The organism is Streptosporangium sp. NPDC001559, assembly GCF_042893955.1.
Taxonomy (GTDB): Bacteria; Actinomycetota; Actinomycetes; order Streptosporangiales; family Streptosporangiaceae; genus Streptosporangium.
Window position 1 is genome coordinate 1 of the sequence record NZ_JBIAVG010000004.1, and the last position, 83,330, is coordinate 83,330.

An 83,330-nucleotide genomic window follows, 5' to 3' on the forward strand; every position below is an offset into this window, starting at 1 on the left:
TTGTCCGTCGCCGCCCCCAACCCGGGGGGGGCCCCCCTCTCCGTGTGGGGGGGCTACCCCCGGTGGTTGGGGTAGGTCATGAACCCGCGGGCGGGGGGGGGGGGGGGGGCGCCCCGGGCCCCCCGCGCCTACTCCACCATCCAGTGCAGCGCGTAGTAGGACAGCGCCGCGACCAGTGCCGCCGCCGGGATCGTGAGAACCCAGGCGGTCACGATGTTGCCCGCCACCCCCCAGCGCACGGCCGACAGGCGCTTGGTCGCGCCCACGCCCATGATCGCGCTGGTGATCGTGTGGGTGGTCGAGACGGGAGCACCGAAGCCCAGGGCCGCGACGTAGAGCACCGCGGCCGCCGCCGACTCGGCGGCGAACCCCTGCGGCGGGGTGAGGGCGATGATCCGGCGGCCGAGCGTCCGCATGATCCGCCAGCCACCGGCGTAGGTGCCCAGCGAGATGGCCGTGGCGGCCGAGAGGATCACCCACTGCGGGATCGGGTCCCCGTCGTGCTGGAACCCGCCGACCACCAGGGCCAGGAAGATCACACCCATGGTCTTCTGCGCGTCCTGCAGGCCGTGACCGAGGGCCATGGCCGCTGCCGAGAGCGTCTGCGCGTGCCGGAAGCCCCGGTTCGTCTTGGCGGGCTGGGAACGCCGGAAACCCCATAGGATGGCGATCATGATGATCGCCGCGAGGAAGAACCCGAGCACCGGCGACAGGATCATCGGAATGACGACCTTGTCCACGACGCCGTCCCAGTGGACGACGCTCGACGAGGCTATCGCCGAGCCGACCAGACCCCCGATGAGGGCGTGGCTGCTCGACGACGGAAGACCGAAGTACCACGTGATGAGGTTCCAGGCGATCGCGCCGATCAGGCCGGAACCCACGATCACCAGACCGTGGCTTCCTTTCGGGGCGTCGATGATGCCCTTGCCGACGGTCGCCGCCACCTGTGTGCCGAGATGGGCGCCCAGGAAGTTCATCGCGGCGGCCATGAAGAGGGCCGCCCTCGGCGTCAGCGCACGCGTCGAGACCGAGGTCGCGATCGCGTTCGCCGCGTCGTGGAAACCGTTGGTGTAGTCGAACGCCAACGCCACGACCACCACGCCGATGACGAGTGCGAGCGTGAGGTCCACTTAGCTTTCCTTGACCGCGATCGACTCGATCGTGTTGGCCACGTGCTCGAAGGCGTCGGCGGCCATCTCAAGCTGATCGATGACCTCCTTCATCTTCAGGACGGTCAACGCGTCGTACTCGCCGCCGAAGAGTTTGGCGAGCAGGCGGCGGTAGACCTGGTCTCCCTGGTTCTCCAGCCGGTTGATCTCGATCCAGTACTCGTTCAGGTTTCGCATCGAGCGCAACCGGGGCATGGCTTCCGCCGTGAGCTCCGCGGCACGTTCCAGAACCTCGACCTGACGGACGACCTCCTTGGGGAGGTGGTCGATCTGGTAGAGGACGATGAGGTCGGCCGCGGCCTCCATGTAGTCCATCACGTCGTCGAGGTTCGAGGCGAGGCGGTAGATGTCCTCACGGTCGAAGGGAGTGATGAAGCTCTCGTTGAGCCGGTTCATGATCGCGTGAGTACGCTCGTCACCGGCGTGCTCACAAGCGCGCATTTTCTCGGCCAGGGCTTCCCTGTCCGACCCGTCGCTGATGATCTCTACCAGCAGTCGGGACGCTGTGACGAGGTTGTTCGCCGAGTCGGCGAACAAGTCGTAGTAGCTGTCCTCACTAGGCGTGAGACGCAGGCGCACGTCGTTCTCCAGATGTGCGGGGATGGTCCGCAGAGAAGGGTACGGGTTACCAGCGGAAATGCGAACTTCACCCGCTAGACGCCTACTCTTCCAGCTGTCGCTACCCGGCGTATACCTGGCAACACGCGGGTTGAGTGAGCCTTGGGTGCATCTTTCCGATGACCGTTATGCTGGTTTTGACCCATATTACGTGGAAACTGGTCATCTATGGAGCCGCCCGGGGAGACGGTGATCAGCGTGTTACCGCCCCGACGCCCCAGGTATCGGCCTTGTAGCCGTCAGGTGATTTCCATCACCCCTGAGATGGGGGCTGTCTTCGGACGACAGCTCGCCTTCAGGCGAAAGCTCGTCCTCGAACGAGGGCTCACCTTCGGACGTCCCTCAGGCAGCGGGCCCGTCTTCGGACGTCTTCGGGCGGCGGGTCCGCCTTCGGGCAGGAGGTTCGCCCTCAGACGGGGGTTCGGTGGAAGTTCAGATACGAACGGCTTGGCGTCGGCCCCCGCTGCCCCTGGTAGCGCGAGCCGTACTTCTCCGAGCCGTAGGGGTGCTCGGCCGGCGAGCTGAGCCGGAACATGCACAGCTGGCCGATCTTCATGCCGGGCCAGAGCTTGATCGGCAACGTGGCGACGTTGGAGAGCTCCAGCGTGACATGCCCGCTGAACCCGGGGTCGATGAACCCCGCGGTCGAGTGAGTGAGCAGCCCCAGCCTGCCCAGCGAGCTCTTGCCCTCAAGGCGGGAGGCGATGTCGTCCGGCAGGGTGACGACCTCGTAGGTGCTCGCCAGCACGAACTCCCCCGGATGGAGGATGAAGGGCTCGTCCCCCTCGGGCTCGACCGTCCGCGTCAGGTCGGGCTGCTCGACCGCCGGGTCGATGTGCGGATACTTGTGGTTCTCGAAGACCCTGAAGTAACGGTCCAGCCGTACGTCGATGCTCGACGGCTGGACCATCTCCGGCTGGAAGGGGTCAAGTCTGACCCTGCCGGAGTCGATCTCGGTGAGGATGTCACGATCGGAAAGCAGCACGTGAGGCAACCTACCAACCACACGCCCGCCGAAAGCAGGCCCACGGGTGAGCGGACACCCTGAAGTTTCCGCTACAGTAGGGGACGCGGTTCGCCGCTTGCGGGTGTAGTTCAATGGCAGAACATCAGCTTCCCAAGCTGACAGCGCGGGTTCGATTCCCGTCACCCGCTCCACTTATGAAGGCCCAGGTCACGGTTGGTTCCCGGACCCGGGCCTTGTTTGTTTCCTGAGACGTTTCTCACTCGCGTGCCAGATCAGTTGATCTTGCCCTCGGCGGACGGCTTGTCTTCCTTGAGTTTGAGCCCTTCCTTAACGATCTCTCCGAGGGCGTCGGCGATGGCCCGGTCCCTGTCCTTGGCCGCGTGTAGATAGACCATCGCCGCCTTGGTGCTGGAGTGGCCCATCCGCGCCATCAACTCCTTGAGCGATGCTCCGGTCATCGCCGCCAGCGTGTTGCCCGTGTGCCGCAGGTCGTGAATGTGGATCCTCGGAATCCCTGCCTCCGTGACGACCTTGGCCCAGACCCTCGTGAAGTTGCTCCGCCGGAGCTGGGCATCCTTCTCCCCCACGAAGACCAGGCCGTCAGGTGCCGGCTCGCTGAACCGCTGGAGGTGCCAGGTCAGGTCACCGATGATGATCTCTGGCAGAGTGACCATCCGAGCGCCCGCATCCGACTTCGGACGACCGGTGACCAGCTCCCCCGTCCTCATCTCCGCCACCAACGCCTCGATCCTGACCGTCCGCGCGCCGAGGTCGAGGTGACAACCCTTCACCGGCAGCAACCGCAGGCGGCGCAATATAAGGAGCGCGGCGGGACAGGGGTAACGCTCCCCGGACCCCTCCAAGACCAGGGGACCCCGTCCCGCCACGCCGTTCTACCGGGCCTGACCGCTGAGCAACGCCTTCCACACGTCGTCACCCTTGCGGATCGGCCACCGGTAGGTCTCGTGCACCATCCGGGCACCGTTGAAATGGTGCGTCCGGCGAACGAACGCCTGTCCACCGGCATGGCACAGCTCGTACACCACCGGGCCGCAGTCGCAGCTCCACGCGATCACCCGCAGCCGCTCGGCCTGGCAGGGCTTGCGCCACACCAGCCTCATGTGGTCCGCAAGCGGCCGGGCCGGGTGCGGGCTCAGGCACCCGCCCTTCACCGTCACAGCGGAACCCCGCTACTCGGCGCGGTCTCGGTGGACGCGGTCAGGCGGCGAAGCTCGGCATACCGGGCCGCCACCCGCTGCGCCGTACCCGCCAGGTCCTCAACCCGCCCGTAGGCGTCCCAACCCGGCCCGTTCCGCACCACCCGGCCGATGACGTCGCGGCCGGAACGCCACCGGAAGGTCCGGCCGTCGGTCCACACCACCAGCCCCGACCAGACCGACACCAGGGCCAGGCAGTGCCCGGCGTGCACGTCACAGGCGATTCCCAGCCCGGCCAGCTCCCGCCGCAGCTCCTGAGCCGCCTCCATCGCACCGACCACCGGCCCCGGCCCGGCGACAGGGCGGTCATGGCGGCCCATCACGCCGCCTCACTCGCCGACAGGCAGTCCGGGCACGCGACCCGGACCAGCGTCACGGCCTGCCCGTCCAACAGCAGCGCCATCTCAGCACGGGTACGGCGAACCCACCGCCAGCCCCGCCCGCGACAGGCCGGGCACCTCTCCTCCGCCGCCCTCGTCGGCGCATCCTCGCCAATCATGGATTAAGGGTCTTCACCTGGGGTGACGTAACCCATCCCGGGCCGGAATCCTCCATCCGAATGGCCTGTATCCCTTGACGGGATAACCCCCGAACGGGAAGCGTTGTATATCTAGAATCCCAGGTCACAAAGGGGGCATCCATATGCCTGCAGATGCGACTGAACCGGTCGCTATCCTGCCGGAACTATGGCAGCGCCCTGAAATGCTGGCGGCTCTCAGAAAACGTGACATCGGCCATCTCTTTCGCCTTATCCGCCAATACGCCGGAGCCAGCCAGACCCGCATCGGCATCGCGGTCAATCTCAGCCAGGGCAAGATCAGCGAGATCATGAAAGGGACCGTGCAGGTCACCTCGTTCGAGGTGATCGAACGCATCGCTGACGGCCTGAACATGCCCGACCCCGCCCGCATGGCCCTCGGCTTGGCCCCCAAAGGCCCGGTCTCGACGCCAGGTGCCGCGCCATCCGGCCAGGTCCCGCTGCCGGAACCAGACGTGCCGACGAAATACCTCACCACCTTGACCGGCACCTCCAGCCGCCCCGTCATCTCCGGCCTGCGGCACGTTCTCACCGGTCACATCCAGGCCGAGGCCATCATGGGGCCGCCCCTGCTCGTCAACGCGGTCACCAGCCAGATCCCCTTGATCGGGCACGTCTGCCGGGTGACGCGAGGCGCCGACCGTGCCGAAGCGCTCAATTTCGCCAGCGAACTGCTGGAATTCTGCGGTTGGCTTCACCAGGACCTTGGCGATTTCTCTCAGGCCACGATGTGGACCAACAAAGCCCTGGACTACGCGATGGAGCTGGGAGACCAGCGCGTCATCTCCTACGTCCTCATGCGCAAAAGCGCCATCGCCATCGAATCCGGCGACCACGGTCACGGTCTCGGCCTGGCCAATGCCGCCCTGACCACCCCCGAGGCCCTCACCTCTCGTTTACGGGCCGTCATCCTGCGCACCCGGGCCATCGCCAACGCCCACCTGGGCGAAGCCACCGACTCCGCCCGCGACTCAGAGACCGCCCTCATCGAAGCCACCGCAGGACTGAGCCAGACCGACAGCGACCGCGCGCCATACTGCACACCCGCCTACATCGCCATGGAAACCGGAGCCACCCGGCTCCTGCTCGGCCAGGCCAGCACCGCGATCCCGATCTTCGAGGCCAGCCGCTCCCAGTGGACACCCGCCAGCCAGGCCCGCGACCACGCCCTGTTCCTGACCCGCATGGCCACCGCCTACGCCATGGCAGGCGACCGCGACCAAGCCCGCGCCGTGACCGAGGAGGCCATCCCGCGGATCCAAGCGTTGCGTTCCAGCCGGGTGGCCGGCCAGCTCACCACACTCCGGATTCAGTTGTCCCGGTGGTCGACGGATCGGCCCGTGGCAGACTTGCTCACCAGACTCGACCTCCTCGCCGAGTCCTTCTTCCTGCCCGCACCCCGGCCACCAGAAGGAGAACGGTGATCAACGCGCTGCCCACCGCGACCACCACCGAGGAACGCCACCGCAACGCCCCCATCGCGATCCTGCCCGTCGGCAGCTTCGAACAACACGGCGACCACCTGCCCCTTAGCACTGACACGATCATCGCCACCCTCATCTGCCGAAAGATCGCCGACGCCTACCCCGTCCTGCTGCTGCCCCCGATCACGATCTCCTGCTCCCACGAGCACAGCGCCTGGCCCGGCACCGTCAGCATCTCCGCCCGCACCCTGCACACCGTCATCACCGACGTCTACGACTCCGTCACCCGCACCGGCCCCCGGGCTCTGGTGGTGGTCAACGCGCACGGCGGCAACTACGTGCTGAGCAACGTCGTCCAGGAGGCCAGCGCCGAAGGCCGCGCGATGGCGCTGTTTCCCAATCGGGAGGACTGGCAGGAGGCGAGGGCCGCTGCTGAGCTGGTCAGTTCCATGCACGAGGACATGCACGCCGGAGAGATCGAGACCTCCGTCTTGCTGTACGCCTGTCCTGAAGTGATCCGCCCTGGCTACGAGGACGCTGACCACATCGCCGACGACCGCCGTCATCTACTGACTGAGGGCATGCGGGCTTACACCAAAACCGGGGTCATCGGGCGTCCGTCTCTGGCGACTGCCGAAAAAGGCAGGGCCGTTCTCGACTCCCTGACCAGCAGTTTCGCTGACGTGGTAGCTCTGTTGGTCAAGCTCTGAGTACTGGGCGCGGAGCGATCGCGATCACGTAGCGCGGACACTGCCGAATTGTTCTTATGGGTATCAAGCGGCGGCGCGCCGCGCCGCCGCACGGCCCGCCGCCCGAGCGTGCGGCGTGGGCGCCGGTCTCGGCTGGCGGCGGGACCACGGGCCGCCCGCCGTACCACCCGCCCGCCGCACCTGCCCATCGGCCGCCGCACCGCCTACCAGGTCGCTCCGGTTACCTACCTTGACCCCCACAGCATCAGGTGGCCGGGGCAACCAAATCAATGCTCATGCACTAGCAGCATCAAAAACCAAGGCGTGCAAGGATGTAATTTGTGAACTGTTGATTCTTTGCAGCTTTCTCTAGGGTCGTATTTCCTGAGCCAAGGAAGGCTTGAGTGTACTCTTTGAGCACATCAAGACGTCGCTCCAGGAATTCCGCATCCAGCGGATGGTTAAGCTTCGCTACTTGCTCCAATTGCTGCGGCCTGTTAATGCGAGCATTTGCCAGCTCAACTGCAACGAGCATGGACAAGTGGAACTTCAAGTTATTGCGCTGCGCTTGCGTAGCATTTGCATGCTCCGAATGCAGAAATACATCCACCGTACGCTGCGTCTTGGCGGCCCACAAGAATACGCTGAGATTCACGTTGGAGTTAAAAACCATCAGGTAGTCGTCATCGTTTTTCAACAAAGAGGACGGCTTGCCGCGCGCTTTATCTGGTCGACATAGCCCCATCGCTGTAAGGGCCTGCCCAAGAAGAGGGATACCGATGATCTTTGCCGGATCTTTTCCTTCATTTTTGTAGAAGTTCTTTCTCCTGTCATAATACCATCCGTTGACAAGAAAATAGTCTTCTATATTCCGCTGAATCTCATCAGTGGCACGCAGAGAGGCATCATTAACTGGGGTCTGTCGATTGGTGGCGCGAATTACTTGATCTCGAGTCTTACGATCCGTCGTAGAGATGATTCGGACTAGAATCATCCGACTCCCAATCTCTATGTCCGGGTTATCTCTGAGGGACTCATAAATCGTGTGGCTTGTCTGTAACCCATTGACGATCTGAATGTCGGTCAGGGAATATGTTTTCCCGCCCGTTATTGCCTCGCTACAAATAATGGTAACACCATTATTTAGCCACCAAAATTCCGGGCTCTCTGGGTTTTCGAGAGTTCGCCTAATCTCTTGATTTACGGTTACCGCACCCTGATAGTCTCGAACGTTCCAATCGAAGAGATATCTGCGCAGTTTCTTATTCTCGTCCGTAATCAAGCTGAAGTAGTCCTTGAGGGTAACTAGGGCGACATGCGAGTCACCGCTGGTTGCGTTCTCCTGGAAACGCATCGGGAGCGAGTACGTCGGTTTTTCGTTGTACCGGGCGAGAAGCTCCCGATCCCCAAAAAGAAGGCAGTCGACTTCAGAGTCGGGTGGAAGAAGTTCGGAAACAGTTCTCTGGAACATCCCTAGCTTAATTAGAACTTGAGGGTTCACCCCCTGGCGGTCTCCTGGAGTTGCATATACAACGTTCACTGCGACTTTTGGCCTACGAACGAGCAACTTCTCCCAGGCCCGCCGAAACAGATCAACACGAGAAAGCAAGGTATCGTTGTAAAGCCCTTTTAGGACCTCGATATCTTGGCTTAAATCAAGAAGCCTTCGGAGCGTATTTTCCAACTTGTCCAAAGCCCCCTCTTCGAACGATGGGCTTCGTTTTGCTTGGATCACCCAGAGCTCGAGAAGGCGCTCTTGGGGGAATTCGCTCGGGCGTCTTGCTTCGGAAAATATCTCTGAGTCTTCATCTAAGAGATTATCGTCCCAGAAGCTGAAAACAGAATCGATGCCGCCATCTTGCCCAGCCCCGACGATTCCATCTTGAATATTTTCCAAACCAAGCCCATAGGGACGCAGTGAAAGCTCGGATGCGAAAATTTCAAATGCAGTGTCCGGAGACGAATGCGCCACGTTTTCTTCATGCCAGCTTTCAAAGATTCTCATGAGTAGCGTACGAGCATTTGTCTGCGGTGCTGGCACTGAAAATCTCCCTGAGCTGATTGGCGCCGATAGGACCAGCGGTTGACCGAGGAGGTACAAGGGTAGTCCAAGAAGTCCTTCCTGTCTCGGCTATGCGCTACTTCTCTTCCTTGACCTAGTGGACCTGTGCAGGTGAGGGGATGTGGGAAAGTGGCTGCCCACCTTCCTGGATCAGACGGCTTTGAGAGGGGTTCCAGACCCTCTATCCACTGCGCTACGTTCGACGGCTCTCCAGCGAAGCCCAGGGGTGCGGCAGGAAAACGGCCTTAAACGCGTAAGGAGTTCTCCATCTTATAGATAAGAAACTTTCTTAACAGAACCTCGCCTTCTGAATTTTCTCCACGGCACGCTGACCTGCTGAAGTCATCAGATGCACATCCCAAAGCACGATGCGCTCTTATGCTCTTCGGTACGGCCTCTCGCGTGTACGCCTCCTCTGTCGACTATGTCGACTACGGAACTATTCTCGGCACATCGAAGGCAGTTGATAGCTGTTACAGGATATGCGCAGATGATCTTTTGCACTTGAGGCCTAGGGAGAGGTCCGCGCTCCGGTCAGAGCTCCTGCCCTCGCTCGGAACATAGTCCTCATGAAAACCGCTACCGAAGCGGTACCACCCTTACGATCGCCTTGCGGTGGTTGATCGCCGTGCAGGGTTGGGGGCGATTGACGGTCCAGGACTTCGTTCCTCAGTCCTGGCCCACCGAGCAGCCGGGCACAACGCCGCAACAAGGAACATGGTCAGCGCTTTGATCGCGTGCCAGATCCGTGCCAGAACAGGCGGGGAACCGCAGTCACTCATGGGGACTCACGGACACTCGCCCCCCTTGACCCGCACCCCCGTTCTCCCAGCTCAGCCCGCCAACGCCAGTAGTCGATTCCCAAGCTGACAGCGCGGGTTCGATTCCCGTCGCCCGCTCCACTCACGAAGATCTGAGTTCGGGGCTGGATTCCCTGAACTAGCCGTGATTGTCGCCTGAGGCGTTCCTCACTTACGTGCGAATCAGTTGGTCTTGCCTTCCATGAGTGGTGGACCGTCGCCGTCGTTTCTCCGAGAAGCAGCGTCAGCCAGGATCTTCCCAACAGCCTTCACCTGCGGCCCCTGGATCACGGTATGGACCGTAGAGACGGGTGCTGCGTCGTTATCCCCGGCGGCTGAAGTAGGGGAAGGGGTTCGGGGCCAGGATCATCGGCAAGGACGACGCCGGCGGCCGCGTGGTCGAAGCCGACGGGCCAGCGAGTGTGCTCGCTGGCCACCGCACCGGTCAGACGTGCCTGGAGAAGGTCGGCCGTACTCAGATCGGTCCCACGCAGGTCCGCTAGGCGCAGGTCGGCGCGGCGGAAGACAGCGCCGCCCGCGTCGGCCTTGCGCAGGTTCGCCTCGCGGAGATCGGCCTCGGTGAAGTCCGCGTCGCGCACGTTGGTTTCGACCAACCGGGCGCCTCGCAGGTCGGCCAGAGCGAAGCGGGCACGGCGCAGGATCGCGGTCTTGAGGTCGGCGTGCCGCAGGTTGACCGAGACGAGGGAGGCCTGCGTCAGGTTGGCATGGTAGAGGCCCGCCGCCTCCATGCAGGAGCGATCCAGGTTGACCCCGGGCAGCCAGAGCCCGTCGCAGTCGGCCCGGCGCAGGTCGGTAACGCTGAGGTTGACCCAGGGCTGCTCTCGATGCTGGCACAACATGCCGAGGCCGGTCAGCGCCACCTGGGCGTCGGCTGCGCGGACCTCCAGCGGTACGACGTCGTTGATGGGCGTGTCCGCCGTCGGTGCTTCCGGCTCGGTGGGCGGCCACGGCAGGTGCGTGCGCAGGTAAGCAGCTTTGATGGAGATGACGGCCTCACGGTCGCGAGCGGAGTGCTCCGCGATCCGCCACAGCGCGTGCAATCCGCCGATGCGTGTCTCCAATTTGTCGCTGCCGAGCTGGTCGACGGCCCGGCTGAACCTGTCGGTGATGTAGCCCTCCTGGGTGGCGCGCAAGCCGTCCTGGCTGACTCGCAGTTGCCGCCAGGTGGCATACGCACCGAACAGCAGGACCATGCCGCCGACAGCCTGCACAAGTGTCGTGCGGACGTCGTTCACGGCTTTCAGCCGGTCCTGCGCGGCGACAGTCTCCCCGGCGAGGTCGTGGGCGACCAACCCACCCGGCAGGACGACGAGCACCGTACCCAAAACGGCCAGCCCCGTGGCCCCCAGCAGGAGGACTGTGATCACACGACGCCTGACCAGGCGGTCGCGCCACGGTCGGCGGCTGCGGTTCGGCCTTCCCATCTCCATGGCACGAGAGCCTAGGCGTCGCCCAAAAGACGATCAAGGTGCACGGTTTGGAGCAAAGACGCTCCACTTGCACGGGTTTGAATGGGCCTCGACTTTCGTCGGCGTCGAAAGCTGCTCGACATTGAGACCTCGTGCCAGATCCGTGCCAGAACAGACGGGGAACCGCGGTCACTCGACCCACCCTGACCTGCGCCCCCGTTTTCCCAGCTCAGCCCACCCACACCGGCAGCCGATTCCCAAGCTGACAGCGCGGGTTCGATTCCCGTCACCTGCTCCACTTATGAAGGCCCAGCTCAGGGATGGATTCCCGATCTGGGCCTTCGTTGTTTCCTGAGACGTTTCTCACTCGCGTGCCAGATCAGTTGTTCTTGGCACGGAGGGCCGCCGGTCATCATGTCCACCGCTCACGGCGACCCTCCATTTCGCGACCTCGGTCCATGATCTGGTGCGGCAAGCCGATCGCCGCGAGCCAGACGGGCACTCCGACCATGGGGTTGGTCAGGAACCCCGCAGCGACGGCGATCGCAGACGAGACAGCCAGGATGGTCACCCACCTCTGAGGCAGACGCCCGCCGCCCCTTTGTCTGGCGGAGGCTCCCTCCGTACGCTCATCAACGACGTCCTCTCCTATTACGACTGCCGAGGGACGTAAGCGCCAACAGAGTGCCGTTCGCTATTTGGCGACCGAAGACGGTCTCCCTGCCCGTCCCTCGATACCTGGCGGCCGGGAGCATCGCCTCGAAGCCGGGCCGGTCGGCGATCTGGGCGATCCGCCGGGTGTGCCGCCGGCTCAGCTCGTACGGCGTCTCGGCGTGGGTCGCCATCAGCCTGTGGCTGCGGTTCGCGCCGAAGACGCCCGGTTTCATGACGTTGTCGTTGAACGTGGCGACGCCGCCGGCCCGGTGGGCTTCCAGCGGTTCCTCGTACGGCGGCACGGGGCGATGGTGTTCACGGTGGTCTCCTGGGTGATCGGCAAGGGCACCGTCCAAGGCGGCCTCGCAACGGGGTGTCGCGGCGGTTCAGGCACGCGCCCGGAGCGGCGACCATGCGCGAAACGCACGTTCGCGGGCCGCCGAACGAAAGCCGTGCCGACGGGGCGGCGGAACGTCGTGATCACGTCTCGCCTGATCACGGCCTATCCGTTTCCGAGGCGGGCGCCGATGCCGCGGGACCCGTACGATCAAGTTTCGATCGTTGTGCTTACGATCGTATCTGTTACGATCGTTTCATGAGTGCAAGAAAGTGGGTCAAACCGCTCTGGATCGCCCTCGCCTGCGTGCTTGTCCTGGTTGTCGGGGTCGGTGGGTGGATCGTCGTGCAGAACGATTTCGCCGTGCGCGAGGTGCAGGTGACCATCCCCGGACCGAAACAGCCGCTGAAGGCGGTGCTCGCGCTGCCGACGGAGGGGAAGGGGCCGCGGGGACTGGTCGTCTTCGCTCACGGGGACGGCGAGGCGGACGCCTCCAGGGATGGGGCCTACCGGCCGATCTGGGAGGCGTTCGCACGTGCCGGATACGCCTCGCTGTCCTGGAACAAGCCCGGCGTCGACGGCGCGCCGGGGAACTGGCTCCACCAGAGCATGAGCGATCGCAGTGCGGAGGTCGACGCCGCGCTGGACTGGGCGAAGAGGCAACCGGAGATCGACCCGAATCGGCTGGGCGTGTGGGGGATCAGCCAGGGTGGCTGGGTGCTGCCCAAGGTGGCGGGAGACCGTACCGATCTGCGCTTCATGATCCTGGTCGGGGCGGCGGTGAACTGGTTGCGGCAGGGCGAGTACAACCTGCGGGCGGAACTCCGGAATCAGGGTGCGCCGGACGGCGAGCTCGACGCCGAACTCCGCCGGCGTGCCGCCCAGATCCGGCTTCTGAAGGAAGGTGCCGGGTACGACAAGTACCTCGCGTCCGGGCTGGACAACCCGCCGATGAGCAAGGACCGGTGGGGGTTCGTTCTCCAGAACTTCCGCGCCGATGTGACGGACCAGCTTCCGAAGGTACGCACCCCGACTCTTCTCCTGCTCGGGGACCACGACCGCAACGTCGACGTCAAGGAGACCGAGGCCGCCTATCGTGCGGGCATCCCCCGGGACCTGCTCACGGTCGAGAAGCTCCGGGACGGCTCCCACAACGCGGTCAAATACGAACTGGACACCCCTGACAGCGTCTGGGGTGTGATCGTGTACGTCGCCGCACCCCGCTCGCTCTACGTGCCCGGCTACCTCGACTCGCTCACCGAATATGTGAAGAGGCACGGACGCTGACCACCTGGGCAGAAAGCACAGCGGTTGTTCTCCTCCACGATCACCGATCTCTGGTTCTCCCCGCTCTCGAAGGGAGATCTCTTGCACCGTGACGACAGGCTCACCGTCGTCGACCCCGGGCCGGCCCCGTTCGGCACGTGGGACATCGTCTCGCCGGACTCGACGCCATGACGCGGCATGTCGACGTACTGATCATCGGAGCCGGTCTCTCCGGCGTCGGCGCGGCCTGGCACATCCAGCGGCGGCCAGGAAGGACGTACGCGGTCCTGGAGGCCAGGGACCGCCCCGGCGGCACCTGGGATCTGTTCCGTTATCCGGGGGTCCGGTCGGACTCGGACATCTTCACCCTCAGCTACGCCTTCCAGCCGTGGCGGGGGAAGAAATCGCTGGCCGACGGCGACAGCATCCGCCGCTACATCGAGGACACCGTCCGCGACCACGGCATCGACCGGCACATCCACTACCGGGCCAAGGTGCTCTCCGCCGACTGGTCCCGGGAGGACAGCCGGTGGACGGTGAAGACCGAAGGCGAGACGTGGACGTGCTCGTTCCTGTACGTCTGCGCCGGCTACTACGACTACGACCACGGCCATCAGCCGGAGTTCGAGGGCATCGCGGATTTCGGCGGCCGGTTCGTGCATCCGCAGTTCTGGCCGGACGACCTCGACGTCGCCGGCGAGAAGGTCGTGGTGATCGGCAGCGGGGCCACCGCGGTCACGCTCGTGCCGGCGCTGGCCAGGCAGGCGGGCCACGTCACGATGCTGCAGCGCTCGCCGACGTACCTGGCCTCCCTGCCCGACGTGGATCCGGCGGCCGACCTGCTGCGCCGCTTGCTGCCCGCGCCGCGGGCCCACACGCTGATTCGCGCCAAGAACGTGCTGAGCGGCCAGCTGGCCTACTGGCTGAGCAGGCGCTACCCGGAGCAGACCAAGCGGTACCTGCGCAAGGGCATCCTCCGGTTCCTGCCCGATCCCGCCTACCTCGACCGGCATTTCACGCCTCGGTACCAGCCGTGGGACCAGCGGCTGTGCGTCGTCCCCAACGGCGACCTCTTCCTGGACGTGGCCGCCGGGCGGGTGTCGGTGGTCACCGACCGGATCGCCCGCTTCACCGGACACGGGATCGAGCTGGAGTCGGGGCGGACGCTGGAGGCGGACGTGGTCGTCTCCGCGACGGGTCTGTCGCTGGTCCCCCTCGGCGGGATCGCGGTGTCGGTGGACGGTCTCGCGGTCGACCTGGCCGAGACCACCGCCTACCGCGGGCTGATGCTGAGCGGCGTACCCAACCTGGCCTTCTGCGTCGGGTACGCCAACGCGTCGTGGACGCTGCGGGCGGACCTGTCCTCCCGCTACGTCGTCCGGCTGCTGGACCACATGAGGCGGCGCGGCCTGACCACCGCGATGCCCGTCTTCCCTCGCGACGGCGCCCGCCGCCCGCTGCTCGGCCTGACCTCCACCTACATCCTGCGCGCCGCCGACCTGTTCCCCCGGCAGGGCGATCGCGAGCCGTGGACGGCCGGTCAGAACTACCTGATCGACCGGCTGAGGTCGGCGTTCCTCGACGTCCATAAGGGGATGGTCTTCGATGGGTGAGAAATACCGTGTGGTCGCGCTGGGCGGGGCCGGAGCGATGGGCAGACCCGTCGTCGAGGCGCTCGCCGGGCGCGCGGACATCACGGAACTGGTGATCGCCGACCGCGACACCGCCGCCGCCGAACGCCTGGCCGCCCGGCTCCCGGGTGTCTCGGTCGCGCAGGCCGACGCCTCGGATCCGGTACGGCTCCGAGAGCTCTTCCACGATGCCGACCTGGTTCTCAACACCACCGGTCCCTTCTTCCGGCTCGGCGTGCCGATCCTGCGGGCGGCGATCGAGAGCCGTACCCATTACGCCGACATCTGCGACGACTGGGAGCCGACGCTGGACATGCTCGCCATGGACGCCGAGGCACGGAAGGCGGGTGTGATCGCCGTGATCGGAGCCGGGGCCAGCCCGGGCACCAGCAACATGCTGGCCGCACTGGCGAGCCGCGAACTGGACACCGTCGAAGACGTCTTCACCGCCTGGCCGGTGGACGTCCCGTTCGTCGGAGACGACTCCGCTGACAGCTCGACCGGCGGAGCCTCGGCCGCTCTCGTCCACTGGATGCAACAGTTGTCCGGAAAAATCAGGATCTGGGCGAACGGCGAACCCGCCGAGCGCCCGCCGCTCGAACCCGTCCGGCTCGACTACCCCGGGCTGGGCACCGGCACCGTCTACACCGTCGGCCATCCCGAACCGCTGACTCTCCCGGCGACCTGCTCGATCACCCGCGACTCCGCCTGCGTCATGGTGGTCAAGCCGGAGACGGCCGCCTACCTGATGGTCCTGCGCGAGGAGGTCGACCGGGGAAAGCTCTCCCTGGAAGAGGCCGCCGTCGCGATCGAGACCCCGACCGCCGCCCGTTCCGTTCGCTCGATCATGCACCGGCTCTCGCTACGCGGCCCCGGCTCGCTTCCCCCCTTCTTCGCGCTGGCCACCGGGTTCCGGTACGGCCGGCCGTACCGGATCGGCGCGAGGCTGATCGCCTCACCGCGCGGGATGGCCAGGATGACCGGGATCCCGCTGTTCCTCACGGCGGCACAGATCCTCGACGGCACGGTGCGCGCCTTCGGCGTCCACCCGCCGGACGCCGTACTCGACCCGGAAAGATACTTCGACGAGCTGGCCGCCTGCTGCGACCCGCCCCGCACCGGCCGCGACGAGGTCGTCAGGGTGGACCGCGCCCCATGACCGGCATCGATCAGGTCATTCGCGGCGAGGTCGCCTCCGGGTGGGAGCCGCTCCGCCAGGCTTCGCCGCGATCATGAGCGGACCGGGCGAACGCGGCGACACGGGTCATCGGCGCCCGACGCGTCCTCTTCCATACATTCGACTATCGAAATCAATACGATAGTTCCCTTGGAGGCCCACAGCATGGACGTCCACGTCCCCACCCGGATGCTCGTCGAAGCGCTCGTCCGCACCGACCTCACGGTCGACGCCGGCGACCTCTACGCGACCGCGAACCTGCTGGACATGAACGACCAGCAGGTTCGCCTGTGCGTCAAACGCCTGGTCGCCGAGGGACGCTTCGTCCAGGAGGGACGAGGGCGCAAGGCGATCCTGCGCGCCACCGGCAGCGCCGAACGCGCGCTGGGTCTCGACGTCGAGTTCGTCACCCACGCCTTCCGCCAGGACGCCGGGCTCGCCCCCTGGGACGGCGCTTGGCACCTCGTCGGCTTCGCCGTACCGGAAAGCGCGCGGCCCGCCCGCGACGCGTTGCGCGCCGCCCTCACCTTCCTCGGTGGCGCCGCCGTCCACGGGGGCCTCTACCTCAGCGCCAATCCGTGGGAGCCGTACGTCGAGGAGCACGCCCGCCGCCTGGACATCCTCGATCACGTCACCTTCCTGACCACCCGGGATCTCCGCCGCGGCGAGGAGACCGATCCCGCCACGCTCACCCGCGCCATGTGGCCGCTGGACGAGATCGCCGAACGTTACGACCGGCTCGCCGCGGTGGCGGAGCCCCGGCTCGCGCTCATCGAGGGTCCCGCCGGCCTGTCCGGGGCGCAGCGGCTGACCATCGCGGTGGAACTGGCCGCGGAGTTCACCCGGGCGATGGAGGCGGACCCGCTCCTGCCTCCCGAACTTCTCCCCCGGTCCTGGCCCGGCGCCCGGGCCCGTGCCCTGACCGCGCGCTGCTGGTCACTGCTGGAGGAGCAGAGCGGCCAGGACGACAGCGGCATCCGCCTGTTCAGGCTCTACGGCGACGTAAGCCGTCATGACACCTCCACGACGACCTCCGCCGAGATCCATCGGGGGTTGTCTGCGCCCTGCCCTCCCGGCGTGCCTGGCTGACCGGCCTGACGAAAATGGTGGCGGTTCACAGCGGCCCTATGACCAGGCTCCCCGACCTCACTGTCCGACGGTCGGCCGAGCGTCTTCCCTGATGAATTCCGCCATGTCGTCGAGCTCGGGCAGGCCGCCGACAGGAGCGCGAACAACAGCGGTCTGAGCCGGTTTGGGCGCCGTTACGGTCGTGGCCGCGTCCCAGGACTGGATATCGATGGCGGCACCGCCGTCGCTGTACGGTTTTTTCTTTTCCTGAGTGCTCCAGTCCGAGGTGACCTTGAAGGGAAGACCTCGCCTGTCGAAGACGATGCGCCACCCCAGGACCAGGTTCGCATAACTCGGATCGGGTGTTCTTCCAGCCACTTCGCGGAATGTGGGTGAGAGTTTGTAAAGTTCGGCGAACGTGATGGTGCCCGCGTAGAACCCGGTCACCTTGAGGTCGGGGGTTTTGCCGGAGGGGTCCGGCAGGTTGTACTTCCGCTCGTCGGCGTCGGCGATCAGCGCCTTGAGCGTCGCGGTCTCGAAGACGTTGATGATCTGATCGCTGAAGGCCGTGGCTCCGGCGGTGTACTTGCCACGCTCCGCCCATGTCCTTCCCTTGGGCAGGCCGGCGGTCCACAGACGCCCCGTGCTGTAGAACCGGCCGTTCGTGTTGACCCAGCGGTGCGGCCGGGTCTGTGCGATCAGGCTTCGCGAGACCAGATCGCCTTCGGCGGCATGTTCCTCGGCGAGCGGGAGCAGATGGCGGTTGAACTCCACCCGGCGCGTAATGCCCGCCGCGACGACTCCACGCCTGCCCAGAAGCAACGTCCCGTTCTTTATCAGTTGGAAGCGGAACACGCGGGCCTGGTGATTGTCGTATTTGTTTCTGGCACCGAAGTAGACTTGTCCGTACTGCGTGAACTTCACACTTGCGCCCTTGGCGAGCTGGTTCTGCACGGCTCGAACCACATCGGGAACGGCGGCTTCAGCCGCGGCCGGGACGGTGAGCGTCGCCGCCGGGCCGATAAGTACGACGGATAAGAGAGCCGGTAAACGGCGCATCGGTTTATTCCTTCGGTACGGATCGGAACTTCGACATCCGATCGAATGATCTTCAAGAATCTCCGCAGCGTACCAGTTTCGCAAACGAGAACGACTGAGGCATCGATTTTCTCCTTTTACTGCGGTGGGGGCACCGACGCGCCGCGCTTTAGCGGGCTCATTGAGGGGTGATTCGCACGTGAGCGCTGTCGCCGCCGGAGAGGAACGCGGCCGGCGCGCCCCTCCTCGGCCACCGCCGTACGGCCGGCACGGGAGAAGCCGCTCAGCGGGACGACGACCACGGTGCCGGCTCGTCCTGGGATCAGGGTCGTGGACCGGCCCGGCCTCCGCCATGGGCAGGGCGACCGTACGCGTCCCGGCGGCGGACCTGGGCGGCCCGATGCGTCTTTGGGCTCGGTGGTGGAGGCACTTCTCTAGGCGACCGTGGCCGTGACCGGCCACGCCCCGCGGCCCAACAGATCGAGAACGAGTGCCGCGATGTTCCACGCGTCGTCCTCGCCGCGGTGGTGGCGTCCTTCGAGCGGCAGCCCGGCGATCTGTAGAGCGTGGTCCATGCCGGGCTTCTTGCGCAGCCCGTACGCCGCGGCGAACACGGCCTTGGCGTTCGTGTGGGTGCGTTCCGTTGGATGGCCGAACGGGTAGGCCACCCCATCGGCCCGGCTCTGCCGAGCGAACTGCCGACGGTCGTACTCGCCCCAGCTCGCCCAGGGACGCCTCCCGGCCTCGTACTCCTCGACGAGGATCCGGCATGCCTCGGCGAAGGTGACGCCCCGTTCCACCTCGGCCTGCGTCAGGCCGGTCAGTTCGGTGCAGAAGTCACTCACCGCCGACCGGACAGGACGGACCAGGACACGATGCCGGGACACGCGGCGCCGTGCCGACACGTCCACGACGGTGAGACCGATCTCGATGATCTCGTTCACAGAACCGGGCGGCGGCTGTCCGTCCCAGCAGGTGGCTTCCACATCGATGACGTTCAGCAGGACGGATTCGTGGCGCATGGGACCGAAGTTAAGGGTGTGTGCCCGGTTCTGGCACCTCAGTTTCCACCGCGGTTCAGGCGGTAGGAGTGGTCGGGCGCCGGACGGCGGAACTTGTCGATGTCGAGGGCCAGCGCGGCAAGGTGAGCGCAGGAGTGAGCGCCCGGCCCGGGTCGCGCGGTTCGCCCGCAACGGCACCGGCCATGCCGGCCGTTGCAAGCGGCGGCCGCTTGGGCAGAAGTTTGCCGCTGACCTGGGATTACTTGGGGATTTGTGGCGATTTGCTCGGTATGCTGGCGATTTAATCTTGGAGAGGTGTGCCAGGAACGACGTCGGCTGCAGGTTTCGGGGGATCAGCATGGCCGCACGCACCGAGCGGATCTTTGAGCGGATCTACGAGGGGCAGTCGCTAGAGGGGAACGTTCGGCCTGCCATCTTGAAGTCGTGGCGCAGATGTCAGGAGCTCGGGCTCGTCCCTGAGCGACTCGAATTCGCCGATCCGGTCGAGGTCGACGTGGACTGTGCCCTGGCCCGGGTGGCCCGACCGGTGTTCGAGCGGTTCCGGGTCGCGATCGCGGACACGGGCACGGCTCTGCTCCTCACCGACGAACGGGCCAGAATGCTGCAGCGCTACGAGAGTGATCTGCAGCTGAAAAGAGCGCTCGACCCCAGGTGTCACTTCCCGGGCGTGGAGTACACCGAAGCACTCCTCGGGACCAACGCCGCAGGCACTCCCCTGCGTGAGAAACGGTTGGTGCAGGTGGTGGGCTTCGAACATCTGGCCGGATGCATGCAGCCGTTCACCGCCACCGGTGTCCCGATCCTCGACCCGCTCACCGGGCACGCGCGCGGTGTGGTGACGATCTCGTGCCTGAACAAATACGCGCATCCGGCGATGAGCGTGTTCGCCCGTCAGGTGGCCGAGGCCATCGAACAACGGCTCCTGGAGCAGAGCACCGCACAGGAGCGCGCCCTGCTCGACGCGTACCTGCGAACCGCGGACCTGCCCGACCTCCTGCCCGCCCAGGAGGCTGACTCGCTGCTCCGCGATCTCCCCCTCGGCGATCGTCTCGCGCTGGAGGAGAAGGCCGCCGAGCTGATCGCGTACGGGCAACGGGCGGCCGTCGAGGTCTCCCTGTCCCACGGCCGTAACGCCACGCTGCGCTCCCTACCCGGGCCGGAACCCACCGGTATGGTCGGCGTCGTGGCGCAGGTCCGGATCCAGGGCGGCCGGTGGCAGTCCCTCGGCGACGACCCCGTTACGTCGACATACGATCGGCTGGGCCGGTCGACGGCCCCGTCGGCGACCGTCGCGCACCACCAGAACATCGCGAACGTGGGTCTTGTCGTCAACGACAGCGCCGCAGGCGGTGGTGATCCTGTGAGTGGCGCACCCATCGCGGATCGCCTTCCGGTGGTGGGCGACGCGGGACTCGGCACGGGCGAGCAGGGCGAGACGCGGCTGCCGTCCGACTCCCCGCAGGAGGCGTTCACCCCCATCGCCCCGTGGCTGTTCCTCTTCGGCGAACCGGAGGTCGGCAGGCTCGCCACCGCGGCGCGCAAGCGCCTGAGGTTGCTGTGCGAGGCCGCCATGAACATCGGTCAGACCCTCGACGTGGTGCGGACGGCCGAGGAACTCACCGGGGTGACCGTCTCACGGTTCGCCGACCTGGTGACCGTCGATCTCAGCGAGGACATCGTGCTCGGTGAGGAGCCCGCGGCGCTCACCGGCGGCCTGCGCCGGGTCGCCGTACGGAGCGCCCAGGAGAACGTGAGCCCGGTCACCGCGGGCGAGCCGGTGCACTACCTCCCCTCCTCCCAGCAGGCGCGCTGCTTGGCGAGAGGGGAGACGGTGCTCTGGCCGGATCCGGGCGGCGCTCAGCCGGCGCGGGTGACCGGAGAGCCGGCCTCCTCGGTCATCGCGGTGCCGTTGCTGGCCCAGGACAGGGTTCTGGGGGCGGTGACGTTCACGCGGTGGCAGACGTCCGATCCGTTCGAGGCCGACGATGTCTCCCTGGCCGAGGCACTGGTCAGCCGTACAGCGGTGTGCATCGACAACGCCCGCCGCTACACCCACGAGCGAGCCATCTCCCTGGAACTGGAACGTGCCACCGCGTCGCTGCAACGGTCACTCGAACTCCAGCGGCGATTCACCACCGATGCCTCCCATGAGCTGCGCACCCCGCTTGCCGGACTGCGTGCGCAGTTGGAGGAGGCGCAGTTGCATCCCGACCAGACCCACCTGGGCGAGCTGATCGACTACGCGCTGCGCGATGTGAACCGGCTCCAGGCCATCATTGACGACCTGATGCTGCTGGCCCGGCTCGGCGCCGTCCCGCCTACCGCCTTCGAGCGCGTCGACCTGGCCGAACTCGCCGAAGCCGAAATCCGCAGCCGTACCGGCGATCGCCACGAGGTGCGCCTGGACGCGCGCCCCGGTGTGATGGTCGATGTCGTCCCCTCGCAGATCTGTCGGATTCTGCGCAATCTGCTCGACAACGCCCAGCGCCACGCCGCGCACACCATCGTGGTGCGGGTACGCCGCACCATCGGTAAGGCGGAGCTCAGCGTCACCGACGATGGCCCGGGAGTCCCTGAAGCCGAGTATGACCACATCTTCCAGAGCTTCACCCGCCTGGACACCGCCCGCAGCCGTGATCACGGCGGCACCGGACTTGGACTGGCCATCGCCCGCGGCATCGCGCACGCCCACCACGGCACCCTCCACGTCCGGAACGCCCCCTCTCACGGGGCGCGCTTCGTCCTTCACCTGCCACTCATCAGCCCGTCCTCTGCGGGGCAGGGCGCATGAGGACCCGGCGAGGCGGTCCCAGACCGGCAGCTCAACAAATCGCCGCCCCGCCCCGACCGGCAGGCTGACCGCCCCAACGGCCTCGAATCAGGTCGTCCGGAAAGGCGACGGCCACGGTTCCGGCGCGGGTGCGGTAGCCGTTGCGGCGGTTGGTGCGCTCCTCGGTCCGCTCGCCGTACAGACCGTCGGCCTCGGCCGGCCTCAACGTCTCGGCCAGGGGCGCGGCTTGTTCAGGGGTGTGGCGGCGGCATCGGACCGGCCGACGGCGCGGTTGGCGGGTCAGGGCTGGGTGTTCTGTGCGTTGAGGTGGGCCTGCAGGTCCTCGGCGTTGAAGATGTTGTCGGCCATGAGGTCGGCGGCGCGTCCGTCGAGTTCGGTCTGCATCTGGTGGGAGCGGGGGATCATGGTCTTCTCGTACGCGCGCAGGGCGTCGTCGATGACGGGGTTGTGGGTGAGGGCGAGGGCGAGTTCGAGGGCGTCGAGCATGGCGAGGTTGACGCCGAGTCCGAGCGGGGGCATGAGGTGGGCGGCGTCGCCCAGCAGGGTGATGGTGGGGTTGGGCTCCCATGCGTGCGGGACGGGTAGGGCGTTGATGGGGCGCTGGAGATAGGGGCCGTCGTTGTCGGTGATGACGCGGCGCAGGCCGGGCGCCCAGTCGCGATAGGCGTCCAGGAGGAGGGCGCGGACGCCCTCGGTGTCGTCGTGGGTGAGGCCGGCCTGGGCGAGCCAGTCGAGGGCGAGGCTCTGGATGAGGTAGACGCGGATGTGGCCGCCGCCGTTGTGCTGCGCGAACATGCCGCGCTCGCCGTCGCCGGCGACGGCGCTGCCGTTGCCGACGAACTCGGCGACGTCGGGGTGCCGGGTGTCGGCGTCGTGGAACCAGGCCTCGACGAAGGTGATGCCGGTGTACTGCGGGAGGGCGGCCGAGATCGCGGCGCGGACCGGGGACCAGGCGCCGTCGGCGCCGATGACGAGGTCGGCTTCGGTGGTGGTGCCGTCAGTGAAGCGCAGCAGGCGCGGACCGTCGGAGGGACCTTCGACAGTCCGCAGGGCGTGGCCCCACCGGACGCTGCCGGGGGTGAGGGAGGCCAGCAGCATGTCGCGCAGCACGCCGCGCTCGATCTCGGGGCGGTGGGCCTCGTCTTCGTCGGGGACGTGGTGGAAGCCGAGCTCTCCCGAGGCCGCGTCGTACTGACGCATTTCCTGGCCTTCGGGGCGGCTGAGGGCGAAGAAGTTCTCCAGCAGGCCGGCCTCCTTGAGGGCGAGCTGGCCGCTGTCGGCGTGCAGGTCCAGGCTGCCGCCCTGGTTGCGGACGCCTGCGGCGGCATCGGCTTCGTAGACGGTCACGGCGATGCCGTGCTTTTGCAGGATGGTCGCGCAGGTCAGGCCGCCGGGGCCGGCGCCGATGATGGCGATGCGGGGTGCGTTCACAGTGATGCTCCGTTTCGTGGTCCGGCCTGGCAGCCGGTGGCGACGGGAGAAGAAGGGGTCCAGGCCCGTGCGAGGGCGGGGACGTTGTCGGAGGCCGGCGGCGGGACGGCCTTGCCGAGCGGCACTTCGACGATGAACAGCGCGGCCACCACGGCGACGGCGCACAGGACGGCGCCGACGAGGAAACGGGCGGCATCAGCAGCCCGGAGTTGACCGCCGAGGCGCCCTGCATCCTCTGCTGAAACAGCGGCAGGTGCAGGCCGGTGCCGAGCATGACGCCGAGTCACCCACCGCACGTTTCGACACCGCGGCGGGCCCCGAAGCGGGCTCGGGGACGGTTTCGGGCACGGCGGATCACTCCCTGTTCTCAAAGGCTTTGGTGGAGGGGCAAGGGCCGCAGGCACTCCTGCCGACCGCCACACCGAGACAACCACACCAGATTCAAAAGTGCAACAGGACAACTTTTGGACCTGAGCAATAAGTGGTGTAGGTTGCTTTCATGCTTGATGACAGCCCTGCTCCCATCGGGCGCCGTGAGCGCAAGAAGGCCGCCACCCGCCAGGCCATCGCCGACGCCGCCCTGCGGCTGTTCCTGGAACGCGGCTACGACGACGTGGGCATCCGCGAGATCGCCGACGCCGCCGACGTGTCGACCACCACGCTGTTCAAGCACTTCCCCGTCAAAGAGGCCCTTGTCTTCGACGAGGCCGAGGACGTCGAGAAGAGCCTGCTGACGGCCGTACGCGACCGCCCTTCCGGCCAGTCGATCCCGGCCGCGCTACGCGAGCACGCCCTGCGCTTCCGGCGGGCAGGCGCCAACAGCACCCCCGAGTTCCGGGCCTTCCTCGACCTGATCAACAGCACCCCGGCGCTGAGCGACTACCAGCGGGCCGTCTGGCTGCGCTACACCACCTCCCTCGCCCGAGCCATCGCCGAGGACAGCGGCCTGCCCGCCGACGACCCGGCCTGCACCGCCCTGGCTCACTTCGCCCTCGAAGCACCCAACTCCGTACACGGCCACCACGACGCCGGCGAAGCCATCACCAGCGCCTTCGACCTCCTCGACCGCGGCTGGCAGAACATCGCCCCCCGGCCGTAGCCGACGGGCTCGCCCCTCCGGCCTGTTCGGTGGAGTGTCGGGATCGGAAGGTTTACCGGCACCCTCTGCCGCGCCCCGCGGGTGCGGTCACCACCGCGTTCGTCCGAGCCGCCCTTCGCGGTTCGACGGCTTCTCCGGTGGTGACGACGCTTCCGGGGGTCATGTACGGCCTCCGCGAGGATCGGTCAGCCGAACCGTAGGACGAACCGCCCGCGAACGCCGCGCCGTTCGAGCGAGCGATGCGCGTCACCGACTCGGGAGGCCGGCAGTTCGTCGGCCACGCGGACGGTGAGCCGTCCTTCACCGGCGAGTTCGGCAAGCCGGTCGAGCTCGGCAGCGGCCATCGGGAAGCCCGTGATGCTCTTCGACTCTGTCCACAGGCATGGCCACATCCGCAGCCAGGAACATCTAAGGGTGGACCTTCCATCGCAGCGCTACACCGTCTGTGCGGCCTATGCTCAAACCGAGACCGCCTACCTAGTGATCGTTCAGCTTGGCAGGCACATCTGATCCCGCGGGATATGTGCGGGATGATCTTCGAGTCTTCATGCGGAGCGCATGTGTCGCCGCAGCTCAAGGCTGTTGCCAACGCAAGGAACGCGGCCTCCTTGAAAACCACTACCTGTGGGGAGCCGTCGCTCAGGGGGCTTCGGCACAGAGCAATCCCGGGGAAGGGCGTTCTGTCAGCGGGGTTTGGGAGAGTCTGCTTCATGGTCTTCTTCATCTACCGCAGTGTCTATGAAGGTCCCGCCGGCAGGCTGGTGCGCCATTTCCCCGATGAAACGGTGCTCGACTGGTTCCGGCGGGCATGGGAGGAGACGAAAAGGAGCGACGCGGACGAGTGGCTCGAACGCGAGCTCGGGGCGGACGTCTACGGGCTCTCCAGCGTCTTCAAGGCCGGGCTGCCTACACCCACGAGTACGGCGGGACTCCACCGCCTGCTGAAGAAGCACCTCTATGTCGAGGGGGAGCTGCGGGTCGACGAGCACAGCGTACGGGTGCTCACCGATGACGACGAGGTCATGCTGGCCTACTTCTTCGTCGAGGACACCCTTGTGGCGGCCGAGCCAGACCGCTGGGCCTACCTGTCGCACGACGAGTGGGCACTCCCCGACGTCCCTCCCGGCTTCTCCGGTGGCCGACCGTTCGTCTCTCCGGTGCAGACCGGAACCACGACATCCGCACCACCCGGTGGTGAGGGGGCAACTTATGTGGTCATGATGACCGTCTACTCCACCTTCAACAGCATGGGCTGGGATACGCCGGACTGTTTTCCCGGCATCCGGTTGCCGCAGCTCGCGGCGACCATCCGAGAGACCGACGCGCCTGTCGACAAGTGGTCTGCGGAACTGGCCATCGTGCGTGCCCTCGTGGCGCCCGGCGAGGACGAGATCGGCTCTGCTCTGGAGCGCTGCAACCAGTGGCCCGCCTTCGAACAGGACCTCTCAGAGACCTTCGGGCGGAACGTCTCGGAGATGTACGGCGCGCACCGGCAGGCGCACGAGTTCGCACTGCGTCTGCTCGAAGGTTCCGAGCCTCTCCACGGCCGTGACCCAGGCCGCACGTTTATCAGGCGGAGTGAGCACATAGTTCAGATGACCATTCACACCGATGACCGCTTCGGCTACCGGCAGTGGTTCTTCTTCGACGACGTCTGGGCCGCCGCCCATCCCGATCTGGCCGCCTCGCTACTGCACTACGGCCTTCATTGGGATCCTCGTTGTCCCCGTGGCCACAGGATCGGGAAATGCGTTCCTTGAGCGGCGGCGTCGAACCGCAGGCGTACCGGATGATCGGATCAAGATCCGGAACATGTGTGGAACGTCGCCGCCTCTTCGCCTCTCGGGCTTCTCGGTCGAACGGCGGCCGTGCAGCATACGTGTGATCCTCATGAGGATCGCGGCGACGCGATACGGTTGCGCCACAGGTGGGAGGTCGTCTCTCGGCCGGAACGGTCACGAGGACCGCCCTGCTGGTTGGCTCCATTCATTGATCACGAGAACTCTCGCGGCACACGTCAGAATGTGTCCATGGCTGATCCAGTAGACGACCCGGCGGCCGAGGTCGTTGAGCGCTACGCGGTCGCCGCGCCGGAGCATGAAACCGCCCGTTACCTCGATCTTCTTCATGGCAACTTCGTCAACCTGGCCGGCTGGGAGCGAACCAGGTTCCTCCGCTCGTTGGGCCACGACGCTCAGCAGGTCACCGACGCCGACCTCGAACGCATGCTTCAACGGGGAGAGTTCTCCGGCTGGCGGGAAAGGCTCGCCGCGGCGTGGCTCATCGGCCTTGACCGGCGCACCCGGTTCCGCGAAGTTCTGGCCGACCTCCTCCTGGAGAGCGACCTCGTCTACGCCGGTCAGGGGTACAGCTTCGCCATCACCCGATTCGGGCAGCCGGAAGACGCCGACATTCTCATCGCCTACCTAGAGCGGTACCTGCCGCAGCGCGACTGCCATTACGACCAGGATTGGGTCCTCGGCGGGCTCCTCCACCTCGACGAGACGCTGGGCACGGACCACGCCCAGGGATTTCTCACTCCCGACGGACTTTGGAGCGGCTCCTCGTTCTCCCGCCAAGATCCAGCCGACTGCCGCCTCCGGATCGCCGAACTCCTTCGTTTCGCCGACCAGGCGATGGAAGCCGACGCCTGAGGCCGCTGAAACACCGAAAGTCTGCTCCAGCATCCACAGCCCGGCTGGGCCGCCGTATCCCATGCGCTTCGTGCCGGACAACACGATCCGCAAGGCCAAAAAGCACACCGGCAAGCCGACGTACCCGCGCGTTCGCACCTGAGCGTCTGCTCACCACGACTTTTCACCTTCTTCCGGCGGGCGCGACCAGATGCGCATCAGCGACCCCGCGGAGCGACGGTGAGCCGGGTGATGTTCGGGAAGATCAGGTCCGGGAACCGGGGCGGGTTCTCCTCCAGTACCTCAAGGTTCGGGAGGCGCTTCGGAAGCTCGCGCAGGAGAATGTCGCCTTCGAGCCGAGAGAGCGGTGCTCCGATGCAGTAGTGGCTTCCGGCCGTGAACGAGAGGTGGCGGTTGTCGGGGCGTGAAAGGTCGAAGACGTCGGGGTTCTCGAAGCGGCGCGGGTCACGGTTCGCTGCGGCCAGGCTGAGCAGCAGGTGCGACCCCTGCGGGATAGGCGTGCCGTCGAGCTCCAGTCCTTCGCCTGCGTAACGCCAGAGAAAGTGGATAGGCGTGTCGAACCGCAGGTTCTCCTCCCAGGCCGCGGCGGCCAGGGTCGGGTCACCGGCAAGGAGCCGGTACTGGTCGGGGAAGCGGGCGGTGGAGTCGACCACGTTGGTCATCGCCACCATCGTCGTGTGGTAGCTGGCGATGAAGAAGCCGACCAGGGTGACCACGAGCTCGTTTCGAGAGAGGCGGTTCCCGGCCGCTTCCGCGTTGATGAGAGCGCCTACGGCGTCGTCGTCGCCGACCTTGCCGCGAAGCGTGTCGACGATGTCGCCGATGTAGTCGAAGTAGAACTGTGCGACCTCATCGGCCTCGGCGAGTTGCTCCGGGGTGAGGTCGCCTTGACTGAAGATGGCGTTCAGGGCCGGCACCCGCTGCAGGACGGTTTCCGCGTCTTCCATGGGAGCGTGCAGTAGCCGACAGGCGATCCGCGCCGGGACCTTCATCGCGAAGTCGTGCACGAAGTCGACCTCGCCGTCGTGCTGGGAAAGCTCGTCGAGGCCGGCGATGATGAGCTCCTCCACCCAGGATCGCATTCGGGTCACAGCCCGCGGTTGGAACGCCGGAGCCACGAGCTTGCGCAGGCGGGTGTGTGCGGGGGCGTCGGTGGACGGCATCGACAGCCGGTAGAACTCGGACGCGGGACCCTCGCCGATGTGTGCCGGGTGCTCTCCGGGGCGTGGCTGCACGGTGTTCGTCGGGAACTTGAGCGTCTTCTCGACCTCGGCGAAGCCGGTCACCAGCCAGGAGTCCTGCCCGTTCACGACAGTGCGCGTGACCGATGAGATGTCTCGGATGTTCCGATAGGCCGCGTAGCGGTCTGCGGCGAAGGCGGGGTCCGCAGGGTCGAGGTGAACGAGGTCGGATGTGTTGGTCACGGGTGCACCCTCTTCTGTGCGGGCTCTCCGACAGGGCTTGTGATGGGAACCAGGCGGAAGCCGGGGCGACGACCTATGTCGGTCGCTCCTCGTGGGCCCTCATGACACCGCCGCCCCCTGCTTCCCCGGAACCGCGAAGCGATGCCGGGGTCGGCTGGGCGTCCACCGAGCGCGCCGTATGCGTGCTCGACCGGGACGGTCGCAAGGCCGCCGCGTTCACCGTCGTCCGCATCGCCGCCTCGGCGGCCTCGCTGACCGAGAAGCGGCCGGCCGGGTTCTGCGCCAAGCAAGGCTGCTCCGGTGAGAGGCTCGCCGCGATACTGCTCCGGCGCGGCGGACAGAACGGCACATCCTACGGTCCGGCCTTGCGCAGCGGTGCCCGTCAGGGAGCTGAACAGCAGGTCGCAGCCTGACTTTGATTTTGAGATCGGCACAAGGGATGTCATGACACATTCCTCTGGCAACCGTGGCGAGCCAGCCGGGATTACCTCCGGTTTCATCGAAAACAGACGTGGGGCACGTCACAAGTGCGGTTTCCACGACGGCTTGGGAGGCGAGCGGTAGAAGGAAACGACAGGAAACGCAGCGCGGCGGCCGACGTCAGCTGACCGCTGCAACGAGGCAACGAAGTCCGAAATATCCTACTGAAGCTTAGCGAACCAGTCGGCCTAGAGCGGCTTGCCACGAAGCCAGGCATCCATGGCCGGCTCGCCGTTGATGTTCTGGATCTCGACGCGCAAGCCGCCCGAGTTGCGGAAGCGGGCAAAGCCGAGAACACCCTCGCCGTCGTGGTACGGCGTCAGGTCGAGAGTGAGCCCCCGCTCTTCAAGGCCGCGAGCGGCCGTGGTCAGGTCGTCGACTGCGTACGCGACGGGAAAGACCCTGCCGAGGACCGATGAAGCAACCCAGCCGGACCCGCTGGGGGACATGACCGGCTCCCTAGGCGGCATTTCAGGCCGCGGTCGCAGTTCGTGCAGGGACCGTAGGCTCCGGAGCAGGCCCTCGTCATCGGTAATCTCCAGAAACGCCTCGGCTGGCGTGGTGATTCACACAACGATGCCGGTTCGCGACCGGTAACCGAGGCTGAGATCGTGATGAGAGCCGATGGCAGGCCCGCTCTACTGTTCGACAGCCTTGATTCAGCTTCGCGAACCTGACCGGCCGCAGAAAGACCACCGGTGTGCCCACGCGGGCGCACCGGGCCGGAAGGAGTCGGCAGAACCCGCTCCGACCCCATCGCCGCGAGCGGCGCAAACAGTAAACCGGCAGGTGAGAACCCTCTTGCCTGTCCGGTTCGATTCCCGTAACCCGCTCCGCTTACAAAGGCCCAGGTCACAGACCTGGGCCTTGATTGTTTCCTCAGGCGTTTCTCTCCCACTCGCTCTCAGCGGAAGCCCGCGGACCGGGGTATTGATGATGCGATGCAAATCATGGGGCGCCCCGCCTTCGTGACCTCGTCCTCTTCTCTATGAGACTGTGAGTTTCTATGAGGCTGTGAGTTTTGGCGCCGTCTCCGGACGGCGGCGGACCTGGGCGACCACTCGATGATGAGGCGCCCTTCCCGCCGGTGGGCGTCCTGTGCCACTCGCGCGGACGGGGGTGGCTCGGCTTTCTCGCTTCACCGCGAATCGGCTGGGGCCTCGCCGGTGGATCAGCACCAGTCTCCCGGCCTGGCCCAGGTGAGGAAGCCCTCCTGGGCCCCGGCGGGTGACGCCGGAGGCTCGGTGACGGTGTATCCGCCCCGGTAGAACAGCAGGGGCCGCTCGCTCGGACCGGCGCCCAGCTCGTGCACCCGGCCCACGGCGATGTAGTGGTCTCCTGCCTCGTACACGGCCTCCAGTGAGCAGTCCACCCAGGCCAGCGCCCCTTCCAGCAGTGGCGAGCCGCTGGGCGAGCGCCGCCAGGGGGTGCTTGAGAAGCGGTCCGCACCGCCCCGTCCGAACAGCGTGCTGGTCTCGCGCTGGTCGTGGGCCAGCACGCTGACGGCGAAGCGGCCTGACCGCTCGACGTCCGGCCAGGTTCCGGACGACCTGGCCGGGCAGAACAGCACGAGCGGCGGGTCGAGCGAGAGCGCGGCGAAGGACTGGCAGGCGAAGCCGACCGGCCGCTCGTCCCGCATGGTCGCGACGACCGTCACGCCCGTGCAGAAGTGGCCCAGGACCTGCCGGAAGAGCGAGGGGTTCACAACATGCCCACCGTGACGTCCTCGCCGAACTCCCCGTCACCGAAGAGCTTGAGCGCCGCCTCCGGGTCGTTGGCGACGTGTACCCGTGCCGCGTGCGCGTCGCGCCAGAACCGCTGGATCGGGGTGCCCTCGGCGAGCGCGCCCGCTCCGGAGTTCTCGAAGAGCTGGTCCACGGCCGCGATGCACCGTTCGGAGGCCCGTACCTGGTCGCGGCGCAGCCGCAGCCGCAGCGCGGTGGGGATCGGCTCGCCGCGCCGGGCGGTGTCGTAGATCTCGGTGATGTTGCGGGTGAGCTGCAGCCATGCGGCGTCCACCTCGCTGGCCGCGCGGGCGACGCGGACCTTCGCGAACGGGTCGTCCTTCGCCTTCTCCCCCGCGAACACCCGCACGCGCTGCCGCTGGTGCGCCACGTGCGCCTCGTAGGCGCCGGTGGCCATGCCGACCAGCGGGGTGGCGATCGTGGTGGTCATCAGCGAGTAGAGCGGGATGCGGTACAGCGGGCTCGGGTTCACCTCCTGCCCCGGACAGACGCAGCGGAAGGAGTCGGCGAAGCTGAGCACGCGGTGTGCGGGAACGAAGACGTCCTCGGCCACCACGTCGTTGCTGCCCGTGCCGCGCAGCCCCACGGTGCGCCAGGCGTCGCGGACGGTGTAGTCCTCGCGCGGCACCAGGAAGGCCACCCAGTCGGTGGGCCTGCCGTCCTCACCCATGATCAGGGCCCCGAGGATGGCGGCGGTGGCGTGGTCCACCCCCGAGGAGAAGTTCCACGTGCCCGACAGGCGGTAGCCGCCCTCGACGGCGGTGGCCCGGCCGACGGGCGCGTACGCGGAGGAGACCAGGGCGGCGGGGTCGCGTCCCCAGATCTCCTCCTGCGCCGCGGCCGGGAAGGTGGCGACGTGCCACGCGTGGGCGCCGAGCACCGAGGCGACCCAGCCGGTGGAGCCGCAGGCGCCGGCGATCAGGCGCACCGCGGTGTAGAAGGTCACCGGGTCGGCCTCGTGGCCGCCGAAGCGCACGGGCTGCAGTAGACGGAAGAAGCCCGCCTCGCGCAGCTCCTTGATCGATTCCGCGGGAACCACGCGGGCGTCCTCGGCCGCCTGCGCGCGTTCTCTGAGGACGGGCAACAGGTCGCGGATCGCGGTCAGCACGTGCTCGCTCATCTGGCTGGGCTCCTGTGTCGGAGGGACGGTGGCCAGAATCTTCCAGCCGGCCGGACAGGGCCGCTAATACCGGTTCGCTCGTGGCATATGCCCAGAGTGCGATGGTCGGGCAGGGTATACCGGCGGCTCGAAACGGTATTGGCGGCGAGAGCGGGCCACGCAGGACGCTGGGAGCCGTGAACACCCTGACTCTGCACGGACATGCCCTTGACCACGACGTCACCGGCTCCGCCGGCCCGACGCTGCTTCTGCTCAGCGGCTGGTGCCAGGACCATCGCCTGTTCGACCCGCTGGTGCCGCTGCTGGCCGACGCGCACCGGGTGATCAGGGCGGACTGGCGGGGCCACGGTGCCGACCGATCCCCCGTCACCGACTTCGGCTACGCCGAGCAGGCCGAGGATCTGGTCGCGCTGCTCGACGCGCTCGACGTGGATCGGGTGGTGCCGGTCTCCACCTCGCACGGCGGCTGGGCGGCGCTGGAACTCGCCGACCGGCTGGGGAGCGCCCGGGTGCCGCGGGTGGCGGTCGTCGACTGGCTGCAACTGGAGGCGCCCTCGGCCTTCCTCGCCGATCTGCGGGCCGGACAGGACCCCGAGCTGTGGGCCCAGGGGCGGCAGCGACTGTTCGACACGTGGCTGGACGGCGCCGACTGCCCGCCGGTGGCCGAGCACCTGAGCCGGGACATGGCCTCCTTCGGCTTCGAGATGTGGGCCCGCTCCTGCCGGGTGATCGAGGCGGCCTACGCGCGCTGGGGCTCGCCGCTGGCCCGGATGGCCGCGCTTGAGGAGCGGCGGCCGATCCTGCATCTGTACTCGCAGCCCGCCCAGGACGCCTACCACCTGGCCCAGCTGGCCTTCAGCGCCGAGCAGCCCTGGTATCGCGCCCAGTGGCTGGGCGGGCGCACCCATTTCCCGACCCTGGAGTCACCGGCGGTCCTCGCCCGGCATCTCGCGGAGTTCGCGCGGTGAGTCCTGACGCGGGGTACGACGTGCGAGCCGGGGTGGGCGAAGTGGAGTTCGCCCGGATGATGGAGCGCTACCGGGCCGAGTCCGCCGCCGCGGTCGCCGGGTTGCCCGGCCATCCCGGCCTGCCGTACGACGGCTCGGGGGAGGTGCTCGACGTCTGGGGCACCGGCGCGCGGCCGCGGCCGGTCTTCGTCTTCCTGCACGGCGGCTACTGGCGGATGCTCTCCCGGCACGAGTCAGCCTTCATGGCCCGCGTGCTGGCCTCCCAGGGCGTCGCCACGGTGGTCCCCGACTACACGCTCGCGCCCCGGGCGAGCCTGGAGGAGATCGTCCGCCAGGTGCGCGCGGCGATCGCCTGGATCCACCACCGCGGCCCCGGGTACGGGCTCGACCCGGCCCGGATCGTCGTGGGCGGCAGCTCGGCGGGCGGGCACCTGGCGGCCATGACCGCGGTCGGCGGCTGGCAGGAGCCGCTCGGTCTGCCGCCATCGGCCGTCCGCGCGGTGCTCCCGGTCAGTGGCCTGTTCGATCTGCGCCCGCTCGTCCGCACCTACGTCAACGGGTGGCTCGGCCTCGACGAGGCCCGCGCCGCCGCGCTCAGCCCGCTGCTGCGTCCGGTGGAGCCCGGCTGCCCGGCCCATGTCACGGTGGCCGAGCACGACGGCGCGGGCTTCCTGGAGCAGGCGGCGCGCTTCCACGCGCGATGGCCGTCCGAGCTGCTGACCGTGCCCGGACGACACCACTACGACGTCATCCTGGACCTCGCCGACGCGGATTCCACGCTCACCCGTGCCCTGCTGAACCTGTTCTGATCCCCGTCGGCCACCGGTTCCAGCGTGGAGGCGCGTTCGCGCAGGAAGCCGAGCAGCAGCCTGGCCGCCGGCGTCAACGACCTCTCCCGCGGGACGGTGACCCCCACTGCCCGCCGGATCCCCTCCAGCGGTACGGCGAGCGGCGCGAGGTCGCCGTCGGCGGCGGCGACCAGCTCCGGCAGTACGGCGATCATGTCGGTCTCCCGCACGAGAGCGCGCACGGTGAGGATCGAGGTGCACTCGACCACGTCCGCGGGCAGGTCGAGGTCCTCGGCGCCGAAGGCCTGCTCCACCTCCTGGCGCAGGGCGGTCTGCGCCAGCGGCAGGACCCACGGGTAGTCGAGCAGGTCCTTCAGGCCCAGTCCCGCCCGCCCGCGCACGGGGTGGTCACGCCGGGCGACCAGCCGCATCGCCTCGCTGTAGAGCCTGATCTGCCGCAGGCCGCCCAGGCCGTCGAGCGGAGTGAGCCTGCCCACGATCAGATCGAGCTCCCCGGCGAGTAGCCGTAGCACCTGTTTGTCGAAGGTCGCCTCCGACACCACCACGGTGACTCCCGGGTACGCCCGCTTGAGGTCGGCGATCGCCCGGGGCAGGAGCCGGCTGGAGCCGGCCAGCAAGGTGCCGACCCGGACGGTGCCCAGGCGCCCGTCGGCGAGGTCGGTGATCCGCTCCCCTGCTCGCCGCAGCTCGGCCAGCGCGGCCCGTGCGTGTTCCAGGAACGCCTCGCCGTAGAAGGTCGGGCTCACCCCGCGCGGCCCACGGACGAACAGCTCCACGTCCAGGATGCGTTCGAGCTCGCGCAGACAGCGGGTCACTGCGGGCTGGGCCAGGCGCAGGTGCTGGGCGGCCCGAACCACGCTGCCCTGCTCGGCGATGGCCACCACCACGATGAGGTGACGGAGCTTCAGCCGTCCGTTGAGTAGGTCGATCTCCGGCTCCTCACCGAATCGAAGATATGATCCAAAGGTGGATACATCTGACAGGTCGCGAGCGGGTGACGCGGTCGCACTGGTGTACGGGGAGCTCCGGGAGCTGATCCTCAGCGGGCGCATCCTGCCCGGTCAGCGGCTCACCCAGCGCGAGCTCGGCGAGCGGCTCGGCGTGGGCCGTACCCCACTGCGTGAGGCGCTGCGGATGCTGGAGGCTGAGGGGTTCGTAGTCTCCCGGGCCAACCACGGCGTCACCGTCGCCGGACTCGACCTTGACGAGGCCGAGGAGCTCTACGCCGCGCTGCTCATGTTGCAGGCGCCGATGGTGCCCCGGGCGGCCCGGGAGATCTCGGAGGAGTCGCTGACCCGGATGGCTGAGCTGTCGGCGCTGATGCGCGGCCGACCGCAGGAGCCACGCGACTTCCACCGCGACCACGCCGCCTTCCACGCCCTGCACGAGGCGACCTTCGGGCCCACTCTGTCCAAGATCGCCCATGACCTGTATCTGCGGCTGTCGCGGCTGCAGCGCTTCTATTACCGAAGCCGCCGTATCCCGGCCTTCGCCGTCGAGCTCGACCGGGCCTTCCTGGAGGCGATGCGGTGCCGGGACGGCGCGCGGGCGCGGCGGGTGCAGGAGTTGCACGTCCTCAGCTCCGCGATCGGGCTGATCACCGACGCCGACCCCTGGCACCGCTTCGGACCGCTGGTCGACGCCGCGGCGGGGCTGGGGATCACCGTGCCTCTCTCGGCGAACGGCACGCTCGCGCCGCCGGTCGAGGTCGTCTGGGCCGCGGATCTGCCGGGCTACGAGCCGGTGACCACGGACTATGTCGTGGACGTGACGTCCGCCCATGTCCACTCCCACCAGGGCCGGAAATTGGATCCACTTTAGGATACCTCTGCCGACATCCTGCGCCTCCCACCTGACGCTGTCCAATACGCTTTCCGTCGCGAGCCATAACCAGGACGAGATACCTCCGAATCGGCATACCTGGCCGCCCAAGCGGCATTGGCGCACCTCACTCCCCCGCCGCCACCATCGGACCGTCACCCGACCCGTTCGAGCCGCGGAGCCGTACACGATGAACCGCACACTGATCACCGGCGGACATGTGATCACCATGGACGACGCCCTGGGCGACCTGCCCGGCGGAGCCGTTCTGGTCGAGGGCGACCGGATCGCCGCGGTCGGCCGCACGGCCGAGGAATTCGCCCACGTCGACGCCGAGCGCATCGACGCCGCGGGGGGCTTCGTCCTGCCCGGCATGATCGACAGTCACCGGCACACCTGGATGTCGCTACTGCGCGGCCACTCAGCCGACCAGTCACTCCTGGAGTTCCTCGCCTCCACCTTCTACGGCGTCGGCTCGCTCGTCACCGCCGCCGACCTCGGCGCCGCCGCACAGGTGGGCGCCCTTGAGGCACTCGACGCCGGTGTCACAACCATCCTCGACTGCTGCGACTGCGTGAACAGCCCCGAGCACGCCGACGCGGCCGTGGAGTCGTTGAAGGCGTCCGGGATCCGGTTCGTCTACGCGTACGGCATGCAGGCCTTCGACTTCCAGCCTCCCGCCTTCGCCGGCCACGCCGACCGGTTGCGCGACGCCCGCCGCCTGCGCGCGGAGCACTTCGCCGCCGACGGCCTGGGACGGATGGGCCTGCTCTACAGCGACTTCGGCATCCTGCCCTTCGAGCAGACCGCCGAGGAGATCCGCACCGCCCGTGACCTGGGTGTCCTCGGCGCCTCCCACACCGGCGCCGCGACCGGCTCCATCCTGCTGCGTGGCCTGCGCGAACTGCACGACCACGACCTGCTGCTCCCCGGCCACCTGCACATCCACTGCCCGGCCCTGACCGATCAGGAATGGAGGCTCCTCGCCGAGACCGGAGGAAAGGTCACCATCGCCCCCGAGACCGAAATGCAGATGGGCATGGGCCGCCCGCCTTTCCGCGCCGCCCTCGATCACGGCCTCGCCCCGGCGATCAGCACCGACATCGTCTGCGTCGGCTCGGGCGACCTGTTCTCCCAGATGCGGCTCGGCCTGCAGTTCCAGCGCTGCCTCGACCACGACGTCGTGCACCGCACCGGCACCATGCCCGTCCGCGTCGGTCTCGGCGTGCGCGACGCGCTCAACTGGGCCACCCGCAACGGCGCGGACGCCCTCGGCATCGGCGCGCTCACCGGCTCCCTCACACCCGGCAAGCAGGCCGACCTCATCGTCGTGGCCCCTCGCATGGACCTCGTCCGCTCCAGCCACCCGATCGGCTCCGTCGTGCTCCAGTCCACCGCCGCGGACGTCTCCACCGTGCTCGTCGCCGGTCGAACCCGCAAACTGCACGGCAAGCTCACCGGAGTCGACCTCGCCGCCGTACGCCGCCGTGCCAACGCCGCGCTGGACAGGCTGCAGCAGGCCGCGCTGACACTCCCCTCACTGGCTCCGGAGGCCGTTCACGGGTGGTTCACCCAGGCCGAGCGGATGGCTTCGGCGAACTTCGCCCGCGCCTACGTTCAGCGGGCCTAGCGACCGTCCGGCAGACCTTGAGGGGTACCTGAGCACAGCGACCAGCGGACTCGTTCGTCCGCGAGGCCGCAGGCGGCCACCGGCGGGGCCTCGCCCGATCTGTCGCACGATGCGCCCGCGCCGGTACGGAACTCCGGATCGAAGCCGCGTCCGGTCTCTCCCATGCCCGTCCTCCCCTCAGGTCAGGTCTCCACGATGTGAGGGGAGAGTCAACCTGCCTGTGATGAAGCGGTCCTTCGCATCACAGGCAGGTGATGACGAAAATGCTTTCAGCCTTGCTTTCATTCAGTCGCCTGGTCGGCTCTTCGAGCTGTTCCCGCATACCCTGCCGCGATCGGATGGACTTTTGGCCGGCTCAGATTCTTTGGTGCCCGACCGATATCGGCCATGAACTGCTGTCGCATTTTGCATTTGATGTGACGGAGTTGGCGACCCAAGGGCCGTAAACCGTGGTGTAGCCACCGCCACTGTTCTGGCAGAAGAGCACGACCCGTGTCTGAGTCACTCCGGTACCGCTGCACGTCGCCCAGCCGGAGCCACCGGTGGTGCCGATCTGCGCGTTAGAGCTGCAGGTCGCCGCCTGGGCGGAGGCGGCCGGTGACATCAGAGTTGTCGCGGCGGCGATCGCGGCCACCGCGGCCGCGGAAACACCGAACTTCTTGACACGGCCCATTAGTCATCTCTTTCTTTTCGATGTTTGCTTTTTGATGGTAGACACAGCTTTGGTGGATATCCATAGGGGGCGGTATGCAATTTGAGTGAGCGTTTTACGGTCTAGCCCCAGGACCGCGGGCCGGAGTCCGAAACAGGAAAAGTCCGGCAGGGAGGGCTTACGCTCACAGATCCGGCAACAGATCTTCCCGGTGGCCGGGTCCAGGGCGCCGAGCGCTGTGGCGCGCGCCATCCGGTGTTGACGAGCTTGAGATCTGGGAGAGGCAGGTCCCGCCGCCCGGTCAGCCCGTGACGTCTCCGAAATACGGACGTCGCCGTTGCCGCCACCACGGCCAGTCAGGTGAGGCACGAGGGTCCGGCGTCGTCCTGGCGAGGAAGCTTCTGTCGATGGGGAGCACCAGGCTGTAGAGGCACGGCCAGGCCCAGCGCGGCAACGCGACGAGTACTCGTTCGAGTTCCCCACGTGGGTCGACCTCCCACGAACACCCAGAGCATGAGCACGTGGGCGGGAGCCGGGTGGCGGTGCCGGGGATGACGTCCTGTGTCCAGGCCAGCAGCCTCTCGGCCACCTCACCCGGCTCCAGGAGGGTGTGTTCCAGGGTGATCACCGCGGCCATGGGGCGGGACGTGAGACCCGGCACCTGATGAATCGAGGCTCTGTGGGTTCCGCACCTCAACCGGTGTGCGCGGACCTCGGAGGGGCGCCTACGCGGCATGGCCCTTTCTGATCAATGTCATGAGCCGATGGTCGCACGCCAGGAAGAGAACCTCCACCGCCCTCTCGATCGCCCTCCTGCGGTGGCTGATCTCCGTACAGGGCAGGGCGACCGAACGCCGGCCGGAGCCACTGGACCGACGCGGCGGCGGGTGAGGCGGGCGGACGGTTCCCCGTGGATTTCAGGAAGACCGCCGAGGTCGCTTCGCTGAGAACATCACCAGCCCTATTCCTGAAACGAGAAATCCACACGACAGTACGAGTAATGCCAGGTCCTGCCACGAGCCCGGCTCCATCGCGTCCAAACCCAGTGTCGAGGTGAACCCGAAGGCCGCTATCAGCAGAACTCCCCATCCGTAACGTCGAGGCGCATAACGAGCGGCGCGGAAGAAAGGCAAGCGCGGCAACCGGTTGGTCACCAGCGCGTAGACGCCGATCCCGGCGATCAGGCATGCCGCTCCCAGCGTGACCACCTGCACCGCTCCGAGATCCACCTGAGTCAGCCCCTTTGCCATAGAAAGGATTCACCCTTCCAGAAAAAGGTTGCCGAATCGTCCCTGTGAAAATCAAGCGACGGCACACCGCACCGCCGTACCCGACCTTCTGCCGCCCGCCGTCCGAGCGTGCGGCATGAGCGCTGATACCAGCCGTCACCGCGCCGCGCGCCCGCTGCATCTGACCAGCCTGGCGACCTCAGCGCCGAGCCGCCGCGCGGCACCGGCAACGAGCTGTAGCCGTCCCGTTCCCCTGTCGGTGACGCCGTCTACGCTCCCTCTCCATGGCCCTCACCACCCCCGGCTCGCCGGTCGACATCACCCAGGTGTTCCCCGAGTTGAGCGCCTACGCGCGCACGACGGTCCGCCTCCACCCCCGACCCGGCACACCGGGCATACGTGACAGCCACATCGGCGGCCCCCTCCTGTGGCCGTCCGACGAACCCTGACCCGCCTGCGGCCGTCCCTTCCGGGTGTGGTTCAACAGCGGACGCACGACCGGCCCTCGCTTCGATGATTTCGAGGAGCGCCCTCCGGACACCCCGGTGGCCATGGTCGCCGTCGCGCAGTTCTACGCCCGCGATCTCCCTGAGATCCCCTTCCCCCAGGGCAAGGACCTCCTGCAGGTGCTGTGGTGCCCCAACGACCACGACCAGCCCGACATCAACGGCCCCGCCGTCGAACTCATCTGGCGCCACACCGCCGACATCACCGACCCGCGACACGAGCCGCCGCCCCGGCCGCACACCACCGCCTCCACCAAGCACCTCAACGTCCACGAATGGGAGCGCGCCGTCGAGTACTACCTACCGCGGCCCTGTGTCCTGCACCCCGAACGGGTCACTGAATACCCGCATTTCGAGGAGCTCCCCGAACAGCTCCAAACGGCCCTCAACGCATGGGACGAGGAAGCCGGCCATCCCTACCCGTGCCTGTTGTCCATCGCGCCTGGCTGCAAGATCGGCGGATGGGAGTCCTGGCACCTCACCGACATGTACCCGCTGCCCTGCGACGTCTGCGGCACCGAGACCGAGCCGCTCCTCAAACTGGACAGCGACGAATGGGACGCGGGCAGCGAACCACGGTGGCGTCCTCTCGAAGAACGCCACCTTGCCCGGGAGAGCGTTGAGTGCCAGAACACCTGTGACCCCACCCAACTCGTCCTGGGCCGTTCCGGAGCCCTCACCGTCTTCCTCTGCCCGAACTCCACCGACCACGGCTACCGCATGACCATCCAGTAGCCAGGTCAGAGCACCGGGATGACCCCACGGACGCGTTCACCACCGCCGGCCTGTCGATGGCCGAGGCGGGGGTTGCCCATCCCGCCTGCGGGCGGGTCGACGGCAGGCGGGCGGAGGTGTGTGCGGTCACGCGGGAAGTTCGCCTGCGGCCACTCGTGTAGCCCACGAGCGCAGTTCACCTAACGCCCTTGTCAAGCGATCATCATCAGCCTCCCCGGCCGGTGCCCACGGCTGAGTCCTCAAGTCACACTCTCCGTCGAGATCGGCCCACAGCCACTGAAATGAGTCTCTGATCTCAAGCTCACGAGGGCCCGACGCCTCAAACAGCCCCCAAAGATCCTCAACCAGCTTTGGCAGCGATATCCGGTTCGAGGCGTACAGGTCGAGGTGTTCGACCATGCGGCCGATCAGCGCTCGTTGGTAATCCTCCACAGGGTCACATTATTGATCATCGCGCGATTGGGCAGAGTGACTCATGACCTGCCCGGAGCCCGGCCAGAATCCCCACAGGACGTTGTCCACGCGATTCCCGAGCTGGCAGCGCGGGTTCAATTCTCGTTGCCCGCTCTGGAGGGAAAGGCTCAGGTCATGGGCATGGGCATGGGTCTGTTCGGTCTGCGGTTGGCGGTATGGCTCGAAGCGGCCTTACGGGGCCGGAAACGCGTTGCGGGGGCGGACTGAGGCGCGGGAGGCTGTCGGCGTGAAGATGCACGCCAATCAGTTGACGGTGTCACCGGAGACGGCGCGCGCCTTGGTGGATGAGCGGTTCCCTGAGTGGCGGGGCCTTCCTGTCACGGGCATCTCCCATCATGGGACGGTCAACGCCATCTTCCGCATCGGCGACCACTTCGCAGCCCGGTTCCCTCTGCAGTCCGGAGATGTCGACTCCACGCGGCGCCAGCTGGAGTCCGAGGCGGAGGCGGCCCGCGAACTGGCGGGTCGCACGCGGTTCCCCACGCCCGAGCCGGTGGCGCTCGGCGAACCCGGCGCGGGATACCCGCTTCCATGGTCGGTGCAGACGTGGCTACCCGGCGTCGTGGCCACCGAGGAGGACCCGGGCGGATCGGTCGCGTTCGCCCACGATCTGGCTGATCTCATCAATGACCTGCGCGCGATCGACACGCGTGGCCGTACGTTTTCCGGCAAAGGCCGGGGAGGCGACCTTCGGTCCCACGACGCGTGGATGGAGACCTGTTTCAAGGAAAGCGAACGACTCCTGGACGTCCGCCGGCTTCGCCAGATGTGGGAAAGCCTTCGGAGTCTCCCCCGCGAAGCAGACGACGTGATGAACCACAGTGATCTCATTCCCGGCAACGTGCTTGTGTCCGCCGGCCGGCTGGCCGGGATTCTCGACGTCGGCGGTTTCGGACCGGCCGACCCCGCTCTGGATCTCGTGAGCGCCTGGCATCTGCTTGAGGCCGGACCGCGGCAGGCGCTCCGCCTGGGCCTCGGGTGTGACGACCTCGAATGGGAGCGAGGCAGAGCGTGGGCCTTCGCTCAGGCGATGGGACTCGTCTGGTACTACCTGGAAACCAACCCGGCCATGAGCCGGATGGGCCGACGCACCCTGGAACGCATCCTGGCGGACACCCCCTCGCGGCACCGATGCCGCTGAGACCGCCTCCTGTGCCTGGCTGAGGGCCGTCCGCCGTTGGACCGGCCGCAATACAGTGGCCGGCATGTCACACGTCAGGTCCGGAGGCCGCGTCGTCTTCCTCAACGGGACGTCGAGCGCCGGCAAGACCACTCTGGCCCGGGCCGTCCAGGACGAGAGCGACACCCCCTTCGTCTACTGGGGAATCGACACCCTGTTCAGCCTCGTCCCCCCGAACTGGGGCGGGGGACGCGACGGCCCGCTCAGCCGGTCCGGCTTCTGGTACGACCGCACCACCCAGGACGAGGACGGTCACCCCCAAGTGGTCATCCGCTGTGGCCCGGTCGGCCGCCGCATGCTCCATCTGTGTCATCCTCCGTCCCATGGCGATCAAGGCTGTGCTGTTCGATGTCGACGGGGTGCTCCTCGATTCCGCCGCGACGCATCGACGAATCTGGGACGCCTGGTCGCGCATGCGCGGGCTGGACAGAGACCTGGTGTGGAGCCTCACTCACGGCCGTCGGCCTGAGGACACCGTCCGCGATGTCGCCCCTGACCTCGATCCAACCGCTGAGCGCAGGGTGTTGAACCAGTTGATGGTCGAGGAGGGTGACGCCTTCCCGGCGGCACCCGGGGCTGTGGCCCTGCTGGGCGAGCTGGATCGGCGTCCTTGGGCGCTGGTCACCTCAGGCAGCCGAACCCCTGTTCGCCGGCGCTTCCGGCTCGCCTCGCTTCCGTTGCCCTCGGTGCAGATCTACGGCGAGGACGTCGAACGGTCAAAGCCTCATCCTGAGGGTTATCTCAAGGCCGCTGAACTTCTCCTGATCGATCCGGTCGACTGCGTCGTGATCGAGGACGCCCCGCACGGGGTGGCCGCCGGGAAGGCGGCGGGGTGCACGGTGATCGCTGTGGCCACCACTCACGCTTCTGGTGAGCTGACCAAGGCGGATGAGTGTTTCCCCTCACTTGAGGAGGCGGCACCGTACCTTCTGAGATTGGTCGACGATCGCTGAGTGCGGCGGCGCACGGCCACTGACATCGCATTCAACCGGCATCGCTCCGGTCCGGGTGCCGTCGCCTTTTTCAGGGGAGGTCTCGTAGCCAGGAGACAACGGCCTCCCCGATTTGATCGGGAGCGTCTTCCTGAACCATGTGGCCACCGGTGATCGTGATGTGTGCCTGATTCGGCCATGACCGGGCGACGGCCCGGTGTGTTTCGAACATCGTTCCTGGAACCGCCTCGATGAACAGCTTGGGAACCGAAGACGTGGCGAGCCACTCCGCATAACGCGTGATGACGTTGTGGACATCGCGTGGTTCGCCCGCGACGGGAACCTCGCGAGGCCAGGTCAGCGTCGGCCGGCGTGACTCGCCCGGTTCCGTGTAGGGACGACGGTAGACGGCCATCTCCGCCTCCGACAGTCCTCGCAGCACCTCCGCGGGCAGGACCTCGTCGACGAAGAAGTTCCGGTCGAGGACCATCTCCTCACCCGCGGAGGAGCGGATCGCCTGGAAGAACGCGATCGCAGGCTCCGGCCAGTCGCTCCACGAGGGGATCGGAGCCACGAACGCCTCCATGTAGGCGATACCCCGGAGTGCGGAAGGATGGCGGTACGCCCAATCGAAACCCAGGGCCGAACCCCAGTCCTGCAGCACCAGGACCACCCGCTCACGCACACCGAGGGCCTGAAGGAACGCGTCGAGATAGCGGCGATGCTCGATGAAGCGGTATGAGTCCGGCCCGCCGGCCGGAAGTTTCGCGGAATCGCCCATCCCGATCAGGTCCGGGGCTATGCAGCGCCCTTTGCCCGCCAGGTACGGGATTACGTTCCGCCATACGTACGACGAAGTCGGGTTGCCGTGAAGAAAAACGATCGGATCGCCTTCTCCCTCCTCGACGTATGCCATTTCAAGCCCGTCGACCTCGATACGACGCTTCCGGTACCGCTCCTCAGCCGAGATCATGACTCTCCTCATTTCCGTGGATTCTCGTCTCGGTCGGAGATTTTGCGGCACGCCCCGGGTCTTGCCACAAGCCCCCGGGTGCGTCATAGTGTGCGGCCGCTGTCGGCCGCGGTCTCACGAGGGACCCGGCGACGTGCGTCGCGAGGGAGTGCCGCCGGCTCGGGTCCGGGGAGGCGAGGGCGTCGGCGAACGGTGGACGGCCCGGTGGAGGAGGCGGCAGGCGCGGCCGTGACGATCGCCCTCGATGGACCTGGTTGTTGATGATGCAACACCGGCCCCTCGCCTACTACGATCTCCCCATGTCCGAGCGCGCGAACGTCAGGAATCTCGTCCCCATCGCCGAGCTGCTGTCTTATCGCCTGTCACGCACATCGGCGGCCCTCTCCCGCAGCGCGGCCCTGCGCTACCGCCGCGAGTTCGACGTCACCCTCGGCGAGTGGCGGGCGATCGCCCTGATCGCGTCCGATCCGACGCTCACCCTGAATCGGCTGGCGAGACGCGCCGGTCTGGACAAAGCGCAGATGAGCCGCATTGTGACCAAGCTGACGGAACGGGGCCTGGTCAACCGGACCGCGGGGTCGGGGCGGACCTCCCAGCTGGCGCTCACCGAGACGGGTGTGGAGGTCTACCGCGGCCTCATACACGCGGCGAACGAGCGCGACGCGACGTTCCTCGCCGTCCTGGCCCCGGAGGAGCAAAAGGTGCTGGTGCGCGCGCTCGACAAGCTCGCCGACCTCGCGCTGGACATGGAGCGTCAGGAACGCGACCACACAAACGATCCCTAGAGTGTTGACAACGTCAACAGATTTGCGTACTCCTAGAGCCAGCACGAGGAGGTGGCTCGATGACCGACGCGATCATGATCTGCGCGTACGTCGCCCCGGGCGGACCACAGGTCCGGCGCACCGGCTCCGGGACGGAGGAAGCTTGATGGACCTCAGAACGGCGTGTCCCGTCACCGCGCACGAAGCGCTGGACCGCGCCGCGTTGCTCGCTCCCGACGTCGAGGCGGTGGTCACCGCCGACGAACGGATCACCTACGCCGAGCTGGCCCGGGAGGTCGCCCGCATCCGCGCGGCCCTCACCGCCGCCGGCATCGGGCGCGGCGACCGGGTCGGCGTCTGCCTCGGCAACGAGCCACGCTGGGTCGCCCTGTTCGTCGCCCTCGGGAGCGTCGGAGCCGTCACCGTCCCGGTGAACACCCGGTTCACCGCCGGTGAGGTGGAGTACACGCTGCGCCACGCCCGCATCTCCACCCTGTTCGTCGCGGACCGGGTCCTGCGCGTGGACTTCATCACGATGCTGCGCGAGATCGGCATCGGTCACGCCGGGACCCCGACCTGCCCGGCTCTGCCCGAGCTCAGGTCGGTCGTCGTCCTCGGCGAGAACGTCCCCGAGTGGGGGACCGCGTGGTCGGACTTCGTCGAGGCGGGGAGCGAGGTGGGCACCGTACCGCCCGCCGCCGACCCGGACGACGTCCTGCTGGTCCAGTACACCTCTGGCACCACCTCGCGGCCCAAGGGCGTGCTGCTCACCCACCGCAGCATGTGCGCCGACGCCTTCTTCGCCGGGGTACGCCTCGGCCTGCGCCCTGGCGACCGCTACCACAGCGCGCGGCCGTTCTTCCACGTCGCGGGGAGCACGCTCTCGGTGCTCGCGTCGATCCAGCACGCCACCACCCTGGTGACCATGGCGCGCTTCGAGCCCGCCGAGGCGCTGCGCCTGTTCGAGGCGGAACGGTGCACGCACTTCTCCGGCAACGACACCATCGCGCTGATGCTGCTCAACCACCCCGACCGCGCCCGGCGGACGCTGCACCTGCGGGGAGCCTGGGTCGCGGCGTCCTCCACCGTGATCCGGCGCGTGATCGACGAACTCGGCGCCACCGAGTGCGTCGCCGCCTACGGCCTGTCCGAGGCCTCCCCCAACGTCGCACTGTCCGCCTGGTGGGAGGAGGAGGCCGTACGGGCCTCCGGCGCGATGCGCGTCCAGCCGGGTGTGGAGGTCCGCATCCGCGCCCTCGACGGCAGTCGAGACTGCGCCCCGGACGAGCCGGGTTCGATCCTCGTCCGCGGCTGGAACGTCATGCGGGGCTACCTCGACGACGCCGAACAGACCGCCGCGACCATCGACTCCGACGGGTGGCTGTTCACCGGCGACATCGGCGTCCTCGACGAGGCCGGGCGCCTGCACTTCGTCGGACGCACGAAGGACATCATCAGGGTCGGTGGGGAGAACGTCGCGCCCGCCGACATCGAGGATGCCCTGCACCGCCACCCCGGCGTCCACCAGGCCGCCGTGGTCGGGGTCCCCGACGAGCGGTTGATCGAGGTTCCCTTCGCGTTCGTCGTGCTCACCGAGTCCGGTGACGCCACCGAGGAGGAACTGCTCGGCTGGTCCCGCACGCACCTCGCCGGGTTCAAGGTCCCCCGTTATCTCCGCATCGTGGACGGGTTCGAGGACATCGGGATGACCGCGAGCTCGAAGGTGCAGAAGAACCAGCTCGCGGCCCACGCGCGCGGGCTGCTCGACCAGGAGCGCAGCGAGGTGGGGGCGTGATCTCCACCTCCGTCACCCGTCTGCTCGGAATCGACCTGCCGATCATTCAGGGCGGCATGTCCTGGGCCTCGTCCAACTCCGCCCTGCCGCTCGCCGTGAGCCGGGCCGGTGGACTCGGCGTCGTCGCCGCGGGCCCGATGCGGATCCCCGACCTCACCCGCACGCTCGACGAGATGGCCGCCGGGACCGACCGCCCGTGGGCCGTCAACCTTCCCCTCTACCGGCGGGGCGCCGACGAGGTGATCGACCTCCTCCTCCGGCGCAGGCCGCCGATCCTGATCGCGGCCCAGGGCGGGACGCAGCGCTACCTTGAGCGCTTCCGCGACATCGGCACCACGTGCCTGCACGTCGTCGCCGGCATCGAGCACGCCCACAAGGCCGCGGCGGCGGGCGTCGACGGGCTGATCGTCGTCGGCGCCGAGGCGGGCGGCCACCCGCCACCCGCCATGGTCACCACGCAGGTCCTCGTACGCGCCGTCGTCACCGCGGTCCCCGGCGTCCCCGTCATCGCCTCCGGCGGCGTCGCAGACGGCGCGGGCCTCGCCGCGATGCTCGCCCTCGGGGCCGACGCCGCGCAGTTCGGCACCCGGTTCCTCGCCAGCCACGAGGCGGGCGTCCACCCGAACTACAAGGCCGCCGTCCTCGCGGCGACCGTCGACGGCACCCGAGCCGTCGGACGCGGGCTCGGCGTCACCCGTGCGCTCGCGAACGAGTTCACGGCCCGCATGATCGAACTTGAGGAGTCCAACGCGGACATCGACGTGCGCGGCAAGGCGTTCCAGGCCTCGACGCTGCGGGACGCCGCGCTGTACGGCGACGTCACCTGGGGCAAGGCCGAGGCGGGTCAGTCCGCCGGACTCATCCACTCGGTGCTCCCGGCGGCCGAGATCGTCGAACGGATCGTCGCGGAGTACGCCGAGGCCTGTGAGAGGCTCCGTCCACCTCTGTAACGGCCGCCGACACGCTCCGGAGCACGCCGTCGGCACCGGACGTGCGGCGATCACCCGATCCGGTGCCCGCTCAAATCACCTTGACAGCACCGAACCTGGCGGGATGCCATATGGGATCGGCAAGCTTTGCCCTTGAGGCAAGGGAGGTAAGTCTTGAACGATCCTGTTCAAGAGGCGCGGATCGGCCACGTCGCCACGGCGTTCGCCCACGACTTCGCCGGGTTCCACCGCGCCGTCTCCATCCCGTTCATCCCGCTCCACATAACCAGCGTTACACCTGACGACCGGCGTACAGCCGCGCGCTTACTTACAGACCAGAGCCCGCCGTTTCGGGCGAAACCGAGCTCGATGAGCCGAGCGGGAGCCACAGGCGCTGCCCCATCCGCGCCCGTGGCCTCCTCGCTCACCCTCGCCTCCGTCTTCCTCCGGTGAGGAGAACCATGATCAGCGACCTTTCCGAAGCCTCGATCCGTCAACCCGTCCACGGACTCCTCGCGGCCGCGGACATCGGTCTCACCAGAACCGATCCGCCACCCGCCCTCGTCGGCCGCGTGGTCGTGCTCTACGACGACCACGGCACCCGCATCACGCACCGTTTCGGTGCGGAAACCGTCACGTGGACGCGTAGCCCGGGGCGCGGAGACGACGTCTCGGCCTCAGGAGAGGGCCGCTACGACGCGTTCCGGGTCGCGGACGATCTCTTCTACGTACAGTTCCGCCACACGCAGACGCCGACGGAGTCCGTGAGCCTCGCGCTCGACTTCACGAGCGGGCACGCGCTTTCGGTGCTCACCCTGGCCGGCGACCCCTCACCGGGCCGGCCCCGGGTCCTGCAGTGCTTCGCGACGGCGCGGATCGAGGGCGTGGAGTCGACCATGCTTCCGCCCGCGCCGTCCACCGCGCTCACCGGCCGCCGTGTGCTGTGGGAGTACGGCCACGACCGCGTGTACGAGCACATCTACCTCGGGCCGCGGCAGTACGCCTGGCAGTGCCTGGCCGGTTCCGAGGAGGGGCTCGCGGACACCGACGAGTGCACCGCCTACGAACTGCGCCCCGGCATCTTCCTGTTCGCCTGGCGGGAGAAGGCGCTCCCCTGCGCGGCGGTGACGGTCGCCGACCACCGTGACATCCGCAGCGTCCGTTCGCGGGGTGTGCTGTTCGGGCTCGACGAGTCCCGGCAGGTTCTCGACCATTTCACGCTTGACGGGTTCGGCAGGCTGATCGGCACGACGGTCTATCCCGCCGAGTTCGACCCGGCGCGTTAGACCCGGTTCCCGGGCCGGACGGCATATGCCTTCCGGCCCGGGCGCCCCATCACATAATAGATGGATTGATACATCACATCTAGTATGTGAGCTGTTTTCATCCTCGAAACGACGTCACGCGCCCGGCCGGGCGCGGAACCGGGCCCACGCAAGAGCGCCGAGCCTTCGGTGGCTCCCCTCGCGAGACCAGGCAGGACCCGGTTTCCCCCGGCACGAGGACGCGGCCGTTTCCCCGTCAGAGACCCGAAGGAGCCCCGATGACCGTGACGCCCGTCCCGTTCGACCCCGACCTTCTGCCCGCCTACGAGGCGCTCCACGTCGGCGAGGGCCCGCCGCTCGGCCCGGAGACCGTACGCGCGGGGCGCGACGGCGGCGGGTCGATGACCAAGCCCATCGAGGAGATCCTCGGCGACCGCCCGGTGGAGTTCGAGGACCGGGTGATCCCGGGCCCGGCGGGGGCTCCCGACCTCACCGTCTCCATCCTTCGTCCGAAGGGCGGGGTCACGACGCCGGCCGCGCTGTACAACATCCACGGCGGCGGGATGTGCATGGGCAACCGGTTCTGGTCCATGGAGAGCTTCGTGGAGCTCGTCGACGTCTACGGGCTCGTCGCGGTCTCGGTCGAGTACCGGCTCGCACCCGAGCACCCGCATCCCGCGCCGGTCGAGGACTGCTACGCGGGTCTCGTCTGGGTCTCCGAGCACGCCGGCGAACTGGGCTTCGACCCGGGGCGGATCGTCGTGATGGGGCGCAGCGCGGGCGGCGGCCTCGCCGCGGGCGTGTCGCTGCTGGCCCGTGACCGGGGCGGGCCCGCCATCGCCGGGCAGGGGCTGTACTGCCCGATGATCGACGACAGGAACACCACGGCGTCGAGTCACCAGTACGACGGGATCGGCTGGTGGGACCGTAACAGCAACCTCTGGGGCTGGCGTTTCCTGCTGGGTGACGACGCGGGCGGCCCGGAGGTGTCCCCGTACGCCGCCCCGTCGCGGGCGACCGACCTGTCCGGCCTCCCGCCCGCCTACATCGACGCGGGCGCCTGCGAGGTGTTCCGTGACGAGGCCGTCGACTACGCGACACGCATCTGGGCGGTCGGCGGCCAGGCCGAGCTGCACATCTGGGCGGGGGCGTTCCACGGCTTCACGGAGCAGGCCCCCGGAACCACGGTCAGCCGGGCGTCGAAGGCCGCCCGCGGCTCCTGGCTCGAACGTGTCCTCGATCTCCCCCGCGCGACCGCCTGGGAGGCCGGAGACAGCCGGCCGGCCGGCGGGGCGCACGGGTGACGACCGTCGTACTTTATACGCACCAGATTTGACATGTGATATATCAAGTATAGAATTCAAAGGAAAGACTTCACGCAGCACCGCCGCCATCGGCCCCGGCGAGGACCGGGGCCGGGCCGTCCGGCGATCCCGACGAAGTGAGGAGCGATCCATGACGATGAACTTTCGCCCCGAAGACCTTGACCTGAGCGAATCGAAGCAGCGGCCTCTCGTACCGCCGAGTGCCACGCCCATCGAGCCCGCCGAGATTCTCACCCGCAACCGTGTCCTGCACATGAGCGAGGACAAGAAGTTCATCATCGGCACCTGGGAGTGCGCGCCCGGCTCGTCCCGTTGGGAGTACCCCAACCGGGAGGAGTCGATCTACGTGATCTCCGGCACCATGACCGTGCAGGAGGACGGCGGCGAACCCGTCAAGCTCACGCCCGGGTCGAGCGCGGTTTTCCCCGTCGGCTGGAACGGCACCTGGACCGTCCACGAGACCTTCCAGAAGGTGTACCACATCTACCGCCTCTGATCTCCGGCGCGGGAAAGGCCCGGAAGCCGCCACAGCGGCTTCCGGGCCTTCGGTGTTTCGCGCGCTACTCGCGGACGGGAAAGTGGCAGGCGTTGAGCACGCCCAGCCCGGTGCGGTCGAGCAGTGCGGGCTCCTCCTCCGCGCACACGTCGGCGGCCTTCCAGCACCGGGTACGGAACCGGCAGCCGCTCGGCGGATCGGTCGGGCTGGGGACGTCGCCCTCAAGGATGATCTCCTTCCTGGAGCCGCGGGAGCCGACCTCAGCCGAGGGGATGGCGCTCAGCAGCGCCTGCGTGTACGGGTGGCCGGGGTCGGACAGCACCTCGGGGCCCGCCTCGACGATCCGGCCCAGGTACATCACCAGCACGCGGTGGCTGACGGCGCGCACGACGGCCACGTCGTGCGCGATGAGCAGGTAGGCGAGTCCCAGTTCGTCCTGCAGGTCCATGAGCAGGTTGATGATCTGGGCCTGGATCGACACGTCGAGCGCGGAGATCGGCTCGTCGAGCACCAGAACCCGCGGCTTCAGCGCGAGCGCGCGCGCGATGCCGATGCGCTGCATCTGCCCGCCGGAGAACTCGTGCGGGAACCGGTTCGCGTACACCGGCTGGAGCCCGACCATCTCCAGGAGCTCCTCGGCCACGTACTTGTCCCGTGGGAGTCCCTGCACGCGGAGGGGCTCCTCGATGATGTCCCGCACCCGCATCCGCGGGTTGACCGACGCGAACGGGTCCTGGAAGACGATCTGCACCTCCCGCCGCAGCATCCGCATCTGGCTCCGGCTCGCGGTCCTCAGGTCCATGCCCTTGTACCGGATGGACCCGGCGGTCGGGCGGGCCAGCCCGACGATCGACCGCGCGACGGTCGACTTGCCGCACCCCGACTCCCCGACGAGCGAGACGGTCTGGCCCTTGTGCAGAGTGAAGTCCACGCCGTCGACGGCGTACACCGTCTCGGCGTACCGGCCGCGTCTGCGCCTGCCGAGCGGAAAGTGGACCTTGAGTCCCTCGATCCGCAGCAGCTCCTCCCCGGCCGGTTCCGCGGGGTCCATCACGTCTTGCTGTGTGCTGTGGAACATGGGTTCCGACTCCTCACCGTCGAGCACGAGCGCGGGGACACGCTCAGGGGGTGACCTCTTCAAGGAAGTGGCATGCGGACCGGTGGTCGTCCGTCGGCGCCGGGCGCAGCTCCGGCTGTTCCAGGAGACACCGCTCCCGGTCGCCGCGGAGACCGCACCTGGGCGCGAAGGAACATCCGGGGGGCAGGTCCATCGGGTTGGGCGGAAGGCCGTGGATCGGCGTGAGCCGCCGCCGGACGGAGTCCACCGGCAGCCGGCTCGGCGTGCACCGGAGCAGGCCGACGGTGTAGGGATGCTTGGGGTTTCCGAGCACCTCCTCGACGGTGCCCATCTCCACCACCCGCCCCGCGTACATGACCAGGACGCGGTCGACGTTCTGCGCCACCAGGCCGATGTCGTGGGTGATCAGCATGATCCCGACGTTGGTGCGCTGCTGTACCTCGCGCAGCAGCCGCATGATCTGCGCCTGGATCGTGGCGTCGAGCGCGGTGGTCGGCTCGTCGGCGATGAGCACCTTCGGGTCGCAGCTCATCGCCATGGCGATCATCACCCGCTGCCGCATGCCGCCGGACAGCTCATGCGGATACTGCCGGGCGCGCCGTTCCGGCGCCGGCACCCCGACGGCCGCGAGCAGTTCGACGGCCCGGCGCCGGGCCGCCTCCCTGTCGGCCTTCGACGGCCTGCGCTGGTGGGTCAGGATTCCCTCGGCGATCTGCGCTCCGATCCGATGGACCGGGTTGAGCGAGGTCATCGGATCCTGGAAGATCATCGCCACGTCCGACCCGCTCGCCGCCCGCAGGCTGCGGCGGTCGAGCGCCAGCAGGTCCTTCCCGTCCACCCGGATCTCGCCGGACACGACCTTGCCCGGCGGCTTCGGGATCAGCCCGAGGATGGACATCGCGGTCACGCTCTTGCCCGACCCGGACTCGCCGACGATCCCCAATGTCTCTCCGGCACGCAGGTCGAAGCTCACATCGGTCACCGCCGCCACGGTCCCGCGCTTGGTCGTGAACACCGTCGTCAGGTTCCGCACGGACAGACATCCGTCCGGCGCCGGGGTCCGCGGATGTTCGTGGATTTCGGACTCGGTCACGTCGGTCATCGACACACCTTCGGGTCGGCCGGTCTCCGGCAGGTCAACTGTTCGCGGTCCGGGGATCCAGGGCATCCCGCAGTCCGTCACCGAGGAGGTTGAAGCCCAGGGCCGCGACGAAGATCGCCAATCCGGGCACCAGCGAGAACAACGGGTCTGTCTGCAGGTAGGTGGTGCCGTCGCGGAGCATTCCACCCCACGTGGCCGTGGGGGGCGGCAGGCCGAGGCCGAGGAAGCTCAAGCCCGCCTCGATCCGGATCGTCACGGCCGCGGTCATGCTGGCGATGACCACCATCTCGCTGCGCAGGTTGGGCCAGATGTGCTTGTACAGGATCCACGGCGCCCGCGCGCCGAACACGATGCTGCTCTTCACGAACTCCCGCTCCCGGAACGCCAGGGCGGGACCGTGCGCGAGCCGTGCGAACACCGGGATGATCCCGATCACGATCGCCAGCGTGATGTTCCAGACTCCCTGCCCGAACAGGGCGACGAAGAGCAGGGCGAGGATGAGCCCGGGGAACGCCATCTTCACATCGACGATCCACATGATCACGCGCTCGGTCTTCCCCCGGAAGTAGCCGGCGATCATCCCGACCGGAACGCCCACGGCCATCCCCAGCAGCACCGACGACACCCCGATGACCATCGAGACCTGGGTGCCGTAGATCAGCCGCGTGTAGATGTCCCGGCCGAACTGGTCGCGGCCGAGCCAGTGTTCGGCGCTCGGCGGCTCCAGCTGGGCCGCCAGATCCTGCTGCGCCGGGTCCTGAGAGGTGAACAGGGCCGGAAAGAGCGCGACGAACACCAGAAAGATGATTATCAGCCCGCCGATGATCAGCAGCGGATTGAGCCGGCGCAGTCCCCTCCTCCGGGGCTGCGAGGCATATCGTGAACCGCCCTTGTCTGGCGGGGGGACGGCGGCGGTCACCACCGCTCCCGGGTCGTTCGTCGTCATGCTCGTACCGGCATTCGTGTCGTCTCGACGTCGCTCGGGCGCCGAGGGCTGTGGATGCAGAGCGGCCGGAGGCTTGTCGGATCCATGGAGGACCTCACACCGTCTTGGTTCGGGGGTCGAGGACGTGGTAGAGGGCGTCGACGGCCGCGTTCACGAGGACGATCACCGTGGTGATCACGATGATGCACCCCTGCACGGTCGTGTAGTCACGTGCCTGCATGGCGTTGACCATCAGGCTGCCCAGCCCCGGGCGGGCGAACACCGTCTCGATGAGCACCGCGTCCCCCACCAGGGTGATGAACGAGATGCCGGCGATCGGGACGAGCGGAAGTGAGCCGGGCTGGAGCACGTGGCGCACCAGGACGCGGCCTTCCCGCACCCCTTTCGCCCGTGCCGTACGGACGTGGTTCTCCCCGATGACCTCGACCATGAGCGAGCGGGTGATTCGGGAGGTGTAGGCGGTGCTCACGATTCCCATGGCCAGCGCGGGCAACAGGATCCGTTGCAGGTTCGCGCCGAGCTCCGTGAAGGAGGCGACCCCGTTGGTCGGCAGACCGAGTGGCAGCGCGATGAACAGGATCAGCAGCACGGCGACGAAGAAGCTCGGGAAGGACAGCCCGATCAGCGACAGGATCCGCCCGACGACGTCGGGCGACCTGTCCTTCCACACCGCTTCCACGATGCCGAGGGCGATCCCGCCGAGCTTGCCGATGAGGAGTCCCGCCACCGCGAGTTCGAGCGTGTGCGGGAGCACACTCAGGATCGTCTCGCTCACCGGCAGGCCGTTGGTGAGCGAGTTGCCGAGGTCGCCCTGGGCGAGCTGCGTCAGGAACTTCCAGTACTGCAGGAACACCGGGTCGGTGAGTCCGAGCTTCTCGTTGAGCCGCGCCACCGCGTCCGGGGACGCGTCCTGGCCCAGGATGGCCACGGCGGGACCGCCGGGGGTGAGCCGGATCAGGAAGAAGACGGCGGTGGAGACCACCGCCAGGGTCAGCAGCAGCCGCCCGAACAGCTTCAGGAAGTAACGCGCCATCAGCCGTTCTCCGCTCGTGAGGTCACGGGTGCGCCGCAGGCGGCTCGCGATGCCGCGAACACGTGGGCGAGCATGGGCAGGTTCTGTACGGAGGTCCGCGCGATGATCGTCGTGGCGACGCAGTCGTGCCACCGCGTCTCAAGGTCCCGCTGGACCTTCTCGGGTGGGCCGACCAGCGCGATCGCCTCGACCATCTCCGTGGGTACGGCGGCCGCCATGCCCTCGCGGTCGCGGGCCTTGAACCGCTCGGTGATCTCCCTGCACGGTTCCTCGAAACCGAGCCGGGCGATGGAGTTGTAGTGGAAGTTCATGCCTTCGGCTCCGTTGGCCGCGACCTGGAAGGCGATGCCCGGCCTGAGCTCGTCGGCGGCCGTCTCGACGTCCGGCCCGAACGCGACGGCCACGCCGGGGGCCACCTCGAAGTTCTCGGGGCGTCCCCCGGGCCGGCGGCGGAACCCGGCCTCAAGCCGTTCCCGGTACCAGTGGTCGAACTCCGGGGAGAAGTTCGTCGGCAGCCAGCCGTCGGCGATCTCGGCGGCCAGCGAGATGTTCTTCGGCCCCTCCGCGCCCAGGTAGATGGGGATGTCGGTACGGGCGTCCCGGATGCCAGGACGGATCGAGCGCCCCAGCCCGGTTCCGCCGGTCGCCGGGAGCCTGTAGATCTCGCCGTTGTGGGAGACACGCTCCCGGGCGAACGTGTCGCGCATGATCGTGACGTACTCACGGGTCCACCGCAGCGGCCGTTCGAAGGGCATCCCGTACCACCCCTCGACCACCTGCGGGCCGGACAGCCCCAGGCCGACGACCACGCGCCCGCCGGAGAGCCGGTCCAGCGTCATGGCGGCCATCGCGGTCGCGGTCGGGGCGCGGGCCGCCATCTGCGCGACGCCCGTGCCGAGGCGCATCGTCCTGGTCTTGGCGCCCCACCAGGCCAGGGGGGTGAAGGAGTCGGTGCCGTACGACTCCGACGTCCACCCCGACTCGTAACCGGCGGCCTCGGCGACCTCGGCGGCTTCGGCACCCAGCGTGTAGATCGAGCAGGCGAGCTTATCGATCACTTGGGGCTCCTTCCGGCTCGGTCGCCGCCCGTGGTGTGGTCACCACTGGAAGTTCGCCCCGTTCTCCCGCCTCGCCAGCTGCGCGGTGCGCATGACCCGGTAGCCCGCCTGGACGGCGGCGCCGTAGGGCATGTCGGCGGACTCGTAGAAGAACCTCTTCGCCATGTGCACCGCGTAGGCGGGGTTGGCCGCGATCTGCCGCGCCACCTCCATGGCCCGTTCCCCGAGCCGTTCTGCGGGCACGACCTCGTTCACGATGCCGATCCGCAGGGCCTCCTCCGCGGGTACGCGCCTGCCGGTGACGAGCATCGACATCGCCGCCCGTGTGCCGACGACCTCGCGCAGCCGCGGGATGCCGTTGCCCTGGACGAGGCCGTGCGTGACCTCAGGGTGCCCGAACACGGCGTCCTCGCTCGCGATCACGAGGTCGGTGAGGTTCACGACCAGCGTCCCGAGACCCAGCGCGTAGCCCTGCACCGCCGCGATGATCACGGGCCGTGCGTACCGGAAGTTGTGCGCCATCTCGGTGCCGGTGGACACCTCGAACGAGGGCGTCCGGCTCTGCCCCAAATGGTCGCCCAGCTCGCTGAGATCGGTGCCGCCGCAGAACGCCCGGCCCTCGGCGCGCAGCACGACCGCGCGGCAGTCCTGCAGTTCGTCACCGGTGAGCACCGCCGCCAGCTGCCGGTGCATCTCGAAGTTGAACGCGTTGAGCTTCTCCGGCCGATTCAGTGTGATGACGCCGACGCCATCGGTCACGACCTGGAACTCGACCTCGGCCACTACAGCACCTCTCTTCCGCACAGCTTCTCCGCCTGGCTTTCGCACAGCGCGGGATCAGCAGTCCTTGGCTCCGGCATTGACGGTGGACTTGTAACTCGGCTGCCAGTTGCCGGGGATCGTGGTCGGCGGCTCGACGCCGCCCATGGTGAACCCGCAGACCGCGCCGTAGGCCTGGTAGGCCACGAAGAGCGGCTTCGCCGCGGCGTCCGCGAGGATCTTGTCGTTGATCTCCTGCCACAGTTGCGCCTGCTCCGCGGAGTCGGACGTCTTGGCCGCCTTCTCGATCAGGGCGTCGGCACCGTCGTACCCGCCGAAGTTCTGCGCCGGGTGCTTGCCGCCCCGTACGGCCGAGGGGCCGTAGAAGAAGTCCGTGTACGGGATCTGCGGCGTGGGCCGGTAGGAGATGAGGGTGAGCATGAGCGGCTCCTGGCCGGTCATGATCGCCGTCTGCCAGGTCGGCACGTCCACCGTCTTGATCTTGACGTTGACGCCGATCTCCTTCATCTGGGCCTGGAGGACCTGGAAGGTGGTCGCGTTGCTGGGCGCGGTGACGGTGACGTCGAAGCCCTTGGGGTATCCCGCAGCCGCGAGCATCTGGCGGGCCTTCGCCACGTCGAACTCGTACGCCAGGCCCGCCTGCTCCACGTGGGCGTCGGGGACGCCGCCCGGCAGCTGGGCCCCCCACACGCTGAGCGTCGGCTTCGCGGTCCGCTTCCCGGTCAGGGTCACGTAGTCGTCGCGGTTCACCGCGTACGCCAGCGCCTTGCGCACCTCAGGGTTGGCGGTCGGGCCGACCTTCGTGTTGAACAACAGGTACCAGGTGCCGAAGAGCGGGGTCTCGACGACCTTGAACCCCTGCCTGGAGTCGATGACCTCAAGGCCCTTGTCCCCGGTCGCGGTGGGCGACGCGACGTCGAGGTCGCCGCCGAACAGGGCGGCCTGCCGGGCCGTGTCGTCCGCCATGAACCGGATGTCCCACCCGGCGGACAGCGGCTTGCCCAGGTAGTAGTCGTCGTTGGCCAGCAACGTGATGCGCTGGCCCGGGGTCCAGTTCTCGAACTTGAACGGCCCCGGCCCCACGGGGCGCTTGCCGAAGTCCTCGCCCTCGGCCTCGACCGCCTTCTTGCACACCACGAGCCCGCCCTGCCAGTTCGAGATCGTGGGCAGGAACGCGGCGGGCGAGACCGGCTGCTTCATCGTCACCTTCACGGTGCCGGCGTCCACCGCCTCGACCGTGTCGTAGGCGGCGAACACCGAGGCGAACGTCGACTTCTCGGGGTCCGCCGCCCGCTTCAGCGAGAACACCACGTCGTCGGACGTCAGGTCGTACGCCGGGGTCTTCTGGCCGGCGGGGCACTTCACGCCCGTGCGGAGCGCGATCGTCCAGACCTGCTTGCCGTCCTGCGTCGCGGGCTGCGGGATCTCCTTCGCGATCCCCGGCTCGAACGGCGCCGTCGCGTTGCCCGGCTGATAACGGACGAGGCCGTCGAACAGCATCATCGACAGGCTGCGGTCGACCGGCTGTACGGCACGGACCGGGTCCATCGACGTGATGCCCTCGGTGGCCACGCCCCATCGGATGGTCGGCCGCTCGTTCGTCGCCGGACTCTCACCACCGCCACAACCGGCGGCCGCCAGTATCGTGACCAGCGCGGCAGGGGCAACAACCCTGCGTACCTTCATTGTTCGCTCCCATGTCCCGGGCACTGACCCGATTCCGAAAGTCCAAGGAATGATTGATAGGGGTCGTGCCGAGACGGCGGCGATCCCGTCCCCGAGTGATGGAAATCCGCGCTTGGCTGATTTCTCGTGCGGTATAGCCTTGAATGTTACACCTGAAATATCACATGTACAATGGCTAACCCGCAGCTCGGTTCTCCGTACCGGCCGGCGACCCCGTCGTCCCGAGACCGCCGGTCATCGCCTCGCGGGTCATCAGACTGACGTCGCGGGCGTACTCGAAGGCGTGGTCGTAGTCGAGCTCCTGAACGGCCCTGAAGACCCGCTTGGTGAGGCGGATCGCGGTCGGCGACTTCTCCGCCAGGGCCTGCGCGTAGCCGACGGCCTCGGTCATCAGGTCGTCGGCGGGGACGACCCTGGTGACCATGCCCATCGCGTGGGCCTCGGCCGCGTCGAAGAACCGGCCCGACAACAGCAGGTCGAGGGCCTGCAGGCGCCCGACCACCCGGCTCAGGCCGACCGCCACCGTGACCGGGGCGATCCCGTGATTGGTCTCGGGATAGCCGAACCGCGCCGTGTCGGCCGCGATGACGACGTCGCACGACACCGCGAGCGCGCAACCGCCGCCCACGGCGAACCCGTTGACCGCGGCGATCACCGGCTTCGGCACCCGCGACAACCGCTCGTAGATCCGGTCGCTGTCGACCGCGTGCGCGTACCGGTCCCACAGGTCGTCAGGCCGGGGGCCCGTCCCGGCCTCCTTGAGGTCGGCACCCGCCGAGAACGCGGGGCCGTTGCCGGTGACGACGATCGCGCCGACATCCGGGTCGGCGACGGCGTCGTCCACCGCCTGGTGGAAGCGCCGCATCATCTCGCCGTTCAGCGCGTTGCGGACCCGGGGACGGTTGAAGGTGATGACGCGCACCCGCCCTTCGGTCCGGCACAGCACCACCTCTGGGTTGTCAGTCACTCGTTTTCTCCTGACGTCGATGGAACATGGCTGGGATCGGAGGGATCAGGAACCGACGAGAAGGCGCACGGGGTTGTCCACCATGATGGATTCGACGACCTCCCCGGGAACCCCGGCCTCCAGCAGGTCGGGCACGACCTGCTTCAGCGCGTACGCGTATCCGGGCCCGCCCGCACTGCCGCGGTCCCCCGGGATGCACACGTCGTGGGAGATCAGCAGGTGCGACGCCCAGCCCCGGCGGATGAACTCCACCATGTTGCGGATGCGCCGTTCCTGCTGGTGGGGGTTGCGGGGACCGTTGCGGTCGTAGCTCACCAGCGCGCCGCGCTTCGCGAGCAGCTCGTGGTAGTCGAGGTAGGGATACATGTCGCAGTGGGCCACGGCGACCCGCCGCAGGTCGCAGCCCTCCTCCTCCAGCACGTCGAGCTGCCATCTCCCGACGTCGCTCTTCACCGCGTGCAGGACGAGCCCGAGATCGGTCTCCTTCTGGACCCTCGCCGCGGCGCGCAGCACCCGCTCCTCGACCGCGGACAGGTAGCCGTGGTCGGCCCCGATCTCGCCGATCACGCCCGGCCGGATGCCGTGCACCCCGGTCCTGACGTCCTCAAGCAGGATCTCGGTCAGCTCCGCGACGCTGACCTTGTTCATGTCCTCCTCGTAGAAGGACTCGCGGTACCAGCCGCAGCCCATCACGATGTGCACGCCGGTCTGCTCCGACACCGAACGCAGCAGACCCGGGTTCCTCCCCAGGCCGTTGTTCGTGCAGTCGATGATCGTGCTGCCGCCCGCCGCCTTGAACTCCTTGAGGTCGGCCACGGCGTCCTCGGACTCGTCCAGGGTGGGATCGGGCCGCGGCCGGTCCTTGATGAGGTCGCAGACCACGTGCTCGTGCGGCAGGATCCGCCCCAGTTCCGACGCCGCGACCGGGCCGCGTACGGTCTCGACGGTCCGGCCGTCCGCTACGCCGCGTGCCACAGGTCGTCCCTGTCGCTCTTGAGCGTCACCTCGGCGATGCCCTCCGGCGCGGCCACGAGCTCCACCTCGGTGAGCCGCTGGGCGTCCTCAAGGCTCCAGCCGGGCACGAGCTCGCGGACGATCGCCCTGCCGTCCTCCAGGTCGATCACGCCGATGTCGGTGACCAGCCGGTCGACGCACCGCGGCGCGGTCATCTCCAGTTCGAGCCGGTTGACGAACCGCCGCGGGCGCGGCAGCAGCTGCATGGCGACGATCACCCGCCGGGCGCAGAACGCGAGGTCCTGGGCGCCGCCGACCGCGCCCGCGATCGCCCCGGGCAACCAGAAGTTGGCGAGGTCGCCCTGCACGCTCACCTGGAACGCTCCCAGGATCGTCGCGTCGAGGTGACCGCCCCGGATCAGGGCGAAGGACTCGGCGTGGTCCATGACGACCATCCCGGGACGGGGGACGATCGGCTGCCTGCCCGCCGTGGCCAGTGACGGATCGACCTCGTCCTGGGTACGGGCCTGCCTGCCGTGCCCGAGGACGCCGTGCTCGCTGTGCAGGAAGATGTCCTCGTCGTCCTCGATGAAGAGGCTGCACAGCATGGGCACTCCGACGCCCAGGTTGATGACGTCTCCCTCACGGAAGTCCTGTGAGATGCGTCGCGCGATTCCAACCCTGGTCAGGGATGGCGCGGAGGGGTGTTGAGCTGGCGTCATAGCCTGGCCGGGGGTTCGGGCCCAGTGTCCCCCGAACTCCTTTCCCGAGGATGGATTCACCCGAGGCCGCCCGACCGCCTCGGTCCTGGAACTCGCTGGACCGCCGGTCACCTCACCATGAGGCGCCTGTCACTCAGGACGATCCGGTCCACGTACGGACTAGGGGTGACGATGTGCTGCGGGTCCAGGTAGTCGACGACCTCCTCGACCTCCACGATCGTCACATTGCCGCTGCCCGCCACGACGGGGTTCGTCGTCCGGGCGCCGTGCCGGTAGACGAGGTTGCCGAACCGGTCGGCCTGGTACGCGGAGATGATGGAGAAATCGGGGCGGAGCGCCGTCTCAAGGACGTGCGGCACACCGTCGAAGTGACGGATGTCCTTGCCCGCACCGATCTTCGTGCCCACGCCGACCGGGGTGTAGACGCCGCCGAGACCCGCGCGCCCGCAGCGCAGCCGTTCACACAGGCTGCCCTGCCCGATCAGCTCGATCTCCACGTCGCCCCGCCGGACACCCGCCTCCAACGGCCCGTCGAAGTTCGGGTTGTTGAGCGAGGAGAAGGTGGTGATCGCCTTGCGCACCTGGCCGAGCTCGGCGAGGTACCCGACGGGGTAGACGCCGTCCTCCGGCTCAGGGATGTACGGCTGGCCGCCGCCGGGGACCCCGTACGACTGCGCGCCGGCGCGACCGCGGCCTGACTCGCACGCGATGATCGTCAGGTCGCGCAGGCCGCGCTCGGCGATCGCCTTGATCAGCGTGCTCGGGACACCGGGCACTCCGACGAAACCGCCGAAAGCGATCATCGCACCGCTTTCGATGTCGGCGACGGCCTCGGCCGCCGACTCCACGACCTTGTTGATCATCTGGCACCTTCCGTGCGTTTCGACAACTTTGAGTAGGCGGTGGGCGCCGGTTCGCCGTTCGGCTGCTCCGACACCACGAGAAGGCGCACCCGTGCGGTGGCGTCCAGCATGTGGTCCCGCATGGCGATGTAGGCGGCCTCGGGGTCACCGGCCTCGATCGCCTCCGCGATGGGACGGTGCTGAGCCGCGGACTCGGTGAGCCTGCCCGGCTGGCTGAGGTTGCGGAACCGCAGCAGGCGCACGCGCCCGTCGAGCACCGCGAACGAGTCACGCAACCCGTCGCTCCTGGCCATCGTGAGCAGTGCCTCACGGCGTTCCTCCAGCGCCCGGACGTATTCCTGGACGTCGTTGGAGTGAGCCAGCCGTTCGAGCTCGTCGAAGGTCCCGCGGAACGCGACACGTTGTTCCGGGGTGCCGCGTACGGCGGCCCACGCGGCCATCATGGGTTCCAGCGCGGTCTTGATCTGGTAGACGTCGGTGATCTCCTGCGGACTGATCTCCCGGACGAAGACACCGACGCGCGGGGTGATGGTGACGAGACCCTCCACGCTCAACTGCTGCAGAGCGTCACGCACCGGCGTCCGGGACACACCGAACCGCTCAGCGAGCTCGTCGGTCGATATCCGGTCGCCGGAGGTCATCGTGCCGTTGTGGATCAGCGCGCGGATCTCTTCGATGACGACGTCCTTCGCCGAAAGAACACGGAGTCTCAGGGAAGTGCGCACAAGCTCAAGTGTGAGCGCTGATGTACTACATGTCAAGGATCAGCATCTCAGATCCACCCGCCGACACCGCCCGATCGCCGTTGGCCGCCCCCGTCCTACGGCTACGATTGCCTCAGGGGGTTTTGCACATCAGCGCTAATGGAGTAGGTGAAATCGTTGGATTCACAGGTCCGGATCCTCTCGGCCAAGGACGTGGTCGCCGAGGAGATCCGCGCGCTGATCTACAACGGCACGATCGCCTCCGGTGAGCGAATCTCGACCGACGATCTCGCCGATCGGTTCGGTGTGTCCCGGACGCCGGTGCGTGACGCTCTGCAGCAGTTGAGCGTGGAGGGTCTCGTCACCATCACCCCGCGCGTCGGTGTCTTCGTCCGGGAGATCAGTCCGCAGGAGATCACCGACGTCTACCAGATCAAGACCGCGCTGGAACCCATGATGGCCGCGTGGGCCGCCGTACGCGGCACCGTGGAGCAGCGCAACGCCCTGCTGCTCTCGGTCGCCGATCTGGAGCGGGCCGCCGAGGCCGAGGACGTCTCCGCGTACGTCCGCATGATCGAGGAACGGCACGAGAAGATGCTGGCCATGGCCGGCAGCGGCGGGTTACGCGACGCCCTGGGCGTTCTCGACGGGCGCGTGCGCCTGCTGCGGTTCCGCAACCTCAGCCAGCCCGGCAGCCTCGCCGAGTCCGTCGCGGGACACCGCGCGGTCGCCGAGGCGATCGCCGCCGGCGACCCGCAGGCCGCGTACAACGCGATGCAGGCCCACAAGACGCGTTCCACCGAGAAGGTCGAGGCGCTGATGCCGGCGACCGACAGCGACACGCCGTCGATCACCCAGCTGGCGGCGGGCCGGCGCGGGACGTCCCGGTCCACGCGCGCGCCCAGGAAACGCCCTTCCTCGACCTCGATATAGGCCGTGGAGGCCGATGTCAGGCCGGGTGGGGCCCCCGATGCCCCTCGCTCACCAGGGGACACCCACCCGAGATCACCGGCCCGGCCCGCCGTACACGTCACGAGCGGTGGCCGTGCCTACCCACCGCTCGCGCCCTTGCCGATCCGGACCGAAACGAACTTCGACTGGGTGTAGTGCCGTAGGGCCTCGACACCCTTCTCCCGGCCGTGGCCGCTGTTCTTGTGGCCGCCGAACGGGCCCTCGATCAGCCCGGCCGTCCACTCGTTGACGTAGACCTGTCCCACCTGCAGGGCGGCCGCGACGCGGTGGGCCCGGCCGAGATCCGCCGTCCAGAGGCCCGCCGCGAGACCGTAGTCGGAGTCGTTGGCCTTGGCGACGGCGTCGTCCTCGTCGTCGAACGGGATGACCACCAGGACCGGGCCGAAGATCTCCTCGCGGGCGATCCGCATCTCGTTCGTCACCCCGGTGTAGATCGTCGGTTCGATCAACCACCCCTCGCCGGTCGCCCGCCCGCCGGTGACCAGCGTGGCGCCCTCCTCGCGCGCGACGTCGAAATAGGACAGCACCTTCTCGAACTGGTCCTTCGTCGTCTGCGACCCGTAGTCCTCGCCCGGTTTCACCGCCCGTACCCGTTCGGCCAGCCGCGCCACGAACTCGTCGTGGATCTCACGGGCCAGCAGCAGACGGGTGCCGTTCGAGCAGACCTGCCCGGCGTTCCCGACGAACGCCCTCGACGCGCCGGCGACGGCGGCGTCGAGATCGGCGTCGGCGAACACGATGTTCGGCGACTTCCCGCCCAGTTCGAGCGTGACAGGGATGATCTTCTCGGCGGCGGTCCTGCCGACGATGCGCCCGGCGCGCACCGAACCCGTGAACGCGACCTTCCGGACATGCGGGTGCTCGACGATCGCGCTGCCCACGACGTCGCCCATGCCGGTCACCACATTGAGCACCCCCGGCGGCAGCCCGGCCTCGGCGGCGATCCGCCCGAGCTCCAGCGTGGTCGACGACGTGAACTCCGACGGCTTGCAGACCACGGCGTTGCCGACCGCCAGCGCGGGCGCCACCGCCCTGGCCGCCTGGTTGAGCGGGACGTTCCACGGGGTGATGACCCCGACCACGCCGAACGGCTCGTGCCGCGTGTATCCGTGGTAGCCGTCGCCGAGATCGATGATCTCCCCCGTCGGCACGTTGACCAGGCCCGCGTAGAACTCGAAGAACGCCGCCGCGCCCCTGATCTCGACGTCCGCCTGCCGCAGCGGCTTGCCGGTCTCGGCGGCCTCCAGCTCGGCGAGCCGCTGCCGCTCACGCCGCAGGCCCGCCGCGATGGCCATCAGGACCCGGCCTCGGCGGATCGGCTTCTCCGCCGCCCACTTGGCGAAGGCGGCGTTCGCGGCGGCCACCGCCCGGTCGGCGTCCTCCCGGACACCCAACGGGATCTCGCACACGACCTCGTCCGTACCGGGCCTGGTCGACGTGAGCCGCTCCCCACCCGCCGACGGCGTCGGTTCGCCGTTGATCCAGTGCTCGTACCTCATCACCATTTGCGAATTCCTCACCGACCGAACGGTCATACGAATCAGGCGGGCTGCCCCTGCGCGGCACCCGTGGTTGTGCGGAACACCTCGGCCAGCTTGAGCAGGTCGTCGACGCGCGCTCTGGCGATCAGGCTCGTCGCGACGCATCTGTTCCACTTCGTCTCCAGGTCGGCCCGGATCTTCTCCGGCGGCCCGACCAGCGCGACCGCCTCGACCATCTCGGTCGGCACCGCGGCCACCATGCCCTCACGGTCCCGTTCGACGAACTTGGCCCGGATCTCCCGGCAGGGCTCCTCGAATCCGAGCCGCGCGATGGCGTTGAGGTGGAAGTTCATGTTCTCCGCCCCGTTCGCCCCGACCTGGTAGGCGATGAACGGGCGGATCCGGTCGGCGGCCGACTCCAGGTCCGGGCCGAACGCCACCGAGACCGCGGGCGCGATCTCGAAGTTCTCCGGCCGGCCGCCGGGGCGGCGGGCGAAGCCCAGCTCCAGCCGCTCCCGGTACCACTCGTCCGCGATGGGCGAGAAGTTCGTCGGCAGCCAGCCGTCGGCGATCTCGGCCGACAACGAGATGTTCATCGGCCCCTCGGCGCCCAGGCAGATCGGGATGTCCGTACGGCCGCCGCGCAGCGTGGACCGGATCGGGCGGCCCATCCCCGACCCTCCCTCAGCCGGAAGCCGGTACGTCTTGCCCTCGTACGCGACGCGCTCCCCGGCGATGGTCGCGCGCATGATCGCGACGTACTCCCTGGTCCAGCCCAGCGGGCGTTCGAAGGGCATCCCGTACCACCCCTCGACGACCTGCGGGCCGGAGAGCCCGAGCCCGATCACGGCCCGCCCTTCGGACAGCTGGTCGAGGCTCATCGCGGCCATCGCCATCCCCGTCGGGGGGCGCGCCGCCATCTGGGCGATGTCGGTGCCGAGCCGCATCGTGCGCGTGTGCGCGCCCCACCAGGCCAGCGGCGTGAAGCAGTCGGCGCCGAACGCCTCATAGGACCACGCCGACTCGTAGCCCGCGTCCTCGATCATCCGCACCGTCGCGGCGACGTCCCCCGGGTGCTCCGGGTCGGCCAGCCCGCCGATGGCGCATCCCAACCTTTCGATCATCGTGCATTCCTTTCGTCACCGGTCTGGTCACCGGCCCCGTCATTGGCCCCGTCACCGGCTCTGTCATTGGCTCTGTCACCGGCCACGTCATCGGCCACGGAAGTTCGCCGGTCGGCCCTCGCGCGCCGCGGCCAGCCCTTCGAGCCGGTCCGCGCTCGTGAGGAGCCGCTCGTACAGCTCGGCCTCCAGTGCGACCCCGCTGTCGATCTCCAACTGGGTGGACAGGTCGATGGCGCGCTTGGCCTGCGCGACCGCCAGCGGTGCCGCCGCGCTGATCTCGGCGGCGAGCGCGCCGACCGTGGCCTCAAGGTCGGCGGCGGGCACCGCGTGGTTCACCAGCCCCCACCGTCCGGCCTCGGCGCCGGTGAACCGGCGGCCGGTGAAGATCAGCTCCTTCGCCCTGGGGATGCCCACGAGCCGCGGGAGCAACTGTGTGCCGCCGCCCGCGGGCATGCTGCCGAGGGTCGTCTCGACGAGCCCCATGACGGCGTCCTCGGCGGCGACCACGAGGTCGCAGCTGAGCGCCAGCTCAAGGCCACCGCCCAGCGCGTAGCCGTGCACCTGCGCGATCACGGGGCGCGAGCAGTGGTACATCGCCGAGAACACCCGGGGGACGAGCCTGCGCCTCAGCCGCAGGTCGTCGACCGTCATCCCGGCGCGTTCCGTCCGGTCCGCGCCGACACTGAAGGCCCTGCCCCGCCCTCGCACCACGACGCACCGGATGTCCGCCCCATCCTCGATCTTCGCGAAGACCGCGAGCAGGCACCGGTACGTCGGCGTGTTGACCGCGTTGAGCACGTCGGGCCGGTCCAGCGTCACGGTCGCGACGTGACCCTCGATTCTCAGGTCCACGGGCTCCTCGGCCCCGATGCCTGCCGTTCCCATGGTCTACCGCCGGTGCTTACCGATGAACGACAGCACCGTCTTGTTGAACTCGCGGTAGGACTCCCAGTGCGGGGCGTGCCCCGCCTCGCTGAAGATCGCCACCTCGGCGTTCCTGACGTGGCCCGCCATCTCGCGCAGACGCGCCGGCGGGAGGTACAGGTCGCAGTCGCCGGTGAGCAGGAGCGTCGGCGTCCTGATCGACTCGATCGCCGGCCACATCAGCGTGTTCTGCGGGGGCTGCTGCACGGTCGTGACCGGCAGCTTCGTGTGCTCGATCCACGTCGTCATCGCCTGCGGCCGCGCGGCCCGGTAGGACGGGCCGAGTTCGCGGAACGTCTCGGGCAGTCCGAACCAGCCCTCCGGCAGGATCGCCGTGGTGACCTCGTTCCACGACGGCTCCTGGATCCCTCCAAGCGTCGCGCCCACCGTGCAGCTCAGCAGCCGGTCCGGGACCGACAGGCCGGCGTCGAACGCCGCGAACGCGCCCGCGGCCAGGCCGACCAGGTGGAACCTTCCGACGCCGAGCGCGTCCATCAGGGCCGTCAGGTCCCCGACCATCGTGCCGGGCCGCTCCGCGGGGCCGGCCTCAGACCCGTGGTACCCCCGCCGCGAGTAGCTGATCACCCGGTAGCCCGCGGCGGCGAACGCGGCCTGCTGGTAGCCCCACGAGCCGCCGTTGCCGGTGTGCGGGTGCATGAGCACCACGGTCTGGCCCCTGCCCGGGCCCCTGCCTCCGATGCCGGTGTCCCAGACCGCCAGCCGCACGTCGGGGATCTGCACCTGCCTCATGCCGGTCATCGCGGGCACCGGGTCCCACGACGTCTGCGCGGGCAACACCTTCTCGCGCCCGCCCGGCTTCGAGCCGCGGGCCCTCTCCTCCGCCGCGAAGGCGGCCGACGGGGCGAGCGTGACGACGCCCACCCCCGCCACCCCGGCGAGCAGGAGGCGTCGATCGATCGTCCGACCGGTCCTGTCGTTCATGGCATCCTCACACTTTCTCGGAACGTGACAGAACAGGCGCCAATGCATCCGGCAGGGTCGTCCCCGAACGTTCGAGCCGGGAGAAAAGGCGTTCCTCAGTTGCCGTCGGGACGGTGCCCGGCGAGCAGTTGCAGCGGGTTCTCACTGAAGATCGTCTCCACGACGTCCTCGGGAACCCCGGCCGCGATCAGGTCGGGACCGACCTGCCGCAGCACGTACGAATAACCCGGCCCGCCACGGCGTTCGCGCATTCCCAGTACGCAGACGTCGTGGGAGAGCAGCAGGCTCTTGGCCCATCCACGGCGGATCAGCTCGACCGCGTTCGCGATCCGCTGCTCCTGGAGCAGCGCGTCACCCGGGCCGTTGCCGTCGTACATCACCATCGCGCCGCGCTCGGCGAGCCGCTCGTGGTAGTCGACGTCGGGATAGGTGTCACAGTGACCGACCGCGACCCGGCTCAGGTCGCAGCCCTCGTCCTCAAGCACGTCGAGCTGCCAGGCGCCGACCTCGCTCTTGACCGCGTGCAGGATCAGCCCGAGCCCGGTCTCCTGCTGGGCTCGGGCGGCCGCGCGCAGCACCCGCTCCTCGACCCCGGAGACCCACTCACGGTCGGCGCCGATCTCGCCGATCACGCCCGGCCGTACGCCGCCCTCGCCCTCGAAGATGTCGATCAGCAGGCGGTCGGTCAGCTCGGCCGTGCTCAGCTTGTTCATGTCCTCTTCGTAGTAGGGCTCCCGGTACCACCCGCAGCCCATGACGATGTGCACGTCGGCACGTTCGGACACCGACCGGAGCACGGCGGGCTTACGGCCGAGCCCGCCGCTGGTGGCCTCCACGACGGATCCGCCGCCGAGTTCCTTGAAGACCTTCAGGTCCCGGACCGCCTCGTCCGGGTCGTTCAACGCGGCGAGACCCATCTGTCGTGTCACCCGGAACAGGTCGCACGCCACGTGCTCGTGCGGCAGGACGCGCCCGAGCTCGGACACCGGGACCGGTCCGCGTACCGTCTGCACCGTCAGTCGCTCAGCCACTGCCCATCCTCTCCTTCGTTTCTCTCGATCACCGCGCGGCCGACGGTGCTGACCCCGCCGTCAGCGGAGACGCCGTACAGCGTGAGGTGACGCGAGGGCCCGTCCCCGGCGCCGTCGTCCGCCCTGGCGAGCACGCGAAACGGCGCGCCGACCCGGTCCATCCCTCGGTAGGAGGCGCTCAGCTCCCGCACGAACGTCCCGTGGCCGCCCCACTGCACGGCGGCACGCGCCAAGTAGGCGAGCTTGAGCAGGCCGTGGGTGATCGTCCCCGGCAGACCCCTCGCCCGCGCGAACGCGTGGTCGTAGTGCACCTCGTAGAAGTCGTCGGTGGCCGCGGCGTACCGCACGACCTCGCGGCTGCTCGGGGTGACCTCGATGACCGGTACGGCGTCGGCGGGCGGCTCCGTGCGGTGCCCGGAACCGCCGCGACCCTGCCGGGCTCCCGTGCGGATCGTCGTCGTGGACGTGCGCGCGACCACGTCGTGCGTCATGCGGCGCCGGTACGTCGTCGCGAGCTGGTAGAACGTCAGGTCGCTGTCCCGGCCCGGCTTCGTGGTGACCGACTCGATCACCGTGCGCCGTTCCAGGATCTCGCCCGGCGTCACGGGCGCCTCCCACCGGCACCAATTGCCGGCGTTGAGCCGGACCGGCGCGTCCGGGACGCCCATGGCGTCCGGGTCGGTCCGGTGGGCCACCAGGAACGTCGGGGGCAGCAACGCCAGACAGGGCATTTCACCGTCCGCGTACGGCGGGCCGTACAGGCCGGTGATCTCCTGGAGCACCCGCGCCCGCCACTCGTCGCAGACGAAGATCTCCCACCCCGGTTCCGGCTGTGGCTCCACGGCGTCCGACACCGCTCACACCTCCGGTTCGATGCGGCTCGCGGTCCGCAGCGCGGTGCGCACCGCGGGGGCGACGGGCGATTCGAGCTCCTCGCCGATGTGCGCGACCAGGCCTGCCGTACGGCTCATCAGGGCGAAACCGCGGTGCAGCCGCCAGGGCACGCCCACTTCGAGCAGCAGCGCGGCGGCGGCGCCCGTCGCGTTCAGCGGGAGTGCCTTGCCGGTGAGCGCGGCGGCCCGCTCGACGACGAGCTCAAGGTGCTCGACGTGCCGCGCCGCGACCTTCTGGTCGCGTGCGACGTCGAGCAGCTTCCCGGCGCGCGGGTCGCCGTCGCGGTGCAGGCTGTGTCCGAGGCCGGGGATCCGCCCGCCCGCGTCCACGACGGCGCGCAGCCGCGTCTCCACCGCGTCACGGGTCTCGACACCGTTGGCGACGTCGTCGGCGATGTCCGTGAGCAGGTGCCCGCAGCCCTCCATCGAGCCGAGCAACACGCTGCCCGCGCCGAGCAGGCCGGCCGCGACGGCACCCTGGATCGCCTCGGGAGCCGACCAGAACGTCAGCCGCGCGGCGAGCGCGCTGGGCGTCAGCCCGTGGTCGAGCAAACTCACCAGCACCGCGTCGACCACCTTGGCCTCGGCGGGGGTCGGCCTGCGGCCGGTCACCGCGAGCAGCGCGACCTCGGTGTAGGTCAGCTCGCCGATCAGGTCGTCGACGAGGTCCAGCCCGCGCACCTGGACGTGGTGCTCGTCCGCCGCTCCCACGGCGGTGCCGATCTCCAGCGGCACACTGCGCCCGCTCACCACGACGTCTCCTCGGCGCGTGTGGCGGCTGGATCGTGCGGGGAGCTCACTGTCGGCCGAGCGTTCATGTTCCGTCTCCCACTTCGAGGATGTCCGTGGTCTGGGGGTCGGACGCGGCCGGCGTCGGCAGCCCGAGCGCCGCGAACCGGCGAAGCGGCGTGACTCCGAGCCGCTGCCGGACCGCGCCGGTCACGTCGGAGTAGGTGAACTCGTCGGCCAGGCGCACGCTCTCCTGCTCCTGGGGAGGCTCCCACCGGGCGAGTTTGCGACCGGCCGCGGTGAAGGTCTGCCCGGTGATGTGGCGGTTGGCCGGGTCGAGCAGCGCGCGTACGAGCTCGGCGACCAGCTCGGGACCCTGCCGCTCGGCGCCGGGCCTGCTGGCCTGCATCCGGTCGGTCAGTCGTGAGGTCATGCGCGTCGCCGCGGAGGGGACGACGCAGTTGACGTTGACGCCGTAGCGTCCCATCGCCAGCGCCGTGCTCTGGGCGAGGCCCACGATGCCCGCCTTGGCCGCCGCGTAGTTGGCCTGCGCCGGGCTGCCCTCCAGCCCCGCCGCCGAACTCAGCAGCGCGATGCTTCCGCCGCGCTGACGGCGCATCTGCTCCGTGGCGAAGCGCACGCAGTTGAACGTGCCCTTGAGGTGGACGGAGACGACCGAGTCCCACTCGTCCTCCGTCATGTTGAAGATCATGCGTTCGCGCAGGATGCCGTGGCAGGTGACAAGGCCGTCGAGCGAGCCGAACTCCTCGACCGCGCGCTTGACCAGGTCGGCCGCCGCGTCGAAGGAGACGACGTCGTGCTGGTGGGCCAGGGCGCGACCGCCCCGGGCCCGGATCACCTCGGCCACGGACTCCGCCACCTGCCCGTCCGGGTCGTGGCCGTCGACGGACACCCCCAGGTCGCTGACGACGACGCCGTAGCCCGCGGCGGCGAGGCACTTGGCCACCTCGGCTCCGATGCCCCCGCCCGCACCGGTGACGATCACTCCGCCCGGTACGGCCACCTCACACGCTCGCTGAGGACGTGGCGGAGCGGTCAAGCGCGCCCGAGGCCGCCGACCCTGCGATCCGCCCGAACACCGAGCCCGCCGTGAGCCCGCTGCCCCCCGGGTAGTTGAAGTAGAAGATCCCGCCGACGATCTCCCCGCAGGCGTACAGCCCGGGAATGGGCTCGCCGGTGACGTCGATCACGCGCGCCGACGTGTCGATCCTCAGGCCGCCGAAGGTGAACGTGATTCCGCACGTCACCGCGTAGGCCTCGTACGGCGGCGAATCGAGGGTGTTGGCCCAATTCGACTTCGGCACCGCCAGCCCGGAGGTGCCCCGCCCGTCCTTGACGTTGGGGTTGAAGGGGACCGACTGGTCGACCGCCGCGTTGTACTCGCCGACCGTCCGCAGGAACCGCTCCTCGTCGATGCCGTCCATCCGCCGGACGAGTTCCTCCAGGGTCGGCGCCACGATCTTCGTGACCTGCCGGATCCGGTACTCGTCGCGCAGCAGGTGGTTCACCTTGCTGTCGAAGACCTGCCAGGCGATCTGCCCCGGCTGCCGCAGGACCTCCTGGCCGTACTTCGCGTAGGTGTAGTTCCGGAAGTCCGCGCCCTCGTCGACGAACCGCTCGCCGCGGCTGTTGACGATGATCCCGAAGGGGTAGCTGTGCTTCTGGAACCCGTCGCCGACCACGCGGTCACCGAACGCGGGCGCGTTGCTGTCCCAGCCGACCGCGTGACAGCCCGACCAGTTGCCCCACGACATGGCGCCGATGTCCATCGCCATGCGGTGTCCGTCGCCCACGTCGAACTGGGTGCCGCGGACCTTGGCGAACTCCCATCCCGGCCCCAGGTAGCGGGTGCGCCACTCCGCGTTGGCCTGGAATCCGCCGCAGGCCAGCACGACGGCGTCGGCGGAGATCGTCCGGATCTCCCCGCCCGCCCGGACCACGACGCCGGTCACCTTGCCGCCGTCCTCGGTGAGGCCGATGGCGCGGTGGCCGTAGAACACCTTGCCGCCCGCCGACTCGAACGCGTCGAACAGCGAGTCGACGAGCCCGGGGCCGCCTCCGTTGGCCTCCAGCGTCAGGCCGCCCCAGAAGGTGAACTTCCCGTCCACCTGGAACGCCTGCCTGCCGTAGATCGGCAGGAACCGCACTCCCTTGTCGCGCATCCACTTCAACGTGTCGAAGCTGCGTGTCACGAGCAGTTCGACCAGGTCGGGGTCACAGCGGTACTGCGTGACCCGGGCCATGTCGTCGAAGAACTGGTCCTTCGGGTAGCTGCCGAAGTCGGTCTTCGCGAGCTGCTCCTCCGACAGGTCGGGGACGAGCTGGACGATCTCCTCCCTGCCCTCGTAGGCGAAGCGCATGGCCCCCGCGGTGAATCCGGAGTTCCCACCACGCTCGGACTCCGGGGCGGCCTCGAGCAGTGTCACCTCGGCCCCACCCTCAAGGGCGGCCAACGCGCTACACAAGCCGGCGTTACCGCCGCCGATGACAACAACTCGACCCTGACCCATGCCTACCCCTCTCCTTGCATGTGCAACGTAAACTCTAATATATCAGATGTCAACGCTCCAGCAAGGAGGCCGCGGTGGGTCCGAGGACGTCTCCGACCCGGCGGCGGGCGAGGCCCCCTATCGGTCCGGGCCGGCCCCCGTCACCCGCTCAAAGCGCAAAGGCCCAGGTCGTCGACCTGGGCCTTGCTTGTTTCCCGCCCCGCACGCTCGGACTCGGCCGGTTCCCCGCCGACGTCACCCGCGTCCGCGCACCGGCGGGACGGTCAACGGGCGGCGGCATCCGCCTGCGGTGCGGGCTCGGGCGTGACAACGGCGCGGGCACGGCCGGTGAAGAGACTGCGGGCCAGCGCGAGTACGGCGAGCACGGCCACCAGCAGGCAGACGCCGCCCCAGCCGAGGCCGGAGTAGGCGCGGACCCCGAGCCAGGAGCCGAGGCTGCCGCCGAGAAAGGCGCAGGTCATGTAAGCGGTGTTGAGGCGGCTGCGGACCTCGGGGCGCAGCGCGAAGATGCGCGCCTGGTTGGCGACCTGGCCGGACTGCATCGCCACGTCGAGCAGCAACATGCCGACCGTGACGCCGATCAGCCCGGCGGGACCGCCAAGACCGCCCAGGGTCAGCAGGGCGGCGGCCGCGATGACGCCCACCATGCAGACCAGATTGACCGGGTTGGGCCCGTGACGGTCGACCAGCCGTCCGGCGATCGGGGTTGAGAACATGCTGGCGGCCCCGACCAGGGCGATCAGCCCGACCGCGGAGGCACCGAGGTGGTAGGGCCCGGTGATCAGCAGGGCCAGGCTGGTCCAGGCGGCGGTGAAGCCCGCGAAGATCAGTGCCTGGTAGAGGCACGAGCGGCGCAGGTCCGGCTCGGTGCGCATCAGACGCAGCGCGGTGCCGATCAGGGCGGGATAGCGCTCGCGTGACGACGGGGTCGTGGTGGGTACGGCGAACGCCAGGATCACGGCGAGCAGGATGACGATCGCGGCGGCGACCAGGTAGGGGGCGCGCCAGCCGAGCCACTGGCCGAGACCGCCGCCGAAGGTCCGGGCCAGCAGGATGCCGCCGATGAGCCCGCTCAGCAGCGTGCCGGTCACCGCGCCGCGTCGCTGCTCGGGGACCAGCCCGGCCGTCATCGGGATGATGATCTGCGGGACGACCGTCGCGGCACCGATCAGGATGCTCGCGGCCACCAGGACCGGCAGCGTGGTGGCGAGACCGGCGACCAGTGAACCGAGCCCGGCGATGGACAGCAGCGTGACGATCAGTTTCCGGTGCATCAGCCGGTCGCCCAGGGGGACCAGCAGGAAGATGCCGGCCGCGTAGCCGAACTGCGCGGCGGTCACGACCGTGGCGGCCGTGTCGGGAGACACGTTCAGGTCGGCGGCGACAAGAGGGCTGATGGCCTGTGGAAAGTAGATGTTCGCGACGCCGACACCGCAGGACAGGGCGAGCAGGAGGATCATCCTGCGCCCCGGCGCGGCAGGCCCGGACCGGGGCATGTCGATGGGCATGAAGGTCCTCTCTGACCTAGAACCAGTTTGACCGGTTCCAAAAACGGTACCAGTTAAACCGGTTCGCAAGTAGGGTTGATTCATGACGCCAGCGCCGAGCTTCCGATCCGGATCAGGCCGGTTGTGCCTGGACTTCATCCGTACGCTGCGGCATCGCGGTACGGCCCGGCCCGAGGAGGAACTGCCGGACCCGGCGGCGCTGGCTGCGTGGGTGGGCCGGTTCGGCCCCTGGGATTCGGTGCCCGAGGCCGCGGCGGTGGGTCACGACGCCCAGGCGAGAGAGTTGCGGGAGGCGATCCACACGCTGGTCGCGGCCGCGCGTGAGCCGGTGGAGGGCGGTACGGCCCTCACCACGGCCCTCACCACGGCCCTCTCCACGGCCGGGGACGCCGTGAACCGGATCGCCGCGCTTCCGGTCCCGGCGCCCCAGCTCGACGGCTCGGGCCGGTTGCGATGGCTGGCCGCCGCCCCGGTCCCCGCGGTCCTCGCGCTCATCGCCAGGGACGCCGTGGACCTGGTCACCGGCCCCGTCGTCGACCGTGTCCACGAGTGCGCCGACCCCGACTGCCACGCCCTGTTCCTCGACTCCTCACGGCCCGGTACCCGCCGCTGGTGCTCGATGAACACGTGCGGCAACAAGGCCAAGAAGCAGACGCTGCGGGGCCGGAGCGTCAGCCGTCCTGAAGGATGAGCTCACTCGCGCGTTCGGCCAGCATGGTGACCGGGGCGTGGGTGTGCGCCCGCACGATGCTGGGCATCGCCGAGGCGTCCACCACACGCAGGCCGGAGGCGCCTCGCACGCGGAAGCTCGGGTCCACGACCGACAGCGGATCGGCCCCCATCCGGCAGGTGCTCACCAGGTGGTGGATGCTCAGCCCGGTCCGCTGGATGTAGGCGGCGATGCCCGCGTCGTCGGCGGCCAGCGCGCCCGGGGTCAGCGGCTCTCCGCGCCAGCGCGCGTAGTCCGGCCTGTCGAGGACCTGGTGGGCCCGGCGCACGCCCGCGATGGCCGTCCTCAGGTCCGCGCCCTCCGGGTCGGAGAGGTAGCGGGGGTCGATGACCGGCGCGTCGTGCGGGTCGGCCGAGCGCAGCTCGACGCTCCCCCGGCTGGCGGGGCGCAGCACGATGACGCCCAGCGCCAGACCGTCCCTGGCGGCCGACTCGTGCTCGCCGAAGGGGGTCGTCAGGTGAACGATCTCGACGTCCGGGGCCGTCAGCTCGGGGCGGGTGCGCAGGAAGAGCAGCGCCTCGGAGATGATCGAGTTCAGGGATCCGGTCCGCTCCTTGAGGTAGAGCCGCATGTCCTCCAGGTCCGCGGCGGCGCCGGGAGACTCGAATCCGCGAGCGGCGAAGGCGAGGGGAATCACCAGGTGGTCGGTCAGATCGCGGCCCACTCCGGGGGCGTCCACCCGTACCGGGATGCCGTGCGCGGCCAGCTGCCCGGCCGGGCCGATCCCCGACAGCATGAGCAGGTGCGGACTCCCCACCGCTCCGGCGGCGAGGATCACCTCGCGGCCCGCGCCGATCTGGAGACTCCCGTTCTCCGTCTCCACCTCGACGCCGGTCGCCCGGGTCCCGTCCATGAGCACCCTGCGCACCAGGCCGCCGGTGACCAGGGTGAGGTTCGGCCGGTCACCCGGCGCGCGGAGATAGCCGTCCGCCGAGCTCCAGCGGAGGCCGTCCCGGTGGGTGGCGCGGGCGAGTATGTACCCGTCCTGCCTCTCGGCGGCCGGCTGGTACCCGAGCTGGGCGCAGGAGCTGAGGAAGTCGGCGGTCGGGGGGACGGGATGCCGCATCCCCGCCAGCCGGATCCTCTCCTCGGCCCGTTCGAAGTACGGCAGCAGGTCCGTGTGCGCCCATCCGTCGAGCCCGGTCGCCGCCCAGCCGTCGTAGTCCGCCGGGTGGCCACGGGTCCACAGTTGCGCGTTGATCACGGAGGAACCGCCAAGGGCCTTACCACGGGGAATCGGAACGGTACGGCCGTCCAGCCCGGACTGCGGCACCGTGGTGAACCCCCAGTCGAGCGCGCTGCCGAACATTCGGGGGAACAGCACGGGGACCTGGATCTCGGGGTGCTGTTCGGGCGTGGGGCCTCCGGCCTCCACGAGCACCACGCTGATGCGCGGGTCGGCACTCAGCCGGTGCGCGAGGACACACCCCGCGGAACCAGCCCCGACGATCACGTAGTCGGCGGTTTGCACGATGTCGTTCTCCACTTCTCTAAAGGCGTCAGGAAAGGGCGGCTGTGGCTTCGAGCCGGGTGAAGGAGCGGTCGCAGTACAGCAACGGCATCCGGTGCCGGGCCGTGTGGAGCTCCTCGACCCGGCCGACGAGAATGCTGTGGTCACCGCCGTCGAGGACGGCGTGCATGGAGCAGGCCAGACGCACCAGCGCGTCGGGCAGCCCCGGCAGGTTCATCTCGTACGGCCGCATGTCACCGGCCGCGAACCGGTCGATCCCGGAGGTCGCGAAACGCTGCGCGACCTCGACGTGGTCGGTCGCCAGGATGTTCACCATGAAACGGTCGGCGGAGACGAAGGCGTCGTGCGTGCTGGCGAAGCGGTCCAGGCACAGCAGGACGAGGGGTGGGTCGAGGGACAGGGAGCTGAAGGAGCTACCGGTGAAGCCCCATCGGCGGCCTGCCGCATCGACGGTCGTGGCCACGGTCACCGGGCCGGGGATCCGGGCCATGGCTTGGCGGAACGAAACGGCGTCAACGGACATCGGTGATCTCTTTCTCTGCTGAAAGAAACGGTGAGGGAGGCTCGGCGGACCTGATTCGCCCGGCCGTACCGGTTGGTAGGTACGACCGGAGGTCATCGGCTCAGCGGGTGACGCCGTACCCGGACGTCCGGCGGCGCGGTTCGCTCACGCGCCGCCGGACGCCGGTCACCGTGTGGATCGCCGGCGCGAGCACAGACGTCATCGCCTCCGGCGCACAGGTGGATCAGGCGGGCCGCGACATCTCGGCGGCCACGCCGACGAACTCGCTGAGCGTCTGCGTGCCGAACTCGGCCCGGATCACCAGGCGTCCCCCCGGAAGTCGACCACCGTCTTCAGCCCGGTGGTCGTACGGTAGTTCTCAAGGATCTTGACGAGACCGTCGTAGTCGTCGAACGGGTGGACGGTGGACAGCAGGCGCTTACCGTCGACGATCCCCGAGACCAGCATCTGCATGGCGGCGGTGATGACATTGGCCGTGTGGTGCATGGGGAAACTGCTGACGTCGAAGGGCGAAGCGCTGATGTTGATGCCCTTGGCCAGCATCAGCCACGTGTCGAAGCTCTGCATCTCCTGGGACGCGCCGTACAGCACGTACCTGCCGCGCGGCTTGAGCTTGCGCATCGCGACCCGTCTCGGGTCCTTCGCGGGATCCGCCACATTGACGGTGGGAAGGCAGTCGAAGACGTAGTCGAAGGTGCTCTCCTGCACTTCCTCGATCAGTTCGTCCGGGAAGTAGGCGCGCTCGGAGAAATGCGCCTCGGCATGGGTGTTACGGTGCGGGTTCGCGTCCACGGAGACCACCGAGTGCGGCGCCAGCAGTTTCCTGATGATGCTTCCCGCGATGATCCCGATGGGCCCGGTACCGAGAATGAGCACCCGGTCGCCGATCCTGGGCGCGTTGGCCAGCACCGAACGCATAACTCCCGTCGTCGGCTCGATGAAGGAGGCCTGCAGGTCGTCGAGTTCGTCGGGCACTTTGACGGCGGCCGCCCGCCGGTCGTCATAGAAATTACGATCGGCCTGGAAGACGTCTGTTTTGATCTCACCGGAGAATATGGGGCGCAGTGTCCGGTATTCAGCGAATCCGTCGTAGTCGGTCTGTCCCCAATAGACGATACGGTCGCCGACCCCGATACCGGGGCCGGTGAACTCCGAACCGATCTCCACGACCTCGCCGAGATACTCATGGCCCAGTACCACCGGGTATTCGGAGGGGAACAGGTGACCTTCGAAGAAGGAGACGTCGGTTGAACAGATCGATACGCATCGCGTCTTCATCAGCAGCCCGTCGGCCGGAACCGTCGGCTTGGGCAGTTCGGCCAGAATCGTCTTACGCGGGGCGATGAGCTGGACGGCTTTCATGGTCTGCATGAGTCTCTCCTCTGTACGTGACCGGCGTTAACGCCGCATCATCAGGGGGCCGCCCAGCAGGTACTGGCCGACCGTCTCGAAATGGGTGTGCGACAGGGTGATGTGTTTGACGGCCGTGTGGACGTCGCGGAAGTAACGCTCCAGCGGGCTTGAGGTGTAGATCGCCGTGGCTCCGGCGAGGCGGAAGGCGGCGTCCACGACGCTCGTGGCGTTCTCCGCGACGGTCGCGGCGGTGAGCCGGATCAGCGCGCTGAGCGCGTCGCCGCCGTCCTCTCCGCAGGTCTCCGCGTGCCACGCGGCGTCGACGAGCGCCAGGCGGGCGGCACGCAGCTGCGCCTCGGCCCGCCCCAGCTTCTCCTGCACGGTGTGGCTGCCCGCCAGTGAGTTCGTCGCCGCCGCCGGTGTCTTCCTCGCGGCCAGCGACTTGAACGCCTCAAGGGCGCCCTGCGCGGTTCCCACGGCGGTCGACGCCGAGGTGAACGGCCCGAAGTCGTAGTAACCGATGGCGTACGCCCGGGACGGCCGGGCGGCCGGCGGCCGGAGCATGTCGGCGACGGCGACGGTGAAGTCCTCCGTGACGAAGGTCTCCTCGATCTCGAAGTGCTCGCTGCCGGTGCCCCGCAGGCCGATGGTGTGCCAGGTGTCGAGCATCCGGCACTCGGATTTGGGGACGAAGAGCATGCGCGTCTCCGGCCCGGTGTCCGTCATGCGGGGGGTACCGTCCTCGTCGGTGACGACCGCCGCGCAGATCAGCCAGTCGGCGTGCGCGGAGCCGCTGGCGAACGCCCAGGTGCCGCTCAGCCGGAACCCGCCGTCGGCCGGGACCGCCCGTCCTGACGGGTTGACGCCACCGACCACAAGCGTGTCGTTCTCCGCGAAGAGCTTGCGGGCGGTCTGCTCAGGCAGGTAGTCCGACAGCCGTCCGATCGCCCCCTGCACACCCATCTGCCAGGCGACCGACGGGTTGGCGGCCGCCAGACGCTGGATGACGGCCGATCCGGTTCTCAGGCTCACCTGGCCGCCGCCGAAGTCCTTGGACACCCACATGCGGTGGATGCCCGCGGCCCGCAGCGCGTCGATGACGGGCGCGGGAGTCGCCCGTTCGTACTCGGCCTGCTCCTGGTGCTCGTCGATCACCGACACCAGCGCGTCGGCTTTGGCGAGCCAGTGGTCGGTCTCGGCGGTGGCCGGCGTTTTGTTCAACAGTCGTTTTGGCTGCTCGTTCACGTATCCCCCTGTCGTGGAAATCAACGCATTCATTTCCTCTTCTTTTCTCTGCCGCCGCCCCGCGGTCGGGGCTTCTCGAGGATCCGGCTCTCGCCGTCCGTCTGCGAACCATTCCTAGCCATAGTTCGTTGTCCGGTGTCGAAGGCTGCACACCAGACAACAAGCACCGGACAATGGCTCGGTGACATGATGCGCGGGGGTGGAGATGCCAAGAGCTGAGCGTCCCTTGGACGACAACGACAGTGCGTTAACGCGTTTCGCCGCCGACCTGCGGCTGTTACGCGCGAAATCGGGGGGACCTCCTTATCGGGAATTGGCGAGCCGTGCTCACTATTCCGCGGCGACGCTGGCCGACGCGGCGGCGGGCCGGAAACTACCGAGCCTCGCCGTGACGATCGCCTATGTACAGGCATGCGGGGGTGACGTGCATGAATGGGAGACCCGATGGAAGACGGTCGCCGCGGAATCAACCGAAGGGAACACCAAGGCTGAAAACGACAAGAAGCGGAACCCTTACTTCGGCCTGACCGCTTTTCAAGCGGAAGACGCCGATTGGTTCTTCGGCAGGGAGCGGCTCACCGAGGAGCTGATGACCTGCGTGCGCGAACACCGTTTTCTCATGGTGCTCGGCGCGTCGGGGGCGGGAAAGTCGTCGTTGTTGCGGGCCGGGTTACTGTCCGCGTTCGGCAAAGAACAGAAAACGGCTTCCTGGCCGACGTTGCTGTTCACGCCCGGGCCGCATCCCCTGGACGAATGCGCCGCGCGCCTGGCCACCCTGGGTCAGGAATCGGCCGCCACCCTGCGCAAGGAACTGGACGAGACCCCGCGCGCCCTGCATCTGGCCGTGTTGCAGGCGCTGGCCGACCGGCCCGCCGACAGCGAACTGCTGGTGGTCGTGGACCAGTTCGAAGAGGTCTTCGCCCTGTGCCGCAACGCCGACGAACGTGCCCGGTTCATCGAGGCGCTGGTCATCGCCGCCCGGGCGGCCAACAGCCGTGTCCGCGTCGTCCTCGGGGTGCGCGCCGACTTCTACGCCCGCTGCGCCGAACACACCGATCTCCTTGAGGCGCTGCGGGAGTCCCACCTGCTGGTCGGGGCGATGAACGTCGAGGAGCTGCGCCGAGCCATCAGCCGGCCCGCGGTACAGGCGGCCTGTGTGGTCGAAAGCGCGCTGCTGGCCCGCCTCATCGCTGACGCCGCGGGTCAGGCGAACGTCCTGCCGTTGGTTTCGCATGCCCTGCGGGAGACCTGGCGACGCCGTCGCGGCAACGCCTTGACCCTGTCCGGTTACGAGCGAGCCGGCGGCATACGCGGGGCGATCACGGCCACCGCCGAACAGCTGTACGCGAACCTGTCAGACACCCAGGCCCACCAGGCACAACGGATCCTGCTGCGGCTGATCAACCCGGGTGAGCAGGCGGCCGACACCCGCCGTCCCGCCTCCTACGCCGAGCTGCTTCCCGACACGAGCCCCGACGCCGCCGCGGTGCTGGAACAACTGGCCGCCGCCCGGCTGGTGACCCTGCACGAGGACACCGCCGAACTCGCTCACGAAGCCCTCATCTCCTCCTGGCCGCGCCTGGGTGAATGGATCGATCGGGAACGCGAGCTGTTACGCGTGCAACGGCACCTGACCGAGGCCGCCACCGGCTGGCAGGAACTCGGCGGCGACCCCGGTGCCCTGTACCGGGGAACCCGCCTGAACGCCGCCCGGCCTCTGCTGGCCCGCCCGCAGGACCTCACCCCGCTGGAGAGCGCCTTCCTGCGGGCCTCCGTCGAGGCGGCGGACCAGGCAGAACGCGCCACCGTCCGGCGCAGGAAGCTGGCACGTCTGGCGGCGGCCGCGCTGACCGTCCTGACCGTCCTGGCCTCGGCCGCCGCCGTGGTGGCCATCACCGCGGCCCGCCAGGCCGACGCCCGCGGCCGGGAGGTCCTGGCCCGGCTCATCGCCAAGAGCGGCGACGAACTGGCCGCCACCGACCCGGCCCTGGCGGGGCTGCTGGCCGCGGCGTCCTGGCACTTCACCCCCACCGCCGAGGCCCGCTACACCATGCTCACCACACTGACCGGCTCCCTGGACGGTGTCCTGAACAATCCGGCCGGGGGCGTCACCACCGTGGCCTTCAGCCCGGACGGCGGCCTGCTGGCCACCGCGGGCACCGATGGAAGTGTGCAACTGTGGCAGGTCGCCGCTCGTCACCTCGTCGCCACCCTGCCCGCCGGTCCCGCCCACGACAGCGTCCGCACCGTGGCCTTCAGCCCGGACGGCCGCCTGCTGGCCACCGCGGGCGCCGGCGAAGACGTACGGCTGTGGGACGTCGCAGGCCGCCGCCTGTCCGCGACCCTGGTCACCGGCCACACCACCTCCGTCGCCCTCGTGGTGTTCAGCCCGGACGGCACCAGGCTGAACACCGTCGGCGACAACGGGAACGTCCAGGTGTGGGATGTCGCCACCCGCCGCCCGGCCGTCACTCTGCCCGCCACTCCCGCCCACGGCGTGGCCGGCGTGGCCTTCAGCCCCGACGGCGCCACTTTCGCCACCAGTTACGTCAACGAGACTCGCGTGCAAAGCTGGGACCTGGCCACCCGTCGTATGAACGGTCCGTTGTTCGACGGTGACGTCGGCCTTTCCCCCCCGGGTGAGGTTCAGCGCCGACGGCACCACCGTCGCCACCTTCGGCGACAACGCGAACGTGCAGTTGTGGAACGTCGCCACTCACGAGCGGGTCGGCCATCCGCTGCCCACCGGCTACACCAGCGACCTGGCGTTCAGTCCGAACGGTGCCACGCTGGCCATCGTCGGCAAGGGCGAAAAACGCATCCAGTTGTGGGACGCCTACACCCAGAGCTCCGTCGGCGTCCCGTTGAGCGGCCACACCGGCCCGATCACGGATATCGCGTTCAGCCCGGACGGCGGCATCCTGGCCAGTTCCAGCGACGACGGCACCGTCCGGCTGTGGAACACCGCCGCGCACCACGAGAACAGTGTCCTTCTGACCGGCCACACGCTCGATGTCACCACCGTGGCCTTCAGCCCGGACAGCCGCCTGCTGGCCAGCGGCGGGAACGACAAGACTTTCCGGCTCTGGGACGTCACGGCACGCCGCCCGATCGGCTTTCCCGTGACCAGCTCCGCCAGCGGCATCGCCACGCTGGCGTTCAGCCCGGACGGCCGCCTGCTGGCCGCCTCCGGCAGCGACACGAGCGTTCACCTCTGGAGCGCCGCCACCCGCCGCCCGGTCGGCACCCTCGCCCTCAAGGGGAACCAGGGCGCGGTGAACACGCTGGCCTTCAGCCCGGACGGCACCAAGCTGGCCACCGGGAACTGGTACGGCGTCGTCCAGTTGTGGGACGTGGCCACCCGCAGTCCGATCGGCACCCCCCTCCGGAGCTACAGCGGCGCGGTGAACACGGTCGCCTTCAGCCCGGACGGCACCAAGCTGGCCACCGGCAGCTGGTACGGCGTCGTCCAGTTGTGGGACGTGGCCACCCGCGGTCCGATCGGCACCTCCTTGATGGGGCACGGCAGTTCGGTGAACACGGTCGCCTTCAGCCCCGATGGCACCACCCTGGCCAGCGGTGGAAAGGACAGGACCATCCGGCTGTGGGACGTGGCCACCCGCCACCCGATCGGCGCCCCCCT

76 protein-coding genes, 1 tRNA gene and 3 pseudogenes are annotated in these 83,330 nt (G+C 68.4%); 32 read left to right on the top strand and 48 right to left on the bottom strand.

Annotated features, from left to right (window positions below; genetic code table 11):
- Positions 1-128: 128 nt before the first annotated feature.
- From ACFYY8_RS09935 to dcd, 3 genes are all read right to left on the bottom strand, one after another.
- Positions 129-1,133 carry an anion permease gene (locus ACFYY8_RS09935; protein ID WP_390039087.1) on the bottom strand — a complete coding sequence of 335 codons (1,005 nt, stop codon included), beginning with the start codon at positions 1,131-1,133 and terminating at the stop codon, positions 129-131.
- Positions 1,134-1,751, bottom strand: a complete 618-nt coding sequence (locus tag ACFYY8_RS09940; RefSeq protein WP_352014610.1) for a DUF47 family protein — start codon at positions 1,749-1,751, stop codon at positions 1,134-1,136.
- 448 nt (positions 1,752-2,199) lie between these two features.
- Positions 2,200-2,775 carry a dCTP deaminase gene (dcd, locus tag ACFYY8_RS09945; RefSeq protein WP_390039089.1) on the bottom strand — a complete coding sequence of 192 codons (576 nt, stop codon included), beginning with the start codon at positions 2,773-2,775 and terminating at the stop codon, positions 2,200-2,202.
- 99 nt (positions 2,776-2,874) lie between these two features.
- Here dcd and ACFYY8_RS09950 point away from each other — a divergent pair.
- Positions 2,875-2,948: transfer RNA gene (locus tag ACFYY8_RS09950), tRNA-Gly, on the top strand.
- An 81-nt stretch (positions 2,949-3,029) separates the two neighbouring features.
- Here ACFYY8_RS09950 and ACFYY8_RS09955 read toward each other — a convergent pair.
- The 4 genes from ACFYY8_RS09955 to ACFYY8_RS09970 all read right to left on the bottom strand — a co-directional run bounded on the left by ACFYY8_RS09955 (position 3,030) and on the right by ACFYY8_RS09970 (position 4,473).
- Positions 3,030-3,548: a tyrosine-type recombinase/integrase gene (locus ACFYY8_RS09955; RefSeq protein ID WP_390039091.1), complete on the bottom strand. Its 519-nt coding sequence runs from the start codon at positions 3,546-3,548 to the stop codon at positions 3,030-3,032.
- A 102-nt stretch (positions 3,549-3,650) separates the two neighbouring features.
- On the bottom strand, positions 3,651-3,935 hold the full coding sequence (locus ACFYY8_RS09960; RefSeq protein ID WP_390039093.1) for a hypothetical protein: 285 nt from the start codon (positions 3,933-3,935) through the stop codon (positions 3,651-3,653).
- Positions 3,932-4,294, bottom strand: coding sequence for a hypothetical protein (locus tag ACFYY8_RS09965; RefSeq protein ID WP_390039095.1), 363 nt, complete (start codon positions 4,292-4,294; stop codon positions 3,932-3,934). The genes ACFYY8_RS09960 and ACFYY8_RS09965 overlap by 4 nt, the downstream gene beginning before the upstream one ends.
- On the bottom strand, positions 4,294-4,473 hold the full coding sequence (locus ACFYY8_RS09970; RefSeq protein ID WP_390039097.1) for a hypothetical protein: 180 nt from the start codon (positions 4,471-4,473) through the stop codon (positions 4,294-4,296). Before ACFYY8_RS09970 ends, ACFYY8_RS09965 begins: the two co-directional genes overlap by 1 nt.
- A 143-nt stretch (positions 4,474-4,616) precedes the next feature.
- On the opposite strand from ACFYY8_RS09970, the gene ACFYY8_RS09975 reads away from it, so the two are divergent.
- Both ACFYY8_RS09975 and ACFYY8_RS09980 read left to right on the top strand, forming a co-directional pair.
- Positions 4,617-5,936 (top strand): helix-turn-helix domain-containing protein, encoded by a 1,320-nt coding sequence (locus tag ACFYY8_RS09975; RefSeq protein ID WP_390039099.1) that lies wholly within the window; start codon positions 4,617-4,619, stop codon positions 5,934-5,936.
- Positions 5,933-6,646, top strand: a complete 714-nt coding sequence (locus ACFYY8_RS09980) for a creatininase family protein (protein WP_390039101.1) — start codon at positions 5,933-5,935, stop codon at positions 6,644-6,646. The genes ACFYY8_RS09975 and ACFYY8_RS09980 overlap by 4 nt, the downstream gene beginning before the upstream one ends.
- Before the next feature lie 289 nt (positions 6,647-6,935).
- Here ACFYY8_RS09980 and ACFYY8_RS09985 read toward each other — a convergent pair whose 3' ends face one another.
- The 3 genes from ACFYY8_RS09985 to ACFYY8_RS09995 form a co-directional block, all read right to left on the bottom strand.
- The gene (locus ACFYY8_RS09985) at positions 6,936-8,666 is read right to left on the bottom strand and encodes an AIPR family protein (RefSeq protein WP_390039103.1); all 1,731 of its coding nucleotides are present in this window, start codon (positions 8,664-8,666) and stop codon (positions 6,936-6,938) included.
- A gap of 1,108 nt (positions 8,667-9,774) precedes the next feature.
- Complete coding sequence (locus ACFYY8_RS09990; RefSeq protein WP_390039105.1) at positions 9,775-10,938, bottom strand: pentapeptide repeat-containing protein; 1,164 nt, start codon at positions 10,936-10,938, stop codon at positions 9,775-9,777.
- Positions 10,939-11,549: 611 nt separating this feature from the next.
- Positions 11,550-11,873 carry a hypothetical protein gene (locus ACFYY8_RS09995; RefSeq protein ID WP_390039107.1) on the bottom strand — a complete coding sequence of 108 codons (324 nt, stop codon included), beginning with the start codon at positions 11,871-11,873 and terminating at the stop codon, positions 11,550-11,552.
- A gap of 293 nt (positions 11,874-12,166) precedes the next feature.
- Here ACFYY8_RS09995 and ACFYY8_RS10000 point away from each other — a divergent pair, with 293 nt between their 5' ends.
- The 4 genes from ACFYY8_RS10000 (at position 12,167) to ACFYY8_RS10015 (ending at position 17,071) form a co-directional block, all read left to right on the top strand.
- Positions 12,167-13,195 (top strand): alpha/beta hydrolase family protein, encoded by a 1,029-nt coding sequence (locus tag ACFYY8_RS10000; protein ID WP_390039109.1) that lies wholly within the window; start codon positions 12,167-12,169, stop codon positions 13,193-13,195.
- A 167-nt stretch (positions 13,196-13,362) separates the two neighbouring features.
- Positions 13,363-14,787 (top strand): flavin-containing monooxygenase, encoded by a 1,425-nt coding sequence (locus tag ACFYY8_RS10005; protein WP_390039111.1) that lies wholly within the window; start codon positions 13,363-13,365, stop codon positions 14,785-14,787.
- Positions 14,780-15,964: a saccharopine dehydrogenase family protein gene (locus ACFYY8_RS10010; protein ID WP_390039113.1), complete on the top strand. Its 1,185-nt coding sequence runs from the start codon at positions 14,780-14,782 to the stop codon at positions 15,962-15,964. Before ACFYY8_RS10005 ends, ACFYY8_RS10010 begins: the two co-directional genes overlap by 8 nt.
- Positions 15,965-16,132: 168 nt before the next feature.
- Positions 16,133-17,071: a PaaX family transcriptional regulator C-terminal domain-containing protein gene (locus tag ACFYY8_RS10015; protein ID WP_390039115.1), complete on the top strand. Its 939-nt coding sequence runs from the start codon at positions 16,133-16,135 to the stop codon at positions 17,069-17,071.
- A 57-nt stretch (positions 17,072-17,128) separates the two neighbouring features.
- Here the strand turns inward: ACFYY8_RS10015 and ACFYY8_RS10020 are convergent, their stop codons facing one another.
- Together ACFYY8_RS10020 and ACFYY8_RS10025 are read right to left on the bottom strand one after the other, a co-directional pair.
- Positions 17,129-18,109 (bottom strand): hypothetical protein, encoded by a 981-nt coding sequence (locus ACFYY8_RS10020; protein ID WP_390039117.1) that lies wholly within the window; start codon positions 18,107-18,109, stop codon positions 17,129-17,131.
- A 413-nt stretch (positions 18,110-18,522) separates the two neighbouring features.
- Positions 18,523-19,110 (bottom strand): exonuclease domain-containing protein, encoded by a 588-nt coding sequence (locus tag ACFYY8_RS10025; RefSeq protein WP_390039119.1) that lies wholly within the window; start codon positions 19,108-19,110, stop codon positions 18,523-18,525.
- Between the two features lie 337 nt (positions 19,111-19,447).
- On the opposite strand from ACFYY8_RS10025, the gene ACFYY8_RS10030 reads away from it, so the two are divergent.
- On the top strand, positions 19,448-21,901 hold the full coding sequence (locus tag ACFYY8_RS10030) for an ATP-binding protein (RefSeq protein ID WP_390039121.1): 2,454 nt from the start codon (positions 19,448-19,450) through the stop codon (positions 21,899-21,901).
- A 279-nt stretch (positions 21,902-22,180) separates the two neighbouring features.
- On the opposite strand, the gene ACFYY8_RS10035 is transcribed toward ACFYY8_RS10030, so the two are convergent.
- Positions 22,181-23,332: an FAD-dependent oxidoreductase gene (locus ACFYY8_RS10035; RefSeq protein WP_390039123.1), complete on the bottom strand. Its 1,152-nt coding sequence runs from the start codon at positions 23,330-23,332 to the stop codon at positions 22,181-22,183.
- 499 nt (positions 23,333-23,831) lie between these two features.
- Between ACFYY8_RS10035 and ACFYY8_RS10040 the strand changes: the two genes are divergently transcribed.
- Complete coding sequence (locus tag ACFYY8_RS10040) at positions 23,832-24,431, top strand: TetR/AcrR family transcriptional regulator (RefSeq protein WP_390039125.1); 600 nt, start codon at positions 23,832-23,834, stop codon at positions 24,429-24,431.
- Between the two features lie 185 nt (positions 24,432-24,616).
- On the opposite strand, the gene ACFYY8_RS10045 is transcribed toward ACFYY8_RS10040, so the two are convergent.
- The gene (locus ACFYY8_RS10045) at positions 24,617-24,823 is read right to left on the bottom strand and encodes a zinc-binding dehydrogenase (RefSeq protein ID WP_390039127.1); all 207 of its coding nucleotides are present in this window, start codon (positions 24,821-24,823) and stop codon (positions 24,617-24,619) included.
- Positions 24,824-25,141: 318 nt separating this feature from the next.
- Here ACFYY8_RS10045 and ACFYY8_RS10050 point away from each other — a divergent pair, with 318 nt between their 5' ends.
- Entirely contained in the window at positions 25,142-26,191 is a 1,050-nt protein-coding gene (locus ACFYY8_RS10050) for a hypothetical protein (protein WP_390039129.1), read from the top strand.
- Between the two features lie 270 nt (positions 26,192-26,461).
- Entirely contained in the window at positions 26,462-27,085 is a 624-nt protein-coding gene (locus tag ACFYY8_RS10055) for a DUF6000 family protein (RefSeq protein WP_390039131.1), read from the top strand.
- A 197-nt stretch (positions 27,086-27,282) separates the two neighbouring features.
- Here ACFYY8_RS10055 and ACFYY8_RS10060 read toward each other — a convergent pair whose 3' ends face one another.
- Positions 27,283-28,371, bottom strand: coding sequence for a cytochrome P450 (locus ACFYY8_RS10060; protein ID WP_390039133.1), 1,089 nt, complete (start codon positions 28,369-28,371; stop codon positions 27,283-27,285).
- A 320-nt stretch (positions 28,372-28,691) separates the two neighbouring features.
- Between ACFYY8_RS10060 and ACFYY8_RS10065 the strand changes: the two genes are divergently transcribed.
- Complete coding sequence (locus ACFYY8_RS10065) at positions 28,692-28,922, top strand: hypothetical protein (RefSeq protein WP_390039135.1); 231 nt, start codon at positions 28,692-28,694, stop codon at positions 28,920-28,922.
- Positions 28,923-29,177: 255 nt separating this feature from the next.
- Here ACFYY8_RS10065 and ACFYY8_RS10070 read toward each other — a convergent pair whose 3' ends face one another.
- The 3 genes from ACFYY8_RS10070 to hsaA all read right to left on the bottom strand — a co-directional run bounded on the left by ACFYY8_RS10070 (position 29,178) and on the right by hsaA (position 31,854).
- Positions 29,178-29,438 carry a hypothetical protein gene (locus ACFYY8_RS10070; RefSeq protein ID WP_390039137.1) on the bottom strand — a complete coding sequence of 87 codons (261 nt, stop codon included), beginning with the start codon at positions 29,436-29,438 and terminating at the stop codon, positions 29,178-29,180.
- 722 nt (positions 29,439-30,160) lie between these two features.
- A complete protein-coding gene (hsaB, locus tag ACFYY8_RS10075; protein ID WP_390039139.1) occupies positions 30,161-30,694 on the bottom strand; it encodes a 3-hydroxy-9,10-secoandrosta-1,3,5(10)-triene-9,17-dione monooxygenase reductase subunit in 534 nt (177 codons plus the stop codon).
- Entirely contained in the window at positions 30,691-31,854 is a 1,164-nt protein-coding gene (gene hsaA / locus ACFYY8_RS10080; protein ID WP_390039141.1) for a 3-hydroxy-9,10-secoandrosta-1,3,5(10)-triene-9,17-dione monooxygenase oxygenase subunit, read from the bottom strand. The genes hsaB and hsaA overlap by 4 nt, the downstream gene beginning before the upstream one ends.
- Before the next feature lie 176 nt (positions 31,855-32,030).
- Here hsaA and ACFYY8_RS10085 point away from each other — a divergent pair, with 176 nt between their 5' ends.
- Both ACFYY8_RS10085 and ACFYY8_RS10090 read left to right on the top strand, forming a co-directional pair.
- Entirely contained in the window at positions 32,031-32,822 is a 792-nt protein-coding gene (locus ACFYY8_RS10085; protein WP_390039143.1) for an alpha/beta fold hydrolase, read from the top strand.
- On the top strand, positions 32,819-33,631 hold the full coding sequence (locus ACFYY8_RS10090) for an alpha/beta hydrolase (protein ID WP_390039145.1): 813 nt from the start codon (positions 32,819-32,821) through the stop codon (positions 33,629-33,631). The genes ACFYY8_RS10085 and ACFYY8_RS10090 overlap by 4 nt, the downstream gene beginning before the upstream one ends.
- On the opposite strand, the gene ACFYY8_RS10095 is transcribed toward ACFYY8_RS10090, so the two are convergent.
- Positions 33,562-34,614: a LysR substrate-binding domain-containing protein gene (locus ACFYY8_RS10095; RefSeq protein ID WP_390040074.1), complete on the bottom strand. Its 1,053-nt coding sequence runs from the start codon at positions 34,612-34,614 to the stop codon at positions 33,562-33,564. The two genes, ACFYY8_RS10090 and ACFYY8_RS10095, sit on opposite strands and share 70 nt — an antisense overlap.
- Here ACFYY8_RS10095 and ACFYY8_RS10100 point away from each other — a divergent pair.
- Entirely contained in the window at positions 34,598-35,452 is an 855-nt protein-coding gene (locus ACFYY8_RS10100) for a GntR family transcriptional regulator (RefSeq protein WP_390039147.1), read from the top strand. The genes ACFYY8_RS10095 and ACFYY8_RS10100 overlap by 17 nt on opposite strands.
- 190 nt (positions 35,453-35,642) lie before the next feature.
- Positions 35,643-37,082, top strand: a complete 1,440-nt coding sequence (locus ACFYY8_RS10105) for an amidohydrolase family protein (protein WP_390039149.1) — start codon at positions 35,643-35,645, stop codon at positions 37,080-37,082.
- A 953-nt stretch (positions 37,083-38,035) separates the two neighbouring features.
- On the opposite strand, the gene ACFYY8_RS10110 is transcribed toward ACFYY8_RS10105, so the two are convergent.
- Positions 38,036-38,395 (bottom strand): hypothetical protein, encoded by a 360-nt coding sequence (locus ACFYY8_RS10110; RefSeq protein ID WP_390039151.1) that lies wholly within the window; start codon positions 38,393-38,395, stop codon positions 38,036-38,038.
- A gap of 95 nt (positions 38,396-38,490) precedes the next feature.
- Between ACFYY8_RS10110 and ACFYY8_RS10115 the strand changes: the two genes are divergently transcribed.
- Complete coding sequence (locus tag ACFYY8_RS10115; RefSeq protein ID WP_390039153.1) at positions 38,491-38,625, top strand: hypothetical protein; 135 nt, start codon at positions 38,491-38,493, stop codon at positions 38,623-38,625.
- Positions 38,626-38,651: 26 nt separating this feature from the next.
- Here the strand turns inward: ACFYY8_RS10115 and ACFYY8_RS10120 are convergent, their stop codons facing one another.
- Positions 38,652-38,984: a hypothetical protein gene (locus ACFYY8_RS10120; RefSeq protein WP_390039155.1), complete on the bottom strand. Its 333-nt coding sequence runs from the start codon at positions 38,982-38,984 to the stop codon at positions 38,652-38,654.
- Positions 38,985-39,247: 263 nt separating this feature from the next.
- On the opposite strand from ACFYY8_RS10120, the gene ACFYY8_RS10125 reads away from it, so the two are divergent.
- The 5 genes and pseudogenes from ACFYY8_RS10125 (at position 39,248) to ACFYY8_RS10145 (ending at position 42,811) form a co-directional block, all read left to right on the top strand.
- Positions 39,248-39,412: a hypothetical protein gene (locus ACFYY8_RS10125; RefSeq protein WP_390039157.1), complete on the top strand. Its 165-nt coding sequence runs from the start codon at positions 39,248-39,250 to the stop codon at positions 39,410-39,412.
- A 24-nt stretch (positions 39,413-39,436) separates the two neighbouring features.
- Entirely contained in the window at positions 39,437-40,204 is a 768-nt protein-coding gene (locus ACFYY8_RS10130) for a hypothetical protein (protein WP_390039159.1), read from the top strand.
- Positions 40,205-40,910: 706 nt separating this feature from the next.
- A complete protein-coding gene (locus ACFYY8_RS10135) occupies positions 40,911-41,819 on the top strand; it encodes an aminoglycoside phosphotransferase family protein (protein WP_390040076.1) in 909 nt (302 codons plus the stop codon).
- A 64-nt stretch (positions 41,820-41,883) separates the two neighbouring features.
- Positions 41,884-42,024 (top strand): annotated as a pseudogene (locus ACFYY8_RS10140) (hypothetical protein); the annotation flags it as partial.
- 157 nt (positions 42,025-42,181) lie between these two features.
- Complete coding sequence (locus ACFYY8_RS10145; protein ID WP_390039161.1) at positions 42,182-42,811, top strand: HAD-IA family hydrolase; 630 nt, start codon at positions 42,182-42,184, stop codon at positions 42,809-42,811.
- Positions 42,812-42,881: 70 nt separating this feature from the next.
- Here the strand turns inward: ACFYY8_RS10145 and ACFYY8_RS10150 are convergent, their stop codons facing one another.
- Complete coding sequence (locus tag ACFYY8_RS10150) at positions 42,882-43,763, bottom strand: haloalkane dehalogenase (RefSeq protein ID WP_390039163.1); 882 nt, start codon at positions 43,761-43,763, stop codon at positions 42,882-42,884.
- 299 nt (positions 43,764-44,062) lie between these two features.
- Here ACFYY8_RS10150 and ACFYY8_RS10155 point away from each other — a divergent pair, with 299 nt between their 5' ends.
- From ACFYY8_RS10155 to ACFYY8_RS10180, 6 genes are all read left to right on the top strand, one after another.
- On the top strand, positions 44,063-44,548 hold the full coding sequence (locus ACFYY8_RS10155; protein ID WP_390039165.1) for a MarR family winged helix-turn-helix transcriptional regulator: 486 nt from the start codon (positions 44,063-44,065) through the stop codon (positions 44,546-44,548).
- Between the two features lie 145 nt (positions 44,549-44,693).
- Positions 44,694-46,322: an AMP-binding protein gene (locus ACFYY8_RS10160; RefSeq protein WP_390039167.1), complete on the top strand. Its 1,629-nt coding sequence runs from the start codon at positions 44,694-44,696 to the stop codon at positions 46,320-46,322.
- Positions 46,319-47,272, top strand: a complete 954-nt coding sequence (locus ACFYY8_RS10165; protein WP_390039169.1) for an NAD(P)H-dependent flavin oxidoreductase — start codon at positions 46,319-46,321, stop codon at positions 47,270-47,272. The genes ACFYY8_RS10160 and ACFYY8_RS10165 overlap by 4 nt, the downstream gene beginning before the upstream one ends.
- Positions 47,273-47,712: 440 nt before the next feature.
- Entirely contained in the window at positions 47,713-48,537 is an 825-nt protein-coding gene (locus ACFYY8_RS10170; protein WP_390039171.1) for a MoaF C-terminal domain-containing protein, read from the top strand.
- 257 nt (positions 48,538-48,794) lie between these two features.
- Entirely contained in the window at positions 48,795-49,820 is a 1,026-nt protein-coding gene (locus ACFYY8_RS10175; RefSeq protein WP_390039173.1) for an alpha/beta hydrolase, read from the top strand.
- Positions 49,821-49,971: 151 nt separating this feature from the next.
- On the top strand, positions 49,972-50,337 hold the full coding sequence (locus ACFYY8_RS10180) for a cupin domain-containing protein (RefSeq protein ID WP_390039175.1): 366 nt from the start codon (positions 49,972-49,974) through the stop codon (positions 50,335-50,337).
- A 64-nt stretch (positions 50,338-50,401) separates the two neighbouring features.
- Here ACFYY8_RS10180 and ACFYY8_RS10185 read toward each other — a convergent pair.
- The 12 genes and pseudogenes from ACFYY8_RS10185 to ACFYY8_RS10240 all read right to left on the bottom strand — a co-directional run.
- Positions 50,402-51,247, bottom strand: a pseudogene (locus ACFYY8_RS10185) (ABC transporter ATP-binding protein); the annotation flags it as partial.
- Between the two features lie 211 nt (positions 51,248-51,458).
- Positions 51,459-52,517 (bottom strand): ABC transporter ATP-binding protein, encoded by a 1,059-nt coding sequence (locus ACFYY8_RS10190; protein WP_390039177.1) that lies wholly within the window; start codon positions 52,515-52,517, stop codon positions 51,459-51,461.
- Between the two features lie 34 nt (positions 52,518-52,551).
- On the bottom strand, positions 52,552-53,463 hold the full coding sequence (locus ACFYY8_RS10195) for an ABC transporter permease (RefSeq protein ID WP_390039179.1): 912 nt from the start codon (positions 53,461-53,463) through the stop codon (positions 52,552-52,554).
- Positions 53,464-53,557: 94 nt separating this feature from the next.
- Positions 53,558-54,496 carry an ABC transporter permease gene (locus ACFYY8_RS10200; protein ID WP_390039181.1) on the bottom strand — a complete coding sequence of 313 codons (939 nt, stop codon included), beginning with the start codon at positions 54,494-54,496 and terminating at the stop codon, positions 53,558-53,560.
- Positions 54,496-55,554 carry an LLM class F420-dependent oxidoreductase gene (locus ACFYY8_RS10205; RefSeq protein ID WP_390039183.1) on the bottom strand — a complete coding sequence of 353 codons (1,059 nt, stop codon included), beginning with the start codon at positions 55,552-55,554 and terminating at the stop codon, positions 54,496-54,498. Before ACFYY8_RS10205 ends, ACFYY8_RS10200 begins: the two co-directional genes overlap by 1 nt.
- A 39-nt stretch (positions 55,555-55,593) precedes the next feature.
- Positions 55,594-56,337 (bottom strand): enoyl-CoA hydratase/isomerase family protein, encoded by a 744-nt coding sequence (locus ACFYY8_RS10210; RefSeq protein ID WP_390039185.1) that lies wholly within the window; start codon positions 56,335-56,337, stop codon positions 55,594-55,596.
- Positions 56,338-56,391: 54 nt separating this feature from the next.
- A complete protein-coding gene (locus ACFYY8_RS10215; protein ID WP_390039187.1) occupies positions 56,392-58,020 on the bottom strand; it encodes an ABC transporter substrate-binding protein in 1,629 nt (542 codons plus the stop codon).
- 175 nt (positions 58,021-58,195) lie between these two features.
- Positions 58,196-58,987, bottom strand: coding sequence for an enoyl-CoA hydratase/isomerase family protein (locus ACFYY8_RS10220; protein ID WP_390039189.1), 792 nt, complete (start codon positions 58,985-58,987; stop codon positions 58,196-58,198).
- 45 nt (positions 58,988-59,032) lie between these two features.
- Positions 59,033-59,962, bottom strand: coding sequence for a phosphotriesterase (locus ACFYY8_RS10225; RefSeq protein ID WP_390039191.1), 930 nt, complete (start codon positions 59,960-59,962; stop codon positions 59,033-59,035).
- Positions 59,947-60,663 carry a CoA-transferase gene (locus tag ACFYY8_RS10230; RefSeq protein ID WP_390039193.1) on the bottom strand — a complete coding sequence of 239 codons (717 nt, stop codon included), beginning with the start codon at positions 60,661-60,663 and terminating at the stop codon, positions 59,947-59,949. Before ACFYY8_RS10230 ends, ACFYY8_RS10225 begins: the two co-directional genes overlap by 16 nt.
- Before the next feature lie 107 nt (positions 60,664-60,770).
- The gene (locus ACFYY8_RS10235) at positions 60,771-61,526 is read right to left on the bottom strand and encodes a CoA transferase subunit A (RefSeq protein WP_390039195.1); all 756 of its coding nucleotides are present in this window, start codon (positions 61,524-61,526) and stop codon (positions 60,771-60,773) included.
- Complete coding sequence (locus tag ACFYY8_RS10240; RefSeq protein WP_390039197.1) at positions 61,523-62,251, bottom strand: GntR family transcriptional regulator; 729 nt, start codon at positions 62,249-62,251, stop codon at positions 61,523-61,525. Before ACFYY8_RS10240 ends, ACFYY8_RS10235 begins: the two co-directional genes overlap by 4 nt.
- Before the next feature lie 156 nt (positions 62,252-62,407).
- Between ACFYY8_RS10240 and ACFYY8_RS10245 the strand changes: the two genes are divergently transcribed.
- Positions 62,408-63,163, top strand: coding sequence for a GntR family transcriptional regulator (locus ACFYY8_RS10245; RefSeq protein WP_390039199.1), 756 nt, complete (start codon positions 62,408-62,410; stop codon positions 63,161-63,163).
- Between the two features lie 116 nt (positions 63,164-63,279).
- On the opposite strand, the gene ACFYY8_RS10250 is transcribed toward ACFYY8_RS10245, so the two are convergent.
- The 10 genes from ACFYY8_RS10250 to ACFYY8_RS10295 form a co-directional block, all read right to left on the bottom strand.
- A complete protein-coding gene (locus tag ACFYY8_RS10250) occupies positions 63,280-64,722 on the bottom strand; it encodes an aldehyde dehydrogenase family protein (RefSeq protein WP_390039201.1) in 1,443 nt (480 codons plus the stop codon).
- 20 nt (positions 64,723-64,742) lie between these two features.
- Positions 64,743-65,807: an LLM class F420-dependent oxidoreductase gene (locus ACFYY8_RS10255; protein WP_390039203.1), complete on the bottom strand. Its 1,065-nt coding sequence runs from the start codon at positions 65,805-65,807 to the stop codon at positions 64,743-64,745.
- Positions 65,808-65,894: 87 nt separating this feature from the next.
- Positions 65,895-66,659 (bottom strand): enoyl-CoA hydratase/isomerase family protein, encoded by a 765-nt coding sequence (locus tag ACFYY8_RS10260; RefSeq protein ID WP_390039205.1) that lies wholly within the window; start codon positions 66,657-66,659, stop codon positions 65,895-65,897.
- A 36-nt stretch (positions 66,660-66,695) separates the two neighbouring features.
- Positions 66,696-67,673 (bottom strand): alpha/beta fold hydrolase, encoded by a 978-nt coding sequence (locus tag ACFYY8_RS10265; RefSeq protein WP_390039208.1) that lies wholly within the window; start codon positions 67,671-67,673, stop codon positions 66,696-66,698.
- A gap of 95 nt (positions 67,674-67,768) precedes the next feature.
- Complete coding sequence (locus ACFYY8_RS10270; protein WP_352015717.1) at positions 67,769-68,704, bottom strand: hypothetical protein; 936 nt, start codon at positions 68,702-68,704, stop codon at positions 67,769-67,771.
- The gene (locus ACFYY8_RS10275; protein WP_390039210.1) at positions 68,689-69,558 is read right to left on the bottom strand and encodes a MaoC/PaaZ C-terminal domain-containing protein; all 870 of its coding nucleotides are present in this window, start codon (positions 69,556-69,558) and stop codon (positions 68,689-68,691) included. The genes ACFYY8_RS10270 and ACFYY8_RS10275 overlap by 16 nt, the downstream gene beginning before the upstream one ends.
- A 3-nt stretch (positions 69,559-69,561) precedes the next feature.
- Entirely contained in the window at positions 69,562-70,347 is a 786-nt protein-coding gene (locus ACFYY8_RS10280; protein WP_390039212.1) for a citryl-CoA lyase, read from the bottom strand.
- 64 nt (positions 70,348-70,411) lie between these two features.
- Positions 70,412-71,350, bottom strand: a complete 939-nt coding sequence (locus tag ACFYY8_RS10285) for an SDR family NAD(P)-dependent oxidoreductase (protein WP_390039214.1) — start codon at positions 71,348-71,350, stop codon at positions 70,412-70,414.
- Position 71,351: 1 nt separating this feature from the next.
- Positions 71,352-72,857, bottom strand: coding sequence for an FAD-dependent tricarballylate dehydrogenase TcuA (gene tcuA, locus ACFYY8_RS10290; protein WP_390039215.1), 1,506 nt, complete (start codon positions 72,855-72,857; stop codon positions 71,352-71,354).
- A 263-nt stretch (positions 72,858-73,120) separates the two neighbouring features.
- Positions 73,121-74,365, bottom strand: coding sequence for an MFS transporter (locus ACFYY8_RS10295; protein WP_390039216.1), 1,245 nt, complete (start codon positions 74,363-74,365; stop codon positions 73,121-73,123).
- 82 nt (positions 74,366-74,447) lie between these two features.
- Here ACFYY8_RS10295 and ACFYY8_RS10300 point away from each other — a divergent pair, with 82 nt between their 5' ends.
- Positions 74,448-75,056, top strand: a complete 609-nt coding sequence (locus ACFYY8_RS10300) for a CGNR zinc finger domain-containing protein (RefSeq protein ID WP_390039218.1) — start codon at positions 74,448-74,450, stop codon at positions 75,054-75,056.
- Here ACFYY8_RS10300 and ACFYY8_RS10305 read toward each other — a convergent pair.
- The 4 genes from ACFYY8_RS10305 to ACFYY8_RS10320 all read right to left on the bottom strand — a co-directional run bounded on the left by ACFYY8_RS10305 (position 75,037) and on the right by ACFYY8_RS10320 (position 79,687).
- The gene (locus ACFYY8_RS10305; protein ID WP_390039220.1) at positions 75,037-76,566 is read right to left on the bottom strand and encodes a GMC family oxidoreductase; all 1,530 of its coding nucleotides are present in this window, start codon (positions 76,564-76,566) and stop codon (positions 75,037-75,039) included. The genes ACFYY8_RS10300 and ACFYY8_RS10305 overlap by 20 nt on opposite strands.
- A 28-nt stretch (positions 76,567-76,594) precedes the next feature.
- Positions 76,595-77,089 carry a flavin reductase family protein gene (locus ACFYY8_RS10310; RefSeq protein ID WP_390039222.1) on the bottom strand — a complete coding sequence of 165 codons (495 nt, stop codon included), beginning with the start codon at positions 77,087-77,089 and terminating at the stop codon, positions 76,595-76,597.
- Positions 77,090-77,386: 297 nt separating this feature from the next.
- Complete coding sequence (locus ACFYY8_RS10315; protein WP_390039224.1) at positions 77,387-78,460, bottom strand: zinc-binding dehydrogenase; 1,074 nt, start codon at positions 78,458-78,460, stop codon at positions 77,387-77,389.
- Between the two features lie 27 nt (positions 78,461-78,487).
- Positions 78,488-79,687: an acyl-CoA dehydrogenase family protein gene (locus tag ACFYY8_RS10320; protein WP_390039226.1), complete on the bottom strand. Its 1,200-nt coding sequence runs from the start codon at positions 79,685-79,687 to the stop codon at positions 78,488-78,490.
- A 205-nt stretch (positions 79,688-79,892) separates the two neighbouring features.
- On the opposite strand from ACFYY8_RS10320, the pseudogene ACFYY8_RS10325 reads away from it, so the two are divergent.
- Together ACFYY8_RS10325 and ACFYY8_RS10330 are read left to right on the top strand one after the other, a co-directional pair.
- Positions 79,893-82,088: pseudogene (locus tag ACFYY8_RS10325) on the top strand (hypothetical protein); the annotation flags it as partial.
- Between the two features lie 238 nt (positions 82,089-82,326).
- Positions 82,327-83,330: WD40 repeat domain-containing protein (locus ACFYY8_RS10330; RefSeq protein ID WP_390039228.1), on the top strand; the 1,004-nt coding region annotated here is incomplete at its 3' end.

What these genes read in the sequence shown, in the direction of transcription:
- ACFYY8_RS10025 (WP_390039119.1), bottom strand. Translation starts at nt 19,110, where the DNA reads ATGCGCCACGAATCCGTCCTGCTGAACGTCATCGATGTGGAAGCCACC.
- ACFYY8_RS10045 (WP_390039127.1), bottom strand. Translation starts at nt 24,823, where the DNA reads ATGTGGCCATGCCTGTGGACAGAGTCGAAGAGCATCACGGGCTTCCCG.
- ACFYY8_RS10040 (WP_390039125.1), top strand. Translation starts at nt 23,832, where the DNA reads ATGCTTGATGACAGCCCTGCTCCCATCGGGCGCCGTGAGCGCAAGAAG.
- ACFYY8_RS10295 (WP_390039216.1), bottom strand. Translation starts at nt 74,365, where the DNA reads ATGCCCATCGACATGCCCCGGTCCGGGCCTGCCGCGCCGGGGCGCAGG.
- ACFYY8_RS09990 (WP_390039105.1), bottom strand. Translation starts at nt 10,938, where the DNA reads ATGGAGATGGGAAGGCCGAACCGCAGCCGCCGACCGTGGCGCGACCGC.
- ACFYY8_RS10235 (WP_390039195.1), bottom strand. Translation starts at nt 61,526, where the DNA reads ATGATCAACAAGGTCGTGGAGTCGGCGGCCGAGGCCGTCGCCGACATC.
- ACFYY8_RS10255 (WP_390039203.1), bottom strand. Translation starts at nt 65,807, where the DNA reads ATGATCGAAAGGTTGGGATGCGCCATCGGCGGGCTGGCCGACCCGGAG.
- ACFYY8_RS10175 (WP_390039173.1), top strand. Translation starts at nt 48,795, where the DNA reads ATGACCGTGACGCCCGTCCCGTTCGACCCCGACCTTCTGCCCGCCTAC.
- ACFYY8_RS10195 (WP_390039179.1), bottom strand. Translation starts at nt 53,463, where the DNA reads ATGACGACGAACGACCCGGGAGCGGTGGTGACCGCCGCCGTCCCCCCG.
- hsaA (WP_390039141.1), bottom strand. Translation starts at nt 31,854, where the DNA reads ATGAGCGAGCACGTGCTGACCGCGATCCGCGACCTGTTGCCCGTCCTC.
- ACFYY8_RS10030 (WP_390039121.1), top strand. Translation starts at nt 19,448, where the DNA reads ATGGCCGCACGCACCGAGCGGATCTTTGAGCGGATCTACGAGGGGCAG.
- ACFYY8_RS10315 (WP_390039224.1), bottom strand. Translation starts at nt 78,460, where the DNA reads ATGCAGACCATGAAAGCCGTCCAGCTCATCGCCCCGCGTAAGACGATT.
- ACFYY8_RS10265 (WP_390039208.1), bottom strand. Translation starts at nt 67,673, where the DNA reads ATGAACGACAGGACCGGTCGGACGATCGATCGACGCCTCCTGCTCGCC.
- ACFYY8_RS10200 (WP_390039181.1), bottom strand. Translation starts at nt 54,496, where the DNA reads ATGGCGCGTTACTTCCTGAAGCTGTTCGGGCGGCTGCTGCTGACCCTG.
- ACFYY8_RS09965 (WP_390039095.1), bottom strand. Translation starts at nt 4,294, where the DNA reads ATGGGCCGCCATGACCGCCCTGTCGCCGGGCCGGGGCCGGTGGTCGGT.
- ACFYY8_RS10005 (WP_390039111.1), top strand. Translation starts at nt 13,363, where the DNA reads ATGACGCGGCATGTCGACGTACTGATCATCGGAGCCGGTCTCTCCGGC.
- ACFYY8_RS10135 (WP_390040076.1), top strand. Translation starts at nt 40,911, where the DNA reads ATGCACGCCAATCAGTTGACGGTGTCACCGGAGACGGCGCGCGCCTTG.
- ACFYY8_RS09970 (WP_390039097.1), bottom strand. Translation starts at nt 4,473, where the DNA reads ATGATTGGCGAGGATGCGCCGACGAGGGCGGCGGAGGAGAGGTGCCCG.
- ACFYY8_RS10125 (WP_390039157.1), top strand. Translation starts at nt 39,248, where the DNA reads ATGGCCCTCACCACCCCCGGCTCGCCGGTCGACATCACCCAGGTGTTC.
- ACFYY8_RS10020 (WP_390039117.1), bottom strand. Translation starts at nt 18,109, where the DNA reads ATGCGCCGTTTACCGGCTCTCTTATCCGTCGTACTTATCGGCCCGGCG.
- ACFYY8_RS10150 (WP_390039163.1), bottom strand. Translation starts at nt 43,763, where the DNA reads ATGATCTCGGCTGAGGAGCGGTACCGGAAGCGTCGTATCGAGGTCGAC.
- ACFYY8_RS10310 (WP_390039222.1), bottom strand. Translation starts at nt 77,089, where the DNA reads ATGTCCGTTGACGCCGTTTCGTTCCGCCAAGCCATGGCCCGGATCCCC.
- ACFYY8_RS10170 (WP_390039171.1), top strand. Translation starts at nt 47,713, where the DNA reads ATGATCAGCGACCTTTCCGAAGCCTCGATCCGTCAACCCGTCCACGGA.
- ACFYY8_RS10160 (WP_390039167.1), top strand. Translation starts at nt 44,694, where the DNA reads ATGGACCTCAGAACGGCGTGTCCCGTCACCGCGCACGAAGCGCTGGAC.
- ACFYY8_RS10105 (WP_390039149.1), top strand. Translation starts at nt 35,643, where the DNA reads ATGAACCGCACACTGATCACCGGCGGACATGTGATCACCATGGACGAC.
- ACFYY8_RS10000 (WP_390039109.1), top strand. Translation starts at nt 12,167, where the DNA reads ATGAGTGCAAGAAAGTGGGTCAAACCGCTCTGGATCGCCCTCGCCTGC.
- ACFYY8_RS10180 (WP_390039175.1), top strand. Translation starts at nt 49,972, where the DNA reads ATGACGATGAACTTTCGCCCCGAAGACCTTGACCTGAGCGAATCGAAG.
- ACFYY8_RS10055 (WP_390039131.1), top strand. Translation starts at nt 26,462, where the DNA reads ATGGCTGATCCAGTAGACGACCCGGCGGCCGAGGTCGTTGAGCGCTAC.
- ACFYY8_RS09975 (WP_390039099.1), top strand. Translation starts at nt 4,617, where the DNA reads ATGCCTGCAGATGCGACTGAACCGGTCGCTATCCTGCCGGAACTATGG.
- ACFYY8_RS10190 (WP_390039177.1), bottom strand. Translation starts at nt 52,517, where the DNA reads ATGACCGACGTGACCGAGTCCGAAATCCACGAACATCCGCGGACCCCG.
- ACFYY8_RS10115 (WP_390039153.1), top strand. Translation starts at nt 38,491, where the DNA reads ATGAGCCGATGGTCGCACGCCAGGAAGAGAACCTCCACCGCCCTCTCG.
- ACFYY8_RS10120 (WP_390039155.1), bottom strand. Translation starts at nt 38,984, where the DNA reads ATGGCAAAGGGGCTGACTCAGGTGGATCTCGGAGCGGTGCAGGTGGTC.
- ACFYY8_RS10215 (WP_390039187.1), bottom strand. Translation starts at nt 58,020, where the DNA reads ATGAAGGTACGCAGGGTTGTTGCCCCTGCCGCGCTGGTCACGATACTG.
- ACFYY8_RS10145 (WP_390039161.1), top strand. Translation starts at nt 42,182, where the DNA reads ATGGCGATCAAGGCTGTGCTGTTCGATGTCGACGGGGTGCTCCTCGAT.
- ACFYY8_RS10070 (WP_390039137.1), bottom strand. Translation starts at nt 29,438, where the DNA reads ATGTCCCCCAGCGGGTCCGGCTGGGTTGCTTCATCGGTCCTCGGCAGG.
- tcuA (WP_390039215.1), bottom strand. Translation starts at nt 72,857, where the DNA reads ATGGGTCAGGGTCGAGTTGTTGTCATCGGCGGCGGTAACGCCGGCTTG.
- ACFYY8_RS10155 (WP_390039165.1), top strand. Translation starts at nt 44,063, where the DNA reads ATGTCCGAGCGCGCGAACGTCAGGAATCTCGTCCCCATCGCCGAGCTG.
- ACFYY8_RS10050 (WP_390039129.1), top strand. Translation starts at nt 25,142, where the DNA reads ATGGTCTTCTTCATCTACCGCAGTGTCTATGAAGGTCCCGCCGGCAGG.
- ACFYY8_RS10230 (WP_390039193.1), bottom strand. Translation starts at nt 60,663, where the DNA reads ATGACGCCAGCTCAACACCCCTCCGCGCCATCCCTGACCAGGGTTGGA.
- ACFYY8_RS10300 (WP_390039218.1), top strand. Translation starts at nt 74,448, where the DNA reads ATGACGCCAGCGCCGAGCTTCCGATCCGGATCAGGCCGGTTGTGCCTG.
- ACFYY8_RS10010 (WP_390039113.1), top strand. Translation starts at nt 14,780, where the DNA reads ATGGGTGAGAAATACCGTGTGGTCGCGCTGGGCGGGGCCGGAGCGATG.